81 protein-coding genes (2 of these 81 only partly in view) are annotated in these 115,343 nt (G+C 48.9%); 48 read left to right on the forward strand and 33 right to left on the reverse strand.

Annotation, left to right across the window (positions count from 1 at the left end; translation table 11 throughout):
- Together SK066_RS01475 and SK066_RS01480 are read right to left on the reverse strand one after the other, a co-directional pair.
- On the reverse strand, nucleotides 1-601 hold the 5' portion of the coding sequence (locus SK066_RS01475; RefSeq protein ID WP_320543360.1) for a hypothetical protein. The gene continues 353 nt to the left of window position 1, outside the view; the window shows 601 of its 954 coding nt (coding positions 1-601); its start codon is at nucleotides 599-601; its stop codon lies off the left edge, out of view.
- Between the two features lie 36 nt (nucleotides 602-637).
- Complete coding sequence (locus SK066_RS01480) at nucleotides 638-790, reverse strand: hypothetical protein (RefSeq protein WP_250344316.1); 153 nt, start codon at nucleotides 788-790, stop codon at nucleotides 638-640.
- 621 nt (nucleotides 791-1,411) lie between these two features.
- On the opposite strand from SK066_RS01480, the gene SK066_RS01485 reads away from it, so the two are divergent.
- The 16 genes from SK066_RS01485 (at nucleotide 1,412) to SK066_RS01560 (ending at nucleotide 32,098) form a co-directional block, all read left to right on the forward strand.
- On the forward strand, nucleotides 1,412-3,235 hold the full coding sequence (locus SK066_RS01485) for a vWA domain-containing protein (protein ID WP_407673731.1): 1,824 nt from the start codon (nucleotides 1,412-1,414) through the stop codon (nucleotides 3,233-3,235).
- Nucleotides 3,236-3,969: 734 nt separating this feature from the next.
- Complete coding sequence (locus SK066_RS01490) at nucleotides 3,970-7,359, forward strand: tubulin-like doman-containing protein (RefSeq protein WP_320543361.1); 3,390 nt, start codon at nucleotides 3,970-3,972, stop codon at nucleotides 7,357-7,359.
- Nucleotide 7,360: 1 nt separating this feature from the next.
- Entirely contained in the window at nucleotides 7,361-9,733 is a 2,373-nt protein-coding gene (locus SK066_RS01495; RefSeq protein ID WP_320543362.1) for a transcription initiation factor TFIID, read from the forward strand.
- Between the two features lie 45 nt (nucleotides 9,734-9,778).
- A complete protein-coding gene (locus tag SK066_RS01500) occupies nucleotides 9,779-11,068 on the forward strand; it encodes a vWA domain-containing protein (protein WP_320543363.1) in 1,290 nt (429 codons plus the stop codon).
- Nucleotides 11,069-11,481: 413 nt separating this feature from the next.
- Nucleotides 11,482-12,177, forward strand: coding sequence for a beta-mannanase (locus tag SK066_RS01505; protein ID WP_320543364.1), 696 nt, complete (start codon nucleotides 11,482-11,484; stop codon nucleotides 12,175-12,177).
- A 16-nt stretch (nucleotides 12,178-12,193) separates the two neighbouring features.
- Entirely contained in the window at nucleotides 12,194-13,456 is a 1,263-nt protein-coding gene (locus tag SK066_RS01510) for a TRAFAC clade GTPase domain-containing protein (RefSeq protein ID WP_320543365.1), read from the forward strand.
- Nucleotides 13,453-16,896 carry a GAP1-N2 domain-containing protein gene (locus SK066_RS01515; RefSeq protein ID WP_320543366.1) on the forward strand — a complete coding sequence of 1,148 codons (3,444 nt, stop codon included), beginning with the start codon at nucleotides 13,453-13,455 and terminating at the stop codon, nucleotides 16,894-16,896. Before SK066_RS01510 ends, SK066_RS01515 begins: the two co-directional genes overlap by 4 nt.
- Nucleotides 16,897-16,981: 85 nt before the next feature.
- Nucleotides 16,982-18,043 carry a YheC/YheD family protein gene (locus tag SK066_RS01520; RefSeq protein WP_320543367.1) on the forward strand — a complete coding sequence of 354 codons (1,062 nt, stop codon included), beginning with the start codon at nucleotides 16,982-16,984 and terminating at the stop codon, nucleotides 18,041-18,043.
- 85 nt (nucleotides 18,044-18,128) lie between these two features.
- Nucleotides 18,129-19,169 (forward strand): YheC/YheD family protein, encoded by a 1,041-nt coding sequence (locus tag SK066_RS01525; RefSeq protein ID WP_320543368.1) that lies wholly within the window; start codon nucleotides 18,129-18,131, stop codon nucleotides 19,167-19,169.
- Nucleotides 19,170-19,208: 39 nt separating this feature from the next.
- A complete protein-coding gene (locus SK066_RS01530) occupies nucleotides 19,209-21,155 on the forward strand; it encodes an FAD-dependent oxidoreductase (protein WP_320543369.1) in 1,947 nt (648 codons plus the stop codon).
- Between the two features lie 196 nt (nucleotides 21,156-21,351).
- Nucleotides 21,352-25,686, forward strand: coding sequence for a TerB N-terminal domain-containing protein (locus SK066_RS01535; RefSeq protein WP_320543370.1), 4,335 nt, complete (start codon nucleotides 21,352-21,354; stop codon nucleotides 25,684-25,686).
- A gap of 8 nt (nucleotides 25,687-25,694) precedes the next feature.
- Nucleotides 25,695-27,092 (forward strand): ATP-binding protein, encoded by a 1,398-nt coding sequence (locus SK066_RS01540; RefSeq protein ID WP_320543371.1) that lies wholly within the window; start codon nucleotides 25,695-25,697, stop codon nucleotides 27,090-27,092.
- The gene (locus tag SK066_RS01545; protein WP_250344306.1) at nucleotides 27,089-29,329 is read left to right on the forward strand and encodes a DEAD/DEAH box helicase; all 2,241 of its coding nucleotides are present in this window, start codon (nucleotides 27,089-27,091) and stop codon (nucleotides 29,327-29,329) included. Before SK066_RS01540 ends, SK066_RS01545 begins: the two co-directional genes overlap by 4 nt.
- Nucleotides 29,330-29,477: 148 nt before the next feature.
- Nucleotides 29,478-30,578, forward strand: coding sequence for an FAD-dependent monooxygenase (locus SK066_RS01550; RefSeq protein WP_320543372.1), 1,101 nt, complete (start codon nucleotides 29,478-29,480; stop codon nucleotides 30,576-30,578).
- Between the two features lie 166 nt (nucleotides 30,579-30,744).
- Nucleotides 30,745-31,518, forward strand: coding sequence for a GTP cyclohydrolase II (locus SK066_RS01555; protein ID WP_320543373.1), 774 nt, complete (start codon nucleotides 30,745-30,747; stop codon nucleotides 31,516-31,518).
- Between the two features lie 445 nt (nucleotides 31,519-31,963).
- On the forward strand, nucleotides 31,964-32,098 hold the full coding sequence (locus tag SK066_RS01560) for a hypothetical protein (RefSeq protein WP_320544775.1): 135 nt from the start codon (nucleotides 31,964-31,966) through the stop codon (nucleotides 32,096-32,098).
- Between the two features lie 1,200 nt (nucleotides 32,099-33,298).
- On the opposite strand, the gene SK066_RS01565 is transcribed toward SK066_RS01560, so the two are convergent.
- The 4 genes from SK066_RS01565 to SK066_RS01580 all read right to left on the reverse strand — a co-directional run bounded on the left by SK066_RS01565 (nucleotide 33,299) and on the right by SK066_RS01580 (nucleotide 37,439).
- Nucleotides 33,299-34,129 (reverse strand): aldo/keto reductase, encoded by an 831-nt coding sequence (locus tag SK066_RS01565; RefSeq protein WP_320543374.1) that lies wholly within the window; start codon nucleotides 34,127-34,129, stop codon nucleotides 33,299-33,301.
- A gap of 397 nt (nucleotides 34,130-34,526) precedes the next feature.
- On the reverse strand, nucleotides 34,527-35,069 hold the full coding sequence (locus tag SK066_RS01570) for an NADPH-dependent FMN reductase (RefSeq protein ID WP_320543375.1): 543 nt from the start codon (nucleotides 35,067-35,069) through the stop codon (nucleotides 34,527-34,529).
- A gap of 361 nt (nucleotides 35,070-35,430) precedes the next feature.
- Nucleotides 35,431-36,675, reverse strand: a complete 1,245-nt coding sequence (locus SK066_RS01575) for a CynX/NimT family MFS transporter (protein WP_320543376.1) — start codon at nucleotides 36,673-36,675, stop codon at nucleotides 35,431-35,433.
- Complete coding sequence (locus SK066_RS01580; RefSeq protein WP_320544776.1) at nucleotides 36,672-37,439, reverse strand: FadR/GntR family transcriptional regulator; 768 nt, start codon at nucleotides 37,437-37,439, stop codon at nucleotides 36,672-36,674. The genes SK066_RS01575 and SK066_RS01580 overlap by 4 nt, the downstream gene beginning before the upstream one ends.
- A 1,074-nt stretch (nucleotides 37,440-38,513) precedes the next feature.
- Between SK066_RS01580 and SK066_RS01585 the strand changes: the two genes are divergently transcribed.
- Nucleotides 38,514-40,043: a DUF6359 domain-containing protein gene (locus SK066_RS01585; protein ID WP_320544777.1), complete on the forward strand. Its 1,530-nt coding sequence runs from the start codon at nucleotides 38,514-38,516 to the stop codon at nucleotides 40,041-40,043.
- 375 nt (nucleotides 40,044-40,418) lie between these two features.
- Here the strand turns inward: SK066_RS01585 and SK066_RS01590 are convergent, their stop codons facing one another.
- The 4 genes from SK066_RS01590 to SK066_RS01605 form a co-directional block, all read right to left on the reverse strand.
- On the reverse strand, nucleotides 40,419-40,799 hold the full coding sequence (locus tag SK066_RS01590; protein WP_188774602.1) for a DUF350 domain-containing protein: 381 nt from the start codon (nucleotides 40,797-40,799) through the stop codon (nucleotides 40,419-40,421).
- Between the two features lie 151 nt (nucleotides 40,800-40,950).
- Nucleotides 40,951-42,432: a glutathionylspermidine synthase family protein gene (locus SK066_RS01595; protein ID WP_320543377.1), complete on the reverse strand. Its 1,482-nt coding sequence runs from the start codon at nucleotides 42,430-42,432 to the stop codon at nucleotides 40,951-40,953.
- Between the two features lie 4 nt (nucleotides 42,433-42,436).
- A complete protein-coding gene (locus SK066_RS01600; protein ID WP_320543378.1) occupies nucleotides 42,437-42,820 on the reverse strand; it encodes a hypothetical protein in 384 nt (127 codons plus the stop codon).
- On the reverse strand, nucleotides 42,820-43,302 hold the full coding sequence (locus SK066_RS01605; RefSeq protein ID WP_320543379.1) for a hypothetical protein: 483 nt from the start codon (nucleotides 43,300-43,302) through the stop codon (nucleotides 42,820-42,822). The genes SK066_RS01600 and SK066_RS01605 overlap by 1 nt, the downstream gene beginning before the upstream one ends.
- A 393-nt stretch (nucleotides 43,303-43,695) precedes the next feature.
- On the opposite strand from SK066_RS01605, the gene SK066_RS01610 reads away from it, so the two are divergent.
- From SK066_RS01610 to SK066_RS01620, 3 genes are all read left to right on the forward strand, one after another.
- Complete coding sequence (locus tag SK066_RS01610; protein WP_320543380.1) at nucleotides 43,696-44,949, forward strand: hypothetical protein; 1,254 nt, start codon at nucleotides 43,696-43,698, stop codon at nucleotides 44,947-44,949.
- 629 nt (nucleotides 44,950-45,578) lie between these two features.
- Nucleotides 45,579-46,637 carry a copper amine oxidase N-terminal domain-containing protein gene (locus SK066_RS01615; RefSeq protein WP_320543381.1) on the forward strand — a complete coding sequence of 353 codons (1,059 nt, stop codon included), beginning with the start codon at nucleotides 45,579-45,581 and terminating at the stop codon, nucleotides 46,635-46,637.
- A gap of 623 nt (nucleotides 46,638-47,260) precedes the next feature.
- Nucleotides 47,261-50,050 (forward strand): DUF5704 domain-containing protein, encoded by a 2,790-nt coding sequence (locus SK066_RS01620; RefSeq protein WP_320543382.1) that lies wholly within the window; start codon nucleotides 47,261-47,263, stop codon nucleotides 50,048-50,050.
- Nucleotides 50,051-50,754: 704 nt separating this feature from the next.
- Here SK066_RS01620 and SK066_RS01625 read toward each other — a convergent pair.
- Entirely contained in the window at nucleotides 50,755-50,946 is a 192-nt protein-coding gene (locus SK066_RS01625) for a CsbD family protein (protein WP_188774416.1), read from the reverse strand.
- Nucleotides 50,947-51,225: 279 nt separating this feature from the next.
- Between SK066_RS01625 and SK066_RS01630 the strand changes: the two genes are divergently transcribed.
- The 3 genes from SK066_RS01630 to SK066_RS01640 all read left to right on the forward strand — a co-directional run bounded on the left by SK066_RS01630 (nucleotide 51,226) and on the right by SK066_RS01640 (nucleotide 55,484).
- Nucleotides 51,226-51,885, forward strand: coding sequence for an HAD family hydrolase (locus tag SK066_RS01630; RefSeq protein WP_320543383.1), 660 nt, complete (start codon nucleotides 51,226-51,228; stop codon nucleotides 51,883-51,885).
- 392 nt (nucleotides 51,886-52,277) lie between these two features.
- Nucleotides 52,278-53,606, forward strand: a complete 1,329-nt coding sequence (locus tag SK066_RS01635; RefSeq protein WP_320543384.1) for a cryptochrome/photolyase family protein — start codon at nucleotides 52,278-52,280, stop codon at nucleotides 53,604-53,606.
- A gap of 219 nt (nucleotides 53,607-53,825) precedes the next feature.
- Entirely contained in the window at nucleotides 53,826-55,484 is a 1,659-nt protein-coding gene (locus SK066_RS01640; protein ID WP_320543385.1) for an alkaline phosphatase, read from the forward strand.
- A 251-nt stretch (nucleotides 55,485-55,735) separates the two neighbouring features.
- On the opposite strand, the gene SK066_RS01645 is transcribed toward SK066_RS01640, so the two are convergent.
- Nucleotides 55,736-56,581, reverse strand: coding sequence for a DUF72 domain-containing protein (locus tag SK066_RS01645; protein ID WP_320543386.1), 846 nt, complete (start codon nucleotides 56,579-56,581; stop codon nucleotides 55,736-55,738).
- A gap of 608 nt (nucleotides 56,582-57,189) precedes the next feature.
- Between SK066_RS01645 and SK066_RS01650 the strand changes: the two genes are divergently transcribed.
- Complete coding sequence (locus SK066_RS01650) at nucleotides 57,190-61,932, forward strand: InlB B-repeat-containing protein (protein WP_320543387.1); 4,743 nt, start codon at nucleotides 57,190-57,192, stop codon at nucleotides 61,930-61,932.
- A 553-nt stretch (nucleotides 61,933-62,485) separates the two neighbouring features.
- The gene (locus SK066_RS01655; protein ID WP_320543388.1) at nucleotides 62,486-63,088 is read left to right on the forward strand and encodes a nitroreductase family protein; all 603 of its coding nucleotides are present in this window, start codon (nucleotides 62,486-62,488) and stop codon (nucleotides 63,086-63,088) included.
- Between the two features lie 168 nt (nucleotides 63,089-63,256).
- On the opposite strand, the gene SK066_RS01660 is transcribed toward SK066_RS01655, so the two are convergent.
- Together SK066_RS01660 and SK066_RS01665 are read right to left on the reverse strand one after the other, a co-directional pair.
- Complete coding sequence (locus tag SK066_RS01660) at nucleotides 63,257-63,775, reverse strand: ClbS/DfsB family four-helix bundle protein (RefSeq protein WP_320543389.1); 519 nt, start codon at nucleotides 63,773-63,775, stop codon at nucleotides 63,257-63,259.
- 39 nt (nucleotides 63,776-63,814) lie between these two features.
- On the reverse strand, nucleotides 63,815-64,903 hold the full coding sequence (locus SK066_RS01665) for a DNA alkylation repair protein (RefSeq protein ID WP_320543390.1): 1,089 nt from the start codon (nucleotides 64,901-64,903) through the stop codon (nucleotides 63,815-63,817).
- 223 nt (nucleotides 64,904-65,126) lie between these two features.
- Between SK066_RS01665 and SK066_RS01670 the strand changes: the two genes are divergently transcribed.
- Entirely contained in the window at nucleotides 65,127-66,074 is a 948-nt protein-coding gene (locus tag SK066_RS01670) for a helix-turn-helix transcriptional regulator (RefSeq protein WP_320543391.1), read from the forward strand.
- Between the two features lie 234 nt (nucleotides 66,075-66,308).
- Here the strand turns inward: SK066_RS01670 and SK066_RS01675 are convergent, their stop codons facing one another.
- On the reverse strand, nucleotides 66,309-67,976 hold the full coding sequence (locus SK066_RS01675) for an alpha-amylase (RefSeq protein WP_320543392.1): 1,668 nt from the start codon (nucleotides 67,974-67,976) through the stop codon (nucleotides 66,309-66,311).
- Between the two features lie 285 nt (nucleotides 67,977-68,261).
- Complete coding sequence (locus tag SK066_RS01680) at nucleotides 68,262-68,627, reverse strand: winged helix-turn-helix transcriptional regulator (RefSeq protein ID WP_320544778.1); 366 nt, start codon at nucleotides 68,625-68,627, stop codon at nucleotides 68,262-68,264.
- Nucleotides 68,628-69,003: 376 nt separating this feature from the next.
- Here SK066_RS01680 and SK066_RS01685 point away from each other — a divergent pair, with 376 nt between their 5' ends.
- Entirely contained in the window at nucleotides 69,004-70,275 is a 1,272-nt protein-coding gene (locus SK066_RS01685; protein ID WP_320543393.1) for an MFS transporter, read from the forward strand.
- Between the two features lie 186 nt (nucleotides 70,276-70,461).
- The gene (locus SK066_RS01690; RefSeq protein ID WP_320543394.1) at nucleotides 70,462-71,331 is read left to right on the forward strand and encodes an aldo/keto reductase; all 870 of its coding nucleotides are present in this window, start codon (nucleotides 70,462-70,464) and stop codon (nucleotides 71,329-71,331) included.
- Nucleotides 71,332-71,484: 153 nt separating this feature from the next.
- Here the strand turns inward: SK066_RS01690 and SK066_RS01695 are convergent, their stop codons facing one another.
- On the reverse strand, nucleotides 71,485-71,880 hold the full coding sequence (locus SK066_RS01695) for a rhodanese-like domain-containing protein (protein WP_320543395.1): 396 nt from the start codon (nucleotides 71,878-71,880) through the stop codon (nucleotides 71,485-71,487).
- A gap of 76 nt (nucleotides 71,881-71,956) precedes the next feature.
- Nucleotides 71,957-72,451 carry a glutathione peroxidase gene (locus SK066_RS01700; RefSeq protein ID WP_320543396.1) on the reverse strand — a complete coding sequence of 165 codons (495 nt, stop codon included), beginning with the start codon at nucleotides 72,449-72,451 and terminating at the stop codon, nucleotides 71,957-71,959.
- A 424-nt stretch (nucleotides 72,452-72,875) separates the two neighbouring features.
- Here SK066_RS01700 and SK066_RS01705 point away from each other — a divergent pair, with 424 nt between their 5' ends.
- The 3 genes from SK066_RS01705 (at nucleotide 72,876) to SK066_RS01715 (ending at nucleotide 75,476) form a co-directional block, all read left to right on the forward strand.
- Entirely contained in the window at nucleotides 72,876-73,541 is a 666-nt protein-coding gene (locus tag SK066_RS01705) for a pyroglutamyl-peptidase I (RefSeq protein ID WP_320543397.1), read from the forward strand.
- 480 nt (nucleotides 73,542-74,021) lie between these two features.
- Nucleotides 74,022-74,441 (forward strand): Rrf2 family transcriptional regulator, encoded by a 420-nt coding sequence (locus SK066_RS01710; protein WP_320543398.1) that lies wholly within the window; start codon nucleotides 74,022-74,024, stop codon nucleotides 74,439-74,441.
- A gap of 180 nt (nucleotides 74,442-74,621) precedes the next feature.
- Nucleotides 74,622-75,476, forward strand: coding sequence for an SDR family oxidoreductase (locus tag SK066_RS01715; RefSeq protein WP_320543399.1), 855 nt, complete (start codon nucleotides 74,622-74,624; stop codon nucleotides 75,474-75,476).
- 270 nt (nucleotides 75,477-75,746) lie between these two features.
- On the opposite strand, the gene SK066_RS01720 is transcribed toward SK066_RS01715, so the two are convergent.
- Both SK066_RS01720 and SK066_RS01725 read right to left on the reverse strand, forming a co-directional pair.
- Nucleotides 75,747-76,073 (reverse strand): hypothetical protein, encoded by a 327-nt coding sequence (locus tag SK066_RS01720; protein WP_320543400.1) that lies wholly within the window; start codon nucleotides 76,071-76,073, stop codon nucleotides 75,747-75,749.
- A gap of 44 nt (nucleotides 76,074-76,117) precedes the next feature.
- Nucleotides 76,118-77,059: an NADP-dependent oxidoreductase gene (locus SK066_RS01725; RefSeq protein WP_320543401.1), complete on the reverse strand. Its 942-nt coding sequence runs from the start codon at nucleotides 77,057-77,059 to the stop codon at nucleotides 76,118-76,120.
- Nucleotides 77,060-77,584: 525 nt separating this feature from the next.
- On the opposite strand from SK066_RS01725, the gene SK066_RS01730 reads away from it, so the two are divergent.
- Entirely contained in the window at nucleotides 77,585-79,483 is a 1,899-nt protein-coding gene (locus SK066_RS01730) for an S-layer homology domain-containing protein (RefSeq protein ID WP_320543402.1), read from the forward strand.
- A gap of 52 nt (nucleotides 79,484-79,535) precedes the next feature.
- On the opposite strand, the gene SK066_RS01735 is transcribed toward SK066_RS01730, so the two are convergent.
- From SK066_RS01735 to SK066_RS01755, 5 genes are all read right to left on the reverse strand, one after another.
- Nucleotides 79,536-79,796: a hypothetical protein gene (locus SK066_RS01735; RefSeq protein ID WP_320543403.1), complete on the reverse strand. Its 261-nt coding sequence runs from the start codon at nucleotides 79,794-79,796 to the stop codon at nucleotides 79,536-79,538.
- The gene (locus tag SK066_RS01740) at nucleotides 79,771-80,637 is read right to left on the reverse strand and encodes a helix-turn-helix transcriptional regulator (RefSeq protein WP_320543404.1); all 867 of its coding nucleotides are present in this window, start codon (nucleotides 80,635-80,637) and stop codon (nucleotides 79,771-79,773) included. Before SK066_RS01740 ends, SK066_RS01735 begins: the two co-directional genes overlap by 26 nt.
- A gap of 114 nt (nucleotides 80,638-80,751) precedes the next feature.
- Nucleotides 80,752-81,894: a Gfo/Idh/MocA family protein gene (locus tag SK066_RS01745; protein WP_320543405.1), complete on the reverse strand. Its 1,143-nt coding sequence runs from the start codon at nucleotides 81,892-81,894 to the stop codon at nucleotides 80,752-80,754.
- A 136-nt stretch (nucleotides 81,895-82,030) separates the two neighbouring features.
- Nucleotides 82,031-83,251, reverse strand: coding sequence for a Gfo/Idh/MocA family protein (locus tag SK066_RS01750; RefSeq protein WP_320543406.1), 1,221 nt, complete (start codon nucleotides 83,249-83,251; stop codon nucleotides 82,031-82,033).
- Complete coding sequence (locus SK066_RS01755; RefSeq protein ID WP_320543407.1) at nucleotides 83,251-84,111, reverse strand: sugar phosphate isomerase/epimerase family protein; 861 nt, start codon at nucleotides 84,109-84,111, stop codon at nucleotides 83,251-83,253. Before SK066_RS01755 ends, SK066_RS01750 begins: the two co-directional genes overlap by 1 nt.
- Before the next feature lie 622 nt (nucleotides 84,112-84,733).
- Between SK066_RS01755 and SK066_RS01760 the strand changes: the two genes are divergently transcribed.
- The 3 genes from SK066_RS01760 to SK066_RS01770 all read left to right on the forward strand — a co-directional run bounded on the left by SK066_RS01760 (nucleotide 84,734) and on the right by SK066_RS01770 (nucleotide 87,906).
- Nucleotides 84,734-85,768: a zinc-binding alcohol dehydrogenase family protein gene (locus tag SK066_RS01760; RefSeq protein WP_320543408.1), complete on the forward strand. Its 1,035-nt coding sequence runs from the start codon at nucleotides 84,734-84,736 to the stop codon at nucleotides 85,766-85,768.
- Nucleotides 85,769-85,873: 105 nt separating this feature from the next.
- The gene (locus tag SK066_RS01765) at nucleotides 85,874-86,902 is read left to right on the forward strand and encodes a GTPase (RefSeq protein WP_320543409.1); all 1,029 of its coding nucleotides are present in this window, start codon (nucleotides 85,874-85,876) and stop codon (nucleotides 86,900-86,902) included.
- Nucleotides 86,903-86,976: 74 nt separating this feature from the next.
- On the forward strand, nucleotides 86,977-87,906 hold the full coding sequence (locus tag SK066_RS01770) for a serine/threonine protein kinase (protein WP_320543410.1): 930 nt from the start codon (nucleotides 86,977-86,979) through the stop codon (nucleotides 87,904-87,906).
- A gap of 240 nt (nucleotides 87,907-88,146) precedes the next feature.
- On the opposite strand, the gene SK066_RS01775 is transcribed toward SK066_RS01770, so the two are convergent.
- Complete coding sequence (locus SK066_RS01775) at nucleotides 88,147-88,326, reverse strand: hypothetical protein (RefSeq protein WP_188774621.1); 180 nt, start codon at nucleotides 88,324-88,326, stop codon at nucleotides 88,147-88,149.
- 370 nt (nucleotides 88,327-88,696) lie between these two features.
- On the opposite strand from SK066_RS01775, the gene SK066_RS01780 reads away from it, so the two are divergent.
- Nucleotides 88,697-90,769 carry a methyl-accepting chemotaxis protein gene (locus SK066_RS01780; protein ID WP_320543411.1) on the forward strand — a complete coding sequence of 691 codons (2,073 nt, stop codon included), beginning with the start codon at nucleotides 88,697-88,699 and terminating at the stop codon, nucleotides 90,767-90,769.
- An 88-nt stretch (nucleotides 90,770-90,857) separates the two neighbouring features.
- Here SK066_RS01780 and SK066_RS01785 read toward each other — a convergent pair whose 3' ends face one another.
- Both SK066_RS01785 and SK066_RS01790 read right to left on the reverse strand, forming a co-directional pair.
- On the reverse strand, nucleotides 90,858-91,391 hold the full coding sequence (locus tag SK066_RS01785; protein ID WP_320543412.1) for a cupin domain-containing protein: 534 nt from the start codon (nucleotides 91,389-91,391) through the stop codon (nucleotides 90,858-90,860).
- A 108-nt stretch (nucleotides 91,392-91,499) separates the two neighbouring features.
- Nucleotides 91,500-92,045 carry a Crp/Fnr family transcriptional regulator gene (locus SK066_RS01790; protein ID WP_407673806.1) on the reverse strand — a complete coding sequence of 182 codons (546 nt, stop codon included), beginning with the start codon at nucleotides 92,043-92,045 and terminating at the stop codon, nucleotides 91,500-91,502.
- A gap of 162 nt (nucleotides 92,046-92,207) precedes the next feature.
- Here SK066_RS01790 and SK066_RS01795 point away from each other — a divergent pair, with 162 nt between their 5' ends.
- The 3 genes from SK066_RS01795 (at nucleotide 92,208) to SK066_RS01805 (ending at nucleotide 96,092) form a co-directional block, all read left to right on the forward strand.
- Entirely contained in the window at nucleotides 92,208-93,455 is a 1,248-nt protein-coding gene (locus SK066_RS01795; RefSeq protein ID WP_320543414.1) for an ROK family transcriptional regulator, read from the forward strand.
- A gap of 2 nt (nucleotides 93,456-93,457) precedes the next feature.
- Entirely contained in the window at nucleotides 93,458-94,477 is a 1,020-nt protein-coding gene (locus SK066_RS01800; protein ID WP_320543415.1) for an ROK family protein, read from the forward strand.
- 373 nt (nucleotides 94,478-94,850) lie between these two features.
- Nucleotides 94,851-96,092, forward strand: a complete 1,242-nt coding sequence (locus SK066_RS01805; protein ID WP_320543416.1) for an MFS transporter — start codon at nucleotides 94,851-94,853, stop codon at nucleotides 96,090-96,092.
- A 215-nt stretch (nucleotides 96,093-96,307) separates the two neighbouring features.
- On the opposite strand, the gene SK066_RS01810 is transcribed toward SK066_RS01805, so the two are convergent.
- From SK066_RS01810 to SK066_RS01820, 3 genes are all read right to left on the reverse strand, one after another.
- Nucleotides 96,308-96,991 carry a metal-dependent hydrolase gene (locus tag SK066_RS01810; RefSeq protein WP_320543417.1) on the reverse strand — a complete coding sequence of 228 codons (684 nt, stop codon included), beginning with the start codon at nucleotides 96,989-96,991 and terminating at the stop codon, nucleotides 96,308-96,310.
- A gap of 51 nt (nucleotides 96,992-97,042) precedes the next feature.
- A complete protein-coding gene (locus tag SK066_RS01815; protein ID WP_320543418.1) occupies nucleotides 97,043-97,678 on the reverse strand; it encodes an NAD(P)H-dependent oxidoreductase in 636 nt (211 codons plus the stop codon).
- 111 nt (nucleotides 97,679-97,789) lie between these two features.
- Nucleotides 97,790-98,173 (reverse strand): tautomerase family protein, encoded by a 384-nt coding sequence (locus SK066_RS01820; RefSeq protein WP_320543419.1) that lies wholly within the window; start codon nucleotides 98,171-98,173, stop codon nucleotides 97,790-97,792.
- A 167-nt stretch (nucleotides 98,174-98,340) separates the two neighbouring features.
- On the opposite strand from SK066_RS01820, the gene SK066_RS01825 reads away from it, so the two are divergent.
- The 8 genes from SK066_RS01825 to SK066_RS01860 all read left to right on the forward strand — a co-directional run bounded on the left by SK066_RS01825 (nucleotide 98,341) and on the right by SK066_RS01860 (nucleotide 112,286).
- Nucleotides 98,341-100,917, forward strand: a complete 2,577-nt coding sequence (locus SK066_RS01825) for a helix-turn-helix domain-containing protein (RefSeq protein WP_320543420.1) — start codon at nucleotides 98,341-98,343, stop codon at nucleotides 100,915-100,917.
- 280 nt (nucleotides 100,918-101,197) lie between these two features.
- The gene (locus SK066_RS01830) at nucleotides 101,198-103,483 is read left to right on the forward strand and encodes an AraC family transcriptional regulator (protein ID WP_320543421.1); all 2,286 of its coding nucleotides are present in this window, start codon (nucleotides 101,198-101,200) and stop codon (nucleotides 103,481-103,483) included.
- A 438-nt stretch (nucleotides 103,484-103,921) separates the two neighbouring features.
- Nucleotides 103,922-105,535: an extracellular solute-binding protein gene (locus tag SK066_RS01835; protein ID WP_320543422.1), complete on the forward strand. Its 1,614-nt coding sequence runs from the start codon at nucleotides 103,922-103,924 to the stop codon at nucleotides 105,533-105,535.
- 280 nt (nucleotides 105,536-105,815) lie between these two features.
- Nucleotides 105,816-107,432 (forward strand): extracellular solute-binding protein, encoded by a 1,617-nt coding sequence (locus SK066_RS01840; protein WP_320543423.1) that lies wholly within the window; start codon nucleotides 105,816-105,818, stop codon nucleotides 107,430-107,432.
- A gap of 97 nt (nucleotides 107,433-107,529) precedes the next feature.
- A complete protein-coding gene (locus SK066_RS01845) occupies nucleotides 107,530-108,432 on the forward strand; it encodes an ABC transporter permease (protein ID WP_188774382.1) in 903 nt (300 codons plus the stop codon).
- A gap of 89 nt (nucleotides 108,433-108,521) precedes the next feature.
- Nucleotides 108,522-109,352 carry a carbohydrate ABC transporter permease gene (locus SK066_RS01850; protein ID WP_320544779.1) on the forward strand — a complete coding sequence of 277 codons (831 nt, stop codon included), beginning with the start codon at nucleotides 108,522-108,524 and terminating at the stop codon, nucleotides 109,350-109,352.
- Between the two features lie 153 nt (nucleotides 109,353-109,505).
- Nucleotides 109,506-110,477, forward strand: coding sequence for a sugar phosphate isomerase/epimerase family protein (locus tag SK066_RS01855; RefSeq protein ID WP_320543424.1), 972 nt, complete (start codon nucleotides 109,506-109,508; stop codon nucleotides 110,475-110,477).
- A gap of 3 nt (nucleotides 110,478-110,480) precedes the next feature.
- The gene (locus SK066_RS01860) at nucleotides 110,481-112,286 is read left to right on the forward strand and encodes a hypothetical protein (protein WP_320543425.1); all 1,806 of its coding nucleotides are present in this window, start codon (nucleotides 110,481-110,483) and stop codon (nucleotides 112,284-112,286) included.
- A 240-nt stretch (nucleotides 112,287-112,526) separates the two neighbouring features.
- Here the strand turns inward: SK066_RS01860 and SK066_RS01865 are convergent, their stop codons facing one another.
- Nucleotides 112,527-113,438, reverse strand: a complete 912-nt coding sequence (locus SK066_RS01865; protein WP_320543426.1) for an Rpn family recombination-promoting nuclease/putative transposase — start codon at nucleotides 113,436-113,438, stop codon at nucleotides 112,527-112,529.
- Between the two features lie 453 nt (nucleotides 113,439-113,891).
- Nucleotides 113,892-114,560 (reverse strand): MOSC domain-containing protein, encoded by a 669-nt coding sequence (locus tag SK066_RS01870; RefSeq protein ID WP_320543427.1) that lies wholly within the window; start codon nucleotides 114,558-114,560, stop codon nucleotides 113,892-113,894.
- 174 nt (nucleotides 114,561-114,734) lie between these two features.
- Here SK066_RS01870 and SK066_RS01875 point away from each other — a divergent pair, with 174 nt between their 5' ends.
- On the forward strand, nucleotides 114,735-115,343 hold the 5' end (the start) of the coding sequence (locus SK066_RS01875; protein WP_320543428.1) for a TPM domain-containing protein. The gene runs 1,449 nt beyond the window's last position; the window shows 609 of its 2,058 coding nt (coding positions 1-609); it begins with the start codon at nucleotides 114,735-114,737; its stop codon lies off the right edge, out of view.

The following is a 115,343-nucleotide window of genomic DNA, read 5'->3' on the forward strand; positions in this document are numbered from 1 at the left end:
CAACCAGTGGATCAAAGTCGCGCGTGATCAGCGAATCCAGCTCCAGATCCATATCGCTGCGCAGTCGGAAATTTTGCAGCAGGGATAGAAGAGCGAGCCGCAAGCGATCATTTTGCACCAGTACAGCAGTTTGACGCAAAATATGATAGCCTGCTACCTCATGACCACTTCGAACCTCTTCCACACCGATTCGCTGATCCTCGACCAGTCCGTCATAAATATCGCTACGCTGACGACGAAATAATCGACCCAGCTCGCGCAGTGTCGCGCCTTCTACAGAACGACGTTGAACGAGAAATAGCGCCACGAGCAGTACCAATCCGGCAGCAGCGAATAATGCCATCAGCCGCATATCCGGTGATATGAGCACTGCCGCAATCGTTAGCATTAATGTAATAAGTAGCTCGTTAAACATCCGTCGCAGCGTTTGTGTTCGCGCCTGACGAATGACGGGCACGAGCTTCATTTTGCCGCAGCTTGGACAGCTTTCCTCCATTAAAATCGTAAATCGACCGCATTTGCGACAGACGCGCAGTCGATCATAATTGTGGCGGCTTGGCTCCAGTACCGGAAGCTGTACCGCCTGCTTCGTTGTATTCATGATTCGCATCACTCTCTATCAGGAATTGGTATAACATTAACCGCCTTGCTTCTGATTAACCACGTCCAGTAACAGCTCTTCCAGCTCCTGCTCGGCTGGAACGCGCTTGCGCCGATACGCGTACATGATCAATCGGCTACCTGCAAAAAGAAACGTTGCGCCGATACATACGTATGCAAGTATATCCATAATCGATTCCTCTCTTGATTCCTGTGTATTCATCAGCTGCTGAACAGCAATGAAGGGTATAACAGAAGGTTTATGCTTTATTGTATGTCAAAATCTATTCCAGAATAAAGGGAGCGATGAGTATTATTCAACTTTTAGCCGATAGTCCAGTCGTTTCCCCCGTCTTAGGGTGGGGAAAGAATTCCAGCTTTTAAGATATAATGGTGCTGGTCCAGTGCTAGCGATCTTCTAGCACGAGGTGAAATGAGAAGTGATTTTTGCAAAGCAAAATATCTTACTGCTTCCAGTGCTAGCGATCTCCTAGCACGAGGTAAAATAAAAAGTGATTTTTGCAAAGCAAAATATCTTACCAAGCTAGCGATCTTCCAGCACACAAACACACAATTCGTCCACGCGGCAACGCTCGGGAACAGAGCAGCCGTTGATTTTTTGGAAATGAGGGAGAAATGGATTATTATGGATATGGTGGTGAAAATGGTATCAAATTTTTCACTTTATCATTTTTAAGGCATGTTAAGGTGAATTTAACCGGCGCTTAATCCATACAGACTATACTACATGAGATTATGCCCGTACCCCGCCAGCTAATGATTCACATTTTACCTTGAGTAAAGGAGTAGAATGATGCACGTAAGAACATTCAAATTCATGCATATACTGCTGGCGATGGTACTCCTCGTCAGTCTGCTGTCCGGTGCGAGGATGACCTTCGCGGCAGCAAGTAACAATACCGGCTCATCCGGTGCGGCTGGTTCCAATATCGATGCGGTGCTGTTGCTCGATGTGAGTAACTCGATGAAATCGAGCGATCCGCAGAAGCTAGGTAATGAAGCGATGAAGCTATTCATCGATATGTTGCCTGCACAGGGCGACCGCGTTGGCGTGGTTGCTTACACCGATCAGATCGAGCGCGAAAAGGCGCTAACGAGCTTGAACTCGGCCGATAGCAAGGCGAGCCTGAAACGATTTATCGATGATCTGAATCGCGGGCCATATACTGACATCTCCATCGGGATGGGCGAAGCGATCAGCATTCTACAGGATGGCGCTCGTCAGGGCAGCGAGCCGATGATCGTATTGTTTGCAGATGGCAACAACGATCTGAACAGCAATGCGGGCAAAACGAATAGCCAGGCAGACCAGCAGCTCAAGGCAGCTGTAGACAATGCCAAAAAGCTCGGCTATCCGGTATACACAGTTGGCTTGAATGCGGACGGAAAGCTGAATCAGCAGGCGCTAGCGAACATCGCGAGCGAAACTGGCGGTAAATCTTTTGTAACCAGTTCCGCAGATGAGCTTCCGCAAATTTTGAGTGAAATTTTCGCAGCGCACCAGCAGGTTAATGTGGTGCCTGTCGATTCGATTACAGGGAATGGACAATTCCAAAATGTCAAAATCAATATTCCGAATGCCAGCGTGAAAGAAGCGAACATTTCGATCATGTCCTCACAAAAGGTCGAAGTGAAGCTAATTGATCCAGACGGTAAAGCTGTCGCTGTCCCTTCCGATCAGGTTAGCGTATCCACCTCGAAAAGCTACTCGCTCGTCAAGCTGCTGAATCCGCAGCAGGGCGACTGGACGCTTCAGGTGAAGGGCGCAGACAAGGATAAGATCGATATTAACCTGATTTTCAACTACAGCCTGGAGCTGGCACTGGAGCCGCTTGCGAGCAAAAGCTACAGCAAGGGCGATAAAATCGATATTTCGGCTTACATGACCAGCAATGGTCAAAAGCTGGCTGATGCGTCTCAAGTTGGCAGTCTCAAAGCCGTACTGAACGTGACCGATCTGGATAGTGGCGCAAAAAGTCAGGTGCCACTCACAACGAATGGTACACAATTCACCGGTACATTCGAAGTACCAGATAATCATCGCTACCAGCTAGTCGTACGTGCCGAGGAACAAAGCTTCTATCGTGAAACGGCGCCTGTAACCGTAGATGCCACTGGCAAAGCAACCAGTGGAAACGGAAATAGCGTCACGGCAACACCTGCACCATCCGATGGTAAAATCGCTGGACTTAGTCTGATCAGCTGGATCATCATCGTACTGGTAGTCATTCTGCTCGGCGTAGGGATCTGGTTCCTGCTTCGTTTCCTGAAGCAACGCAACCGCGGCTTTGTCGGACAAATGGTTATCGAAATCCGTGATGAAAATACAGGTGAGAAGTCGTATCCGCAATATAAAAAGCTCAACACCTTCCGCGGACGCTTCAACCTGCACCAGCTACTCCAGCTTGCACCGGAACTGAAGGAGACCGAACAAATCACCTTCACCCCGGGCAATAACGACCGCATCCTGATCCGTAACGGAGCAGAAAGCGGCATCGAAAAATCCGGCCGCTCCATCGACGCCTCCAGGGGCTACGAACTCAAAAGCGGCGACCGCGTCACGATTGCACTGCGTCAGGTCGACAAGACGATTTTGCTGGAATATTTGAATTAAGCGGATAGAGGTCAGACAAGCTGAGAAACAGTCATCAAGAATGTTTCTGGCTGTAGTCTTTCAGAGCGATGAAGTCAGTAATGATCATCTAAAGGAATTCCATCGACTATAAGCCATCATGCGAGCCATATCATACATGCTTGGGAACACTGCTGGCGGTATGGACTGGGCATCTTGAGGCAATCAGGGAACATTGCGAAAGATGCCCGGATATTTTCAATCATCTCAATAACTTCAATCATTTACTAGAACATGTGGGTAAACGAAGCGTATGGCATGTGATTGCAAGGGGTAGTTGATTAATTGTTTTGAGTACCCTGGTTTAGATAAACATTTGTACATGCGTATCTAGTTTAGTAGACAACGAACAAAGACGTACTAGCATTTAGAAGTTAGGATTTTCGATATGTACGTTTGCAAGCACCTCATAACGAAGGCAAGGAAATAAGGGGAAAGGACGATTTTGGAGGGGCGGGAATCTTCATTCTATCCTACTCTAAAAGATTCCCGCGGCTCCACTGAGTCCGCCCCCTTATTCCTTGCCGGAGTGGTTGCTGCTCACCAAAACAAGTCAGCTCACAATTACCAACACGCACCCACAGCTCAAATAAAAAAACAGGAGCACACGCCCACCCAGCCCACCATGCTGCGGCACCGCCGTGTCTCCATTTAGCACCTGATCTTAAGCATCATGAACGGACAATATACTATGAAGGTTACAAGGGGGATCATCCATGAAACCAATTGTTAGAGAACACATCCAACAGCTCGACGTATCGCTAGGTGGCGGTATCGTCAGTGAGAAAATCCGGGTCGATACGATCGACAATCCGATACTCATTATCGGTCTGGGCGGCACAGGGATCGATGCCCTGCTACGTCTGAAATATCAGATCAATCGTCGCTTCCGTCTGCCGGAGGATCCGGTAACGAAGAAGAAGCAAGAAAAACCAAGTAACGTCGAGTTTCTTGCGTTTGAAACGAATGAGCAAGATCGCAACAAAAAATACAAGGGCATCGGTCTGGATCCGCATAACGAGTTTGTACTGTTGTCTAATCCAGAGATCGGTGGACTGCTGCAAAACCGCAGCCTGTTAGAGCCATACATTACCGAATGGCTGTCTCCAGAAATGAGCATTACTGATGGCATGAACGGTGCGGCTGGTGTGCGTCAGGCAGGACGCCTGTTGCTATTCACCAAGATCAATCAGGTCGTACAGAGCATCGATAAAAAGATCAAAACATTGTCTGTCGGTACGAACAAAAAGCTGATGGTTTTCCTGCTGACTGGTCTGTCCGGTGGTACAGGTAGTGGCTCATTCCTCGATATCTCGTATATCGTACGCGGCATCGTAGAGCGTGACTTCGGCTCTGCCGGTATTGACCGTCTGAATATGCTTGGTTATCTGTTCACGCCAGACGTGAATCTGTCGAACAAAAGCTTGAGCGAGCACACCCGCGAATATATTCGCAAAAACGGTTATGCCGCGCTCAAGGAGCTGGACTACTGGATGAACGTGGACGCGCGTGGTGAACGGTTCAAGCAGCAATATGGCAGCATCCTGAACGTCAATTCGCCATTGCCACCATTTAACCTGTGTCACCTGATCTCGGCGACCAATACGGAAGGCAAGCTACTAGAAAATGCATATGATTACTGCATGAATGTCACCGCCGAGAATATTACGAACTTTATGGCGAGTGAGGAAAAAGCATCCGGTGAAGAGTTTGCGATCCATGACTATATTAGTAACATCCGTACGAATATCGCGCAGATGAACCGCGCGTATCCGGCGAACTATGAATACAACATCATCGGTGCATCGTCTGCGGTACTGCCGATTGAAGAAATGACCACGTATCTGGCGTATCGTCTATTCCAGAAGATGGACAAAATGTTCGATAAGGCACCGGATCAGGAAGCGGTAGAGAACTTTGCCCGCAAGCTGGGTGTCGATCTGGATACGATGACCAAAACCTTTGAATCCCGTGTACCTGAGCCATTGCCAGGCTTTGAGAACAGCGAGCGTTTGAGCTATAACAATGTAGTGAAAATGCAGGCGGTCAGTCTGGATACCGAGCTGGAGCAGACATTTCTTACTCGTGCGCGTGAGGAATATATCAAAGCGAAGCAGCAGCTGCCAGGTGAGATTGTCGGTCAATTTTCCGACCAGATTCGCCGGATGTTCCTGCATCCAGAGCAAGGGCCGTTCTATGTATCCCGTTTGCTCTATACCGAGCATGGCTTCAGCCTGCTGAAAATGCTGCTGTCTTATATTGAGACACTGCGTGAGAGTCTAACTCGTATTCCACGTGATATCGAATCCGCAGCCGAATATGCGAACGATCGTCTGGGCGATGCGAAGAGTGCCTTTGTTTCTAAGGATAAAAAGAAAAATGTGTACGTGGAAGCGAAGATCGACGAGTACTGGCTACGTGCAGATGTTGAGCGTACGCAGCAAATGATCGAATTCTACGAGGATCTATATCAGCTGCTGAATCGTGAAAATAACCGTATTTACGGTGTATTCACCGAGGTATTGAACGCGCTCAGCTCGATTTTCGAGAAAAATGGCGAGCTGCTCACCAGCGGTAACGAGCAGGAAGATCATCGCGGAAATAAAACGTACTACTGGAATCTGGTCAGCGTGCCGGACATTTCCAAGGCGGTCAGCGACATTATGGACAGCAAAGATGGCGATGATCTGATTCGTGACTTTGCGACTCAGCTGCTTGATCATTCCGATCAATGGGTGAAGGAAAATGAAGTCGACATCGTGCGCTCCATTTCCGATTTCCTGAGCGACAAGTTCGGCGATCTGATCACACGCTCGATGGAGGACTTCCTTGTGATGAAATACGGCGAGGATGAGCCGATTGAGAAGTTCGTGGAGCGTCAAATTGCCAGCCGTCTGGATGATGATGCGGTGCCGGTGTTCCACCTGAGCAACAGCGCAGGTAATCTTCACTTCCCATCATGGGGCTTTGTGTCCGTACCGGTACAGGCGCCAAGCATTCTGCGCGGTATTCGCAACTACCAGAACAACGCGATTGGCAAATCGCATTTTACAATCAAGGAAAGTCAGGTCAAAAACCGTATCTTCTGGCTGAACACACGTAACGGTGTGCCGCTGTTTGTGTACACACCGCTGAAGGTGTATGAAGAAAACTATGAGCGTACGATTCTGGATCGCGAGGGCGTAGGTCGCCACCTGGTGATGACCGAGAAGGAAAACTGGACGTATCTGCCATCGCCAATCCCTGAACGCTCATGGGGTGAGACGTATGTGAATACACGTGTGCAGACGTATAATGCGCGTGTTCGTAACGATTTTAACCGTGCACGTCAGCTCGGCATTATCGTTGAGAAGGATGTAGATCAGAATACGAGCAGTCGCTTTGCAGTACGCTTTAGTCAGCCGTTTGATCTGGAAGCGGTATTGAATAGCTATGATCTGCGTCTGGATGCTGCACGCCCGAATCTGGGTGAAGTGAAGCGTGCGCTGGTGGAGCTGCGTCGCCTGCTGAGCGAAGGCTTGCCGCTGGAAGCATCACGCGACATTTTCAATAGCTATAATGAAGAGCTTGCATCTGACAACCTAATTCGTTCGCCGAAAATGATTGAGCGTCTGCGTCAGGAGCTGGCGAAGTATGATTCGATTCAAGCGAAGATTACCGAGCTGGAAAGTATGCTTGGTCGTCATGAGGGCGAGGAAAAGCTGATCGATCAATTCGTACAGGCACTGTATACCGATACGATTACGAAAAAGGGTGCACTGTTTGTCTATGATCGTGATGAGGAAGAAGAGGCATGGGAGCCATTCGTCAATCTGATGAAAACGAAAAATATCGTCGAATTTGAGATTTTCGAAAGCTTCCGTCAACTGGATGAGAGAAGCCGCGCTGTGCTGATGCGTAAAGCAGATCGCCGCGACAATGAGCTGACCTCGTCTGAGGATGTGACGCCACTGCTGAACAAGCTGGATGAGCTATATGAAACGTATCTGGAAGCACGCGATCGTCTGGAATATGAACGTGTCGAGCTGGTTAACGGTGATGAAGCATACCAGTTCTACAAGCAAATGGTTTCCAAATTAAACGATCTGCGCCGGAAGCTGAAATAAGATGAATAAACGGCTGCTCTCATTCGCAGAAGCCTACGCGGCTGCTGAGGAAAAAACAGCCGGACAGGGAGACGGGCGGAGCAGTATTCACTACCCCGCCGTTTTCCTGTTTATCGGGGATCGATTGCAGGATGCTGCGGATCATATCCGCAGTGTGAATGCACGCAAATGGGATAATGGAGCTGGCGTGATGTATGTGGAGGTACAGCCCGAAGGGTCTGTCTCCGCCTCTACTCACCGGGAGGAGCATCCCCAGCTACTGGTCTCCCGTTTGTCCGTACCCGATCCGGAACGCTCCACTGCGAAAACGCGCCGTCCCGATTGGGCACGGCATTTTCGCGAGGAAGCCAGTCATTTGTTAGAGCTGAACCGGGTATTCCGTCAGGCGGCTCGGCGGCTGGCTGATTTTGGACGGATGTACTCGTCGTTTGATCGGCTGCATCTGTCAGTCGTGACACGAGTAGAAGACCCGATGAATGTGCTTGTGCCACAGATTGCCTTACTGGCACGCTCGATTCTCGGTCAATCGTTCAAGTCAGTACAGATGGATCTATATGTGCTTGTGCATGAAGGCGAGCAGGAGGAGAACTTCGGTTATGCTAGCTCGGCAGGTATTGCTTTTCTGCATGAGGTAGAGCTGATGCAGCGTGATGATTATCGTTTGAGTGCGCCGCTTCAGCGTACTGAGGATGGGCTCGCTGTGATGGTACATCATGCAGCAGCACCGTTATTCGAGCTCGTCTACATGCTGTCGGATCGTAATGAGCGAGGGGTATCGGTCAATGGTGGCATTGCCAGCAATTACGATATCATTTGCCGGATTAGCCTGCTGAAAAATCGGCAGCGCACGGATATTGGTCATGATCATAGTTTGCAAGGTTCTGATTACAACAATATGGCGTTTCGCAACAATATCCGAACTGCCGATGGTACACAGGGATTGATCTCTGCGGGCTTTGCGCGTGTAAGACGCCCGGATGAGGCAATTGCACTCACAGTGCTGGAGAACTTCTTCCTGGGCATCGTGCAGCGTATGAAGCAGGAGCCGACGCTGGGTACACATGAGCGCGAGCAGTTACTCGGTATCGATGAAGGAGCCATGGATCGGCGAGTAGATGCGTTCATTCCTGATGAATCCAGACTGGAGGACATGAATGGGCTGATGACGCGCTCGGTCAGCTTCTCCGCGCTACGCTCGATGAGCCTGCGCGAAGCAGAGCAGGCACTATTCGAGCAGGGTGGCGATGACTTTTTCCGTCAAAACTATGAACAGGAAACGGAACGCCGACTGAATAGCTGGAATGTCGAGCATGAGTTTCGCACCGGAATGGATGAGCGGCTGAAAGGGCGCAGTGATGTGCACTTTTACCAGCTTGCTGCCTGGACGGAGGAAAATCATCCGGCGAGTCTGTGGCCGCTACTACATGGCCGGATTCGTGATCTGAATATAGCGATCGAGCAGGCAAGGCAGGATCTGGATACATGGTATGCCAGCCGTGCAGACGATCTTTCTTTTCAAAAGCTGCCGTTTATGGACAAGCATAATGTGCGTGGATTGACGCGTGCGCTGATTGCTACGATCTATCCGCATAAGCTGTATATTTTACGACTACAAACCAAGCTCAAGCTGTATCGTCGCTGGGAAGAGCAATTGCTGGCACTGCATCGCGGCTGTATGCTGCTTGTGCAGCAGATGGATGAGCTGGGAGCAGAGCTGCATAGTGCGGCGGCGGCAAGCCTGCGGATGGCGGATGATTATATCGGGCAAAATGTATCGGATTATTATAGTCGTCTCACAGCCGAAGCGATGCTGGAGGTAGAGGATAAGCGCGGAGTGGATGCCTTTTTCGAGGAACGTAGTATGGGTGATGTAACGGCATTATTGAAGCAGGGAACGTCCCCACTACTGGAGCGCTTGATCGAGGTATGTCGCCGCGAGCTACTGCCATCGCCAGCGCTATCGCAAACATTCGAGCAGGAGCTATTGAGCCGTGCCAATGTGACGATTGATTATCATAATAAGCAAGCTCTGTCGCAGGAGGATTTGTTTAAGGAGCTGTATCGCACACTGGAGGATCGAGCGACCATTCATATTCGGCTGCTCGATTATACACATAAGCATCGGTATGAGGAAAAGTATATGTTTGGCAATGCAAACGGTGAGTTTGTACGTTATGCCGCAGGTGTGGATCATACGACTCGCATTTATAAAACAGGCTTTGTGCATGAGGATCGTACGAGTGGCGTAGAGAAGCTCAATCTGATGGGCGGCTTCGGCATTACCGATCTGATGTATTATCGCAATGGTCGTACGTATTACGATACGTATGTGGCGAATGGCTATCGTTTTCATGTAGAAGAAGGGCAAGAATAATAGGGAGTAGTACAGGATGATATTCAGAAAGGGGTGAAGCCGAACATGCAGCGAAAGGTCAATTGGCTTCTTGTATTTTTCAGTCTGATCGGTGGAGCGCTTGGATTTATTTTTAGCGAATGGCTGCTTCATTTATATCTGGATCGGATGCCGCGTATCCTGCTGATGGGGATTTATTTTGGCGTGATTAGCTTGATGATCGGGATTTTCTATCTGCTGGCTGAGATGATCTCGCCGAAGCTGAATGGCGCATCATGGCGTCAGCGATATGCGGATATTTCGTGGAAGCTACTCGTACCTGCCACACTCGTGGTGATGCTGGTCGGCGGTATTGCTGCCGAGGCACTGTACCAGCTTGATTTTAACGGAGCGCGTACGGTAAAGGATGTCGTGGTGGTCGTGGATGACTCTGGTAGTATGACCCAGACCGATCCACAGAATCTGCGTTATCAGGCTGTGAAAAACATGGTCAATTCCATGAAGGATGATATGCGTGTCGGCATTATCGAATTTAGCGGGGATGCACGGGTGGCATTGCCACTAACCGAGCTGAATTCGTCTTCACGGCAGCAGATTAATACAGTAATTGATAGCTTGAACATACGAGCAGGGGGAACGAATTTTAATGCTGCCTTGAGCACAACGATGGATCAGATCAAGCAGCAGGAGCAATCCGATCGCGGCGTAACGGTCATTATGCTGTCGGATGGTTATAGCGATCTGGATATGTCGTCCTTACAGCCGTATCGTGATCGCGGGATCGTGGTCAATACGGTCGGTCTGAGCCTTGCGGCAGATGGCGGTCAGAATCTGTTGACCGAGATCGCTTCGCAAACAGGTGGACAATATTATGGCGTGGCGCAGGCAGCCGATCTGACGCAGACGTTCCAGAAAATCTACGATACGCTGGATAAACGCACGCTGGTAACTGAACGCAGCGAGCCGTTTAACAGCAATCTGTATTATCAAATTCTGCATGTGGTGCTTATGATGCTGATCGGTGCCTTGCTCGGTGTCGGATTGGGCTTGATGTTCGACAATCGCTTCCTGGCGCGCAGCTTCGGTATCGGTGGCGGCGTCGGCGGTCTGCTGGCAGGTCTGCTATTAGAATGGGGCATCGGTAAAACAGATTGGTCATGGACAGATAGTGTCGTACGCTTCTTCGCGATCATGCTGATGGCGCTCATTATCTCGCTCTTCACGCTGATCATACCGATCGGTGAGAACAATAAGCGTCTGATTCGTCGCGGCGAAGCACCACCACCGCCTACGCCTTCGGCTGGTTCGCCACGTCGTAGACGTCCAGGTGATGGAGGGCGTACGTTCCAGCGGTAAGGATATGGATATCGATCGGAGTAGATGAAGATAGGAATAGATATCGACATGGATCGGTGCATGAGCTAATCAGCACGTATAGACGATAGATAGCGCTTATCTATGCTAGATGCTTCTTTCAAAGTAACTATGTATCTATACAAGCTATATGAATAGATAAGCTAGAATTACAGCTCCATATAAACGAACAGCATAACTACAGGGCAGGGAGTATTCCTGCCCTGCCATTGTATCTAGCGAGCATTGTTGTGATTGTTATCGTTAGGTATCCGGCGCATTCTAGTTTACAATGAAAAGAAGAAACACGATCTAGCAACATAGACGACATCAAGCAGTGAATGTACAGGAGTAATAAACATATATCAGGTAACGATCATGTTAAATACACGCCTACAGAGGAGGGAGAGGGTGCGATGCGTTATGTGGACGCCGAGCCCGGAGATGAACGGGTTATTCGCGGATTGACTGCTCAGGCAGAGGAGGGCTGGTGTATGCTGCGCTGGTTATGGCCACGCGATGCAGAAGCCGTCTATATCGAAAAGCTAAATAACGGAGAGGAGCAGGGTAGTTCTTCGTTTGCTATGGATCATCGCGATGCCACCACCGCAGAGCATGCCTCGGATTCATTTCCTCCGCACCGCACATTTAAGCTGTACACTCGTGAGGAATACAAAGCGACCAATGGCTACCGCGAGCGATTAGATCATTTTGGCAAGGTGGCGTATCGAGTTCATCTGGCGGTCGAGCAGGATGGCGAGATGGTGCTTGTTCGTCAGCATGATGGTGGTAATCGCGTAGAGCTGAGCGCAGGTAAGGCGAAAATTCGTTATTCCGTTCGTCAGCAAGCAAGCTGGTTCAGTAAACGCAAAACGGTACGGATCGAGGTTCATGCTGAGGTTCCCGTCGAGCGTGATGTGCTCTGCTATGTAAAAAAGGAAGGCGGCTATCCTGCCAGCCGTGAGGATGGTATAGTCTACCCGTTCGCTGAGCCTTTTCGCGCTGGACGTACCGAGCTGCCTGCGATTGAGATTGGCAAAAATGAATATGTGCGTCTCTTTTTTACCGATGGACGTAGGTATGGACAACTGTACGAATTAATTTTGGAGTAGGGGGAAGTTGGGGGATATGAACATTTTCAACTGGTTTAAACGTAAGCCGGAATCCGAACCCAGACCGCTATATTACGATATTGTATGCCCGTATTGCTTTAATAAATTCGAACCGGATGAGGTAGAGTTTCGGGCGAGCCATCACCGTGAGGATGATGAGGATTATGCGCTGCGCGAGGATGCAAGGCTGAATCGTTATCGCGCACGCTTCGGGCTGGATACGATCCATGATATGGAGGCGGTCTTGCGTCCTCAGGATGTACCGGAGGAGCACCGTATTTATTCGGATCAGGTGCTGGTCGGTCTGAATGATCGTTATGGTGAAGTGACGCGTCGCCGTCTGTGCCCGCATTGTCATAATGAGCTGCCCGTAACGGCAGGCAAGGTGCCGAGTAATATCATTTCGATCGTCGGCGCTTCGCAGGTTGGGAAGTCGGTCTATATGACTGCACTCATTCATACGCTGCAAAACTCCACCGCAGATCGTTTTGATGCGGCATGTATGCCACTGACGACGGAGATTAGCCGTAAGTTCCGTATGAACTATGAAGAGCCTTTATTTGAACGTGGCGATCTGCTCGCTTCGACACAGAAGGAGCGGATGCAGGAGCCGTTTATTTTCCAATTTGTATTCCGTGATGAATCCAAGCCACCGCTTACGCTGGTGTTCTTTGATGTAGCGGGTGAAGGTATGGTCGATCAGGACTACCTCGGTCTGCACGGTCAGCATATCAAAAACTCCGCAGGCATTCTGTTCATGGTCGATCCGCTGCAAATTCGTTCGATCCGTGATCGTATCCGCTTGAAGCTGGGTGATACACGGGGAGAATGGGTATCGCGTTATGATGAGCCGCGTGATGTGGTACTGACGCTGTTTAGCGACTTTATCGCCCATCAGGAGGATAGCAAGACCGATATTCCGACCGCAGTCGTGCTGACCAAGAGCGACATGCTGGAATCGCTGCGTGGCGATGATGGCGAGTATATCAAGTCGAACAGTAATATTTTCCATAATGTTGTACACCGTGGACATTTCGATCTGGATGAATATGAAAATATTGATGGCGAGATTCGCCGTTTTATCGAGCGTGTGGATCGTCCATTTAAAGGCACGATGGATGTGTATTTCAAGGATACGGCTTATTTTGCTGTCTCTGCGCTCGGTAGTAATCCGGTCGAGCAGAAGCTGCAAAGTGTCGTGAGCCCGATCCGCGTCGATGAGCCATTTATCTGGCTGATGTACAAACTGAATTATATTGAAGGGAGACGACAGACTTGAATCTAGTTTCGGACGCTCGTATTCAGCAACAGCTGTACACACGCGAGAAGAGCGGAATTTTCCGTACGACAGAAGGCTATGATACAGTCGCTCGTTCTCCCGGTCTTGATCCTTCCTTTATTAAAAAGAATCTTCATCCGTTGTGCGCCTATGATGCTCCTGCGCAGCTACAGGCGCAGGGCGAAAAGGACGCAGCGCTCTACCCGGCAGCACTCCAGCTTGTTCGGCTGGACAACCGCGATATGGTGCTGGGACAGAGCGTATATGTGCCGACTGATTTTACAGGGCTGCGCAGTGCGTTTTTTACACATAACTATGTGGTTCCAGCGATGCGTGGTGAGGAATGGGTGCATCACTATGATCGCTGGCTACATGCCGACTTCCGTGAACAGTATGATACCGATCAGGGAGCAGAGCTGGATGAGCTGGAGGATGTGCCTGTACGCGATACTGCGCCAGCGCTTGATCCGCGTGCGGTATTGAGCGAGCTGGGGCTGGATGAAACGCTATTTCGCCAGCTATTGGGCGCGGTCATGTCCGCGATCCATCGCCATCGCAAAGTATATATTTCGCTGAATGTGCCTGTACGTGAGCTACCTGTACAAGCGAATCGTCTGCTACAGGTGCTGATGCTAGCCTTGCCGTATGCATTCCGTCGTCGGCTGGGCTTCACAACGTATGCGAAGGAACCGGAAAGCCGTAAAGGGATGCAGGTGCTATTCGTAGAGAGTGGCTCGATTCGCGCTGGAGATCGGAATCTGGAGCGAGAGTACATTTTCGACCTGAGTAATGGACGGATTCAGGCAGCACAGGCAGGTAAAGCAGGTCAGCTGTATATCGATTATGCGTGGCAGCATCTGACTCGTCCGGAGAAGCTGAAGGAGCTACAGGAATTCGCTGATCATGGACAGGCAGGGATTGACGCTGCGACCGAAGCACTTCCTGATCCGGCACAATATGACGAATGGACGATTCTGTATCGTGTGGAGCAGGGCGACGAATCGCTGTATACCAGCCATCGTGCGCAAATTCTGCAAGCACTGCTGCGTCATCTGCGTCCAGAAGGTGCGCTGGAAACAGCGATGCGTCTGAATGATCTGTTCCTGTCACGGTTTGATCGCGAATTTGATCGTGTGCGTGCAGGCGAGGTGCCGGAGACGGCAGTCGCAGATGCATTTGCTGATTATTATGAGATTGATCCACAGCATACCGGACGTAAGATCGTAAATTATTTTGTCATTGCTATTCATAATGCAGTTAGTCGCCAGCAAGGAACGGATGTGCAGGCGCTATATGCTTTGTTAGAAAAGAATCCATCGCTGTATGAGGAGTTTCTCAAGCTCGTGGGCAGTCAGCCCAAGCTTGCTGCACAGCTGCTGACACCGCTAATTGAACGCAAGTTCCGTCAGGCAGGCTCAGTAGAGGAAGTGATTCGACTGACTGCCGAGTGGGGAAGTCGGTATCCGCAATTGCTGGAGCTGGATGATTATCGTCTGCAAGCCGGGCAATCATTTACCGAAGCATTGCGGGGTAGTCGCGATATGCTGGCTGAGGCAAGTGAGGTATTCCGTTTACTGGATCGGTTGGAGATGGGCAAGCAGCCGAACGTGAACGAACAGGCGTGGAAGCAGTCAGGTATCGGCGAGCAGATGCGTATTGCAACGGAGCGTATTTTGCTAAGTGAGCTGGAATGGTCGACACTGACGCGAAGTCGTTTGCTACAAGCAGATTTTCTGGGCTATCCATTGCCGAGTGATGAAGATCCATCGAAGGCAGATCGTCGCTTGAATGGTAAGAAGCGTGCGCTTCAGCTGCTATATTGCTGGTTCGATGATAGTGCAACCAGTATGGATGTGGACTGGGTAGAGGAGATGGACAAGCTACCACCTGCTGAGAAGGACGAGGTGCAGAAGCTTGGACGCTCCTGGCTGGGCGAGGATATTCGGAGTGGACGCTTCGAGCGTCTGCCGGTAGCTTTTGCGTATAGCGCTACGGTGAATGATCTGGATTACTCCACACTGGTAGAGGAAGTGCGGAAGCAGGCATCATCGGAGCAGACGATGTATGACTTTTTTGCATGGTCAGAGGGTCAGCCTGCCTTTATGATGTCCGGTGAAGTTGCTGCGGGCGAACGTCGACGTGAGCGCTCATCCGAGCGTGGCGAGGATCGTAGCCGAGAAAGTAGCAGCTCGCGTGGCAAAGGTGGCAGGCCGCGCTTCGTACCTGCATATGAAGCGGCTATTTTAGCCTATTTCCGTAAGCATGATCGGGAAGCGTTCCGACACAGTCCGCTCAAGCAGGGGGCACCCGCGAACAAGCCTGCACTGGCAGCGGTATATGATCGTGTCAGAGACGAGCTGGCTACGCCATGGCAAAAATGGCTGCGCCGCAATCGTCGTCGCTTGCCTATGCTCGTCGTGGTAGGACTGCTCGCCATTGGTGCAGTAGGTGGCTTGTCCGTGTATCTTGTCAATGTGTTTGGCGGCGGCAATCAGACGGTAGCGACCGTCCCACAAACGAATACACCACAGAAGCCTGCTATTAACCCGGATGACTTGCCAGATGTACTGGTGACAGTCAGTGGTGCTAATGGTGGAACTTCCTCTGGTACGGATGGGCAATCCTCTGGCAATGACAATGCAGATCGTGCAGACACAGAGGGAAGCACGGCTTCCAATACGGTAGCTTCGGCGTCCACAGCGCCAACGATCACGCTCGCGTCCTCGTCTGCGACAGGAACAACAGGTAAGGGAACAGGAGATAGCTCCAATTCCAGTGGCAACAGCTCCGACAGGGGAACAGATACCGATGCTGCGGGTGCAACGAATGCGGAAGCTGGCACAACTGGAGCCGAAGCAGCACGCCTTGTATTTCATTTTAAAATGATGGAACCATGCGTTGCCTTCGAGCCGAAAAAAGCGACATTACTGCTCAAAGATGGTCAGCAGATCAATTATGAAAAGCTGGATCCACAGATGTCCTGTAGTACATCGGAATCGAGCGATTCGAAGACAGATGGAGCAACAGGTACGACTTCCAATGGTGAGTCGACATCGAGTAATGATTCGACAGGCATGGAGACGTCCAAAGGAACAGACACGGGCTCAGCAACATCTGCCAGTGAGACATCCTCCGGTGCTACAGACAAATCGAACACATCTTCTTCGACATCAACAGGAAATCCATCCACCGAGTCGAGTACAGGTACGTCTTCATCTACTACATCCGGTACATCGGATACAAGTAGCGAGGAGGGCGGGGCTACAGCACCAGCTTCGCTCACGCTGACAACAGATGAGCTACAACAGGTGTATCCATACGAAGTGAGTCTCGCTTTACCAGCGAAGACGAATATCGATAATCTGCAAAGCATTCGTATTGGTGATGTGGACTACATCATCACAGCATTATCTACAGTAACGACAGATAGCACCAATTAAGCTACACCGATCGCCCGCTCTTCTTTTATGAAAAGCGGGCTATTGGCACATCACCATGCTTGTTCTCATAAGGAGTGTGACACCGATGCAGGAACAACAGTGTCGACCTATTATTGGCTTGCTGATCGGCTGGGAGATTGAGCCCGCTATGCTCAAGGCATGTGCATTAGCCGCAGCCAGTCTGCATGCAGATTTTTATTACTTTTTCCCTGTCGGTGTAGATGAGCAGCGTCGTCGAATTACGGGCTTTCAATTCATTGAGGGGCAATGGGAAAAGGGAGAATTTCCGTATCCTGATGTGGTGTACGATCGTATGCGCCGCCGTGAGGTGAAAGGCTTTACCGAGGTGTATCGCAAGCTGGGAAATGTGCCATTCACCCATACGCTACGCGGCAGATGGGGACGCAAGACGGTCATTTATAACATGCTGCGCAAGGATGAGGCACTGCGAAAGTATCTGATCCCCTTTCAAACGCTACGCGATGCAGATGCTGGACTGGCGTTCATTTTCAAATATCGCTCTGTGATCCTCAAAGCGGATAAAGGAGCTTCTGGCAGAGGCACCTTTGTCGTACACGTAAAGGACGATTGGATCGAGGTGTCGGATCAGGAGTATACGCATCGGATGAATGAGGCGCAGTTATTGGAGCTATTGCAGATGCTGCTTCCGCAAAGGTATTGCTTGCAGCAGCTTGTAGAGAGCGTTACAGCAGAGGGATTTCCTTTTAATATTCGTGTGCATGTGGCCAAGGATGGCAAAGGGGAATGGACGGTAGCCTTCTGTGCTCCCTCGCTCTCGCTGCACCCATCGATTCGGGTAACGAACAGTGAGCATGCGTTTCGTGTCGCTCCAACATGGGAATTATTTTTGGCGAGGCAACTTCAGGAGAAGCCGGGTGGCAGCACCGATCGCCATATTCATCGTTATGCGATCCAGCTGGCGCAGTTTATGGAAGAGCAGCTACAGGGCGGCTTTCATGAAGTAGGGCTGGATATCGGTTTGAATGAGGCGGGAGGTATCCGGTTATTTGAAGCAGGGCTCGGTATTCCTTCGACGGTCTTTCATTTTGTGGAAATTGCGCTTCCGGCGATGGCATACAGTCTGCGTATCGCTGCGGGGGCGGAGCCAGAGCCAACAGCTCCATAAAAACATATAGCGTCCTCTCTATCGATTGATCTATCATGATGATAATAGATAGGAAGAGGAGCAGTTATGAAAGGGTGGGGAAAGGATGCCAACGGAAAGGCGGCGTCTGGCAATCGGCTTGCTGATTGGCTGGAAGGTCGAGCCTGAGCTATTGATTGCCAATGCGCTCGTAGCCGCAAGCTATGATGCAGACTTTTTTTATTTTTATCCAGCTGGAGTAGATGAGCAGCAGCGCCGGATTCGCGGTCATCGTCTGGAGCTGGGCGAGTGGGTGGAGCAGGAATTTGCGTATCCTGATGTGATCTATGATCGTATGCGGCGGCGCGGTATCAAAAAGTACGAAGATGTATATCGTAAGCTGGAGACGATTCCATTTACCCATACGCTGCGCGGCATGTCCGTGCATAAGACGGTTGCGTACAATATGCTGCGCAAGGATGAGGAGCTAAAAACGTATCTGATCCCTTTTCAGACGCTACGGGAGGCGGCGAAAGGGCTGGCGTTTATCCATAAGCATGGCCGGGTAATCGCCAAGCCAGATAGAGGCACCTCGGGGAAAGGCGCGTTCACGATTGGTATAGAGGGTAATGAATTTGAAGTGTTCGATCAGCAGTATGCCCATCGGATGAATGAGACGCAAATGCTGGAATTCCTGGAAATGCTCATTCGTGAAAAGTATTGTCTGCAAAAGCTCGTAACGAGTGTGACGAAGCAGGGACTTCCTTTTCATATCCGTGTGCATCTTGCCAAAAACGGTCAGAATGAATGGGTAGTCGCCTTCTGTGCCGTCTGGATTTCGTCCGAGCCGCATAGCAAGGTGACGAACAGCAAGCATACCTTTCAGATGACGACCACATGGAACCGCTTTTTGAAGCATCAGTTTGATGAGGATGTGGGCGGTGCAACCGAGCAACGGATTCATCAGTATGCGCTAAGGCTCGCACAATTTATGGAGCAGCAGCTAGATGGACGCCTGCATGAGATCGGTCTGGATCTGGGAATGGATGCAGACCATCGTATTCAGCTATTCGAGGTCGGTGCAGGCGTACCGTCATCTATGTTTCAATTTGTAGAAATGGCACGTCCAGCAATTGCATACAGCCTGTATGTAGCTACACATTCCTGACCTACACAGAAGAAGGCAAGCCGAAAAGGAGTGATTCCCATGTCATTCAGTTCATCTTCGCTTGATTCCTTACATGATGCCGCTCATGCCTCTACCTGTGACGTTTTAATCGTCGGTGCAGGGCCAACGGGACTGACGCTGGCGATTGAGCTGGCGCGGCGCGGCACTCACATTCGTATAATCGATCAGGCATCGGGGCCTTCTCAGCATAGCAAGGCGCTCGGTGTGATGGCACGTACACTGGAGCTACTGGAGCCGTCCGTATCCGCGCAAATGGTCGAGCAGGGTCTGCCGATTCAGCAGGCAGCCTTATATAGTGGCACACGTCAGCTTGCTGATATTGCATTTGGCGAGCGTATTCCGAGCCGATTCCCTTTTGTGCTGATGTTGCCGCAAAATGAGACGGAGCATATTTTACTGGAGCGGCTGGCTGCGCTTGGTGTACAGGTTGAATATGGATGTACACTTGCTGATCTGGAGCATTATACGCCAGAGAAGGTCGAGGCGACCTCTGCTGCGTCAGCGACTGCTCATGCTGGCTCTGCATCGAATGTAGTGCTGCCCCCGCATTTGCGGCGACCTGTATCATCAAATTCCACAACGACCACTGCCGGAGCAGCGAAAAATGCTCCTGTACTGCGCATGACAGCGACCGTGAACAGGGTACAATCCCAGGTGACGGGTGACAATACAAGAACAACGGAGTCAGCAGCTCCGTCTGCCGATTCACTGTCCACTATGCAGGAGCGTATTCATGCCGGTTGGATTATCGGATGCGATGGTGCACATAGTAAGGTGCGTCATCTGCTCGGGATGGACTTTCCTGGTGTATCGATCATGCAGGATTTTGCATTGGCAGATGTGAAGGTGGAGGGAGAGATCGAGCAGGATCGCCTGCATATTCATCTTCATCAAGGGCAAATCGCTGCCTTTTTCCCGATGAGACAGGGCCGCCATCGAGTGATTATCGCTTCACCGGAACGGCATAATAGTCAGGAGTCTTCATCACAGGAGGGCAAAGTAGGGTCTGCGGCAGAAGGTGCAGCACGGGACATTTCGCTAGCAGAGGTGCAGCAGATCCTGGATACCTGTACAGGCGGACAATTCCGCGTATACGATCCGATCTGGCTGACACGCTTTCATATTAATCAGCGCAAAGTAGATCACTATCGCGCTGGTGCAGTCATGCTGGCTGGTGATGCGGCTCATATTCATTCTCCGCTCGGTGGGCAGGGGATGAATACCGGCATGCAGGATGCTCTTAATCTGGGCTGGAAGCTGGCGCTTGTCTGTAGCGGACGTGCCGATGCCAGCCTGCTTGATAGCTATAATGAGGAGCGTGAGCCGGTTGGACGTAATCTGTTACGCTGGACAGGCTGGCTAACCCGATTGGCTTTGAATCGGTTCCCGTTATTTGCCGCTGCGCGTAATACGATGGCTCCGCTTGTGTCATCTCGTCAAATTGTACAGCGCTTACTCGCTCGCGCTCTATCCGAAACGGGCATTCATTATCGTCATAGTGAGATGGTTATGCAGGGCGATAGCTGGAAGCATGGAATGGTCGTGCCTGGTGACCGTGCTCCGAGTGGTGCAGCAGAGCTGGACTGGTGGAGCCGGGAAAAGCATGTACTGCTCGTCTTTCCTGATTCAGAGCCTGCACTCCCACGTCCCGAAGATCCACAGCAATGGGATGAGGATGAGCGCACACGCATTCCACTGCTACATCGTATTGCAGATAGCTGGCGTCCGGTCATCGATATGGTGATCGTGCTACCTGATCTACCGCTCATGCTGCCCGAGCCGCGTCCGAATATGCTTTTATCTGACCCGAATGGAGAGCTGCGTAAGCTATACGGAATGGAACGCGGTGGCTATGTAGCGCTCAGACCGGATGGGTATATCGGCTTTGCCGGTGGTTTACCGGATGAAATGGAATTAATTGGATGGGTCTATCGACAATTTCGGATTCCATCGCAGGTGCAGTGAATATTTTTTGAGCGTATAGAACGATAAAATAAGCCGAAGCAACCCTATTGTGATACTTTCATGATAGTGCTTCGGCTTCTTGCTGCTTCCGCAAATGACGAAAATATGTTCGTTACCTATACCAATCGGGCGAACGGTTCATGTATAATTGGGATATTATGTTGACTACGAATACACAGAAAGGCCAGGTTGCATCATGACGTTAACTTCTCCGGTATCGTTCACGGACAAATCGTATATCGCTCTGCTCAGCTTCGAGGAAGACCGAGGCTTTTTCCTGCATATCTCGTATGGCAGTCACGCCATCGAGCCGGAAAAGGCGCGGGATATCCAGCAGCTGGTCATGGGCTGCACGCTGTCCGGCGAGGAGCGCTGGCAGCTCAGCGCATCCGGTCATAGTGAATGCCTGCTGCGCCCTGATGAAGCAGGAACCCTGTATGCTCGGCTACTACGACTCTTGCCCGGTGCATTGGAAACGGATGAGGGTGCACCTGTGCAAGCGTATTGGGACAAGCATGCCGAAGCGGTGCTAGCAGGAAGTGCAGATGTAACAACAGCCACGCTGTATGAGGGAGATCGTGCACAGTATGAGCACGAGGAAGCAAGCTTTCTGGCTGATGCTACAGAGGCTATGCCAGAAGACCGAGCTTCGATCTACACGGCAGAGTCGGTATCCACACCGCGCATTCCGTATGAGGAAGCTACCTTTGAAACGGATTGGCATACCGAGGCACGTTGGCTGCTGGAAGGTCGACTCGAAGAACGGGATGGTGTTGGCACCGTTATGGCACTACCGATGATCGAGATCGGTGGTATACGCTATCCAGCTGTGGAATTATCGCGCCGCATGGGCTCGGCAGGCGCTACGATTCGGCTGGAGGATGGCAGCCAGGTGGAAACCGATCTGCTGCGTGAGCTTGGTCTGGGGCCGATGGGACGGATGGCAGATGGTACGCCGCTGGAGCGCAATAGCCGTCTCACTCCGCAGGAGATTATCCAGCGCGGCTCCGAGCGATTGCGTGGCCCGTGGGAAGAGATGGTGATCCCCGGGCTGGCACTGCCGGACGGACAGGGCGGATTATATGATCATTTTGAGTTTCTGTGTCGCTGGGGAATATCCGGTGCGATGCTGGGTGGTGTGATGGCGCAAAGTGAAGCACTGGGCGAATTTATTGCTGAGCGTATTCGGCGTTTTCCTTCGTGCCGAATCGCTCTGATCGGACGTAAAGCACTGCTAACTGAGCTACAGAAGCGCTGGTCATCGATGCTAGAGCCACACTGGCAAGAAGCATCGACAGGTAAAGCTGCCCAATCGGCTTCGAATCGCTCCCTCACCGTTGTCCCTGTAAGTCTGCTCAGTCAGCGAAGTGCTGTCCTGCCGGGTGGTGTGGATATTGCGATCTATCTGGAACCGGATGAAATGACCGCCGATGTATCCAGTAAAATGTATCGCGCGATGAACAAGATCAATGCACGTATTCGCTTATCTATTTTCACGGAAAATGAAATGTTGGACGATCCCCATCTGCGTACAGCACAAACGAGTCTGCTCAAGCTATTTCATTCGGTCGTGCGGGAATATGCGATTGCTGATCCAGAGCATCCATTAACCGAGTTGCCACCACCGTATACGATGCTGGTGCGTCGTGCTGCACAGCCAGGATTGCCGCAAATGGCGCGTACAGGTGGCTTTACCGAGCTAGAGCTGGGAACAGCGGAGCGTGGCTTGCGCATTCCACCACGTGCTGAGGCAATGAACGTTTCGCAAATGCCGCAGCGGGAGGCTCAAGCTGAACCATGGGATTCCTCTGCAACGCGAATGCCATATCGTCAGACCGAACAGCCTACAGTGGACATGCCATCTAGTGCTTCTTCCAAGCCAGCGATGGATCATCAGAGTAAGTCGGAACGGATGGAAGGGCTGCTACAGGAATTGTCCCGTCAGGGCATTCATATTCAGCGTCCGCCAGCCTTTGTACAGCCAACATCTGAAAAGGAGCAGGCGGAAGGACGCTATCCTGCTGAATATACGCCGCATACCGCTTATGCAGGAGCCGAGCTTGAGCTACCGCATACCGAAGCAAGTACACGCCGCTTGTACGTACCGCCAGCCGTATCGTCAGAAGCAGAGGAAGATGCTGCGAGCTGGGAACGCTTGAATACGAGTTCGACCGGATCGGGATCAGCCAGATCAGGCTGGAGGAATGGAACGGATACAGCATCATTGAACTGGACAGAAGCTAAGGATACTGATTATCCGAATCCAGCCTCATCCGAGATTGCCGATGGGGATAGCTCTGTGCAGGATACATCGTTGAAGATACCACAGCGAACTGAGACTGATTCTACAGCCATACTACTGGATGCAGATGTACACGATGAGAACACTTCGTCGTCATCGACCGAGCTGTTGGTTACCCATTCGAATCTGCATTTGGATCAGATGGATGCTATTCATACTCTTGCCGATAGAGAGAACGGACATCAACGCAGTGAAGAGCCAATTCTGTTGTCGCGTACAGATGGCATTTCCTACGCCATCCCAGCACCGGACGAGCCATTACCAGAGCGAGACGATTCCAGCTTTATAGCGAAGCAGGATCAGTCGATGAAGGGAAGCTTGTCACGGACATCTTCCGAGCAGGAGATATTGTCACTGGAGCCGATGTTTGACGCGTATCCACCGTCAACAACGGGCATGACGGCCTTTGATCAATCTGCGGCAATGATGGGACGCTCCATGTCAGCGATTCAGAGTGCCGAATATGTATTTGCACTGCGTGCCCATGAAATGGCCGATCAGGTGGAGGAAGAGGCTGAATTTGTACCCTTTATGAGTTATTGGCCAACCTATGAGAGTATGACCTGGCGGCAGAAGCGCTGGTATTTTTACTGGCGAAATGAGGTGCGTCAGGAGCGTTATCCGGCAACGGATTTATCGTATGTTTTCCTGCTCTGCTATGAAGTGATCAATGGAGCAGGCTGGCAGGAGCCGCTGGACGGCTATCATATGCTGATGAACCTCTGGCGGCAGTATCGTCACCGCTTTGGTAAGCTAGATCGATATTTGCCACCGTGGATCGTTGATTTTGCACAGGTGCATGGATTGGATGAATCGCTGTTAGAGCTGTTACTGGAATCGCCGCGACATGTTCCAACGGAGCTGACTGATCTGGAATGGGAGCGACTGCTACTAGCCTCTCCTGTAAAGGTGCCGATGGAGCTGTTACCATCGCTACTCGATTACGATCTGGAGCGTAGCCGCTTTTATGCGGATGAAGGCAAGGAAGCGATGAACGAATATATTCCTAAAGTGCTGGCTGCGATAGATGCCTTTTTGGAACGTCAGCAGGGAAGTCGTCTGCTTGGGCTGTTCCGCCCACCCATCTATCGGGAGAGCGAGCGCTACTTGTTCCGCAGTGCGGTCTACGACTCTACAAGTCACGGGCGTACCTGCACCGTGCGACGTTTACCGCTGATAGAGCATGCACCGCTACGTGAGTTTCTAACCGGGATCGTGAAGCTGACGGAAAATGAACTGCGTAAGCAGCTCAACGTCAATGGGCGACTACGGATCCAGCCGCCAGTCGAGCCGGAGATCGCTCGTCTGATCGAACGCTATATCCGACGTGCCTTTACCATACCTGAGGAACAGGCAGCGCCGCGTCGTGTTGAGATCGACCCGGCATTGCTGGAACGGTTGCAGGCGGATTCCGCAGTTGTGCGTGATATGCTAACCTTGCGTGAGGAAGAGAAGGAAGCGATCCGGCAGGAGCAGCAGGCAGAACAGGCCTATGCGGAGTGGGCAGCCGCTGCCGCGCAGTCGACAGCCGCGAAAAGGGCAGAGCGAAGCGAGACAGAAGCGGACGAAGCGAATGCTACATCGATACAGCATGAACCGATATATGACTATGAGGAAATGGATGAGCTTGTCGTACCCGGAGCGATCCATATGCTGGACGAAGCGGAGCCAACTGCTAATATACCGAATGAACAAGTCTCGGCGGAATATTGTGAACAGGATACGAACTACGAATGGGATACAAACGCAGAGCCTATCACTGAGGAAGCTTCGTTTATAGAGCAACAGACTGAACAAATGGAGTCATCCCTGCTGGAAGTCACTCCATTTGTTCATACAGCAGGAAGCGGCAATACCGTGCATTCCGCCTTTGTATCTAATGAGCAGGAGCCTGATATTTCTGCCAATCATGATCATGAGGAAGCATCCAAGCCTGTAGCGGCAACATCGTCTGCTGCGAGACTGCTGGATATATCAGAGATGGATGAGGAATGGCAGGATTGCCTGCAAGCGATGCAGTCGCAGCATATCGAGCTGCTGGCTGCGATGCTGGATGATGCGGACGAGCATACACTGCAAGGCGTGGCAGCACGCTATGGCACGATGGCAGCACTGCTGGCTGACGAGGTCAATGATCTGGCAATGGATCATATCGGTGATCTGTTGCTGGATGATGGTGCGGTTATGGAAGAATACAGATCATTGCTGGATGCAATCATCATGAGGTGAACTGGAAAATGAATGATGTGAAAATACCAAAACGTGTCACGACCGCACTGGTGAATTCGTTTGCCGCAGGTGTAGTGCCGAGAATCGGCTTAGAGCATATCGCGGTCGGACGCAAATATGAGATTGAGTCCATTTTACGTGAGCTGGACAATGTTGCCGATGGTGGCGCTGCGTTCAAGCTCATTACCGGACGCTATGGTAGCGGAAAAAGCTTTTTGCTACAAATGGTGCGCAATTACGCGATGGATCGCGGCTTTATCGTAGCTGATGGCGATCTATCGCCAGAGCGCCGTCTAACCGGAGCGAAGGGGCAGGGATTGGCAACGTATCGCGAGCTAATGACCAATCTGTCTACACGCACGCGTCCAGATGGTGGAGCACTGGAATCGATGCTGCAAAAATGGATTTCCACCCTGCAACAGCAGGTCATGGAAGAACAGCGCGTGCCTGCCGATGACCCAACGATTGGCATCGAGGTACAGCGCCGTATCCATGCGGTCACAGCCGAAATGGAAGGCTGGGTGCATGGCTTTGATTTTGCCAAAGTATTATCGGCGTACTGGCAAGGCATTCGCTTGAACGAGGATGCACTCAAGCAATCTGCACTTCGCTGGCTACGTGGAGAATACCAGACGCGTACCGAAGCCAAGCGTGAGTTGAATGTGAGCGTTATTATCGATGATGATGGCTGGTATGACTATATGAAGCTATGGGCGGAGTTTGCTGCTCGGATCGGCTATAAGGGCTTACTGCTGTTTATCGATGAAGGCGTGAATTTATATAAAATTTCGAATAGTGTCTCGCGGCAGAGTAACTATGAAAAGCTGCTGACGATTTTTAATGATACGATGCAGGGCAAGGCTGGACATCTGGGCGTATTCGTTGGTGGTACCCCGCAATTCGTGGAAGACCCGCGCCGTGGACTGTACAGCTACGAGGCGCTACGCTCGCGACTGGCGGAAAGTCGCTTTGCGGCTAGTAGCACGAAAAATTTCGCCGGCCCGGTCATTCGTCTGGAGATGCTGTCCCATGAAGAAATTCTGCTCATGCTGCAAAAGCTGCGCGATATTCACAGCCAGCATTACAAATATGAAATAGTACTGGAGCAGCATCAGCTCGTCGCCTTTATGCAGACGGCAGTCGGCAGACTGGGTGCAGATGAGCTACTCACTCCGCGTGAGGTGGTGCGCGACTTTGTCGATCTGCTGAACACGCTCCATTTTAACGAGGAATTGAGCTTTGATATGCTGCTCGGCGAGCTGGCGGCAACTCCTGCACCAGTAGTTTCGACACCGGAGCAGACTTCCTCGCCTGCTAGAGCTAACGCGACCAATCATGCGCGCGGACCCATCGCCTCGGCACAGCCAGATGAAGTGGATGACTTTCTGGCGGAGTTTGACCTGTGAGCGGGCATCCGTTTTATCGGTTGGCGCCGTTTATTCAGGAGTACATCTATCGTAGCGGCTGGAAGGAGCTGCGTGAGGCGCAGGTAGAGGCATGTCGAGTGTTGCTCGATACGCCGCATCATCTGCTGATCGCCTCTGGCACCGCTTCAGGGAAAACGGAAGCCGCCTTTTTCCCGGCGCTAACGGCATTATATGAACAGCCGTCCAGCTCGGTCGGCATTCTGTATATTGGCCCGCTCAAGGCGCTGATCAACGACCAGTATGAACGGTTAAAAGGAGTGCTGCGTGACGCAGAGATTCCGGTCTGGCACTGGCATGGCGATGTACCGCAATCGCATAAAACGAAGCTGGTGCAAAATCCCTCAGGCATCCTGCAAATTACACCGGAATCGCTGGAAGGGCTGCTCATGAACAAGCCCAATGCGATTCCAGCACTGTTCGGTGATCTGCGCTATATTGTGGTGGATGAGGTGCATGCCTTTATGGGTGTTGATCGTGGCGTTCAGGTGCTGGCACAGCTATCTCGCATTCAGCGGATGGCAGGCTGCCGTCCACAGCGGATCGGTCTGTCTGCGACATTGAGTGATTATGAGAGTGCATGTGCCTGGTTAAGCTCGGATACAGGGCAGCCAGTGGAGGTCGTCTCACCGCAAGGGTCACGCAAGCTACGCCTCAGTGTCGAGCATTTCTCCTTCCCGGATGCGCGTAATGAGGAGCAGGCACAGCAGCTTGAATATGCGCAGCAAGCGTATCATAATTTCATTTACGATCAGACCCATCATAAAAAGGCGCTGATCTTCACTAACAGTCGTTCCGATGCGGAATATTTAACACTGGAAATGCGCCGTGTAGCTGCCAAGCGGCAGGAGCCGGACATTTTCCATGTGCATCATGGCAGTATCTCGGCGATGCTGCGTGAGGAAGCCGAAGCCGCACTACGCGAGGGCTATGGGCCGGCTGTAGCAGCCGCTACGCTCACGTTGGAGCTAGGGATCGATCTTGGTGAGCTGGAGCGTGTCATTCAGCTTGGCGCACCGTATTCGTGTTCGAGCTTTGTCCAGCGACTTGGACGCTCGGGGCGACGTGAGGGTGCTGTATCGGAAATGATCTTCGTTTGCCCGGAGGAAGAGGATGAAGAAGCACAGCTTCCCGCACGTATGCCATGGATGATGCTACGCGCGATTGCGGTGATCGAGCTGTATGTGCGTGATCGCTGGGTCGAGCCATTTCAGGCGCGGCGCTTGCCGATCGGTATTCTGTATCATCAGACGATGAGTACGCTCAAAAGTATGGGCGAAGCCGAGCCTGCGGAGCTGGCGCGTGCGATTATGACACTGCCTCCATTTCGTGAATTCACGGTGGAGCAGTATCAGCAATTTTTGCAATACTTGCTTCAGCTGGATCATATTCAGCGTACAGAGGAAGGCACGCTCATTATTGGGATGGCAGGCGAGAAGATCGTGAACAATTTCCGCTTCTATGCGGTATTCAAGGATGATGAGGAGCATTCGGTGTATCATGGCTCGGAAGAGATTGGCTCGATCACAACCGTACCGCCGCCGGGCTACTGCTTCTCCCTTGCAGGCAAGCTATGGAAGGTTGAGGAGATCGACAGTCGCCACAAGGCGGTCTATGTGAAGTCATCTCAAGGTAAGGTCGATACGCTCTGGCTCGGTGCCGGGGGCGATGTCGATACCCGTGTCATGCAAAAAATCCGCGATATCCTCGCGTCGTCGGAGCTATATTCTTACCTTGCGCCTAATGCAGCAGCACGTCTGGAGCGTGCACGCAGACTGGCACGGGAAACAGGACTATTGCAAACGCCTGTTTTACCAGCGGGTGGCGATTCCTGCTTCGTGCTGCCATGGATGGGCAGCAAGCCATTTCGCACGCTGGAGCGTCTGCTCAAGCATAATCTGGCAGAACGCCTCGGACTGCGCGCAGTGACGCCGATGGAGCCGTATTATTTCGTCGTGTCCGGCAAAGCCGATGCGTATGAGCTGATGGCGGAGATGATCGCTGAGTGCAAGCGCATCGATTTCCCGGAGCAGCTACTGAGCGATGAAGAAGCGCCTTATCTGGGCAAGTACGATGAATTCATTCAGCCCGGATTGGTGCGTCAGGCATTCGCTGCGGATGGACTGGATTTGGAAGGCATGAGAGAAGCGCTGCTCGCGATTGGCAATGTACACATCAATTTGCAGCCGCAAGCCGATAATGAAGTCAGGGAGCCTTAATTCCCTGGCTTTTTTGGCACGCTCATGACAAAGTTGACAAAGGAACACTTATTACATATACTCTACTTATTAAAAGTAAGTATTGGTAATATCCTTATGTTGCTACTACAAATAAAGATACTGAAAACCAGGTGGAAAGGAGAAGCCGATGAGCTTGAATGCAGAAGTTGTTATTGTGGGTGCAGGACCGGGCGGAGCACTGCTTGGATACCTGCTTGCTGCAAGCGGTGTAGAGGTTATTTTACTGGAGCGGCATGCAGGGATCGATAAGGAGTTTCGCGGGGAGCATCTGAATGCGCAGGGCGAGCAAATTTTACGCCAGCACGGTCTGTACGGGCATGTTCAGCAAGCAGGACTTTTGCTGATGGAACGTGTAGAATATTTTCAGCAGGGCCAAATTGTCAAAACGATCTTACCCGCTCCTGGGGAGCAGCACACCGGTATTCATGTTCCGCAAAAAAATCTGCTACAGGCGCTAATCGGCCAATCCCTTCCTTATCCAAACTATCGTTTGATGATGGATAGCAGTGTGACCGAGCTGTTGCACGATCCGATTAGCGGTGCGGTAAACGGGGTAAAAGTGCGTCATCGGGGCAAAGAATTGACAATTAATAGCAAACTGGTCATTGGTGCGGACGGTCGTTATTCCACTGTACGCAAGCTGGCTGGGATTGGCACGCAAATATTAAAGCACGGCTTTGATCTGCTCTGGGCGCGTATTCCTGCGCCGAAGGGCTGGCCAGCGACCGTGCGGATGGCACTTGCCAAGCAAGCACAGCTAGCGCTGTTTAGCCAGCAGGGAGGGTATATTCAGATCGGTTGGAATATTCCACAGGATAGCTTTCCTTCGCTGCGCAAGACACCGGTTGAGCCATTTACCGAAGCGCTGATCGAATCGTTCCCTGAGCTAGAAGAGAAGGTACGACGTCATTTGCGTGCATGGAATGATTTTGTGCTGCTCAAGGTGCAGAGCTGTGTGTGCGATACATGGGTGCAGCCTGGTCTGGTCATTATGGGCGATGCGGCACATACGTTTAGTCCGACAGGCGCGATCGGTGTGAATAGCGCCATGAAGGACGCACATGTGCTGGCACCACTGATCATCGACGCACTTCACGCAGATGACACGGGACTGGCAAGACTCAAGCAATTTGAACAGCTTCGTCAGCAGGAAACACGCGCTGAGCTGGATAGCCAGTTTGCACGTGAAGCTGGCTTTAGCGACCAATTTCCCGCCTACCAGCCCTGAGAACAGCATGTACATGTAAGCAGGCGCTAATCATCGTAGCTATGTATACGATTTGTCTATTTTAATGGATGTGTTCAGGATCGCAGCTATGATCTACAGTCATCCAATTTTGTATATTACACGTATCTATCACTGACAAGATACACATAACCGGAGGTAATTCATAATGATTAATCCCCAAATCACTGAGGCGCTCAAGGATCGCATTCAAATTGTACCGAGTCAGGATAAGTCGATCTATCTGGTTGGCCCGATTCGCTTGCCCGTTAATCTGGATGGAGAAACGGTCATCTTCCAATGGTATTGCTGGGTGCGCTGCGATACATTGCCAGGTGCAGAATGTGGCAATCCGAACATCGACCATGCGTCGATCATCGAGATGCTGTCCTCGTCCAATCTGGCAGAAGCGCAGCAATCGAGCGTACTCGTCTATGGTGACTTCAAAGGCTCACCGGATGCGCTCATTCGGATGCACAGCATTTGCCATACCGGTGATATTTTCGGCAGCAAGCGTTGCGACTGCGGCTATCAGCTGAAGCAGTCGATGAAAATGATCGTAGCTCATGGCACGGGCGCACTATTCTATCTGGCGAATCACGAGGGACGCGGCATCGGCTTGTTCAGCAAAGCGATGGCATACGTGCTGCAAGAGCAAGGTCTGGATACCGTCGAAGCGAATCTGGAGCTAGGCTTTGAGGATGATATGCGTAACTATGATGATGCGATCGCTGTCTTGAATCAGCTGCGTCAGCTGCCAGTTACACTGATCACAAACAATCCACGCAAGCTGGAAGCACTCAAGCGCTCCGGTGCAGGGGTGAGTGGTCGGATTCCGCTATGGGGCGACATTTCTGAATTTAATGAGAAGTATTTGAAAACAAAAGTAAATCGCTCCGGTCACCTGGGCAGCGGCCCTATGACCAATACGATTGCAGAATAAGCCATCGTATCATAGGCAGCAGATCATCGATCCCGGATGATGTGTACATGGTGCATCGCTATACGAAGGATGTTCAGGCTGGTGAAGCGCAATGAATGATGAAATTGCCGCTTCACTGGCTTTTTATGTAGCAGCCGTAATGCTTTTACAGTCATTTAGAAAGCGAGCAGTTAGGTCAACATAGCCGTGTACAAGCAGGAGAAACACTTGCAAAAGCTGACTTTAAAATGTAAAGTACATGTAAATCTGATATGGTAGAAATAGGAATCGTTTGGTAAAATTCGTAGACAGAGTAGCAGATACAAATCAAGGAGAGATAGAGAGAATCATCCATATTAGCATTGCATCTGTTCCTTTTTAGATATCGCGGCAGGAGGTGAGTTTCTTGGAAGAGCTTAAGAAGATGGAAGAGTATATCGAAATTGAGCGCCGGGAACTTAATGACATGGTACAGTACTATGATCTTCATGACCACCGCGTATTGGACCAGTCGAGAAGAGTTGATTCTATACTTAATCAGTACAATCTTTTGAAGCAGACATTACTAGGTACTCGCAGTTCAATCGTAGGGTCGATGTAGAAGGACATATACTTACGGTGTGGGCGCAATGGACTTTTAGCTGGCTCGTTATACGGCTGGTGATGGAGTCGATGGCTACACATAGGATAGCGAAGCAACATTTTAGCAAGGGTACGTTAGTTTGGAATATAGGAATGATGTTCATGCCTCCATGGAAATGGAGGCTTTTTTGTTACTATCCGTGAGGGGAGCGGACACCGCTCCGGCAAGGAATAAGGGGATGGACTCGGGTGGAGCCGCGGGAATCTTTTGGAATTGGGATAAAATGAAGATTCCCGCCCCTCGTAAGCAGTAAGATATTTTGCTTCGCAAAAATCACTTTTCATTGAACCCCGTGTTAGGAAAGCACTAACACTATAAGTCGTCCTGTCCCCTTATTTCCTTGCCTTCGCTCTGTGCTTGTCGCAGACGAATGGTGAGAAAACCTATAAAGTCCTTTTAGCAGGTATAAGTAGGCTTTTGAGTTGTAACAGTATCTTATGTATCGTTTGTGAATTTAAGTGGGTTTTTAGCAGTTTAATCTACAAAGAGTTAGCGACTCAAATACTCTCAAGGAGAATGTGCAGATTCAAGAGTCACAAGCTCAGAAGTTCGTAACCCCGTAACCCCGTAACCCCGTAACCCCGTAACCCCGTAACCCCGTAACCCCGTAACCCCGTAACCCCGTAACCCCGTAACCCCCAAATACTTGAGACGCTCATTCTTACAGGTTCTAAATAATGAGGTCTACTCAAAGCTCAATACTCAAACATTCAAACATCTCAGATAGTCTCTGTTTAAATATTCATCGATTCAACAGATTAAAGACATATAACAACTAGCTCATTAGATGGTGATGATATATGTAATCTAAAGGAACCTATGCAATCAAACTCTAATATATAGCTAGCCTCACCGAATAGAAGCAATTAACGTAGGCAGGTGTTAGGAATAGAGACAGGCATAGCCATTCAGAAAAACACCGCCTATTGGCTCGTATGGAGCGGGTAGGCGGTGTTGGTTGTATATGCGTTTGTAGTTCGATTCGATTAAGTGTAGAGCTTAATCGATATATAGGGTCATATGCTGCTCTATATTTATCCATAAGGATCAAGTCGATCAGGAGCAAGCATCTTAAATGCCTTGAGCACCTTGAAAATACCTTATAGATCCATAGATCGAGTTCTCATTTCACAGCGATCATTAGCAGTTAATGATCAATTAGAAATTAAAGTTATCTGGGTCTGGGCCGGTGCGTTCGTTTTTGTTGAGGGCGCTCAGCTGGTCGATTTCGTCGATAGTCAGCTGGAAGTCGAAAATGTTGGCGTTGTCGGCGATGCGCTCAGGTTTAACGGAACGAGTCAGTACGACTACACCTTTGTCGAGTACCCAGCGTAGCAGAACCTGTGCAGGGCTTTTGCCGTATTTATCGGCGATGGTTTTGACGACATCGTTATCGAACAGCTTACCACGTGCGAGTGGAGACCAGGCTTCAACCTGGATACCTTTTTGAGCGCAGTAGTCGAGCAGCTCGTTTTGTGTCAGCAGCGGGTGGAATTCCACCTGATTGACTGCTGGAACGACTTCGGCATCTGCGAGCAGATCGTCCAGATGGTGTGGTTGGAAGTTACTTACGCCGATGGCACGGATGCGGCCGTCTTTGTACAGCTTTTCCATGGCGCGCCAGGAATCTTTATATTTGCCTTTGACTGGCCAGTGGATCAGGTATAGATCCAGCACATCCAGTCCTAATTTGTCCATCGTTGCATCGAATGCAGCCAGTGTGGATTCATAGCCTTGATCGGCATTCCACAGCTTGGATGTCACGAACAATTGATCACGTGGGATGCCGGATTCGCGGATCGCTTTGCCGACACTTTCCTCGTTTTTATAGGCAGCAGCGGTATCGATCAGTACATAGCCTGCTTCGATCGCAGCATTAACGGATTTAGTTGCATCTTCGCCTTCTTCTACTTGCCATACACCCAGACCGAACCATGGGATTTCCACGCCATTGTTCAGTTTAACGGTAGTTTTGATATCTGTAGTCATTTGTGATTCCTCCCTTTGGATTGCTTTTAGGCTCACTATAGAACATACCCTAATCTGAGCGAATTAATCTGAATTCATTAGAAAATCACGGAATTGCGCTGACGTTGATACTTGCTGATTATGTTGTGAAAGCCAGTTTTGTTAGAGAATCGAGCATTAACGGAATAGGTGAGAAGGGTATAGAAAAAGTAGGTGTACGGTAAGAACAGTGATGGCAGGAAAAGCAGTAGAAGAAGTAAGATTATTAAAAGTAGCAAGAACGTCAAGAATGTCAAAGACAGCAAGAACAACAAAAGCAGTATGAGCTCAACTAAAGATCAGTTAAATAATGCTTAGTATTTCAAAATAATGATATAGACTTGGAGCGTGCTTCATAGGATAGATGCTCGTTTTTGTTTTAATAGCAGGCTTGCTGTAGAGCTTGGAGTATAGATTTCAGGCTTTGCTTTAAGGCTGGGTCTGTGATGGTGCCGTCTTTGGAGAGCTTTAACGTAATATGTGGGATCGTTAGTGCCATTTGCTGCGATACCTGGGCATTGATCATTTGCAACGTAAGCAGTAAGGATTCATTAGCATAGTTGCCGCCCATAGGAGAGGGGGAAGCGGTAATGACGGCGGTAGGCTTGTTGACAAATTCGCCAGAGGATACGATCCAATCGAGTGCGTTTTTGAGTGCGCCAGGTACGCCATTTCCGTATTCAGGACTACAAATGAGAACCCCATCGGCTCCATCAATCTGTGTTCTCAAATGTTGAACAGGCAGAGGGCCATGATCGGTGTCCAGATCTGGATTGAAATGGGGCAAGTCGTTGAGACCCGTATAGGTAGTAAAGGTCAGCTGGCTAGGAGCGAGCCTAATGATGGCGTTCATTAATAATGTATTGGAGGACGACTGGCGGAGACTTCCCGAGATCGCAAGTATGCGGAATGGATGGTTCATAAGTGAATCTCCTCTCTTGTGTAAGTAGAGTATGTAATGATCGTGCGGTTAGCTATACAGGCAAAGCTGTCTTATTCAGTATATATGACTACAAACTAAAGTTGAATCAAGATTGGCTGTATGAAACAGGGTGCAGGAATAGCATTATCGAGAGTTTGGTGAGCTACATCGCAATAAGCTCCAATGGGACGCGAGTACAGGAACAACAATATGGAGTGTTTGGAAGGGGAGGGGTGACGATAAGCTACATTGTAGAGTTGCGGATAGTAAGCGAAAACGGAGCGACAACCCATAGTACAGGGTTGCCGCTCCGTTTTCATTCGAGTCATAATACGATTTTTGTAGTAGTGCAGAATCAGCTTTATTTTACATGTATTTCATTGTCCTTGGACGTCGCAGGGTAAATATAGCCAGGGCTGCCTGCGCCTAATCCTGTATACAGAAGGCTAGCAGCGGCGACGACAAGTAGCAATAACGGAATCGTCCAGCTGTTGGAGACGTCATGCAAAATACCGAACAAGGTCGGGCCGCATGCTGCCAGCAGGTATCCGATCGATTGTGCCATACCGGACACTTCGGTCGCTTGCTCCGGCGTACGCGTACGCAGATTGAAGAACATCATCGATAGACTGAACGATGCTGCCCCGGCGATGCCGACTAGAATCAGGCAGATCGCAACCAGCACAATATGACCACCGCCAAAGATAAGCCCTGCCAGCCCGATCAGATACAGCGCAACCGTTACAAGCACGAGCAGACGCTGTGTTGCCAGCCTTGCCGCCAGAATCGGTACTAGAAAGTTAAACGGTAGCATCGAGAACTGCATCAGCGATAGCATATAGCCGGCTTGCAGACGCGTTAACCCCTGCTGCTGCAAAATATCCGGCAGCCATGCGATCGACACATAGAAAATCAGCGACTGCATCCCCATGAAAAATGTGATTTTCCACGCCAGCGGCGAACGCCACACGCTCTCACCAGCCTGCTGTGTACGCTTCGCCAGTCGTGCAACGCGATTGTGACGCAGCTGAGTTGTCCAGAATAACAGCGCAGCCGTTCCCAGCACTGTCCATGTCAAAATCGATCCTTTCCAGCCGAATCCACCATTCATCGCCAGCGGTAAGCTCACCGCCGACGCGAGCGCAGCGAACACATTGGTACAGATCGAATAAATGCTCGTCATAATTCCGATCCGATGTGGGAACTCGCGTTTGATCAAGCCCGGCAAAATAACATTAACCACCGCAATCGCGAGTCCCGTCAAAAATGTACCGAGAATCAACAACGTCAGTCCACCAAATGGACGCAGCCAGCCTCCAATAACAAGCACGATCAGCGAGAAGAAAATAATCTTTTCCATGCCATAGCTACCTGCCAGCTTCGCCACAAAAGGCGATAATAGCGCAAAGGCAAGCAGCGGAATCGTCGTCAGAAAGCCAGCCATCGTATTTGAAATTGGAAAGTCGCCCCGAATCAGATCCAGCAGCGGACTGAGGCCTGTAATCGGACTACGCATATTAAACGAAACAAACAAAATACAAAACAATAGAAAAGCGGGATTCCGCAGCGGCGTGCTCATCCCAGCCGGTTGCAACGTTCGATTCATGATGTGTGATTCTCCTCTATATGATTCTGATCCAAACGCAGGTTGGCTGAATCGGTATCACTGGAAGTCGTATTCGATACCGTATCTGCCTTATTGTCGATCAGTATATTTTTAAAATGTCCAATATAATCATCCACAATCGCAGCCGCCTGTGCTTCATTACGTTCACGAATAGCGGCAATCAGATTACGATGTCCCGTATGATCGCCATCGCTACTTACCTCGGTCGTGCTCATGATCGACATCTGAATGCGTTCAAACAGATGCTGATACAGATCAACCAGCAGCGCATTTCCAGAAGCCTCCACAATCACCTGATGCAAATGCATGTCCACATCGACAAACTGCTCAATCTGCTCTGCCGCCCGATGCTGCTCACACAGTCCAGCATAATGCTCCATCACTACAAGCTGTTCCTCCGTGCGCCGCGCACAAGCAAGCACCACCGCTTCGCGATCCAGCGCATGACGAACCTCCAAAATCTCAATCGCACTGGAGCTACTCAGCCGTTTCTGCAACACCGGCCCGAGCGGACTGTCAGCCACCACAAACGTACCGTCTCCCTGCCGTGTAGACAACAATCCCACATGCACCAGCGCCCGTACCGCTTCCCGTAGCGTATTGCGACTCACCCCAAACTGCTCCATCAAATCCGCTTCCTTCGGAATCCGCATCCCCACCTGCCATGCCCCACTCCGAATCTGCTGCTCCAACCGCTCACAAAGCTGCTCCACCAGCGATTTTTTCTCCAATTTATCAAAAATAATAATCCCCTCCAGAAGGTCAGTTCATGTTTTAAAAGATAAAATATTTTGCTTCGCAAAAATCATTTTTCATCGAATCTACACTAGGAACCCTCACTAGAAATGCGCTAAGACTGCAAGGAGCCGGAATCCTTTATCTTCTTCTCACAGTTATATGCTTATACTTATGGCATCATGCACTATCAGTGCAATAAAATGAATTTCTATTTATCGTAACGTAACTTGCACTGCACCACATTCTCAGCAATTCAAATAAGACAATTGCACATACAAAATGACTCACGCCTACATTAGCATTTCCTTGCCTCATGCTGATTGCGCATAATTAAAAGCTATCTAAGCTTGAGAAAAAAACAGAATTAACCATACAAAATTTACTTTTTGTACAAAAGAACAAAAAAATCACTTTGAAGCCAAGCATAATTTTGTATGTAATACTTTATGCGTAATCAATTGATATTCCATATGCAACAAAGCTCGATTGTACCGTCCAAAGTAATCTGAAGCAGCAAGGACAAGCTGAAGTAGCAAAGATAAGCTAAAGCAACAAGAACGTGTACTTCAATTCGTATGCCTACAATCCCCACGGAACGCAGGGAAGGAAATAAGGGAAAAAGACGACTTTTGAGCACGGGAATCTACCATGCACTCCTACTTCGTAGATTCCTGTGCGATACGGGAGTCTGTTCCCTTATTCCTTCCCGGAGTGCTGTATCCCATAAGCACACATTTACCATATACCTAATCTACTCCTTCAGCACAAACCATCCCCCCAAATCAAATCCAAACAACTCAAAGGTAGGATGATTGACACATTGGACATTTTAGTTCAAATTCATATTTTTGTCTACCTATCGTAAAAATGAACTCCAATAGCAGTACATTCTCTATAATCAGCTCATCAACTCAAACTTGTCCCAACATAAAAGTAAATTTTATTAAATTTTTACATAAAAGAGGAATATGCTAGATAAAAAAGAATTATCTTTATTAAAGAATCATATTTTACCCATACATACGGGTACAGGAGGAGTGCTTATGAAGCATCACATGAAAAAAAGACTGTCTGCAATTATGCTGACAGCACTGCTGGCGGTTACATCATTGTTCACGATGATTCCGCAGGAGCAGGCAAAGGCAGCTGGCGCATTGACCGTTGCTCAGGCGATTCAATCTCAAAATGGTGGCACGATTACGGTAACAGGAATCGTGGTGGGTCATGCAACAGGCTCTAAGACAGCTAATTTCCAAAGTCCATTTGCCAATGACTTCAACATCCTGCTGGCAGATAGCAGCAGCGAGACGAACGTCAACAAGCTGCTGGACGTACAGATCACTACATCCTACCGCTCTCAGTTCGGACTGCAATCCAATCCGAGTCTGATTGGCAAAACCATTACCGTTACAGGAACAGCGGGTACATATAACAATTTTGCAGGCGTAAAAAGCCCAACTGCTATGACAGTAGGCGGCGATAGCACAACGCCAACACCTAATCCAGATCCAGGCACAGGTCTTCCAGGCGGATCGGGTAAAAAGGTACTTTTCGATAACACTCATGGTCAAACAGCAGGTGCAGCAGACTGGGTGATCGACGGTGGTTTCTCCGACTTTGCGAATGGTCTGCGTTCAGCTGGCTTTACGGTAGAAGCGCTGGAGCGCTCGATCCCGTACACTTTTGGCGAGCAAGCGATCACGTATGACAAGCTGAAAAACTATGACGTATTCGTACTGGCAGAGCCAAACGTTCCATTTAAGGCGAGCGAGCAAGCAGCGATGCTGCAATATGTAAAAGCAGGTGGCAGCATTTTCTTCATTGGTGACCATTACAATGCCGACCGTAACAAAAACCGCTGGGATGGCTCGGAATCCATGAACGGCTATCGTCGTGGTGCGTACAGCAACCCAGCACTGGGCATGAGCAGTGAAGAAGCGAATTCACCAGCGATGCAGGGCGTAACTGGCTCAGACTGGCTCGGCACGAACTTTGGTATTCGTTTCCGCTACAATGCACTGGGTGATGTGAATGCAACGGATATCGTAGCACCTGCTCAATCATTTGGTATTACACAGGGAGTAAGCTCGGTAGCGATGCATGCAGGCTCCACACTGGCTATCATCGATCCGAACAAAGCTAAAGGTATCGTCTACATCCCAACAGGCGTATCCAAATGGGGTAGCGCGGTAGATCAGGGCGTATACAATGGTGGCGGTCGCGCCGAAGGCCCGTATGCAGCCATCTCCAAGCTGGGCGCAGGTAAAGCAGCTTTTATCGGCGATTCTTCTCCAGTTGAAGATGCAACACCAAAGTACAAGCGTGAAGAGAATGGACAAACGAAAAAGACCTATGACGGCTTCAAAGAAGTCGACGATGCAACACTGCTCGTGAACACGGTTCGCTGGCTGGCACAAAAGGAAAGCTACACCGATTTTACACAGGTGAGCGGACTGACACTGGACAGCAAAACATCGCTGCTGTCGATTGAGAACCCATCCACATCGACAGAGCCACAGCAAGAACCTTGGGCAGCACCAGCAGCAGGCTACAAATGGTATGATCCAACAACATACAAATCCGGCTCTTACGGATATGTTGCTTCCTGATCTACGATCGGGAGCTATACGGAACAAGCGGATAGAGGGATGACGGACTATTTAGCATCCGAATGCTCCATTCTGAGCGCGTCACATGTCATTACGTGTGATGGCTCGGGATACACGAGTGTAGGGTGTAGTGTAGACGGTAGCTTTTTATCGGGGTTACAGTACGCATCCCTAGCCCCAATAGCATAAGCACTAGACGATATTGTATGAGATACAGCTAACGAAACGGCAAACAAAAAAAGCAGGCTCTCTACCCTTTAATGGGATATAGAGAGCCTGCTTTTTCTTATAGGGTGACGATCTGTCTACTATGATGTATGGGTTAGTAAACAGAACGAACATGTTAGTCCGTGCCTAACCATACGATAGTCGGGTTTACATCACGAATGTTCCAACGACAAAGGAAATACCGATAATCAGCGAGCGCAGCAACTGAGCTACTGCCATATTGCCATTCTCGATCTGCTCACATACCTTCGTGCGCGGTGTAACCAGATCGAAAATAACGTATACCAGACACAGCACTACAATACCAACAGCCGACCAGACGATCACATCGAGCCAATTATCCGAATTGATCGAGACGAGTCCTACGATAATACACAGACCGAGCAGCTTGCTGCCCATGTACATCCCAGCCGCCTCGTTACCAGCGGCGATTTGCTTATTATCATTGTAGCGAGTGAGCAGGCTGAACACATAATAGCCTACAAACAAAATAGCGAATAAAATGACCAGTCCGATACCTACATGCATCAGATCGGTTGCAAAGTTTTTCAATGAAATTCCCTCCTAGGATGTTAGCTTGAAATAGATGACCATTTGACACAAGCACAAGCACAAGCACAAGCACAAGCACAAGCACTCACAATCACAAGTGCAGGCGCACCTCTTTAAATAAAAAAATTCAATCTACCTCTGGCACAACCGCAGCGGCACAATAATAAGCCAGATTATCCGTCACCTTGCTACCGATGCGAGGTAGCAGTCCAGCAAAGCGACCCCCAATAACAAACGCTCCGGTTAACAGATAGCCCTCGTAACGGTCATCTGCTGTCTGTGCACAGATCGTTTGCATCGGCTGTAGCTGCTGATAGATTTTGGGCTGCTCATTATAGTAGGCAGTCGTTGCCGCAAGCTCATACGCTTCCTGTTCAGCAGGAGATAAGGAGTCCCAGTCCACATCGGCTTCCTCAAGCAGATGCTGGAGCGAGGAAGCTTGCTGTTGATCTTGCATAGAGAGTGAAACCTGCTCTTCGGAACGCTCTATTAATTCCGATGCATCCGATATCGCCTGATTGTGTAGATCGACTTCATGCTGCGCATCATGCGAACCATGTTGTGGCTGCTCCACAAGCTGTGTTCCCTGTCCTTCACGACCAAAATAGCTTTTGCTCACATAAGGCGTATCTGTCTGAATAAATGGCTCGGGTGTAAAATAAGTCGGCAGCATATATTGCTTAATCCACTCGCATTCCTCTGGTGTGAACAGGCGGAAGCCAGCGTGCTCTACCAGCTCCTCATTGCGCTCATATAACGACCAGAGCGTCGCGGTAAAGCCTTTACTTTGCGTAATAATATGCTGCACCGGATTGATCAAGCCAAGCTTCCCTCCCTCGACCAGCTCCAGCAGATCCAGACCGACCGTACGACCGCTTTCTTCCTCGCGATCCTCGACCAGATACTCCAGTGGATACAGTCGGTAGAGTAGCTCAATTCGTTCATCACCGTAATACAGCCCATCATCCGGTACGATGCGAAGCTGCTCCAGCGGTACGAACTGGGCATCGATGCCAATCAGCTGACATTGCTCCATTAAATAGAGCGTATTCATCCGATCCTCGTCATGCCAATCATAGCTTGTCATGTACAGCTTGCCTTGAAGTCCTCGCTGCTGGTAGTCCGATACAGCCTCTCTGAACATCTGCTGGATGCAGTCGTTCATTTGTGCCGAGGCAGGGTGCAGATGAGGAGCATGCTGTACTAGCTTGCCCTCCAGATAAGCGACCTCAGGAATGCCGGTCGGGGTTTCGGTATTATTTTCAATACACTTGAGCTCTCCTTCTGGCCCGATAATCCAGTCCATCCGTGTAAGCCCGTCCCAGCTCACAGGCGAGCAGGCGATACGCGCCAGCACAGGATGAATAGCCAGCTGATCGGTCAGATAGCTCAATGGTAAATACTGCTGCACAAATTGTAGGCCTTTCCGATACAGCTTATGTACACGTTCAGAGGCAATGGCAATACGCTCATATTCTTCGGCTGTATAAAGGGTTAGCGCAGGCAGACAATACGGCTTACCATACATTCGATGATACGGAATCCGCTCCGCCAGCTCGCCTGTAAAAAGCTGCTCATGCGGGATGTTCAGATTATATACATCACGCATCCGTTTACCCTCCAAAGAAGGAAAAGCCAGAGCCCGAGCTGCCAAAGCCGCTATGCGAATCGGAACTGCTGCTACTTTTATAGTAGTGGCTACTGCTGGACGAGCTACTGGAATAATTGTCGCAATTGTACGGATTGCCGTTCTGATCGTATTCACAGCGTGCATTGTCATCACTTGAGCAGGCAGTGAGCGCTACAGGTACAGCCAGCAACAAGGAGAAGGCTGTCATCCGTGCGCGTCTACTATTCAGACTGGCAGAGCTTTCCTTCTGATCTGTAGAGCTTGCTTGCTCTGACCCATCTATATAGACGGCAGGTGTTCCGGTGTGCGCGAGCAGCGGCTGTGCGAATTCGCTCTGCGCAGGCTGCTGAGATGGATTTCGCTCCATTATACATTCACCTCTTTCATAAAAATCATGACCTTCTGTCGATCTGCATCCAGTGTGATGTACAACAGCTCATAGGTCACATCGCCCTCGGTGCGACAATGATCGAGCAGCACCCGTGCAATATCGAGCGCAGACATCCAGCTATTGCCGGACTCGCGGCGCACGAACTGGTATCCATCCCAAATCCAGTATTCCAGCACCATGCGTGAAGGATAATCCTTTTGCCCGGCAATTATGCGAGCCATTTCCTTCTGGTATGGCGCAGGCAATTCTTCTGCAAATGGACGCACATAGATGAGATGACTCGTATCGTCCTCTGTTTCATGGGACACATGCACCCAGATTCGGTTATTCAGCTTGATTGAATCGACGAGCTTGTATAGAAATAGCTCATCCTGCTGAACCGAAGGGTATTCTTGAATCAGACCTAGCTCTCGTTCTTCCTGCTCCGACCACTCGATATAGCGTAGTGGATAATACATTGGTGTCAGTTCACTCCCTCATGCTGCTATAAATAAAGTCTTCCATGTTTACGATGTATCTAATAAAAAGATGCACAAATCCCATTTTTCGATAAAACAGGAGATTTGACAACACTTAATTACAGCAAATCCGTATAAAAACACGAAATTCTGTCTTCTGCCCTAACCTTTTTACGATATGTATGGAAATATGTACACGATATTGGTAAATCGGTATAGCACGCTTGTATAATAGTTTCAAGCTAACAGCGTTTTTGACTGTGTACCGATCAGACTATGATGCGCGGTATTCCAGTCGTCCTTGGATCAACGTCTGCCGCTTCCAGCGTCGATATCGCTAGACGCAGGGTGCAATGAATTATCGTTTTGCACTGCACAGGGAGGTTAGACTGTATGAATAAACGTGTTACATTATCGGCTACTGGCGAATACAATCGCTCGCGTACGATGCGGCATCGCCAGCTAAGAGGGATCATTCCGATTATCGTATTATTTATCGCTGGTATCGTTGTACGTATCTGGATGGGGGGACGCTATCCAGGCTTTATTGACGATCAGCGACTGTTTGTGCAATGGATGAGTGATGTAGGGAACTATGGACTGGGCAACGTATATATGAATAATGGTGGTATTAACTATCCACCGATCTTTTTGCTTATTATGGAGGGTTATGCTCATTTACTTCGGCTACTCGGCTTGCAGGCGGTAGCAGGAACACTCACGTACAAAAGTCTGCTTATTTTGCTTGATATGCTCGCCTTTCTGGTCGTAACCCTGTGGTCGCGTCAGGCAGCGAATCCGCGTACCCGTATGCTGCTGCTGGCATGGTTTGCCCTGAATCCGGTGCTCATCGTGAACGGCGCTGTGTGGGGACAGGTGGATGTGTTGAATGGAATGCTCATGGCAGGCTCGCTCCTGTTGCTATTGTCGTTACCACTTGGAGCAGGCATACTGTTCGCACTGGCATTGCTGACCAAGCTACAAGCGATTGTTATTGCTCCCGTGCTAGGCTGGTACGTGCTGCGCTGCTTACTGGAGCGTCGGATTCGTCCGATTCTATATCTGCTAGGTGGAGCACTGTTGCCCCTACTTGTTGCCGGAATGTATTTTGCCAGTCATGGCGGGCTGAATTCGATGATTCGTGGCGCGTACCTGAGTGCGGTTGGTATGTATACACAGGTTACGCTCAATGCGCTGAATATCTGGTATTATCTCGTCGGCGTAGCTCCAGATACGAATGATACGATACGGCTGTTCGGGATCATTTCACTCCGGCATATTGGCTTGCTGCTGCTTGTCATTGCGGTACTGTACAGTGGCTGGTATATGCTGCGTATTCGTAAGCTGGACACGTCTGTTGTGCTCAAGGCAGGGGTATGGCTATGTTTTGCCTTTTTCATGCTGCCTACTGAAATCCATGAGCGCTATAGTGTGCCAGCGCTGATCCTGTTGTTGTTTGTCGCGATGCTGGATTCACGCTGGATTGCGCTGGCGCTGCTACTCAGCCTTACGATTACGTATAATCTGTGGTCGGTGATGATGAGTACACTTTCGCCAGCGCCTGGTATTGCCGTGGCTGTTCTGCATGTGCTGGCGTTTGGCTGGATCGGCTGGAGGCTGTGGTGGGAGAAGGCGAGAGCGGAGTGAGTGGATGTAGCATAAGAATCGTTCACTCATTCAGATGGGGTAACGTAAGGGGCGGATAGTAGGTTGTAGTGAAGCGAAGCAGAATGTACGTGTGCCTCAATGGCTCGTGAATGGTCGCTACAAAAAGGACTGAGTGTAGCGCAACTCGCTATGATTTATTATATTTCACCTGTATTGTGACCGGATACCGAGTAGGGGAATATAATCTGCCGTATGAACCGTATTGACAAGTGTCTGCAAGTGTTTTACTCTGTGTTTAAATGAATAACGAACGACATGTGAAGCACACATGATTCCCGGGAATGGGAGTTGTGTGTGCTTTTTAGTGTGTAATGCTGGAATAAAATTATAAAAAATGGATGTACTGCCGATAAGAAGAAAGAAGCGATAGGTGCGCGGTCTGCCCACTGGCTATGATATAAAATAAGGACTCAACCGCCTACTACTACGCAGGGTGAGAGTAGTCTGGGCTCGGATATACATAAACTTGATGAGGGATTCAGCATGAGCATAGAGCGGACGAGCTAGTATAGTAGCTATAAGAGATGGGGATGGGCGCAACAGGATCTTTAAGCTTTACGAGCTTCGAAAAGATAGTCCAGTTCATTTATTTTCGGGAGGTTTATAGGATGGGCGTACAGCCGACAAGGGTAGAACAGGGAAGTGCAATCCACTATACAACAGGGAGTGAAAAAGAAATGATGAAGCAGCAAAAGAATAAAGGATTGAAAAAAACGCTTGTGGCGGTGCTTGCTGCCAGTATGATTGCAGGTGTAGTGCCGATGTTTACCCCGCAGGCTCAGGCTGTGGAAGCTAAAATTGCAGTAAATTCGCAAGTTGAGGTTTTGCTGAATGCTCGCAAAATGGCATTTCCCGATGCAAAGCCATTTCAGGATGAGAATAGCGCGGTTATGGTGCCAATTCGTTTTATTTCAGAGAAGCTCGGTGCCAAGGTAGGTTACGCACAAAGCAGCGGTAAGCAGACCGTAACGCTCAAGACGGACAAGCACAGCGTGACCATGACAGTCGGTTCATCGACAGCCGTAGTGGATGGCGAGAGCAAAACGTATGATAGCAAGATTATCGTGAAGCAGCAGCGTACATATGTGCCATTGCGCTTGGTGAGCGAAGGATTAGGACAGACAGTGGATTGGGATCAGATTAGTAAGTGGGTGTGGATTGGGAGTAAGGTGCCGCCGACTGTAGATGAATTGGGGTTAGCTAAAACAAGTCTTAATCCGTATAAATCGTTTTTTTCTAAAAAATCTTATTTGCTAGAGGATGAATTTGGAACCCCATTTCAAAAAGCTGTGAAAATCAAACTCTCGAATTTCCCTTTATTGATGTCTGATTATATTTACAGTATGGATCTGTATACTTTTCATGACGGCAGCGCCTATGACGGTCATACCTATATTCGCGTAAGAAGTGACTCATGGTCACCAAACTTACTGCTTCTGACCAACAAAGGAGATGTACGTTACAGATACGATCGGAAAGATTTATTGAAAAAGAATAGTGATGGAACAGTGTATACATTTTATTCCATCTATGCGGAAAGAGACGCACTTCTTGATAATATTAATGACTCTAAACCGTTGAAGATTCAGGACATTAAATATATAGGTTTCCATACAAATTCTTCAAAAGATAGTTTGGTTTTAATGGATAATCCTTGGAGAGAATGATTATGAAGTGGACAGATAAAAACAAGAGTTACTTCTTATTTATTGTCGTAATAATTTTTACTGTGAATAGTTTATTATCATCTATTATCGGTTCTCATATTGTAAAGGCTGCCGATGTATCAACACCATTAAAGTATTATCAAGACGATGCAGAAAATACAACAAAAGCAAACTACAGATATTTTGTCGGGATGATGTATTACGATATGTGGCATGGCTCAACGTGGTCTGGTGGAAAAGCCCCAAATAGAGGTGACGATGGTCTGGCAGAACAAGATTATCAATTCTCCTTTCCTGGGCGTACCATAAAAAGTATAGATGCTAGTTTATACAAACGTGATGCACAAAATGCTATTTACTTTGAATTTTCAAGAACAGAAAAACCAGAGGGAGGACAAAGTATATGGAATAAATATTCTAATGCAATGTCTATTGGGACGGAGAATAGCGCACTTACCTACAGTAAAAGTGGTATTGGAACAGATACTGCAAGGATTCCCACAAATATTTTAATAAAATTAAATGCAAAAGACCCTGAAGACATTACGGACAGTTGCACAACGCAATGCGGACCAAATACGGTAGGATATCGTATTTATGTTCCCGTACTTTTTACAATTGAATTGGACTCCAAGCTCAGCGTCTACTACAAAACGGTAGACGGCAAGTCACTCAATGACATCTTCCCACCACGTATCGAAGAAATGAAGCCAGGTACACCGTATACATTTGAGCCACCAACACATGAGGGCTATACCTATGCCGGCTATAAGAAAACAACAGACGGTAGTGATCCATCGAAGTTTAAAGACATTACAGAGGGCAATCCACCCAAGCTAGAACCCTACAAAGGGAATTTCGAACAATATCGGATTTATCAATACTATAAGGTGGATGAAGAAGTTTGCGAGCCAGGGCAAACGGCTTCTGAAAATGGCGTCTGTACTCCACCACCGCCTCCACCACCATTTGAAGCTTGTACATATACAATCTTACCACCAGCACAATCGCAGGCGATCAGTAAGCAACTTATGAATCCTGAAGCAGCCGGGCATATCCTTGGAGATGATCGAGCGAATGGACGTCACTTTGACGCTACCCAGGGCATTCCTACGAGCGAAAATCTGTATGCCAACGCTTGGGGATATGAGTATCTATTCCAGCATACTTTTGGCGAAATGAAAGGTAAGATTAAGTACGATTGCGAAGTCAAAGTAACCTACAGCCTCACATGGAAAGAAAAAAACAATAAAGACGAGTGGAAGACCAAGACGGGAAGCGCATCGAAAACGTATACGTTTGACTTTACTCGCGACTACACGTACTGGCAGATCAATCAGCTTCAGGTGCTAGGCGTGAATCAAGCGAAGCTGAGTAACTATGCGCTACCTGGAGGTTCAGTGACTCTACAAGCGACAAACTACACTGCACCTGCGTTAGCAACCGAAGCCAGCACCGAAGTGAACGACCATGTGCGTCCAGCCAAGACAGGGTCGCTCAATTACAGCCCGGGTACGATCGATGGCGGGCGATCTGGTCGACCATCTCCACCGAACGACCGAAGTAAGCTCAAAAGTATGGCAGAAAGTAAAACCGACGAGCCTCAAGTTCGTAATGACGCGATTCAGTTTAGCTATAAGAACAAAGACACTGAAGTCATGAATGGAGATTGGGTGAAAGCAACCACAGTTGCACCTAAGGAAATTCCAGCACCAACAAAGATTCGCTCCTATAAAGACGCTGGCGAGCAAATCCTGTATAAAGGCTCTCAGCTTATCAGTCGTACCCTCATTAACCGAGGGAACACGCCATCGACCGGAACGATGATGTATACGATGGTAGAAGGCGATGTAAACGGGCAAGGCGACCAGAGTTATCCGATCAATAACATCAATAGCGTGACCGTACATACCCCTGTCGTCGACTATGCCTCCGTTTCAGATGACAAGACGCATAACCAGAAAACCGTTCCGAGCGCGGATCGCATGGCGCTCATTTTGAATCGTCCGTTTACCGTGCGCATTCCTACCACCGGACAGCATCTGGATATCAATGCGTATCCAGGCTACGGCAAACGAGACTATGCCAAGTATTTCAAAACGAAACAGGTCTGGTTTCCGTTCGATGTGTACAGTGCGGATCACAAAACATTCTATCCGAAGCAAACGTGGATCGATATTCCTGTCCAGCAGCTCGATACGGTATTCCAGCTCCCCGTCTGGATCGATGAAGGCAACTACACGATCGCGTTTCGCACTATCGCTGAAAATGCACCGACCAGCTTCACTGCGCAGCAGGATGCTAATACCGATCTGAATCACCATGTCGCCAAAGATACGGTCGATGTCGAGGTGATCGGACGATTGTACGATTTTCATGTGACCGACATTGCGGACTTTGCCTGGGAAACGGTATTCCGCCAAGCGGTTGGTAGTCCATTACCGACGGGACGCTCCTACTGGGTTGGGCCAAACGGTATCGATGGCGAGCCACGTGGCAATACGCGTCCGTATGTCCTGCCGATCCTGCGCGGCAGTCATCCGCAGCCCGGCTCGAAAAACGTCACCGTCAAAACGGGCTACCATTTCAAATTCGATCTGAAAACGATGGGAAATATGTTTGGGGATCGGGATGCGATCCAGCTCACGCCGAGCTTTTACTACCAGGATCGGTCGGCAGCGACGGCACCGGAGCGTATTCCGGTCGATCTGTATTACCATTCGGACAAGCAATCGTTTATCCGCATCGGCTCTGCCGCTGATGTCGAGCGTAGACAGGTGACGCTGAATCAACGGCTACGCAATGTACCGATGGCTGACCTCAAGCAAACGGCAACATCAATCTATGAGCTCACGAGCGGCTGGATGATCTCGAAGGAGCAGTATCTGGTTCAATTCTTAAAACGAGCCGGTCAACCCACCTACACCGGCGGTTATGATATTCAGATTCTTCCTTCTCCGCTACGCACATTTATCCAGTCACCAGCACGCCCAGCGAACGCTTCGGCAACACCTGCACGCGTGAATGCAAGTGTGCAGCAGTGGTATGGGGAATACAGCCTGCCTGCACGTGTATATGCTGTCCCGAAGGGAACCGACTTAGCCGCGTATGGACGTAGTCATGTGCTGGATGAGAAATCACCGATTTTTTTGAAGCAGGGCTTTATTGTGGTCAATCTGGATATCGAGTCGATTGTGAATGGGGATACGACACATCCGCACCTACAATACATCCATGCACCACTGAGCAACCCATGGTGGCAGCTGGAAGGGTACGACGGCACGGATGGAAAACGGGATCATCTGATGACCGATCCATATGGCGTATCGTATGAAGTAGCAGATGGCGATGTATTATTTTATGATACGGATCACAGCGTGTATGACGATTACACAAGCCGCGGTACTCATTAACGCGGTACTCATTAATAGGATACAGAAATACGATGCAAAGCCATAGTAAGCAGGGATGAGACCGAGCAGATTAAACGTATCATTACAATAAAAGCAAGAAAAGAATGACGATATATGGATATTGAATGAATACTTAATCGATATCTCATTGACATTACATCGATATCGTATCAACACAATACCTGTGAAAACCACACCTAGATTAGTGTAGTCCTTATTCATCATGACATCCGCCAAGCTTCAACCTAGCATTCACCCAATAAAAGAAGCGCCTTATCTCTGTAAACGAGACAGGGCGCTTCTTTATATCATAATATCAAATACAATTGATATTACGTGTGCATAGTCTGAGCTGTACATAACAAGCACATACGACGCACTTCAATTTAAATGTTATAAAATAATTGTTATAAGAATAATGTATTCACTTTGGTGATGAGTAACCAACTTCCCACCTATTCGATATCACTATAAAATTGCCCATCTTTATAGACTATTCTATAAAGCGATCAAACAGATATTCGCTCGCCAACTCTTGTAAAAACAAGTATGTACTCCATTGAAGTACTCACTTATTTTACGCCAGATCGTGATCATTATTCTGATCGTAGCAGGCGCCATACCGATCATAGTCATAGCAAGCGCTCAGTATGGCAATCATCCCATTCTAGACTGCTGTAGCAGTCCATGTGAATGCTGTGAGATTAGTGGTTGTGACGGTCTTTAGCTTCGCCGACTTTTTGTTGAACCTCGCCTTTAGCTTTGTCGATTTTACCTTCCGCTTGCAGGGAAGCGTTGTCGGTTGCGTTACCGTATTGATCCTTTGCTTCACCTTTAATTTTGGAAATCGTACCTTTGATTTTGTCGCCCAGACCGCTATCTTTATGTTCTGTCATAATAAACATCTCCTTTTCGTAAGTTGTTCATGTTAGGTATTCATGTATCGATTGGAGCATGCTTTCTATTACCCTCGATAAATTGCATTTAAACAAAAGCTAACATGCTGGATGATACTTTTACTTCGGGTAATAAGGTTTTGTCCATGGGAAATATCACAGCTTCACTGGAAAGTTGAACAACGGCTGTGCTTCTGTATAATCGTGCTTATAGGCTAGGTAGCTGGCAATGCTGATGCATGGATGGCGATATATAGAAAACGGAGGGAGCATATACAAATGATTAAGGCGGTTGTATTTGACTTTGATGGATTGATTTTGGATACGGAAACGGTGTGGTTTGAATGCTATAAGGAGGTGCTGGCTCGGTATCGTTTGGAGCTAACACTGGAGCAATTTGCACCTAGCATCGGTACGCATAATGACGATTTCCGCAACTATATTGAACGTGAGCTAAAGGAGCCTGGCATCGGTCGCACGATTGAGCAGGAAGTATCAGCGATGATTCCAGGGCGTGTGGACGTGCTGCAAGCACGTGCAGGCGTGCAGTCGTATTTGGAGGAAGCGAAGCAGCTGGGATTGCGGATCGCGCTCGCTACAAGCTCGGATCGCAAATGGATCGAATATTATTTACAGCGTTTGGAGCTACGGAACTATTTTGAGGTGATCAAGACGAGCGATGATGTCTCCGCGGTGAAGCCCGATCCAGAGCTGTATCTACGAGTGATCGATGAGCTCCGTATTCCAGCGCATGAAGCGGTTGCTTTTGAAGACTCGCTTAATGGACTTCGTGCAGCCAAGGGTGCAGGGCTGCATTGCACGATTGTACCGAATCCGGTAACGTCATTCCTGCCATTTGAGCATTACGATCTACGGTTAGCTTCGATGGAGGATATGTCGTTAGCGGATGTGCTGAATCGTTTGCAGTCTCAAGTATAGTAGGCTGGGTATAATCGTTATATATCACAAAGTAGGAACGTTAGAGTACGCTCATAGGAAGCAGGATACGCCGATCCTTTAAGCGATATCTGCTATCTATTCTAATGTATCCATTCCAACGCTCTGATAAAAGTGATACAGGACGTGGACTAGATTATTTGATTGGTGATACAGCTTCTTCATTAGATTATTTGATCAGTTATACAGATATACAGACTCTTCATCAGATTGCTTGATCGGTGATACAGAGCATTCACTAGACTGCTCGATCAGTTATTTCTTCACGTACTCCTATACTGGCGCGTGTATCTCTGCATAAATCGGGTATATAACCTCTACATGGCATATATGGCAGCAGGCCATTCACCTATAGCATACAGGAGGATACGGCATTGAAATTGTTTATTCATCGCAAAGACCTGCGTACACATGATCTGGCAGGTTTTGATTATTTAAAAGAGAGCGGCGCGGAGAGCATGCATCTGCTCATTATCGATCCCTTTTTGCTGCGCAAGCATCGGGAAAAGGAGCATAGCGGCATCAACTTTCTCGGTCACGCGCATCGGCTGATGCGTCAGTATCACAAGCACCAGCGCGAGCTACACATTGCGTATGGGAAGCCGGAGGATGTGCTGGATGCGATTTTGGAGCAGTATGAGATCGATGAGGTGGTAGCCCATCGTGATTTTACACCATATGCACGCGAGCGTGATCGGAAGCTTGCTCATGTAGCGAAGCAGCATGGTGCGGAGTTCACGCTGCTGCTGGATCATATGATGATTCATGTGGAGCCCTTTACCGATTTTACAGGTAAGGATGGCTATTATAAGGTGTTTTCCGCTTTTCATCGCAAATGGCTCGACTTTCTGGATGCGAATCCGAATCCAGTTTCACCCGTATCGCTGGGTGAGCTGAAGGTGAGTAAGCAAAAGCTAGAGCTGCCTGAGCAATTCAAGCTTCCATTTGCCATGGACGACTTCAAGCCAGCAGACGATCCGCAGCCCAAGCTAGAGCAGTTTGTGAAGGGGAAAATCAAAGATTATGGCGAAGAACGTGACTATTATGCAATCGATCCATCCAGTGAGCTGAATCCGCATCTGGTCGCTGGTGCGCTGTCGGTGCGAGAGATGTATAGCAGTGCGATTGACCGGGAGCAGAGTGAGGAATGGATTCGGCAAATTGCATTTCGCGACTTTTACTTATATCAGGCGATCTATGACGAGAATTATTTCCAGTATGAGAAGAAGTACGATCTGTCCGCACTGGATGATCGTCATTTTGAAGCATGGTATAAGGGCGAGACGGGGATTCCGGTTATCGATGCTTCGATGCGTCAATTGAATGAAACAGGCTGTATGCACAATCGCCTGCGCATTTTATCGGCTATGTTTTTGACAAAAAATCTGCAATGTCCGTTCACGCTGGGGGAGCAGTATTTCCGCCGTAAGCTGCTTGACTATGATAATATTATCAATCGCGGCAACTGGATGTGGTGTGCCTCGCTCGGTGTGAATGCGTCGCCGTATTTCCGTGTGGTGAATGCGGTAACTCAGTCGGCAAAATATGATCCAGAAGGCGATTATATCCGGCAATGGCTGCCTGAGCTGAAGCATTTGTCCGCCAAAGAGATTCATCAGCCACGTCCCGACGCGATTGTTGATCTCAAAAAATCTCGCGCCGCAGCGATCGACGTGTACAAGGGAATTGTGAACAGCTTGTAAAAAATGTCCCAACCGATATGAATATACAGGAATAAAGAGCCACTTTTGTTAATCTACAGTTAACAAAACGGCTCTTTTTTTACATTTTGCCCCTGTTTCCCCGTACATTGCGTTAATTATCGATTGGTACAATCAATTCGGCAAGCAAGCCTATACATAGGATGAACCGAGCGGATCGGCATTCAAAAACAGCCATATGAATAAGGAGATGAGTATACGATGATGAGTACAATGAAGAAGCAGGGCAAGCGCAAGGTAGCCTCTGTCATGGCAGGGGTATTGGCATCCTCGATGCTGCTGGCGTTCCCGGCAGGTGTAAGTAATGCAGCAGCGAAGGAGCAGCCAGAGATAAAGGCGAAAAACGTCATTATGCTCATTCCAGATGGCATGGCACAGGATGCGACAGCACTGGCGCGCTGGTACAATGGCGGCGAGATGCTGGCACTGGATGAAATGGCAAGTGGACTTGTACGCACCTATTCCGCAGATGCAGCGATTGCCGATTCAGCACCAGCTGGAACTGCTTTTGCAACAGGCTACAAATCCCACACGGGTTATGTGGGCGTATTGCCTGACCAGAACACGATGCCAGGCTTGAAGCCGATCGCACCGGGTGATGCGAAGCGTCCAGTCGCTAATCTAGTAGAAGCGGCCAAGTTATCCAACAAGGCGACTGGTATTATCGCAACCTCCGAAATTATGCACGCGACACCAGCAGATTTTAGTGCCCACTATCCAGATCGTAGTAACTATGATGCGCTGAGTGAGCAGCAGGTATACGCAGGTATCGATGTGGTGCTGGGTGGAGGCGCACAATATTTTACCGCAGCAGGACGTAAGGATGGCGAGGATCTGACAGCAGCGATTCATCGTCTGGGCTACAATGTCGTCACCGATACAGCAGGGCTTAAAGCTGCGAGCAATGGCAAGGTATGGGGCATGTTCGCGAACAAAGCGATGGATTATGATATGGATCGCGATCCTGCCAAGCAACCAAGTCTGGCGGAAATGACATCCAAGGCGATTGAGATTCTGTCGAAGGATCAGGATGGATTTTTCCTGATGGTCGAAGGCAGTAAGGTGGACTGGGCAGCCCATGCGAACGATCCGATCGGTATTATCAGTGATGTGAATGCATTTGATAAAGCGGTAGCGGAAGCATTAGCATTCGCGAAAAAAGATGGCAATACACTCGTAATCGCTTCGACTGACCATATGAACGGCGGTCTGACGATCGGTGACCGTGAAACGTCTAACAACTACGACGAGCTGCCACTGTCCACCTTTATCGATCCACTGAAAAAGGCAAAAGTAACGGGCGAGGGCATCGAAAAGCTGCTGAACAGTGACCGTAGCAATATCGTGCAGGTGATGAGCGAAAGCTTTGGCATTACCGATCTGACGGCGGACGAGATCGCTGCGATCAAAGCAACCAAAGCAGGCAGCATGAACTACACAGTAGGGCCAATCATCAGCAAGCGCGCACATATCGGCTGGACAAGTAATGGACATACAGGCGGCGATGTGGTGCTGTATTCCTACGGTCCTGGCGGCAAGCAGCTGACTGGACTAGTTGAAAATACAGACCTCGCCCGTTATATGGAAAGTGCGCTAGGCTTGAATCTTGCTTCTGTGACCCAGCAGCTATTCGTACCCGCAGAAGCTACATTTGCTGCTAAAGGGGCAACCGTAACATGGGATCGCACAGACGAGCGCAATCCTGTGATGGTTGTAACGAAGGGCAGCGACACACTGCGTCTGCCTGTATACAAAAACACAGCTATTCTGAACGATAAAACCATCAACCTGAACGGAACGATCGTTTTCAATGGCGAAAAAACATTCGTACCACAGACAGCGATTGACCTGATCCGTTAATCTGGAGCGTATGTAATCTACGTAATGTTGTGGCGCTTACCCTAAGATATATAAAGAACCCCCTTTCTCGCTGGTAACCAGTAGAAAGGGGGTTTTGGCGTGCTGATTGGACTAGTATGAACTCCTGTTATGGTGGTATGAACTCGTATGATTAGATATAGCTCATTTCATCTAGCGTATGTCCTTTCAATCCGAAACCTACCTTACAGGGAAAATAACATACAGCACAGGAAATATAATACCCAGCTCGATTACTGCTGATCCACCTCATGCTTATCGGATAACGCATTCTGATCCGCCAGCATCGTAATCAGCTCCTGTGCATTAGGTGTCGCATCGCCAGCCGAATTGTTATTAAACACGACATAGATATGTTCGCTCTCCTTTTGCAGCTCCAGCAAGCGATCGCGCCATTCAGTTAGCTCCTCTGTGTTATAGCGATACAGATAACGCAGCTTGCGCCAGTCTGGATGACTGCTTTTATGCCAGCCGTCCACATTGCGTCCATGCATACGTACATAGGTTGCCTGCGATGAGGTGGCTGCACTGATGATCGGAATCGAGCCAATGCCTGCCTGTGGCTCGTCGACAATCGTGTGAATCCAATCCTCCTTACGCATGAATTCCAGCGTGCGCTCGCGGAACTCTGGCATATACCAGGTACGATTGCGGAATTCCAATGCACATGGAATATCCTTCATCAGCTCGCGTGTCTCGCGCAGAGTCTCGACATTTTCACGGGTACAGTCAAACCATGGCGGATATTGAAATAACGCCATCCTTAGCTTGCCTGCATCAATCGCAGGTTGCAGCGATACGTGAAAAGCAGCAAACATCTCTTCCTTCGTATCAAAGTAATTTTTTTTACCGCGCAGATGCCCGGTCATCCCCTGATACGCCTTGAAAATAAAGCCAAAATGCTCCGGTGTCTGCTCCACCCAGCGGGTTACATTTTTAACAGGCTGCACGGCATAAAAGGAGCTATCGATCTCCACGATCGGAAAATGGGAGCTATAGGCAGGCAAGCGCTCAGGTGCTTTGAGCTTACCATACAGCTCGGGGTGATCGCCAAAGCCAGTTAAACCAATCTCGATCATTCCTCATCTCTCCTTTACCGGGAAGTAGCTTCATGTCATCGTTGTTTGAGAGGGGTTACCATCCTTTACATATGTACAGTGTATTAAACCAATCGGCTTGATCCGAATACATCGACAAGGGAGTAATCCTCCTAAGCAGGTAGCAGAATGAAGTATGCTCTGCATGAACCCGTACAGGAAGAACGATACGCCGAGAGAAGAGTGGCAACTAAAAGGAGATCACATAGCAGTTCAAGCTATGGCTACATCCAGTCTGAGCATGGTCTACAGTGATGATGAAACGCAATAATTGAATGACAGATCGTATATATAGAAAAAATAAATTCATATATTCAAAATTTGCTAGATATTGTTATATTTTTTTAGTGATTCATAAAGTAAACTAAACGTATTGAATCATGTTATATGCTACGGAAAACCGCGTGCTGACGGGAGTGGTCGGCTGTTACTTAAAATGCAAGCTTACTCTAAGCCGAGCATCTAGCGAGCCAAAGCCATCTTGCTTTACGCTAACTAGAAACCAGGGGACTCAGATCGGATAATACGGCTTGGCGGAGCTGCATTTAGCATGAGGATATACAAATACAATCAAAGGGGGAATGAAATCAGTGAGTTCTATTGCTTACCGTGCCAGTTGGAAAATTGCACTGGTGTTTTTACTCGTATTGGGCACCTTATCCATAGGTACACATACGACAAGGTCAGCTCATGCTGCTGCTTCCGAGCCTTATATCGGAGAGATTCAATTATTTCCGTATAACTATGCACCGGATGGCTGGGTATTTGCTGCGGGTCAAACGATGAACATCTCACAGAATCAAGCGTTATTTGCTTTACTGGGAACGCAGTATGGTGGAGATGGAAGAACGAACTTTAATTTACCCGATCTAACCTCATTATCCGTTCCTGATGGTATGGGCTATTATATTGCCATAAACGGAATATTTCCTAGTCGAGGTGATATGAGTACAGATAGTAGCGTTCAAGCTCTAGCTGGTGAAGTACGGTTATTCCCGTACAGCTATACCCCGAGTGGCTGGGCGCGGCTGGATGGTTCTGTCTTGCAAAAGTCACAGTTTCCTTTGCTCTACAGTGTACTTGGTCCGCAATCGGATACGAGCAGTCAAACGTTCCAATTGCCCACTATCACTAATCCGTTACCAGGGAAGCAGCTGTTTTTTGCTATCGCTCTATCGTCTGCCAACCCGAATCAGCAGGGGCGAGATATCGGAGACGGGACAGGCAATGAATTTGTAGGGGAAACGATCCCATTTGTCGTTCCGATGCAAACGCAAGCCTATCCGACAGATGGACGTACGCTGAATATAAGTGAAAATCAGGCTTTATTTGCATTGATGGGGAACAAATTTGGTGGAGATGCTGTACAGCGATTTCAGTTGCCTAATCTGACGAGCAACCCGTACTCCTTTTACTATTATACGTTTTCAATTGGTCTTTATCCTAGTTCTGGCTCGTCCGGGTCTGCACCGTCATCTCTGGCAGGCACCAATGCCATCGCTACAGTCGGTTCAGGTCGTACTCAGGAATATAGCAAGACCGATTTGCTATCTTCTTCCAATGGAACAGGAGTCTCCATACGTACACAACCACTGCATGGAACGGTCACGGATATGGGAAGCCGATTGATCTATACAGCGCCAGCAAGCTATACAGGCGCAGATCAGTTCACGATTCGTACGTATAATGCCAATGGCTTTGCCAGAGGATATTCGACCATTAAGGTGAACGTGGAGCTATCACAGCCGCCTGCAATTACAGGGGTGAGCGATGGTGGTTTATACAATCAGGCAGTGACGCCTGTAATCAGCCGTGGTCTATCGACGATGCTGAATGGTCAGCCATTTACAAGCGGAACGTCAATTACGACCGATGGTAGCTATACGCTGCTGGCGACGAATAATTATGGCGTATCGCAGGTTCAATTTACGATTGATTCCACGCCACCCGTTGTCAGCGGCGTAACAAACGGCGGACGCTACACCGTACCGCCAACCATTTCGTTTAATGAGGGTACAGCTACACTGAATGGTGTGGCATTTACAAGCGGAGGGTCAATCAGTCAGGAAGGGAATTATACCCTGATCGTTACAGACGCAGCGAACAATAGTTCCACGATCACGTTTAGCTATTATGCGCCGCGTGTGCTTTCCTTTAACAGTAATGGCGGAACGAGCGTAGCTCCACAAAATCTGTATTACGGTGATCTGGGTGTGGAGCCGGCTGTACCTACACGCACGGGCTATACCTTTACCGGCTGGTATCGTGATGCAGCATTGACACAGCTCTTTAATTTTGCGAGTACAGCCATCACAGCGAATACACAGCTGTACGCGGGCTGGAGTATGAATCAGTATGTGGTCAGCTTTAACACGGATGGGGGAACAGCAATCGCACCTGTGACCGTGAATTATGGCTCACGAGTGAGTGCTCCGACCTCACCTACGCGTACAGGCTACTCGTTTCATGGCTGGTATAGCGATGCGGCGCTGACCCAGCAGTTCGATTTTGCGAATACAGCGATCACATCCTCTACACAGCTGTATGCGAACTGGATCGTTAATCAGTATAACGCCAGCTTTGCAAGTAATGGGGGGACATCTGTAGGCGATGTAATAGTGAGCTATGGCTCGCCTCTTGCTGAGCCGACAGCACCGACACGCACTGGATATACCTTTACCGGCTGGTATACGGATGCGGCGCTGACCCAGCGGTTTGATTTTTCCACAACACAGTGGAGTAAAGACTTCACGCTATTTGCAGGCTGGAAAATCAATCAGTATACGGCCAGCTTTGATAGCAATGGCGGCACAGCGGTTGCGAGTGTAGCAGTGAATTATGGTGCGGCACTGAATGCTCCAGCCGAACCGACACGTACGGGCTATTCGTTTACTGGCTGGTATACGGATGCTGCACGTACGCAGCTGTTCGATTTTGCAAATACAATGATCACAGCAGACCTGCACCTATATGCAGGCTGGAATATCAATCAATACACCGTTAGCTTTGACAGTGGTGGCGGATCAGCGATAGCAGATCGTGCGCTCGATTATAATACGCTCCTCAGTGAGCCGACTGCACCTACACGTACAGGCTATACGTTTAATGGCTGGTATCGTGATACCGCACATACGCAGCGCTTTGATTTTGCAGTTACACCTGTAACGGCGAATATGCAGCTGTATGCGGATTGGACGCTACAATCTTATACAGTCACATTCAATGTCTACAGCGGAGCCAGCGTGCCGAATCAGACGATACCGTACGGTACGCTGATCACACGTCCAGCTGATCCGGTACAAGCGGGTCATACATTTACGGGCTGGTATCGTGATGCCGCGCATACGCAGCCATTCGACTTCCAGGCGCTCATTACAACTCCAGTCACCGTGTATGCAGGCTGGTCAACGAACCAGTATACCGCTACGTTTAACAGTAATGGCGGTACAGCAGTAAGTGATCAGAAGCTGGACTATGGTAGTCCATTAGCCGATCCACAGCAGCCGACACGTACCGGTTATACGTTTACCGGCTGGTATCGTGATGCAGGCTTACAGCAACGGTTTGATTTTGCCTCATCCGTTATTCATGAGGATATGCAGCTGTATGGTGGATGGGAACGTAATCGGTATACAGTAGGCTTTGATACGTATGGGGGTTCCGTTGTTCGGGATGTGTATATTGGCTACGGCGATATGCTGACCGTACCGAATGCACCGACAGCGGATGATGCAGGCTCGGTATTCGCAGGCTGGTTTGCCGATCCACAGCATCGTTTGCCATTTGATTTTAGTCAGCCGATCGTATCGAATCTGATTCTGTATGCGAAATGGGCGGTACGCGTACAACAGATTACATTTGATACAGATGGTGGTACGTCGATCACAGCGCAATCCGCAGCCTATGGCGATCGTCTATCGCGTCCAGCTGATCCACAGCGTGCAGGCTATGCGTTTGCCGGCTGGTACACGGATGCCGGGCATAGTCAGGCATTTGATTTTGCAACAACGACTGTGACGGCGGATATGACATTGTATGCAAAATGGAATATCGCTGTGCGTACGATTACATTTGACTCAGCAGGTGGAACATCGGTCGCGACCCAAAGCTTCAACAACGGAGATACCGCTTCACGTCCGGCTGATCCACAGCGTACCGGCTATACCTTTGCAGGCTGGTATACGGATGCTGCACACCGTCAGCCATTTGACTTTGCAGCGACTGTAACAGCGGATATGACATTGTATGCAAACTGGACAGCTGTAAAATCATCGGATAGCAGTAGCTCGGGTAGTAGTGGAGGCGGTAAAACGCAATCTAATACTAACAATGATTCCTCAACTTCCACTTCAGCTAGCGTAGTGATTCCGCCAGGACAAGCGGCTCAGCTTCGACTGGGCTCTGGTGTACTGCTGGAGGTTCCTGCTGGAGCATCTGATCAGTCACTGGAGATCAAAGCTAGTGTGATGACGACACCAACAACAGGGCTCCAAGATAACCAGCGTGTTGTCAGCCCGGTGTATGAATTCCTCAAAAACACAGAGGGCACTTTCAAGGTTCCGGTGAAGCTGACACTGAGCTTTGATCCAGCTCAACTACGTAGCAACGAGAAGCTGGCTGTCTTTTATCAGACAAAGGCAGATGAGCCGTGGACGATGGTAGAGGATGGCACGATTGATGGAAGCAAGATTAGTGTGGATGTAAATCACTTTACACGCTTTACAGTCATGGCAATTCCAGCAACGACATCAGCCGCACCGTCTACAGGCGATAACACTGCTCCAGTAGATACTAATTTTAGCGATATTACCGATCACTGGGCAGCGACAAGCATTCGTGAAGCGGCAGCACTCGGTATTGTCAAAGGCTATGCGGATGGCACCTTCCATCCAGCTGCACAGGTGACACGTGCCGAATTCACCGTCATGCTCGTTCGGATGCTGAAACCATCCGCACAGAATGCCAGTTCTACAGCATCTACCTTCACAGATGAAGGTCAGATTGGAGCCTGGGCACGTAATGATATCGCTACAGCCAGCGCACTGGGCTGGGTAAAAGGCAATGCAAACGGCGCTTTCCGCCCTAACGCATCCATCACACGCGCAGAGATGGCCGTCATGGTCAGTCGTGCAATGGCATTAACGAATGCAACGACTACGCTCTCCTTTACAGATGCAGGAACAATCCCCGTCTGGGCAAAAGAGGCAGTATCTCAAATGCAGCAATCCAACTTCATGAATGGACGCGCCAACGGCAACTTCGACCCATCCGCAGTCACAACACGCGCCGAAGCAGCCCAGGTACTAATACAAGCACACCAGCAACAAAAATAAAAAACAAAAAATCACACCATCCAGGATGCCCTACGAAGCTACAACCTGTAGGCATCACGGACGCAACTAAACAGTACTTCACGTAAAACCAGCTACCATAACAGAATATAAGAACAGAGTACAAAAACAGAGAACAAGAAAAAGCGACTTTCCCATCACACCTGATCGGGAAAGTCGCTTTTTCTATCCATAATTTTAAAGGTTTTTTAATAGTTCCAATAATTCTCCCAATAATTTTCTCATATCACAATGCCCTCCCATGCCACGACGCTAGTCGTGCATGCAACACCCCGTTGATGCGAGCATTGCGGAACGAAGGGAAGGAAATAAGGGGAAAGGACGACCTTTGAGCACGGGAATCTACATTCTCTCCTACTCCGTAGATTCCTGTGCGATACCGGAGTCCGTCCCCTTATTCCTTCCCGGAGTGAACTATCTCCATCGCCCCAGTTTGCCAGCACAACAAAGTCACTGATTTTTTTATAGCAACTCTGGTTAAATAGACATGTAAGACATCTTGATGCAGTCTTTATCTAAAGGAGGGCTAATGACAATGAGTACAGAAGCAATCTTTGAAGCGATGAAGAAAAGAAGAAGTATCTACGGCATCAGCAAGGAAGCCGTAACATCCGACGAGCGCATTCAGGAAATTGTGGAGCAGGTTGTCCTGCACACGCCATCCGCGTTCAACTCCCAGACCGCTAGAATCATCATCTTGCTTGGCGAGAAGCATGATCAGCTGTGGGATTACACCACGAATATACTTAAAGAAATCGTACCGGCAGACAGCTTTGAACCGACCCAGCAAAAGATGGATAGCTTCAAAGCAGGCTATGGCACGATCTTATTTTTCGAAGACGAGGCCGTGATCCGCAGTATGCAGGATCAGTTCCAGGCATATCAGGATAAATTCCCGGTATGGTCACAGCAGGCGAACGGTATGCATCAGTACCTGATCTGGACGCTGCTGGAAGCGGAAGGCTACGGCGCATCCCTGCAACACTATAACCCGCTGATCGATGAAAAGATCAAAGCCGAGTGGGACATCCCAGAAAGCTGGACGCTTGTGGCACAGATGCCATTTGGTAAGCCGACAGCACCTGCGGGAGACAAGGAATTCAAGCCACTGGAAGAGCGCATCCGCACGCTGCGTTAAGCTTGACCATCCGGTAAGAAAAGAGCATTCCGTTCACAGCCCAGTAGCCGTGAGGAATACGTGATCTGACGGATATCCATACGTATAGAACGAACAGCCTTCTTCACATACCCGTCAGGGTAGCGAGGAAGGCTGTTTGCTTGTGAATCGAATGATTGATGCGGAAGGCTAGACATGCAGCAAGCGTAGCTTTTTCCATTTTCGAATACGAGTGCGAAACGTCTGGAAGGGTGCTACCGAGTTGATATGAAGCCATTTCCACAGCGGCCATGCAGCAGCATTAGCTGACCAACGCCGTTGTCCTGCACCGAATAATTCCAGCTCACTTAGCTCGGTAATCCATTCACACCACTCCTGTACCGCTTGATGTAGCTCCTGTCGTAATTGCTCCAGTGTATAGTCCTTGTATTGCTCGTAAAAGGAAGCATATAGCTTGCTCAGCTCATTCCAGCGTATACCCGGAGCAGGGGTGATAGCAATCTCGCCGCTTTGCTCCGTATGCTCCCATTGCTGAACGAGCTGTAGCCAGCCAAGCAGATAGGCAAGGATCTCATAAGGTGTGCGATCCACGCCTTCCAGCCGTAGATGCAGCTCGTCTTCGGTCATCTCATCAAATTCCTGATCCAATCGCCAATATGTATAACGAATACGCTCGATGAGTTCGACACCAGATAAATAGGCGATCATGATTGCTCCCTCCTTGCATATAGTCATAGCTACGTTTCTTTATTCGGCAGCAGCTATCACCTCAAATGCGACCTCACCCACCTGTACACCATTCACATACAGATGCACATGGTGCACACCGGGATAATATACACGCGTCGTAATCAGCTTGAACGAATGCTTTTTACGCATCACATGCCGTCCGGGTGCAAAGTCACGGGACACCCAGCGGAAGCGCTTGGGCGCCTGCTTGCCATTCGCCTTTACAAATTGCATCTCATAATCGATCCGTACATTTTGCGCGGTAGCGGCTTCATTATGCATGACAAATGATAGCTCCACCTCCTCGCCAATCGGCACGACCTCACGGTTCACATGTAGCTCACTAACGCGAATATGCTCACTTGGCAAATAGCCGAATAGCTCCATAATGACCGGATGATCCTGCTTGAGCAGTGTGCGACAGCCATGCTTCACAATCCAGTCGGTATGCGGATGCTGCCCATACCAGCTGCGTGCGACCTCAGCGATCCGCTCCGGATGATCCTTGGCGATATCGTTCAGATGATTCGCTACACTTTTCCGTACATAGAGAGACGGGTCTTGTTTTAACAGCTCCAGCACGGCAAGTGTAGGCTCCGGGTCTTGGATGAACATGCGTAGCTGGAATGACCACGGTAAGCGCGGCCGGAAGCCCTCGCTGGCAAGTCGGCGTACATGCTCATCCTCATCGGTAGCCCAGCTACGCATTTGCTCCAGCATGCGCCCTGTATCCTGCATAATAAAGGGACGTACTGCGAACTCGGAGCTGGAATACGGTGTCAGCTTCGCGAGTGCAGGGATCGATAGCTCTGGCTGTTCCATCCCGTTCAGCTCAATACAATCCGGGAAGAACAGATACTCTACACCACGACATTGTGGTGCCATCGCGATCAGTAGCTCGATCATCCCCTCATAGGATAGCTGTAGTGCTCCGGTGAACGCTTCGCTAATGCGACGAATGCGCTGTTTAAAAGCAAGGTCGTCCCAGCCTTCGGCATGAACGAGAGTGAAGAAGCGCTGTGCGTCAAAGGCAGTCGTATACTGCTGTACAATCGTAATAAAATGCTGTAGAAATGCAGTGCTATAGCGTTCTTTGAATGTTTCCATATGTACCTCCGTGTTGTATAGGCTGTCCCATCGATCAAGCGTATCTTTTGATTAATTTCAGCATAGCATGGAATGGTGACAGATTCTGTCGCCATTTTTGATACAATACAAATATAGGCTTCGTATCGGAAATAATGTCAGCCTACTATCGACAATCAAAGATTGATTTACGTTTATATAGATCTGCTTATCATTCAATCTACAAAAAAGAGGTGCTCATTCCATGTCCAAATCACAACGCTTAATCGAGCTTATGCTTACTGTGAATACGCGGCGCAAGTTCACTGCCTCCGAGCTGGCACAGCAGTTTGGTGTGTCCCGGCGGACGATCCAGCGTGATTTGCAGGAGCTGGCGATGGCAGGAGTGCCACTATATGCTGAGCCGGGCGCAGCAGGGGGATATCGTGTGTTGCGCGAGCGGATGCTACCCCCGATTTTATTTTCGGAAAATGAGGCGGTCGCGATGTTTTTTGCTTATCAATCGCTGCGTAATTATCGGTCACTTCCCTTTCAAAAGGAATCGACCTCAGCGCTGGATAAGTTTTATCATTATCTGCCTGCGGAGACGAAGCAACGGATTCGTGAGCTAGAGGCACGGTTTGCCTTTTGGACACCTGTACGCAACTTAGAGGTGCCATATTTATCCGAGCTGGTAGATTATTGTGTCGAGCAGACGGTGGTGGAGATGCTGTACGATTCGAGCGCAGGGGAGGAGAAGCGGCGCATACAGTCGCTTGGTGTGTATGCGAGCAGTGGGCTATGGTATGTAGTTGCGTATTGTATGGGACGTAAGCAGCTTCGTACATTTCGTGTGGATCGAATTAAGAAGCTAGCCACTGATCCAGGCGCTATCGATCAACAGGATTTCTCGCACTGGACGATTGGCGAGTATCTTGGTCATGCATCAGAGGAGCGTACCTTGCCGATGCGCGTCCAGCTAGAGCGAGAAGGCGTTCGCCGCTGTCAAACCGATCCATGGATGGAGCAGGGATTAACGATCGCATCAGATGGTACAGGCGTATTGGAGCTACCTTTACCGGAATCATATATACCGTGGGTAGTGCAGTTTTTTGCCAGCTGTGGGACTGCCGCACGAGTGGAATCACCACCGGAACTGCTGGATGGATTACGCGCATGGATTGTAGGGCTTCAGCAGCAATATGGGCAATAAAACAGTATGGATAATAATGGAGCAGTATCGCTAGCGGATGGATGGGATCAAGGGGACAGGATTATCGCTTGTGGATGCTACGGAATGGAAGATCGGTTCCAAGCTTGTACTGCTTGGCAGACGGATGAGAGAGCCGCTCGTTGTATGAACAAATAAACCCGCAAGCCAGCATTCTCGTTTTGCATGTGAGAATATGGACTTGCGGGTTATTCATATTATGACTGATACCAACACTTATTTATCTTGTGACTCTGTATCTGAGGCTGGCTCATCAGCTGGCTCGGATGAATCTTCCTGGTCACCAGCTTCTTCGACAGGCTCTACGTGCTCAGCAGGTTCAATATTCAGCAGATCCGAGCCCTCCTCCAGCACGCCTTCCTCTGGCAATGCAATACAAGGCAGTCCCGATTCGTAATAAGCCTCGACTTCATCCTCGGTCAGATCCTCTTCTGGCTGAATCCATACGGATACACTACCAGCATTAACCGGGAATGTTGCCCAGCCGTCTTCCTCGATCTGTACATGGTGACGACGATTGCCTGTCAGGTCGATCCAGATCTGTCCAGCGCGTTCCTCGCCGACAAACATCCGTTTCTCTCCTTCTTCACCATTGGTCATCACGACGGCACAGCCGGAGCGCTCGATATCCGCGCTGCCTTTGCGTACCCAGCCAATCGTATTTGGATGGTCAAAATAATCATCCTGCTCGCCATAGGATTTATGATAACGAGCGTACAGCATACAGTTGATCATATCCTTTTTATCTGGAACTGGATTCTCGCCACCAATACCAAAATAGTCACCATAGAACACGCATGGATATCCATCCTGACGTAGTAAAATGAGCGAGTACGCCAGCGGCTTGAACCAATCCTCAATCCACGATTCCAGCGCTTCATTCGGCTGGGAATCATGATTATCGACAAAAGTAACGGCATGGGTCGGGTGCGTCTGTACGAGTGTATCATTAAAAATCGTCGACAGATCAAACGAATTACCTGATGTGGATGCTGCATGCAGCTTGTAGTGCAGCGATACATCAAACAGATCAATCTGGTAATCTACCGTATCGAGAAACTCCTGACATGCCGCCAGCTCCGGGTTCCAGAACTCACCGACAATATAGAAATCCTGTCCACGCTTGTTGATCATCGAGCCGACAAATTCACGAATAAATTCATAGTTAATATGTTTGATCGCATCCAGACGGAAGCCGTCACAGCGTGTCGTATCAATCATCCATTTGCCCCAGTTTGTCATTTCCTCACGTACTTCAGGCATATTGTAATCAATATTGGCAAACATCAGATAGTCATAGTTGCCAAATTCGTTATCTACATTTTCATTCCATTGCTTGTCTCCATCAGCAATACGGAAAATCCCATTACGACCCTCACGATTATCAAAATCGGTTCCGTTAAAGTGGTGATAATTCCATTGCATCGACGAATACGTGTCGCCGCGTCCAGGGAAGGTGAACTTGGTCCAGCCTTCAATCTCAAACGGCTCGTCCGAAATTTCCTCCGTCCGATTGTTCGGATCGACCTCGACCACCTTGAATACTTCGGTTTCATCCGCTCCGGCTTTGTGGTTCATCACCAGATCGATATACACATTGAGACCGAGGCGATGACAGACAGCAATCGCGTCCAGCAATTCCTTTTTGGTGCCGTATTTGGTGCCAACTGACCCTTTCTGGTCAAATTCGCCCAGATCGTACAGATCATATACGCCATACCCGGTATCCTGTGGCGAGTTGCCTTTCGTTACTGGCGGAATCCAGATCGTACCAATCCCCGCCCTTTTCAGTTCGGGTGCCAGCTCCTGTAGCCGTTTCCAGTGCGAACCATCCGCCTCCACATGCCACTCGAAAAATTGCATCATCGTTACATTGCGATTCATGCATCTCTCTCCTTTTCTAGTTCTAGATCTCAGGCAGTTTACACGCATTGTCTAATGAAAATTAGCTTTCGCAAAGCCAAAGCTCTTTCATTTCATTTATTTACATACAAGCAAACGGCTTACCAATCAAACCAGATACGGAGGGTCTTCTGACCTCTTCATGCACATCGGTCGCAGGTGGCACGCGGCTGTGAAGAACATTACCCATTTAGTTATCGAAATTAAACACAATCTAGCCGTATGAACGATGTATATTTTTACATTGTTATCAAAATAAAGAATATTTTATCGGGTCGCATTCAGATACGTGTCTTCCAGCACATCCTCTGCATTGCCATACTCCTTCGTAATATGCTCACGTCCCCAGTTGCACAGCATATCCAAAATCGGGTGCAGACTCCAGCCATACTCGGTCAGCTCATACTCAACCTTAGGGGGCACGGTGTTATAGGTGATGCGGTTGATAATCCCGCTTTGCTCCAGCTCACGCAATTGCTGTGTCAGCATCTTCTGCGTAATCTTGGGCATATGCCGCTTGAGCTCGCTCGTCCGTTTCTTGCCATGTGTTAAATGACACAGGATCACACATTTCCACTTGCCACCAATCACCTCTAACGTAGCTTCAACGGCAATATTATATTTTTTCTCCATTTTCTCTGCTGGTAACATGATGATTCCTCCTGTTTGAATACATTTTTATATATCTTCATCTTGTTCATTGTGTGCATCGTGTTCATCGTGTGAGTGATAAGGCGTGAGAGTATTGAACATATACACAAGTAATCCATAAGCTGGCTGCTTTTCTCGATGGATCTAAATGTAACTTGAATGGAGTTGATGAGTAGGTTCGTTTAGAGAGTGATATAGGTTGATAGCGTGTGAGGAAAAACCAACAACCCGCATCAAACCTGCTAAGGCACTTTTTAGTACCTATGGTACTTTGAAGTACGTACTATTCATCTTGAACTCGCTGATTCATAATAACATGTGCTGGCTAGCAATTCTAGATAGATTCGGGTGATAGAGGATGACAATGAATCGAAATACACTTGCTTTGATCGCATTGGCGATCAGTGCGTTTGCTATTGGAACGACGGAGTTTATTAGTGTGGGATTATTGCCGTTAATTGCGGATGATCTGCATATCGGGCTGTCAACAGCAGGCTTGACGGTGACGCTGTATGCGCTTGGCGTAACGCTGGGAGCGCCGATTTTGACCTCAGTGACAGCAAGGATACCTCGGAAAACGGTGCTGCTTGGGATTATGATCGTGTTTATCATCGGTAATGGACTGGCAGCGACCGCGACAGGTATAGGCTTGCTGCTTACGGCGCGAATCATTTCAGCGCTGGCGCATGGCATTTTCATGTCGATCGGCTCGACGATTGCTGCCAGTCTGGTGCCTGAGGATCGGCGGGCGAGTGCGATCTCGATTATGTTTTCCGGGTTAACGATTGCGACGGTCACAGGCGTACCGATCGGTACGTTTATCGGGCAGCATCTGGGATGGCGCGTTGCCTTTATCGTCATTGTAGCGATTGGAGGCATTGCCCTGATTGCGAATGCGTTATTGATTCCAGCCAGAATGGAGCAGGGACAGCGTAGTGGTGGCTGGCGTGCCCAGACGAAGCTACTCACCACGAGTCGCATTTTGATGGCACTGGTAGTTACGGCGCTCGGCTATGGTGGAACCTTTGTCGTGTTCACGTACTTGTCGCCCTTACTACATGAGATTAGTGGATTTGCTCCTTCTATGGTGGCATTGCTGCTGCTGTTCTATGGTATTGCCATTGCGATTGGTAATGTGATTGGAGGTAGATTGGCTAACCGCAATCCAGTGGGTGTGCTGCTACGCATGTTTATCGTGCAGGCGCTGGTATTGCTGCTGTTATGGTGGACGGCTCCCTATGCAGGGATTGGACTGGCAACGGTGTTGTTGATGGGCTTGTTTGCTTTTATGAATGTGTCCGGCTTGCAGGTGTATGTGCTGATGCTGGCAGAGCGATATGTACCACAGGCAGTGGATATGGCATCTGCGCTGAATATCTCTGCTTTTAACGCAGGTATCGCGATCGGTGCGTATCTGGGTGGACTTGTGGTAGATCATCTTGGCTTGATCCATACGACATGGGTTGGCGCACTGATGGTGGCGGCAGCGGCGATCTTAACAGCAGTGCTGCGTGCAGGGGAGAAGCAGGAGCATGTAGCTGGACAAGGGAACACCGTCGAAGCAGACGCACACAACCGATCCGACACGAAGACGACAAGTGGCTCAGCCTGCTCGGCAAGCTCCACATAATTGTTTCGATAATTAGTATCATAGAAATCGGCATCACAGAAGTTTTAAAATGCAAAACGATATCACCTATGCTCGGCTCGTTGCCTTGTTATGTAGTACGCAAGCGAATTCCAATGCACTCTGTAGTGTAGGCAACCAATAACAAATACAACGAAACATGAAACAACCAACACGGAGGTAGAACCAATGAACGTATACAAACCAACCGAAGCAACACCACAGCATATAGGCAGTCGTGTTACACTCCACAATGGAGTGGAGATGCCTGTACTGGGATTAGGTGTATTTAAAGTAGAAGAAGGACAGGAAATGATTGCTGCGATCAAGGCAGCCGTGAAGCTGGGCTATCGCAGTATCGATACCGCGTCGATCTATGGCAATGAAGCAGGTGTAGGTCAAGCGGTACAGGAGCTGATCGAGGAGGGTGTCGTGACACGAGAGGAGCTATTTATTACGTCCAAGGTATGGAATGCCGATCTCGGCTATGAAGAAACGCTGGACGCGTACGAGCAGTCCTTACAGCGTCTTGGACTAGAGCAGCTGGATCTGTATCTGATCCACTGGCCTGTACCAGGCAAGTACCGGGACGCATGGCGTGCACTGGAGAAGCTATACCGTGATGGTCGTGTCCGTGCGATCGGAGTAAGCAATTTCCAGATTCATCATCTGGAGGATCTGCTCGCCACAGCGGAGATTGTTCCTGTCATAAACCAGGTCGAGCTCCATCCGAAGCTGACACAGTATGAATTACAACAATATTGCGCGGATCATGGTATCCGTCTGGAGGCATGGTCACCACTGATGCAGGGACAGCTGCTGGAGCATCCGGTGCTGGCAACCATTGCGGAGCAGCATGGCAAGCAGGTCGCGCAGGTTATTTTACGCTGGAATCTACAACGCGGCGTGATCACGATTCCGAAGTCCATTTCTGCGAAGCGGATTGCAGATAATGCACAGCTATTTGACTTTGTATTAACAGACGAGCAGATGCAACAGATTGATGCATTAAATGAACATGTACGCGTTGGTCCAGACCCGGATCATATTGACTTTTAACACACGAATAACCCCCGTAGCGCTAAGGCTCGGGGGTTATTTTACGTATACATGATAAGGGGTATTTATACTGTAAAGGTTAAAGGTCAATCTGGAATACAGCTACACAAGCCAGATAGGGTTGTCAGGCTTGTAGGGCTACGTGAAGCTCGCTTACGCTTCCTCTACATCAAAGCCAGCTTGCTTCCATGCTGCTGTACCACCATCGATATACGCTACATCTGTGAAGCCCATCAGCTTCAGCGCATAGGCGCCCAGTGCAGCTTGACCGCCAGCGCCGCACGTTACGAGAATCGGACGATTGCGATCGCTCAGACGCTCATCGCGCAGCTCAGCAGGTACGCCCAGATCGGCGCGGATTGGCAGCATGCCGAGGGAGATGTTAACACTGCTTGGGATCAGACCACAAGCGCCAGCGTCTTTCGCATCCTGTACATCGATAACGAATGTGTCCGAGTTGTTGTTGATTTTCTCGCGCGCTTCCTGGGAAGTTACGCCCGGTACGTTATTTCTTGCCTGCGTGACCATGTCTGTGAATGTCAATGCCATTGTTCATCATCCTCCTGAATTTGGGGTTTAGTAAGTATGCAATCATCATTATTTACCCTGAAAATGGTAATCCTCTTCAGGAAACGGCTTCACCAGCAAGTAATTTCTGAATATCCTGTTCGATCTCAGCCGGATCCAGGCGAGAAGGATACTGCTTCACCACATGACCATCACGGTCAACGAGGAACTTGGCAAAGTTCCACTCGATATCTCCAGTGCGGGAAGGCTCTGGTGCTTCATCGACCAGATAACGGTACAGAGGATGCGCACCTTCACCTTTCACATCCACCTTCGCAAATAGCGGGAAGCTCACGCTGTAGTTTACCTGACAGAAATCCTTAATCTCTTCCTCACTACCTGGCTCCTGGCCCATAAACTGGTTGCACGGGAAGCCGAGCACTTCCAAACCTTGCTCTTTATACGTATCATAAAGCTTTTGCAATCCTTCATATTGAGGAGTCAGGCCGCAGCCGCTCGCGGTATTCACAATCAACAATGCTTTTCCTTTGTAATCGGATAATGATTGTTCCTGTTTATCAATCGTCAGAGCTGAGAAATCATGTACTGACATTTTTTAATCCCCTCACTTTCATTTTGCAAAATTATATTTTATCAAACATATTTTAATTATAACCAACCTATTTTAAAAGTCAAACGAAACCTGTGAGTAGATCATACTCTTTCTTAAAGTGGATCGTACTCCTTCTATTGTACTGCGAGACTGGTAGTAAAATCCATTTTACATTTTATTGCGTTAGAGAGAGTAGAGGGACGTGAAGACACGCTTTTTATCCTATTTTCTGGATGTTTATATGTATATAAATTCATTATTGTGCGTCTTTATTCTGAATAATGCACGAAAATCACAAAAAATGTTAATGATATACAGGAATCGGGGTGTTCCGTCTCGAATTGTTAAGGTAAGATAAAAATAGGTTTCAAAATGTGTAATACGGGTTCAAACGTTGTATTCATCTATCTGGGAGGTAGAAACAATGAGAATACTAATATCCGGATTTGAGCCATTTGGCGGACATGCGATCAACCCGACGGAGTACATGCTGGAGGCCATTCAGAATCACTCGTTTGCGGATATTGGAGTTGAACTGCGGACGGTATTATTGCCGGTTCATTATGATGAATGCGTCGATCTGCTCGTGCGCGAGGCAGAGGCTTTTCAGCCGAATGCAATTATTATGTGCGGCCTGGCAGCAGGGCGAACCGCAGTTAGTCTGGAACGTATCGCTGTGAATGTAAAAAGTGTGGAGCTGGATGCTGAATATGCGGATAACCGCAATGATCGGCCGAAGGATATGCCGATTCGCGAAGGCGGAGCAGACGGATTACTTTCCACATTGCCGATTCGTAAAATGACAGATCGTTTGCTGGATAATGGGATTCCAGCGGTTGTGTCGAATACGGCGGGCACATTTATTTGTAACAATACGATGTATGGCATGCTGGATTATTTGCAAACGAATCGTCTGAACGTGCTTGCTGGATTTGTCCATTTTCCAGCCTCCACGCAAATGGCGGTGCACAAGCCGACCTTGCCTTCATTACCGATGGATCTGATGACACGTGCATTACAGCTTATTATTCGTACCACTGCCGAGCAGCTTCATCTGGACGCTGAACGACTGGACCCGGCGTCAGCGTAGAGGTCACAGGGAAAGGACGAATAGCCATATCGACAATTGGTTACTGGTATGCTCACAGTTCATAGGAGCATACCGGTTTTTTGTGTTGTTTCATATCGTCTAGATGATTAGTAACATGAGCATAGCGTACGAATATGATAGCAAAAGGAGCAAGATAACGATGGATATGCAGTCGATATTCAGCCTGTATCCTATTAACGAACAAGTCATGGCTCCATAAATGATCGAATTCGCGTTAATCTCCTTACAGCAGATTCTTCTCCTGTCTAGCTTCAAGTGCATAAAGTCGTATAAGGCATAAGAGTTGAAGACGAAGGAATAGGTCTTCTCCTGTTATTTACAGGCGAATCGGCATAACGTTCTTCAATGGGGACAAATACAGCGGCAAATAGGTATAAAGTAATTTTGGCGAAAGAAATAGAAAAGAAGTTGACTTTACTTCAAGGTGTAACTATACTGATTACAACGGTGGTGATACTTATGAAACAGCTTAGCACGCGCTTCTCTATGGCAGTGCATACGTTGTCGCTAATCGAGATGTGTCCGCTGGAATGTACCGGGGACTTTATCGCTGCTAGTGTGAATACGAATCCGGTTGTGATTCGCCGGATTATGGGCATGCTCAAAAAGGCAGGCTTGATCGAGGTGCGAGCAGGCATTGGTGGCGCTTATCTGCTCAAGTCCGCTGATGAGATCACATTGCTCGATATTTACCGAGCGGTGGAGGTTACCGAAGAGAATCGTCTGTTTGGCATTCACGATCATTCCAGTATTGCCTGTCCGGTTGGACGCAATATTGAGCAGGTACTACAAGAGGAACTTCAAGAAGCACAGCAGGCGATGGAACAACGTCTGGCCAGAACGACATTACAGCAGCTTGGCAAGCAATTTGTTCTGTAAGGATCATTGTTAGATCGACACACTGGCTGTACTCTTAGAGGTAAGCTAGGATTACATTTAGAAGCTAAAACGATTTTAGAAATGAGAGCTCTTTAGTGGGCTTTTATTTTATACATTCGTTGTAACCATATTGGTTATTACGACAAGTACACGATATCATACTATTAGGAGGAAATGACAATGACAATTCTAGTAACAGGTGCAACAGGTCAACTCGGTTCCAAAGTGGTACAACAGCTGCTAGAGAAAGTCCCTGCAAGTGAGGTTGCGGTAAGCGTGCGTAATCCAGAGAAGGCAGCTCATCTGAAAGAGCTGGGTGTGGATGTACGTCATGGAGATTTTGATAAGCCCGAGACACTGGATTCGGCATTTGCAGGTGTAGATCGTCTGCTGCTGATCTCCACCGATGGCGATAACGAGACTCGCATTCGTCAGCATAGCGATGCGGCGAAGGCTGCTGCTCGTGCAGGCGTAGGCTTTATCGCATACACCAGTGTTGGCAATGCTCAGGAGAGTGGACTTGGACTTGCACCTGTTCATAAAGCGACGGAGAATGCGATTCTGGAAACTGGCATTCCCTATTCCTTCCTGCGTAACAACTGGTATCTGGAAAATGAGCTGTCCAGCATTGGCGCTGCGAATGCAGGCGCACCGTGGGTGACATCCGCAGGCGATGGCAAAGTAGGCTGGGCAACACGTGATGACTACGCCGCTGCTGCTGTCGCTGTACTGACAGGTGAAGGACATGAAAATACGACCTACGAGCTGTCTGGCCCATTGCTGACACAGGAAGAGCTGGCAGCTGCTGTCGGGAAAGTTCTGGGTAAAGACATCACGGTTCAACACGTAGATGATGAAACCTACGCAGAAATTATGAAGGGTGCTGGCTTGCCAGACTTTTTACTTCCTATTCTGGTCGGTATTCAGCAAGGTATTCGCGAGCATCATCTGGAAGTGGAGCACAGCGACTTCGAGAAGGTGCTGGGTCGTCCGTTGACTCCACTCGAAGAGGGAATTCGTCAGATTCTGGCGTAAGAGGAGCCTCGGAATCTACGCTCTTATAAGATAAACAAGGTAATACATTCATGAAATAAACAAGTTCCCCAGTCATATCGTTGGAAATAGTATCACTAGAGAATTCAAACGCAGAGCTCAAAAATAACAGAGTAAAGAATAACGAAATGAAAAAGCCGTAGCCTCCATCAGGATTTCCTGACAGAGACTGCGGCTTTGCTGTATTTTATAAATTGATCGCTCTTGCAGCTATCGATAGATATTCACAGATCGCTTATACTACACGAGCCGTTATACTGTGCGGCGCCGCTCACGAGACAGTCGCATGATCCAGGCGACAATCGCCCAGACGAGACTGACGCCCATGATCGGAAACATGAGCAGGAGCGGAATATCGATCATTGCACCAATCGGATCAGGCTGTGTCAGCCGGAATACCAGCCCCGGCAGAGTAGCGACTAGCGCGAGCACAAATAGCACACCCGTACTGATCCATGCACGACGCGAAAAGCGCATCGCGGATAGAATGAGCAGCAGCAGTACGGTTAGCTCCAGTAGCCAGATTAGACGAAACCACGGGTCAGGAAATGCAGTAGACGGGTTAATTAGCCACATCATGATCATTCTCCTTCCGTTGGACTATCGTTCAAGCCGGACATCCATTAATCTTCAAAAGAAATGACAATTTTGCCCTTCGCATGGTGGGTTGCACTGAGACGATGCGCTTCACGCAAGCCTTCCTCGGAGAACGGCAATGTTGTGCCTACAATCGCGTTCACCTTGCGTTTCTCCATCAGCTTCCCAAATTGCTGAAGCTGCTTGCCATCAGGTTGCAGCCAGATCGACTTGGCGACGACACGGTGCTGTTCAGCCAGCTTTTCGTCCGGCTGTTCCAAAATCGAGATCAGTCGTCCGCTGCCTTCTTTGAGCACCTTAAAGCTATCGGCTTGAATCTGTCCACCCATTGTGTCGAAGACTAGATCCACATCGGACAGCACATCGACAAATGACGTTGTTTTGTAGTCGATCACTTCATCCGCACCCAGCTCTTTCAGGAATTCGGCATTTTTGCTGCTGGCGGTTGTAATCACATGCGCACCTGCATGTTTCGCAAGCTGAATCGCCAGTGTACCGACACCACCTGCGCCTGCATGGATCAATACCTTTTCGCCTTCCTTGAGCTGTCCGTGGTCAAATAGCGCCTGCCATGCGGTCAGTCCAGCAAGTGGAACAGAGGCAGCTTCCTCAAAGCTAATACCCGGAGGCATCGGCGCAAGCAGATGATCGTCAATTGCTGTATATTCGGCATACGTACCAAAGCGAGTTGTATCCGGACGGGCAAATACCTCATCACCGATCTTCCATTCGGTCACTTCATCGCCGACCTCGGTAATGACGCCTGCCGCATCCCAGCCCAGAATGATCGGGAACTCCCAATCCATCATACCTTTTAGATGGCCTTCACGCAGCTTCCAGTCGATCGGGTTAATTGAGGTTGCCTTCAGCTTGATAACGACCTGTTTTGGACCCGGCTTCGGATCAGGAACTTCCTTCATTTGGAGTTGATTCTCATCGCCATATTGTTCGATTACGACTGCTTTCATCGATAATTCCTCCTTCGTAGCGCCAGTGGGCGTTCTCTTTATTTCATGTATGAATCGTGCGATGTTACCTATTGTTTGTGGATTCATGCTGCGGCTTGTTCCTTTTAAGTACATACCCATTCTGGTGCCGGGACACACAGCAACCTCTGATTTTGATGCTTCAGACGAGCTAATACATAGGCTGAAAAACACCAGCTTCTATAGCAGAAAATGTACATATCGTATCCTCGATTCGTAGCCGATAATATAGCATAACGTACTAGCAGGATGGCTTGCAGGTGAAGCTGACTGGAGAATACATGGCGGTGGCATGGATGGTTCCCACAGCTTCATCGCAAATGAAACATACGGTGAATACAGTGAACATAAATAGTGAATATAATTTGATCGTAAAGGAGCTATTTCATGAATCATTTAATGATAAGTGTGTTAAGACGATTACGGATGATTATACGTTTTGGGGATATACGTTCGTCCTGTAGTCATAACTGTGATCCGGTGATTCTGACTGGGGAGTCGGTGAAAGTGAAACATGAGGATGTGATGGAATCGAAGGTGGAATATGAAGGGTCTATCCAGCAGTCATACAGACAAGAGCATGAGATCACGACTGTTAATCGAGCAGTCGCTAACAGTCGAGCTACTTTCCCAGCATGGACGAAGCCGCGTATCGTAGCATATGCGCTATTAAGCAGTATACTCTTCCTTGCGGCAGTGCCAGCGGTATCTGCACAATCGTATCTGGTGCAGTACACGGTATATGAGCCATCCAATGGTACTCCGATCGAGCTAGCAGTCGTGATGCTGAATCCCTCTGTCCCAGCACTGGAGCAGACTAGCACCGATATGCAATATAGTCTAGATTCTACCGATGGGCGTAATGGAATATGGAAGGATGCTAGCGATGGCGAAACTCCATTTACACCCTCTCAGGGCTGGCTAACACTGCGATTACGGGATGATCCGTCCAGTGCGTTTCGACTTGCTTATATCGATGTGAATGCTCAGGGTAGCGGGACGGTTGTCCAGCAAGGAACGGCTGACGATTCGGGACAAGCAACGAATGGAGCGAATGCAGACAATGGGCTATATACCGCTCAATCGACCGCACCTGGACAATTGAATATCGCATTAAATAAGGATGCCGTACTACAGCAGCTTGATTCTGCGCAGGATCGAATCGTCCCGATTGTGATTCCAGATGGCTATACGACGATTCGCTGTATGATCCATGGAGATGTATTACAAGCGCTTTACGATGCGCAGGGTGGGGTTGCGATTCAGTCGGCATGGGGGGATTATGTGTTGCCGATCTACGATATCGATCCAGCAGCATGGTCGAAGCTACCGGGGAATCCAGCATCGTTACAGGCTATCAATCTACAAGTGGCAATCATGCCTGTGGCAAAGGAGGTGACCGATGCAATTCAGCAGGCAGCGGCGAAGACAGGCATTACAGTTATCGGAACGCCAGTGCAATTTGCATTAACAGGTTCAGCTGGACAACAGCCCTCTCAGGCGCTTGATTCAGCGATTCTATTTCCAGGCGGTTCGGGCGAGCAAGGAAGTGCTGGCGACAAGTCTACCCACCCGGCGAATAACACGAGTGATGCGGGAGCAGTAAGATCGACTCCGGCAGCAGGAGTACCCACCGCGGAGAGTACACGCCAGCTTATTCTACATCCATCCGCTGCTGGTAATAGAATTCCATTCACAACGGCGATCCGCTGGAATCCTGTGCTACAGCAGATCATCCCTGTACCGACGATGCAAAAGACAGCTCGTTCAGGCAACGGCACGATGGCAATCCTACACGGCACTACGCCAGATGGCATCTATGCACTCGTTCAGAATAATCAGACCTTTTCCGATACGGCGAAACATTGGAGCCGCAACGATGTGAATGATATGGCATCGCGTCTTATCGTCAATGGAGAGCAGGGGCAGTTTTTTCCAGATCGTGAAGTGACAAGAGCGGAATTTGCCGCTATGCTCGTACGTGCGCTGGGACTGGCAGATGAGCAGAGCGACCATTTACCCCGCGATGTGAAGCGTTCCGATTGGTACGCGGGTGTAGTAGGCACAGCGATGAATCATGGGCTAATCGAAGGCTATAACGATGGCAATTTCCGACCGAATCAGCCGATTACACGCGAAGAAGCAGCGATGATTATGAGTCATGCGATGAACTATACAGGACAATCGACGACATTGACGGATAATGCTGTACAGGCGCAGTTGAATCGCTTTAGCGATCGGAGTGAGGTGTCTAACTGGGCGAAAAAGGCAGTTGCAGCGACCGCTCAAAGCTCAATTGTAGGCGGCGATCACGGGCAATTCGCGCCGCAAAGTCATGTTACTCGCGCTCAGTCGGCAAGTATGATTCGTCGATTGTTGCAGAAGGCGGGCTGGATTAATGAGTAGCGGCAAGTGAGTGAAGCTTTTGAAAAAAAGCTTGCTTGTAGCGAGGTAGGGCTTAGACAATTGCACTAGAAGCAGAAGCAGAAGCAGAAGCAGAAGCAGAAGCAGAAGCAGAAGCAGAAGCAGAAGCAGAAGCAGAAGCAGAAGCAGAAGCAGAAGCAGAAGCAGAAGCAGCAAAAAGAAAGCGGCGACAGTATACACCTGTCGCCGCTTTTTCGTATTTATGATGATGAGGTTCAAGTGTGCAATCCAGCCTTATATCAAACTCAACGAGATGCATACCGACCCATTCACAATTCCCCCATACCCGAACCAACCAACCGCGCCCGATATGCCTCAGGCGTGACTCCAGTCTCTTCCTTGAACATCCGACTAAAATGAGCCGGCTGCTTGAAGCCAGAAATGCGGCTGATTTCGCTAATGGGCAATTTCTGTTGATATTGAAGCAACAGCTTCGCCTGATTAATGCGGCGATGATACAGATATTTGAAGATGGTCATGCCTGTCCATGATTTGAACAGTGAAGCCGCATACGAGCGAGATAGATGCAGATGGTCGGCAATCTGCTCCAGCGTAATATCCTCCATATAATGCTGCTCAATGTAATCGAGAATAGCATGCGCGTATTGCTCTCTTCCTTCCTGCATGAGCGGTGGATGCTCCAGCTCACAGCAGCTCGCCAGCAATGCCAGCACATCGCACAGCTTCATCATAAAGGTTAGAGGTACTTTGCCATCATCACCAATCGGCAGCCGATGAAGCTGCTCTAATAACACCTCCAGATCGCTACGCTCCTGCGCACCGAGCGCTAGTCTGCATCCACTGGACTGCTCGAATGGCTCTAGCAACGCATGCAGATGAGCAGGCTGCACATAGCGATCGACTAACGCAGGATCAAAATGCAGGGTGGAGCGAATATACGGATAGCCCGGCTGTGGATGCGGACGGTGCAGGGTACGTCCATGCATGAGCAGTACATCGCCGGGACGTAGCTGATAAATCTGCTCGCCCACAATATACGTACAGATTCCTTCATGAAAATAGTAAATCTCATAATGCAAATGTGAATGAAAGCCGTCGGCAGCAATCGACTGAAAGCTCTGATCCTGACGATACACATAGCTCACAGCATGCTCCATCCGCAGATTGTGCGGCATCGCACGGGCACCTCCTTATAATAACGTTTACAAGGTTGTGTCCATTTTAGCATGTGCGGATGAGGGATGGAGCGATTTGTAACGATTTATATTCGATTTTACATAAACTTAAAACTAGCGTAGATGAGGTGCGGCGGCTGATGAAGCTATAGCATTACCCTGCTGAAAGCCAGCCAATCCTTCCGGTCGATTCCATGCCTGCTGCTGGGCAATTAAGCATAGCTCGGCTGCCTTGAACGCATGCTCCTGTGTCATAGCGGTTTCTGTCCGATCCAGCACATCGCGGATCAATTGCCCGAAGAATGGATAGCCGATTTTACCGGATACGCCAAAGTGATACTCGCCTTCATGATTGACCAGATACACATGATCCTTCGCCGGGTCACGTGCAATATCGATATATTTGCGTAGCTCGATATAACCATCTGTGCCGAGAATGACCATCCGTCCGTCACCCCATGTTCCCAGTCCATTCGGTGTAAACCAGTCCACTCGTACATAGCCCGAGGAGCCGCTCGTGCCTGTCAGTGAAATTTCACCAAAGTCCTCCAGCTCAGGATATTGCGGTTGGTTAAAGTTCGCTACCCGACTGTAGTTGATCGTCGCATCGTACGAGCCGGTAAACGTCAGAAACTGCTCAATCTGATGACTACCGATATCGCATAAAATACCACCGTACTGCTCGCGTCGGAAAAACCAGTCTGGACGACGATGCGCTGCCAGCAAATGCGGGCCGGTTCCCATCACCTGCACAACCTTGCCAATCGCGCCCTGATCGATCAGTTGCCCGGCATAGATCGCACTCTCCACATGCAGTCGTTCGCTATAGTAGACCATGTATTTTTTACCCGTCTGCGCGGCTGTGGCACGTGCATCCTCTAGCTGCTGTAGCGTTGTAAACGGGGCTTTATCGGTAAAATAATCCTTGCCTGCCTGCATCACACGCACGCCGAGCGGGCCGCGTTCATTGGTGATAGCCGCCGCCGCAACGAGGTGTACCGCATCATCACTCAGCACCGCCTCCAGTGAAGGAGCGAGCTGTGCTTGAGGGTATTTCTGTTGTAAGGCTGTGGCGCGCTCTGGTTCTGGATCATAGATCCATTTCAACGTTCCGCCTGCTTCAACCAGCCCTGCACACATCCCGTAAATATGCCCATGATCCAGCGCCACTGCCGCAAATACAAACTCACCCGGCGCACAGACCACCTCTGCCTGATGCTGACTTTCCGGTACATAAAACATGCCATCCTTACGCATAGAGACACATCCTTTTCCAGTGTTAAAAGCTCATTTTCTCTTCATGGCATACGGTAATGTACATCCATCATCGATACAGGTAGCCGTTTCGCTACCATCCAATTCCCATATCGCGAACTCCCATATCGTCCGTCCGTTACTTAAATGTACCGCTCAGATCAGCAGGCACATCCTCCGGTTCGACCGTACTCCCCGGCTTGTACACCGAATTCTGACGACGTTGCTCCAGCTCGTCGGTAAACTGCTGCTCGTTCAGGGGTAGCTCTACCCAGCCATCCGTCCATGTTGATAGCAGCATCGCATTCGACAGAGTCAGTCCATGAATACCTTCCGCACCTGGAGATAATAATGGTGTTCCATACCGAATCGCATCAATCCAGTTGCGAATAATACCGGGATGTCCCGTTTCCTCGCCTTCGACAGGAATATCACACTGCCAGCATTCGGGACTGCCAAACTTTCCGGTATAACGGCTATTAAACTCTGGCTCGGATTCGCGCAGTCGCCAGAAGGTAAGCTGATCATTTTCGATCACGATTTTGCCGCGATCGCCTGTCATTTCCAAACGGTTTGTTCCCGGTGCCTCGCCTGTCGTCGTAATAAATACAGCACTGGCGCCATTCGCATACTCCGCATAGGCTGTCACATCATCCTCAACCTCAATATCCCGATAACGCCCGAATCGGCAAAAGGCACGGATACGCTCTGGCATCATTCCCGTTGTCCATTGCAGCAGATCGAGCTGGTGTGGGCACTGGTTGATCAGTACACCGCCACCTTCACCTGCCCATGTGGCGCGCCAGCCGCCGGAATCGTAATAGCTTTGCGGACGATACCAGGTTGTAATGATCCAGTTCATACGGCGAATCTCGCCCAGCTCACCGGATTGGATCAGCTCGCGTAGCTTGCGATATACCGGATTGGTGCGCTGATTATACATAATCGCGAATACGCTGTTCGGCGCAGCGGCAGCAGCATCATTCATTTGCCGTACTTGCGCGGTGCTTACACCTGCGGGCTTCTCCACCAGCACATGCAGACCATGCTGAAAGGCAATCATCGCTTGTCGTGCATGATCATCATGCGGCGTAGCGAGCAGCACAGCATCGATCGTACCGGACTGCATCATTTGTTCCGAATCGCTCCAGAATGCGATATTCGGTGATAATTGCTCGGCTGTCCACTGTCGCATCGATTCGCGAATATCACATACAGCGGCAAGCTCTGCACCGGGAATCGCGCCGGATAATATCGTTCTGGCATGGGTGCTGCCCATATTGCCAATACCGATCACGCCGACACGTACGATTGCAGGAGAAAAAGGAGTGGAAGAAGTAACTGCCAGATCAGGACTCATTATGAATTCGCCTCCAGTTTGGGTGACTGTATAAAGGAACGGAATGTACTGGCAAACTGCTGTAACAACTCTGCACTTGCCCATTGTCCGCTAAAATCCTCAATACCGAGATAACCGTCATAGCCATTTTCCAGTAAAATGTTAAGTATAGCTTCCCATGGCACAATGCCTTCATGTAGCGGTGCCCACTGACATTGCCATTGTCCATCCTGCTGACGCCATGCGGCATTTTTGACATGAACATGGGCTAAATAGGGACCTAGCAGCTCGATGCCCATACGATAATTCTCAAATCCTTCGTGCACCATATTGCCGGGATCGTAGAGCACGCCCACATGCTGTGGATTCAAGCCATCGATCAATCGCATAGCCCGTGAAGCGCTCGGTGCAATCGAGCCATGATGTGTTTCGATCAGTGCCTTGATACCATAGGTCATCGCCATATCCTGAATGGCGCTCAAGTAACGTACCGCTTCTTGCTGTAACTCATCGATATGGTGTGTACCATCGTACCAGGGCACACCGACACGCATCATCGAGACCCCGAGCTGCTGCCCGGTGGCAAAGGCTTGCTGTGCCGCATCCAGATCACCGCATTTTAAATACGGCACGAGAGCGATCGACTGAACCTGATGTTGCTGGGATAGTTCGCGTAGCTGGGATAGCTGCTGGGCATCTGTGCCTGGTGTAATCGAGCAACGATTATGCCGCCAGAAGGAGGGGGCTTCCTCCATAGCATCAGCTGGAATCCCTGCATAGCGCCACTCGATTCCGTCAATGCCTGCGGCATGCGCCGCATGAATGACCTGCTCTGGTGTCAGGTCGGGTGTGCAGACCGTGAATACCGATAATCGAATCATAAGGTTCATCTCCCTGAGTGAACATTTTCGTTATAAACAAGGGCATTGTAGCACGAGTAGGTTGCTTCTGTACGCGCTTACAGCACAACAGGCGAACGACAGATAAGCCGCAGTCCAAATGCCACAACCGCAGATAATTTCAAAATTCAGTACTAGTGCTAGCGATCTCCTAGCACGGGGTGAAATGAGAAGTGATTTTTGCGTAGCAAAATATCTTACTGCTTCTAGTGCTAGCGATCTCCTAGCACGGGGTGAAATGAGAAGTGATTTTTGCGTAGCAAAATATCTTACTGCTTCTAGTGCTAGCGATCTCCTAGCACGGGGTGAAATGAGAAGTGATTTTTGCGCAGCAAAATATCTTACTGCTTCTAGTGCTAGCGATCTCCTAGCACGGGGTGAAATGAGAAGTGATTTTTGCGCAGCAAAATATCTTACTTATTTGATCGAACCTGTATGAACCTATGCAGAGATAGAGATACATAGCGTAACCCTTTACAAACTAAACCTGTGTTGCGGTAACCATCCAAAACGGGTATTAATCGTGAGACACTGTGCGATGCATCCAAATGGATTCATATACGTATCATTCAAAACAAGGCTGATGCCAGAGGAGGAACTCGATATGACTCAAACCAACATGAAAGCTGTAGGATTAACGCGTTATTTACCGATTGATGATCCAGATAGCCTGCAAGATGTGACCATTTCAATGCCGACGGCAACAGGCTACGATCTGCTGGTCAAGGTTGAAGCGATCTCGGTGAATCCAGTCGATACGAAGCTGCGCGCACCGAAGGATGGGGTTGAATCCGAGCCGCGTATTCTGGGCTGGGATGTGGCAGGTGTCATTGAAGCGGTAGGGGAGCAGGTCGAAGGCTTCCAGCCGGGCGATGAGGTGTATTACGCGGGTAGTGTGACCCGTCCTGGCGGCAATAGTGAATACCATCTGGTCGATAGCCGAATTGCTGCCCTTAAGCCGTCCAGTCTGGATTTTGCTGCTGCTGCCGCATTGCCGCTCACTGCATTAACCGCATGGGAGGGGATCTATGATCGTCTTGGTGTTGCCCCTGATCGGAAAGTGAACACAGGCAAAACGATTCTGATCATCAATGCGGCAGGTGGTGTAGGCTCTATTGCGACGCAGATTGCACGTCATGCTGGACTAACCGTGATCGGCACTGCTTCTCGTTCAGAAACAGAGGAGTGGACGCTCGCGCATGGTACAGATCATGTGATTAATCACCGTGAGCCACTATTGCCACAGCTACAGGAGCTGGGGATCGGAGAGGTAGATTATATTTTCTGCCTGAATCAGACCGATGCACACTGGAAGGGGATGGCGGAGGCGATTGCACCGCAGGGGCGCATCTGCTCGATCGTAGAGACATCACAGCCTGTCGATCTTGGCTTGCTCAAGGATAAGAGCGCCTCGTTTGCGTGGGAATTTATGTTCACCCGTGCGAAGTATGAGACACCGGATATGCAGGAGCAGCAGCGTATTTTACAGCAGGTTGCGAAGCTGGTGGATGAAGGGGTGTTTCATAGCACCGAATCAGAGCGCTTATCCCCGATCAATGCGGATAATCTACGTGAAGCCCATCGTCAGCTTGAAGCCGGGAGTATGATCGGTAAGCTCGTGCTGGAGGGCTGGGAATAATCAAGGCAGGAATACACAACTTATAACTGATGATATTCAATGATCACCCCAGCAACGCTGGATACGATAAAATAGCCATCATGATGATGGATGGAGGCGCAGCAGATGAGCAAAAGTGAGCACCAGCTCAAGGCGGATATTCGGCGTCAAGCCGATCAGGCATTTGATCAGGAGATGGATGAGATTAACCGTCAGATGAAGGAGCGTGTGATGATCGCACTTGTCGGTGATGTGAATGCGGGCAAGTCATCCACGATTAACCGCATCATCGGTGATGAAGTAGCTGGAGTCGGCGCAGAGCCAGGCGAAACGACAGAGATCAAGGAATATCCGTATCGCGATAAAATTATTCTAATCGATACGCCCGGACTGAACGATGTGAATACGAGCAATTCGGCGCGTACACGAGACTACTATCGGCAGACTGATGTGGTGCTCTTTTTCCTGAATGCCGCAGGTACTGTATTTTCCGAAGCGGAGAAGCGGTCACTGGAAGCGCTGGAGAAGATCAATCAGGATATTATTATCGTGCTGAACAAGATCGATGCTGCTGACGAGATTGACCGATTGGTACATCGTGTGCGGCAGGAAACAGGCGACCGATATGAGGTCATTCCTGTATCCTCACGTACAGGTGCTAATATCGAGCAGCTCCGCTACAGCATTCTTGATTTGCTCAAAAAAAAAAGTAAGGACATCGTCTTCGCCCGCACGATCAAGGAAAAGTCCTCCATCGCCAACAAGTGGATCATCGGCGCCGCTACCTCAGCAGGAGCGATCGGGGCTGCGCCAATACCTGGCGCGGATATTATCCCGCTGACTGCGATTCAGATCGGTCTGCTGACGCGTTTGGCTACTTTATATGAGCGTCCGATCAGCCGTGAGACGGCGAAGGAGATCGTGATCGCCTCCATCGTCGGGAATCTGGGTAAAACGCTATTCGCTCAGGTGGTCAAGCTATTTCCCGGTGCTGGCTCTGTTGCGGCAGCCGGTGTAGCCGGCTCGGTCACACTGGCACTCGGCTATTCGGTCAAATATGCCTACGAACGCGGCATCGATGTGACGCCTGACAGCATCAGCCGCCTGTATCGTAAATTCCGCAGCAAAACGGACAAGGGCAAGCTGCCCGAATGATTATTGGAATAGAGAAGCAGAGCGTGTAGATTCAAGCGAAGGTTTAATCGGTTTACAGGAAGGAATGGAGTGGATTGAGAGCATTACAGCGTGCTAAAGGACATGTCACCCGCTGGTTGCAGGAGCGACATTATACAGAAGGCACCGTTATACATGAGCGCTACCGAATTAGCGGCGTACTGGGGAGTGGAAGCTATGGGGTTGCGTATGCTTGCGAGGATCGGAGCGATAACCACCGTCCGGTTGTACTGAAACGAGTGCATCCACTACGTGGTGGAGAGCAGCGTGCGCGCTTGATCTATGAGCGCGAATGCAAAACGATGCGAGAGCTGAACCATCCACAGATCCCTGCTTTGCTCGATCAGTTCCAGCATCGTGGACAGCCCTGCCTTGTGATGCAATATATGGAGGGACATAGCATCGGCGAGCTATTGTTCGAGCAGGAGGCGACCTTTACCGAGCTTCAGTCCATCCAGTTGATGCTGGGGCTACTGGAGCTTATCGAGCTCATGCATAGCAAAGGCATGGTACATCGTGATATTAGCTTATCCAATGTATTACTGCATGAAGGACAGGTGCAGCTTATCGACTTTGGGCTGACATGGCATCAAAATGAACCACGAGAAGTAGTACAGCAGTTAGATGAATTGGTGAGCGGCGACGAGCAGGAGAAGATCATTCGTCGCTCGCTCAGTGTCAGTAGTGACTTTTACGGCATGGGGCATTTGTTGCTCTATTTGTTATATAGTAGCTATGACGAATCACAAGCCAGGCTGAACCAGCCGCACGGATCAGCATTCAACAGCAAGCCACAGCCCCTCTCGATATCGGGGCATACCGACGAGCCGACTTGCGCTCCGGGCTGGGAAAGTGAGCTCAAGCTTCACCCGGCTACGCGTAGCATGCTGCGCCGAATGCTTCAGGCTGACCAGCCCTATACCGATACAGCTGAGGTCAGACAGGCATTGGAGTATATCGCTCATTCCATACCACTCACTTATTAATCCACAGCTTCAATTCAATCTCTCATTCAAGCTTCCAATCAAATTATCATTCAAGTTCCTATCCCAAGAAAAACAGCCGCTATCTCCTATGAGAAGCGGCTGTTTATTATTGCAATGATCTATAAAGTGTCATGATGATTGTAAATGAATCTCGAAAATGACTATATCTATATTTACACAGTTCGTTGTAATCCGAAGTATACTCTGCTATGGCATGCTGACCGACCGTCCGACCACCTATCAGCTACTGCTATAGGAGCTCTTTTTACGATGATGCTTATAATGCCCATGTCCATACTGGTTATGAGAATACCCTTTATGTCCACGATAACGATCACTGCTGCTATACGAACGATGACGATGCTGTCCATGCGACTTCGATTTCATAACCTGCTTAATGATACTTTTAATCAAACCCATAATAAGTAGCCTCCTTAGCTAATCTTATGTGTATATACGACGTATCCACCACATGGTTCCTTAAAATTTGAATAATCGCTAAAAAGCGAATCCTTCCTCCATTTATAAAAAATTTAACTTATTTACTAAAAATAATGATTCAATTGTCGAAATTTGTGATATATAATCACGAAGTACTATTAAATAGTGTGTAATAAGACCTATAAATAACACGAAAAGTCCTATTTGGTATCGTAGACTCATTTGTCTGTGCTACCAATCATGTGATAGAGGGTCAACTGATCACACCATGCAGACCACCTGATTGTCCAAATCAGATGAAATAGTAACGGATAACACACATTTTCAAAAATAGGGAGACAACACATTCATGAATCGACTTAAACAATGGTCCGGTAGCCTTTTTGCTCGCATCCTCGGTATCGCTGCGGTATGTATTATCGTGCCGATGCTCATTGCGATGGGAATTGTAGGCTATAATGTCAGTCAGTCATACGAGCAATCCACGATGCAATCACTTAACAGTATCGTATCGGAAAAGGTCAAAGAGCTAAGTATTATTACCGAGGGACAGCAATCGGCAGCAGACGCGATGGTAGAAGATCCATATATCATGGATTATTTTGAGAAGCTTAATGCAAGTGGAACGACAGATCAGGCGGAATACGCTCGCATTGAAGACAATATTACAGAGAAAATGAAGGAAGCCAACGGACTGTATGAGAACATTTTCTTTACACATGCCGGTAAAATCTATATGGATGCGATCGGTGGCAAATCGCTCACTCATGTATTGAAGGCAGATACCGATCCGTGGTATCCAGGTGTACAGCAGAAGCCAGGCCCATTCATTAGTGATATTATGACTTCCCCTGTAAGTGGAGAAGCCGTTATCGTCGTGGGCGATGTCATCGGAGGCGATGAGGCAGCAGCAAACGCGAAAGCTGGTGGCGATCCAGATATCTATGGCTTGCCGCTTAATGTGAATAATCTGCTTCAGGATGTTGTACAGCATAAAAGTAATGCGTTACTGAACACGGTAGTTCTGAATCGCTCGGGCGAAGTGGTCGCTTCATCCAACAAAGCACAGATTATGAAAGTGAATTTTGCCCAGCTGAATAGCGAAGGTCTGTACCAGCAAATGCAAAATGCAAATTCGGGTAACGGCTTTGTAACACTGGACGGCGTCCGGTATATGGCTTCTTTTGAAAAAGATAGCGTGCTGGGATTAAATGTCGTGACGATGCAGCCAGTTAGCGTGTATATGGATCGGGTACAGAGCATGGTAGGCTTGATGCTTCTGATTACTGTAATCAGCTTGATCGTAGCGCTGATCGTACTGTTCCTGATCGTGCGCAGTATTATTCGTCCAGTACGTCTGGCTTCTACACAGCTGGAGCAGATGTCACAGGGCGATTATTCTGGCGAATTGCCAGAGAAATATCAGCGCATGAATGGTGAGACAGGACAGCTGATCCGTACACTGGTGAAGATGCAGGGGACAACGCGTGGCATGATTCATCAAGTGGCAGAAGAAGTGAAAACCTTGCGTTCGATCAACAATCGTACGACAGAAGCTTTCCGCGAGACCGCAGGACGAATCGAAAATGTATCGGCAACAACGCAAAATATGTCCGCAGGTATGGAGCAGACAGCAGCATCCACGCAGGAGATCAGCGCATCGACTCGTGAATTCGAGACGGCGATTGATACGATTGCGAATGGTGCGCAGCAAGGTGCAGAGCATGCGGCAGCAATCAACGATCGTGCCAACAACTTGAAGCAGCGCCTAGAGGATTCAATTGCCATAACTGGTAAAGTCTATTACGAGATCAAGGGTGGTCTGGATCAAGCGCTGGAGCAATCACGCTCGGTAGAGATGATCAAGTCGCTCAGTGACTCGATTTTGCAAATTACGAAGCAGACGAATCTGCTTGCACTCAATGCTTCAATTGAGGCAGCGCGTGCAGGTGAAGCAGGTAAAGGCTTCTCTGTCGTTGCCAGCGAGATTCGTGTGCTGGCAGATGCTTCGCGCGAGACAGTGAACCAGATTCAAGGCATCACAAGCGAGGTTGTCGAATCAGTGAGCAGCTTGCAGGATTATAGCGCACGTCTGATGGGCTTGTTAACAGGCGAAGTTGCTGCTGACTATCAGATGATGAGAGAAACCAGCGAAAACTATATTAACGATGCTAGTGATATTGATAAAATGGTGAGCGAATTCAGCGCAACGAGCCAGCAGCTTAGTGCATCGGTGCAAAATCTATCGCAGGCGATTCATGAAATTGCCCTCTCCAATAACGAGTCTGCTGACAATACAGAAGAGATTGCTGAGGAAGCGCAGCGTATTATGGATCGGGCAACAGAGGTGACCGATGAAGTTCGTAAGACGAGCGATAGCGCTGAGCGTCTGAGTGCACTTGTTAGCCAATTTAAATTTTAAAACGAGCAGCATGTAGCTGCTCGTGTATCGATCGATATTCAAACGATATTCAAAAGGGACTCTGCAATCAACGTTAAAGTGATCGGTATTAATGAGGATGGCGAATGGAGGTTCCTGACCAGTGCTCCAGCAATGGCCCCTGTTCACCAAATACAGGATCGGTATCAGGTACAGGAACATGCGGAATTTCCTTGAGTGCCTGCTCATGCTCACCGGGCGCGCCTGTGCGTACATTGTAGGACATTCCCTGCGGATATGCGCCGACGATGCGAAAGTCCGAACTCGCGTCCAGACGACGATGTCCAGTGCCAGCAGGTAGCACGACCACATCGCCTGCGTGTAGCGTTACCGTCTCGCCCTGTTCACCGCCAAGACGTAGGGTGACTTCGCCGCTAATTACGCCAAGCACCTCATGTGCATTGCTATGATAGTGATGGTAATCAAATACACCGTTCGTCCAGCTATTCAGCCAGCCATTGCGATTGAATACATCCTCCATTGCATCCGGTGATGCAGGAAAAGCACCACTATAGATGACGACGGGTAATGTAGGATGATTCGGAATCGTACCGTCATCCGTGAAGAGTCGGGTATGGATCGAGCAGGATGGTGATGGTTTCATTATAGTTCCTCCTTGTATTGAGCTTTAGTGTCGTTATGTATACGATAACCCGTGTCGCACAAGTGAATCAGAAGATGCAGATCGAGTAGTACATCGAAGGACAGCCTTTTACAGGCTGTCCTTTTGTTGTTTGGCCTGTGCGCGTAGCAGTCGATTCACCGTTTCGCGGCGTAAGCCGATCAATTGTCCAATTTCATCCTGTGTTAATAGATCAGTAATCGGAATATCATGCAGATAGCTGGCAAACCACTGCTGAAGCTGCTCCAGCTTATCGATGGGTGTAGTGCGTGTTAATTGATCGATCCGCTGCTGCATCATCCGGAGCTTATCCTGTAGCAATGCGGCAATCTCCCGGTACTGTGCAGGCTGTTCATTTAGCTGGCGATACCAGCCAGCAGCATGCACAACCTCAACCTCGCAGTCCGTTAGCGCGATCGCTGTACCATGATAGCTCATCGGGCTAATGAGCGAATGATGTGGAATCATCTCATCCGGTACAATGATATTGAATAGAAATAGACTGCCATCCTCATGCAAGCGAACGATTTTGAACAGGCCGCTTTTGATCCGATATAATGGGCCATCCTCGCCCTGTCGGAACAGAATATCTCCCTTATGTAAATGCACGATGTATACCCTCCATTCTGTTAGCATCATAACACCAATATAACATGCCTGAATACCGCTACAAATCAGCATAAAAACAATTTTCCCAATGCACAAAATAATGATGGACACTGGCTGTAGGCGAGCGTATACTGATTTCAATCTAATTAGTAAAGGTGATTTACTAAAACATTATGAAAAGGAGCTACCATGCTGACATCTATCGGAAATCCGCAGATGATTCGTAACTTTAACGAATATTTGATTTTGGAGCTGATCGTGAATGAGGCTGGATTATCGCGTGCTGAAATCAGTCGTCGTACCGGTCTGAGCAAGCCAACCGTTTCTTCGGCTGTGCAAAATTTACTTTACCACCGACTCGTTGTGGAGACGGGGCTTGATACGAATCAGCAAGGTCGTAAAGGTCAGGTACTGGAATTCAATCCGCAGGTGTTTCATATTTTCCTGCTCGATATTGGAGCGGAGGGCATCCAGACGGGCATGACCGATCTATCGGGCAAGGTGCGCAATACCGGATATATCGCATGGGCGGAGCTGGAGGGGGATTCGAATGCCCAGCAAGCCTTGCAGCAGCGCTTAAAGGATATCGTTGCCCAGCATGCACCGGAGGATGGGCCGATTCGATTTGTTAGTGCGGGTATACCAGCAGTCGTTGATCCATATACCGGATATGTGCAGACGCTATTACCGCAGCTAGAGCGCTATGGAGAGCTATTATCTGCGCCAGCGCTTCGTCAATTACTGGGAGCAGAGGTGCTGCTTGATAACGATGTGAATCTGGCAGCTGTAGCGGAGCAGGAATATGGAAATGGAGCAGGTGCCTGTAGCTTTATTTACATTTCGCTCGGTGAGGGCGTCGGTACAGGGATCGTCATTCAAGGACAGATCTACCGCGGTCTGGCTGGAGCGGCTGGCGAATGGGGACAGGCTGCCCTTCGTAAATCCGAGATGGGCATAGATGGAACAGAATATCAGCGATTAGAGCAGTATATTGGCAATGAAGGCTTACGTGAGCTACTGCATGAAGCCGCCCAGCAATCCGATGACACGGACGCAGCAAGCTGGACAATACCGGAGCTGCTGGAGCAGGCGAAGAATGGACATCCGCTGGCAGTACGGGTTTTCGAGCGCTATGCAGATCGGCTAATTTTACCACTGGCACAGATGGCGTCCTTGCTTGCACCGGAGCGCATTGTGCTGGGTGGACAGATCGGGCAGGCGGCAGGTGTGTTTTTACCGATTGTACAGCAGGAGCTACCCGTACTGGTACCGGTCATGCCAGAGCTTAGCGCGTCCAAATTGGAAGAAAGTAATGAGGGTGCGATCATGTGCGGCGCAGCATGGGCAGGAGTACAGCGCTCTTTCCGTTATATTCGAGAGGAAATGCTAGTGATTGGTGGCAAGGAAGCGATCCAACAAGATCAAGGAGGAGTATGACCATGAAGCAATCGGCAGCACAATCTGTTCCCAGCCTGTCCGGCTCAGGCTATACAGCAGGCATCGATATTGGCGGTACGAAGACATTGATTCTGATTACAGACAATAGTGGGCGTGTCGTTATGCGTAATAAAAAGCCAACGGTACAGGCGGAGCATGCAGAAGCTTTTATCGAAGGGGTATTTCAGCAGCTGGATGAGGTGCTACAGGAGGCTGGACTGCTTCGTCATAGCTTAATCGGTATCGGTATCGGCTTCCCTGGGGCGGTCAATCCGCAGACAGGTATGATTCATCATGTACCTGCATTACCACTGGATGGGGTGAATCTGCTGGAGCTGATCCGACCGTATTATAGCGGTCCATTATATCTGGACAATGATGTGAATATCGCTGCACTGGGCGAATGCTGGCAGGGCGCTGGTGCAGGCAGCACGCAGATGGTGATGGTCACTGTTGGTACAGGGATCGGCGGTGCGATGATCCTCAATGGTGAGCTGCACCGCGGAGCAGGCTATACCGCTGGTGAAATTTCCTATTTTGTCGTCGATCATCGACCAGAGGAAGCCGCTGGCTCGGTGAGCAGTCTGGAATTCGGACGCTATGAATCGCTTGCCTCAGGCACAGGCATCGGTGAGCATGCACGCCGCTGGCTGCGTCAGCGCGCAGGAGGGGCAGGCGAGAAGATTGTTGCTCAGGCGGGCACGATTGAGCAGGTGCAGGCGATCCATGTATTGCAGCTGGCAGCAACGGGCGATGGGGATGCACAGGCGATTATGGCAGAGCCCATCGGCTATATGGCAGCAGGACTGGCGAATATTGTGTCTTTACTTAATCCGGAGCGCATCGTCGTTGGCGGCGGCGTGTCGGAATCCAGCTATTATATGAGTGAATTGACCAGGCGTGTGCAGCAGTTTACACCGATTGAAGCACAGCTTGTACCTGCACAGCTTGGAAATGAAGCAGGAGCGCTGGGCGCGGTATATGGCGTATTGCAGACACTGCGTACACCTGCGGAGCGTTAAGTATAAGTTGACTGCATCGTTCGTCTTGCTATAGCGAAGCGTACACATTCAAAGCTCAGATTATCGCGATTGATCAGGATGGACGGGATATCTTTTTCACACATGATAGATGCTAGACGCTGTTCACAATTGAATATCATCCTTACACCATAGAACACCAATCCATGACCATACTGTATATACCGGGGCCGGAATCCCCGGCTCCGAGCGATCCACACAGGATCAACGGCACCAGCAGGACGATGGGGCAAAGAAGCGGACGCCTACATAAAGTCTGCCACCTTATCTTCTGTCTGTGACCGATAGAGAAAAGCTGCTGCCACGAAGCAGACAGCGCCACGCTTGGATAACGGATAGAGAAGGAGCAAATGGAATGGGTTCATTATTTGGTGAGAAGGCAAGATTGAAGCGTGAGGCTGTGTCCTCTACGTCTGTAGACCGCGAATCACAGCAGACCTTGCTACGCATTCGCAGCTTTTATTTGCTGGCTGGATTGGCTGGAGGTATGTTCAATCCATACATGTCCACGATGCTGGTGCATGGTGGGTTGGGAAGCACACAGGTCGGCTTGCTGATGTCGATCGGTACGTTTATTTCGATCTTGATCCAGCCGTTCTGGGGGCTGGTGGTCGATCGCTTTCAGCAGATGCGGCTTGTGCTGATGCTCAGTGTAGCCGTGCCGGCGCTGTTGTCAGTGTTTTATCAAAGTCCGTATTTTATTGTGCTCACGATTATTTATACGATATCAATGGTATTCACCGCCACACAGGCACCGATGGCGGACTCCTACGCACTGGTCGCTGCCCAGAAGGCCAATACGACGTATGGCGCGATTCGATTTCTCGGTAGTCTCGGTACAGCGGCAGGAAGCTATCTCGGTGGTCTGTATGTGAGTCGGATCGATATATCGTTGATCTGGATTCCCTTTCTTGTGTTTAATCTGCTGGCAGCCGTATTAACATTGACCTTGCCGAGTCGTTCGGATGAAAGTCGTGTACTACAGCAGTCACTATCTACAGGCATTCGTAGCTTGCTGGGAAATCGTCTATTTCTATGCTTCCTCGGAGGCTGTCTGCTGGTCAATCAGACGCTGACGGCATTTAACTCCTATTTTGTGCTGTCCTTTGAAGAGGCGGGCGGTACGCTGGAAATGGCAGGGATTGGGCTGTTCATCGCTTCAGCAGCGAATATTCCGGCCATGCTGCTGGCGGCGCGTGTGATTGCACGCTATGGCCATGAACGCATGCTGCTGATTGCCGCCTTCGCCTATATTTTGCGCTGGGGTATTCAGTATCTTTTCCCGGTGCCGTGGGTGATGATCGCGGTACAGCTACTGCATGGGCTATCCTTTGGATTTTTCTATATTTCGGCGGTGGAGTATGTATCGCGTATCGCTTCACGACATATGCAGGCGACCGCTCAAAGTATTTTCAATATGGTGTTTGTCGGTCTGGCTGGCATTGCAGGTAATCTGCTCAACGGGTATTTGCTGGAAGCAGGCGGTGCGGCGGCTATGAATCTGTCGTGTATTATTAGTGCGGTACTGGGCGCTGTATTGCTTGGCTATGTAGCAAGTCGTAGTCGGGATCGAGAGCAGACGCCAATGATCGGTTAGATGATAGACGGACATGCATGCGATCGATCGGTATGTTTGATATAGCTGTAACTGTAGATTCATATCCACATCAAAATACGTGTACATCTACAACCTATCTGTGAATGGAATCGAACTAATAAAGTACCTCGCATACGAATAGGATAAAGCCAGTCTGTATATGCACAGACTGGCTTTACATATAGGCTCCACGATAAATGATTCGATCGACAGAATTATAGCTCTAGCTGCTCGCCTGGATGTAGCACTTTACCGACTCCCGGCTGAAGGAGCTCTGCAAAGTCATACGGATCCTGCTTGAAAAAAGGAAACGTATTATAGTGGACAGGAACGACAGCTTTGGCTTTGAGCCATTCGGCTGCCAGCGCCGCATCCTGCGGTCCCATAGTATGCCGATCGCCGATCGGGAGAAAGGCGAGATCAATTTTATCCAGCTCACCAATCAGCTTCATATCGGAAAATATCCCTGTATCCCCAGCATGGTAGATCGTTTTATTCTCAGCGGTAAACAGGATACCTGTAGGCATACCGGTATAAATGATCGTCTGTGTCTCATGATCCACATAGCTGGAGCTATGAAATGCCTGCGTTAATTTGACTCGACCAAAGTCAAACCAGCTGCTTCCTCCAATACTCATTGCATGGGTACGTACACCCTGCCAGCTGAGCCAGTCACATAGCTCAGCAGAGGCAATGACCAGAGCATCATTTCGCTTGGCAATCTCTACAGTATCACCTACATGATCGCCATGACCGTGAGTTAGCAGAATTACGTCGGTCTTGACATCAGCGGCGGCAATATCGGCTACCGGATTGCCAGTCAGAAAAGGATCGATAAAGATCGTTGTGCCCCGGGTTTCAATCTGTACGACAGAATGACCGTGATACGTTACTTTCATAAGTCTGTCCTCCCTTAACACAAAATATACAGGTCACACCTATCACAACATTCAAAATGTCTGTGCCAGCTGGCGTGCAGCTTCCATCGCTTGCTGCTTGATTTCAGGTGCACGTGCGGGTGTATACGAAATGCCTTCGATCAGGATGCTCTCCACATCATGCACACCGATAAAGCCAAGTACATTTTTCAAATGTCGATTGCCGTTTTCCATATGCTGCATCGGGCCTTCTGCGTAGATGCCGCCGCTTGCCTGAATATGCAGTGCCTTTTTGTTGTGGAGCAGCCCTACAGGCCCGTTCTCGGTATATTTGAACGTTTGCCCGCGCATACAGATCGCATCAATATATGTTTTCATCACTGGAGGGTAGGAGAAATTCCACATCGGATTCACGAATACGTATTTATCTGTCTCCATAAATTGGCTGAGTACCTGTCCAAGCTTCATGATTTTACTCTGCTGGGATGCAGAGAGCGTATTGGCAGCAATGCCCTGTCCGAGCTTGCCCCATGCGTCCAGCACCTCGGCATCAATATTTGGAATCTCTACATCGTATAAATTCAAATGCTTGATCTCGTCCTGCGGATGAGCTTGCTTATAGGCTTGAACAAATTGCTCGCCTACAGCGAGACTATACGAGGAAGTAGCTTCCCCCGGGTGGGCAGTAATATAGAGCAGTGTAGCCATGATTCAACATCCTCTCGTTATTCGAATTCAATATTTAAATAAAGGTATTTCTAGTAGGGAGCCTATCTATAACTCGTGAAGTTGATACCATTCAAGCGAGCTACAGCCAGATTACAAGGCAAACTGAGCGATCCCGTTACCATACGACCAGTTATCCCGAGTGACCTCAATCAGATTGACGAAAATATCCTCTTTACGCAGCTGGAGCTGCTGATGAAGCTGCTCTGCCAGCGCCTCGTAAAATTGCTTTTTGACCTCTGTGGGACGTCCTACAACGAGCGTAATCTGAATAATTAACAGATCATCGGTACGCTCAATATCAAGGCAGGTAGGATCATAATGGAATTGATCCGCATCATACTCATCCAGCAGTATAAAGCGATCGTTAGCAGGTACATTAAGCTTGTCTACAATGACGTCAGCAATGACTGACTTGAGCTGCTCCCTGTGATCGGTATGACGACCTTTGAGCATAGAAATTCGTGTTAATGGCATGTGGTTCACTCCTTTAGATAGGTTATGAATGTCATAGGCTCATATTATCCGTTAAAATAAGGAAAACGAATGTAGATAAGTTCGTGTTTGTTCGTGTAGACGATAATGTATATCGCAGAGTACAGGTGAACACTGCGCTCTAATTTTAAATACCGGGTGGTAAAAGAATGAATGAACAGGTAGAAAAGGAATGGCCAGCTGATATGATCAAAAAGCTACGTACTCGCCCTTCGGCTCACCAGATTCAGTTAAAAATGCGTCAGGTTGATCTGGCAGAGCAGGTCGGTGTTGATCCACGTACTGTGCAGCAATGGGAGAATGGGGATCGTACACCGGGCAGTAGCAGCTTGAAGCGGCTGATTCAGGTGTTTTTGCAGGCAGGCAAGCTGGTCGTCGATGCAGAGATGAACGAGGCAAAAGCGCTGTGGGATGCGGTCAAGCAAATGGCAGAAGCACGCTCTCTAAGTGGACGGGAATTTGCGTCATTTGATGAGACATGGTTTGCCCAGCTGCTGGAAGCTTACAAGCATAACGAAGCAAATTCAACTCGAGCACTATTGGAGGATGAGACAAGAGTTCCCCAACCTACACCCATACTAGCTAGTACCAATCCAGCTCCTTCCAGAGGCAATCTACCGGAGCGCTCGACGCTGTTCATTGGACGTGCTATCCAAACACAGGACATCCAGAGTCTGCTGGAAAAAGGGTCTATCGTCTCGATTATCGGCACTGGTGGCATCGGCAAAACGGCACTGGCTATTCATGCTGCGCATCAGATTCGAGCACAGTATCCCGATGGAATATGGGTACTGGAGTTAGCTACACTGCAAGATGCTCATCTGCTTAATCACTATGTACTGTCTGTACTTGGGCTACAACATCAACCGGGGCGCTCGGAATGGGAGATTGTGCTGGAGCATATTCGGGATAAGCAGCTGCTGTTTATTTTCGATAACTGTGAGCATCTGATCGATGCAGTAGCCGCCTTGATCGAGCGGTTGATCGCTGCCAATCCGCGGCTACACCTGATGGTCACGAGTCGTGAGTCGCTAAATATTGCTGCCGAACAGGTATATCGTCTACCACCGCTAACCTTACCGGAAGCAGGTGCTACAGCGGAGCAGGGGAGCGTGTCCGAATCGGTGCAGCTATTCGTAGCAAGGCTACAGGCGCTTCATCCGCAGCATCAGCCTACGGCTCAAGAGCTACAGGGTATCGAGAGCATTTGCCAACGGCTAGAAGGGATTCCGCTGGCGATTGAACTGGCAGCAGCACGGCTTAATATTTTATCGATCGATCAGATTCAGGAGCGTCTGGCGCATTTGTTGACCTTTTTAACAGGTGGACAGCGGACGGCGGCTCCGCGCCAACAAACGCTCAAGGCGACGATTGATTGGAGCTACTCCCTGCTTGATCGTAAGGAGCAGCTGCTATTGCAAGCCTTGAGTGTATTCGCACATCGCTTCACGCTGGATGCGGTAGAGCAGATTGTTGCGAGCAGTGAGCATGAAGAGAATGCTGAGCAGCTGCTATCGCGGACCGAGATGATCGATCTGTTATCCGGTCTGGTGAACAAGTCGCTTGTGATGCTGGAGCGCCAGCAGGAGACTGGAGTTGTTCGGTATCGTATGCTAGAAACCATTCGTGAATATGCACAGCATCAGCTACAGCATGAAGCATCACTCGTGTATATTCAGCATATCTATAAGGCGCATTCAGCTTATTATGATCAATGGATGAAGCAGCAGGCACTTCTATTCCGTACCAGCAAGCGAGATCAGTGTCTACAGCAGACACGTTTGGAATATAGCAATCTGAGTCTAGCGATGCAGCGCGCCTATCAAGGCGTCGTCAGCCAGGGCAGTGGTATACGTATCGCTTCGTCACTATACTGGTTCTGGCTACATGAAGGCATGGGGATTGAGGGCTTATTGTGGCTGGATCGTTTTCTAGAGGTCGCTCATGCGGAGATGAGTATTCCGTTACAATCCTATAATCAAAAAGCGTTAGCTACTGCGTATCATGGACGTGGTGTGATTCAGTTTGTGCTGGCTCGATTGTCAGAGGCCGAGCAATCTGTGGAACAAAGTATGAGCCTATCTCGTCGTGAGCAGTATGACTCCTTACGCGCCGCCTCGCTACGGCTCATCTCGTTTATTCGGTTGCATCAGGGGAAGCTGGAGCAAGCGATCATTCACGCAGAGGAAAGTATACAGCTGGCTCGTCAGCATGAGGATGCCTGGAATCTAGCAAGCTCATTACATGCTTTAGGACGTCTCAAGCTAAGACTCGGAGAAGTAGAACAAGGAACATTACAGTTGAAGGAAAGCATTCACTGGTTCGAGCAAGCAGGCGATCGGTGGGAGCTGTCCGGGCCGTATGAAAGTCTGGGCTACGCAGCGCTTCAGGCTGGACAATTTCAAGAATCGATCGACTATTTCAAAAAAAGCATCTCCATCAGTCAGATTTACAAAGGTACATGGGTGCTGATTCGGAGCTTGGATGGCATGATTGCTGCATTGCATGCGATCGGTCAATACCGAGAAGCTGCTATTTTGATTCACGCGGCTGAACGGCATCGTCAACAGGAGCAGATGGTCAGTGAAGGGGTAGCTGGAATCGATATGAAGCAGATTCAACGAAACGTGAATAAGCAGCTGACAACGAAGGAGCAGCAGGAGATCGAGCGACAAGCGGAACAGCTATCAAGAGAGCAGCTGTTAGCGTACAGCCTGGAGCTATAGCACTCCATATTATTCCATAAAAAGACGATAATGTATGACAGCTATCATTTCGATAAAGTTTATCTTTAAATTTGTGTAAATCTCTCTACAGAATACGTAGAAAAGTATAGAATAAAAAAGAAGTGGTACTTTTCTGCGTCACATTTAATAGCATCATAAAAAGAACAATTCTATCAAAAAATGGATAACGAGTACATGCTCAGAAAGAAACCTACCGTGCATTTAACGTACCTGTTGAAATAGATGGACAGAGTATGCTGAGGAAGGGGGAAGTCCATTGTTGTCAAAAAACTGGTATCGGCGGTTGCTATTATCGTATTTCCCTATTTTCCTACTGACGATCTCCATGCTCATTTTCCTGTCATTTATCGTCATCAATGAGATTTCCAAAAAAGAAACCGCGCGTGCGGATCGAATCTCGACTAGCTATATGATGGACACGATGGAGCGAACGGTGCAGGAGATTGAAATGGATGTATTGCGTGATGTGGAAACGTCGACGATCTATGATGAATTTCTGGCCGAGCGTAATACAGGCAATACAGGCGTAACGTATCAGGTGGTAGAGCATTTACGTCAGTTAATGGACAACAATGATCTGCTGGAGTCGGTATATGTGTACCGCGATTCGGATCACAGTGTATTGACGGTGCAAGGGCTGCAACCGTTACAGGGCTTTCGCGATGAGGCATTTATCGACCGTGCATTAAAGGAGCCGGAGCAGCAGGGCTGGTCGACATCGCGCTCCTTTGCCGAAATGGGCGGAGATGATCAGCGTCAGGTGATCAGTATGCATAAGCGCCTGCCGCTCCCTTTTGGCGATCAGGGGATGATCGTGATCAATGTGAGCGTCTATGGCATGCAGCAGCTAGCCGCCTCCATGGTGAATAGCCAGGTATCCTTTTTGACGATTACGGATGCGGCAGGTAAACAGATCTATCCACCTGCACTGACAGAGGAGGCTGCGGTAGAGCATGATCAGCCGCTGACGGAGCTGCGTTCACAGCGTCTGGGCTGGACGCTGGAAAGTGGACTGCGCGCAGGACAGCTATTTGCCTGGGTATCGGTTATCTCTTATATCTGGGTGCTGATCGGCTTGCTCGTCGTACTCGCATCGATCGCCTATATTATCTACATTACACGTAAAAATTATAAGCCGATTCAGGTGATGATGCAGCGGATTGAATCGCTACAGCTATCTGCCCATGATTCACCGCGCAAGGACGAAATGGCGCTGATCGATCAGGCGCTGGAAAGTCTGATCGATCAAACGGTCGATTATGAGCGTCAGCATCATGAGAACCTGCTTATTCACCGCCGCCGGTTATTTATGAACTGGATTGAAGGTGAGCCGCCGGAGGAATTGCCGCAGGAGTTGGAGCGCCTGCGCATTTTCCCGGAGCTTGCGGGTCGAACAGGTATAGATGAGCGTCTGACCTACACCTGTATTGTCGCTGAGATTCAGGACTATCGTGCTTTTCGTGAAAAGGGTAATACGCAGGAGCATAATACACTCAAGCTGGCGCTGACCAATGTGTTTCAGGAGCTGGCACAGCAGGATGGTGTATACGGCTGGTCGGAGTGGATCAGTGCGCGCCGTGCTGGCATTATTATTGCGGGTGAAGGCGATGAACGTCAGTGGACTCGGCTACTCTTTTCCCTTGCGGCAGGTAGCCGGGAATGGGTGGAGCACAATCTGCATTTACCTATGATCTTTGGCACGGGCGTGACGGTGAAGCAGGCATCTCAGCTGCATCGGGCTTATGATACCGCTGTGGAATCGATGAAATATTCAATGACGTTAGGGCGCGATGGCGTCGTCATGTATAGCGATCTGCCGGAAGGCGGCGAGCCTGACAGCTATCGTTACTTACAATTGATCTCGGACTGGATCAAGGAGTTCCGTCTTCGTCAGCCCGAGTGGCGCGATCATCTACAGCAGCTACTGCTTCAACTTGAGGACGATGTACTGCGTGATGATAGTATCCGCTCGCTCGTGCTATCCCTGCTACAAATGCTTAATCGGGAGCTGGAGGGCATGTCGGCATCACTGGATCAGCTGCTGGCGAGTGAGCACGCAGAGGTCGTCATGGAGCAGATCGCTCATGCCGAGACGGTAGATGAGCTACAGACCGCATTAATGCCGTATTTGGAACAGTTATATCGCACTTATGAGGAAGCAGGAGACTCTACGAATCAGCGTGCGCTCATCGGAGATATGAAGGCGTATATGGAGGAGCATTTTGCCAATCCTGATCTGTCGCTGAATCATCTAAGCGAACGGTTCAATGTTACGCCCAAATATGTTAGCCACCTGTTCAAAGCCGAGCTGGATGTAAAATTCATTGATCTGCTTGTTCAGCTTCGTTTACAGCGTGCAGAGGAATTGCTGCATTCTACCGATGATACGATTCAAAATATCGCGATTCAGGTCGGCTATGCGAACTCGATTACATTTGGACGTGTATTTAAACGTATTATCGGGGTCACACCTGGTGATTATCGCAAGCTGAAAATGAAGCCCGGTAGTCTCATTTCACCACCAGGCGAGCAGCGAAATAAATAATCGATGCATCTAATAGATGCTCCTATAGGCAGCAGCTATTGTGGATAGAGGTTGGAAATTGTTCTGACCATTTCTGATAAATATAAGGTTAAGTGTTGGTTGATTCGTGAGAACATATCGTTAAAATAGAACAAATAAACTGAATTCTACACCTGAAAAGAAGCATGCTCGATATGACATGCTTCTTTCGCCATACCTGGAAAAGCCCGTCCTGATGCGGTTTTCAGGCTACTGAAAATAGTTTATATCGGGAATTTAGTTGATTACACCAAATGTAAGCGTTATCTTTGTAAGTTTATGGTGGGAATCAAGTTTATTGAGACTTTTGAAATGTGAATGCCATAATTGGTGCAACCCTAATTTGAATAAATGAATCGTACGCTAGCTCGGAACAGTCATAACTCATAAGGGGAAAAGCCGATAAAAGGGGATGAAGAAATGAAAGCGTATTCAGGTAAGAAATGGATGAAGGGACTCACCGGAACAATGCTGGCAGTCATGCTCGCAGGCACTACTGTACTGGCAGGTTGTTCAAGCTCAGGAAGTGATGCTGGAGCAACGACCGCGGATGGCAAATCCGTATTAAAGGTTGAAGTATTCGATCGCGGTAACTCACCGGCAGGTTCTACCATTACCAATAACTACCTGACCAAGCTGGTTAATGAGCGCTTCGGTGCACCGAATAAAATCGATGTACAATACGTACCGATTCCCCGTTCGGAAGAGCTGCAAAAGCTGAACGTACTGATGGCAAGCGGCGGCGATGTACCGGATATCGTATTCACTTATGATCAAGGGACATTCAACCGTTACGCACAGCAAGGCGGTCTGACTGATCTGACTGATCTGCTGAACCAGTATGGCCCGAATCTGAAAAAGTTCCTCGGTGAGGATACACTGGCTTATGGCCAAATCGAAGGTAAACAATATGCGATTCCGGGCAAACGCTCGGTACTTGGCAAATACGCTTCTTATATTCGTCAGGACTGGCTGGATGCACTCAAGATGCCAATGCCACAAACGACAGACGAGCTGTACAGCACATTGAAAGCTTTTAAAGAAAAAGACCCGGGTAAAGTGGGTAGCGGATTGATTCCATTCGCGATGACGATTGAACCAGCACAATACGAGCCGCTGATCTGGTCGTTTATTAAGCAGCCCCTTACAGATGAGCAAAAGTATACAATGACGCAAAAGCTCGGCTCACGTGACTATCCTGTACTGCTGCCAGGCTTCAAGGATGGACTGAAATTTATGAACAAGCTGTACAACGAGGGTATGATCAGCCGTGATTTCAGTCTAGATAAGGATAAAAAGCAGTTTGGACAGGATATCCAAAACGGTAAGGTTGGCTTCTTCACTGAAGATGCTGGTAACCCATACTACGCTAATGGCACGTACGAGAATCTACAAAAGAATGTAAAAGGCGCTGTACTGACACCGACCGATGTGTTTACGAATAACGAAGGCAAGCATATCAAGCCACAATATGCATCCAACGGTCTGTACATCATGATTCCAAAATCAAGCACAAAAGCAGTTGAAGCGATCAAGTATCTGGACTGGATGGCTTCCGGCAAAAATGTATTCGATATGCAAAATGGTGTAGAAGGCGAAAATTATACACTTAAAGACGGTTTGCCAATCATTAAAGAAGATGCATCTGCTGATGTAACAAATCGCATTTATAACTATGGCGACATGGTGATTATCGCTAACGGTAAAATCGTAGGAACAGAAGAACAAAACAATGATGCCTACATTATGCAAATGCCAGAGAAATACCAGGCAGACATGCGGAAGTCGGTTGAGATCTCTAACAGTGACACGTTCCCACCGATCAACTTTAACAAGCCAATTGAATCGGAAGCGAAATATGGTAGCGCATTGCAGGATAAATTTGATCAGCTGGTTGTAAAAGCAACTATGGTCACGCCAGACCAATTCGATGCTACGTACGATTCCCTGCTGAAGGATTATATGAGCAGTGGTGGACAGGCTATTATGGATGAGCGTACAAAAGCATTCCAGGAAGGCGCGTATACGAAGTAAGGCAATCCTTATCTATTCAATAAAATAGGCAATGTAGCCGCATTGCTATATATTACGCATATATAACTTTATATGTTATTTATAAAATGCGATGCGGTTACAAAACCTATAATATCGGGCTTCTCAAGACTGTGTTTATGCTCGGAAACAAGTTTATTGAGCCTTTTTATACTTGAGTGCCATAATGGAGACATCCCAAATACGAGATTGTGACAGATAAATTAACTTATCAGGTCAACATAGCTAAAGAGGGAGAAAAGTGAATAAAGGGGTTGGCAAAATGAAATTGGTTTCTGGTAAAACATGGTTCAAGAGCTGGTCGGGTATGATGCTCGCAACCGTACTTGCAGGTACGACTGTACTCGCGGGTTGCTCCAGTTCAGGTAGTGAAGCTGGCGCAACAACAGCAGATGGCAAGTCGGTGCTCAAGGTTGAAGTGTTTGACCGTGGTAATTCGCCAGCAGGCTCGACAATCAGCGACAACTATATGACGAAGCTGGTTAATGAGCGTTTTGGTGAACCGAACAAAATCGATGTTCAATATGTACCAATCCCGCGTTCGGAAGAGCTGCAAAAGCTGAACGTACTGATGGCAAGTGGCGGCGATGTACCGGATATCGTGTTCACATACGATCAAGGCACATTTAACCGTTATGCACAGCAGGGCGGTCTGACCGATCTGACTGATCTGCTGAATCAGTACGGCCCGAATCTGAAAAAATTCCTCGGTGAGGATACACTTTCTTACGGTCAAATCGAAGGTAAGCAATTCGCCATTCCGGGTAAACGCTCGGTGCTTGGCAAATACGCTTCTTATATTCGTCAGGACTGGCTGGATGCACTGAAAATGCCACTACCGCAAACGACAGACGAGCTGTACAACACATTGAAGGCTTTTAAAGAGAAAGACCCGGGCAAAGTAGGAAGCGGCTTGATTCCGTTCGGTATGACGATCGCTCCGGCACAGTATGAGCCGCTGCTCTGGTCGTTCGTGCGACAGCCGTTGACAGATGAGCAAAAGTACACGCTGACCCAAAAGCTTGGCTCCAGCGATTATCCAACCCTGCTGCCAGGCTTCAAGGATGGACTGAAATTCATGAACAAGCTGTACAACGAAGGCTTGATTAGCCGTGACTTCGGTCTGGATGAAGACAAAAAGCAGCTCTGGCAGGATGTGCAAAACGGTAAGGTCGGCTTCTACACAGAGGATGCAGGCGAGCTGTACTTCACGTACAACGGTACGAACAAAAATCTGCAAGCGAATGTGAAGAATGCGAAGCTGACACCAGTAGATGTGTTTACTAACAACGAAGGCAAGCATGCGAAGCCAGAATATGCGTCTAACGGTCTGTACATTATGATCCCTAAATCGAGCAGCAAAGCGGTTGAAGCGATCAAGTATCTGGACTGGATGGCATCCGGTAAAAACCTGTTCGATATGCAAAATGGTGTAGAAGGCGAAAACTATACACTTAAAAATGGCGTACCTGTAGCGAAAGAGGATGCTTCTACTGAAGCGCAAAACCGTCTGTACAACTATGGTGACATGGCGATTATCGCCAACGGTAAAGTAGCAGGCACAGAAGAACAAAACAATGATGCTTATATTATGCAGGTACCGGAAGAGTATCAGGCCGATATGCGTAAATCGGTTGAAATCTCCAATACCGATACGATTGCTCCGGTCAACTTCAACAAACCGATTGAAGCGGAAGCAAAATACGGCAGTGCCCTGCAGGATAAGTATTCACAGCTGATCGTTAAAGCAACCATGGCTCCAACCGCACAATTCGATGCAACATATGATGCTTTACTCAAGGATTATATGAGCAGCGGTGGACAGGCAATTCTCGATGAGCGCACGAAAGTATTCCAAGAGGGCGGCGCGAGCAAGTAAGACATCTGTACACGATTGATCTGTAATGATTTGGAGATTGCCTGGCTTACGGGCGCAGGCGATCTCCCCATTTATAAGCTGAAAGGGGAGTACGACAGTGAAAACGTCCACCTACCTGAGAAGATACTGGCAGCTGTATTTCCTGCTCATTTTGCCGCTCGCTTACTTTGCCATTTTCAAATATGGACCGATGTACGGCGTACAGATTGCATTTAAGGATTTTAACTTTTTCCAGGGTATTAACGGCAGTGAATGGATTGGCTGGGATGGCTTTCGAGAGGTTTTCCAAAATCAGGATTTTTATCGTACTCTTCGCAACACCTTAATGTTGAATATTCTGGACCTGATCGTTTCGTTCCCGGCACCGCTGATCCTTGCGATTATGCTGTATGAGGTCAAAGCGTTGTGGTTCAAGAAACTTTCGCAGACCATTCTCTATATTCCGCACTTTATCTCCTGGGTTATTATCGGGGGAATTGTGTATCAAGTATTTGGCACGCAATCCGGCTTTATTAACAATCTGTGGGTATCGATGGGCTTCCAGCCGATCCCGTTCCTGACTGATCCGAACTACTGGCTGATCACCTATCTGCTGACAGGTGTATGGCAAAGTGCAGGCTGGGGTACGATTCTATACCTGGCTGCACTGACTGGGATCAACAAAGAGCTGTATGAAGCAGCTGAGGTCGATGGTGCAACACGTATGCGCCGTATCTGGCATATTACACTGCCAGGACTGCGCCCAACGATCATTACGCTGCTGATTATTAACCTCGGCAATATGGTAACGATCGGGTTTGAACGTCCTTACGTTATTGGTAACGTTGCCGTTCAGGAATATTCAGATGTACTGAGTACATTCGTCTACCGGATCGGTTTGGAATCCGGACAATATACGCTGGCGACCGTGGTTGGTCTGTTCCAGGCTGTAGTTGGACTCATTTTCGTACTGGGTGCGAACTTCGCAGCGAAGAAAACGACCGGGGAGGGGATCCTATAATGGCAGAAGCAGCTCGCGTTAATGAAACCGACCGCATCAAGGTCAAGCCTAACATTAGTCGTGGTGACCGTATTTTCGATATTGTAAATATGACGCTCATCGCTGTCTCGGTACTGATCTGTATTTTCCCTTTTATCCACGTGCTCTCGATCTCGCTTAGTTCGTCACGTCCGATTATGTCGGGTGAGGTTACGCTATTCCCGAAGGAATTTACGATTGAGGCATATGTAAAGGTGTTTAGCGATCCATCGATGATTCGCTCGCTCGGCTTTACAGTAATGCTGACAGCGGTATTCACGCTGTTCTGTATGGCGATGACGATTGCGGCAGCATATCCGCTGTCCAAGTCGAATCTGAAAGGCCGCGGCTTCTTTATGGTCGTGATCATCATTACGATGTTCTTTAGTGGTGGTATTATTCCTGAGTACATTCTGGTGCGTAACCTGCACTTGCTGGATACGATGTGGGCACTCATTTTGCCAGGCTTGATCAGTCCATTCTATCTGATCATTATGATCTCATTCTTTAAAGGGATACCGGATAGTCTGGAGGAGGCGGCAGAGATTGATGGTAGCAGTCACTTCCGTACATTGCTCCGTATCATTTTGCCATTGTCGATGCCGGTTATTGCAACGCTCAGTCTGTTCTATGCGGTTGGACGCTGGAATGGATTTATGGATACACTCATGTACATTAACAGTCCGGAGCTGTATCCGTTGCAATTGAAGTTGTATCAATTGATCCAGAACAATATGGCAACCGAGCTGATGCGTAATGAGGTTGCAGGTACAGCGAATATGATGCCAGAGAGTCTGAAGGCGGCGAGCGTTATTTTCGCAACCGTGCCGATTCTGATCGTGTATCCATGGCTGCAACGCTACTTTGTTAGTGGTGTAATGCTAGGTGCGGTCAAAGGCTAATCGCGCTAGATTCTAACGACAACTGTATAGCAAGCAGGATAATGAGGATCGCGGCTTCCCGTACAGGGGGCCGCATCCTTTTTACTACGAAGGTGCGCTCGAAGGAGAAGCAGCGGACGAGCCTTACACTATAGAGAAAAGGAAGGATTGACCATGTACACATCCAAAGGCGAATACTCATTTTCTACTTGTTGGAACATTAAGCGTCACCCGAATGATGGAGCAGCGATGATCGAGGAGATCAAGGAGCTGGGCTTCCAGAAGGTAGAGCTGAATTATAATGTAACGAAAGAAATGCTACAGACCATTGAGCCCATGATCGAACGCGGCGAGATTGGCGTATCGAGTGTGCATAATACGTTTCCACATACGCCTGATCCAGACTATGGTACAGATTCTGTGTTGCTTGGCTTTGACGATGAGACCAAGCGTAAAAAGGCGATTGATCTGCTTGTTGGCTCGGCGGAGTATGCACATCGTTATGGTGCTAAGGCGGTCGTGGTGCATCCGGGTGAGGTACCGTTTGCCTACAATATCGATGAAGAGCTGAAAGGCATCTATCATGAACAGGGCAAGGACTCGCCAGCTTATCAGAAGCTATGGTCGGAAATGCTGGAGCGGCGTGAAAGCCTGGCAGCCACCTATCTGGAGCGTATTCAGCATAGTCTGGAGGAGGTATGTGATCGTGTATTGTCAAAGGGTTATGATGTAGCCTTTGGGATTGAGACGCGTTCACGCTGCTATCAGATGCCAACGCTATCGGAAGCGAAAACGGTACGTGAGCGTATGAAGGGTGCACCCGTCTATCTCTGGTACGATATCGGACATGGGATGATGATGGATCGCATGGGTCTGTATCATAACGCAGAAGAAGCGAATGCGATGAAGGAAGATATTATCGGTGTACACATTCACGAGACGCTCGGCTTGTCGGATCACTGGTGTCCGTATGTGCATAGCGGCGATATGGAATTTTTCGATCGTTTTCTGGATATTATTGACCATGCCCCGGTCAAGGTATACGAGCTCAAAGCGGCGTGTCAGCCGCATGAAATTGATGAGAGTCATCAGCTGCTGCTGAGCAAAATAGCTGCACGCCATGCAGGAAGTACGAGAGGAGTATAGCCGATGAAGACGCTGGATAAGCTGGTCAATCTGAATGAGGAATGGGTTGAACGCGGGATGCACAGGCAGGTTATGGAAGCGGATAGCCGTTACTATGGCGGTGTTAAGGATCTAGCTAATGGCATCCCATGGCCCAATCATAGCGTAGGCACGCCGGTATGGATGGCGGTCTGGACAGCGGCATTGGTGAATCGAGATTCGGTCTATTATCATAATCCGGATTTGCTAGAGCGATTGGAGCTGGCTTCTCTCTATATGCTTCGTGTTCAGCATGAGGATGGCTCCATTTCGCCGGGATGGACGAATTTTCATTCGCCACCGGATACAGGCTTTGTCATCGTCGGCTATGCACAGCTTTATTTGCTGCTGTCACGCGAGGTATGGCCAGAAGCGCAGGGGACGATTGCAAATATGCGCTTATTTCTGGAACGAACGATTCCTGTGATGCTGACGGGAGGCTGTCATACACCGAATCACCGCTGGGTATTGTGTGCGGCACTCGGTTATTTGTACAGAATTTTTGCCGACACGCGTCTGCAACAGCGTGCAGATGAGTGGATGGCAGAAGGAATGGATATTACGCCAGATGGTGAATGGACGGAACGCAGTAATGGGATCTACAATGCGGTCAGTGATGTGATGCTGATCCATGCCGCACGCGAGCTGCAACGTCCCGAGCTGCTTGATCCGGTGCGTCATAATCTGGAGATGATGATGTATCTGATTCATCCGTCCGGTGAGGTCGTGACCGATTATTCTGGTCGTCAGGACTTCGGACAGCTGTTCACGATGGAGAGCTATCTGCTGTCGTATTATTTAATGACTACGATCGATCATGATCCACGCTTTGCTGCGATGGAGCAGCTGGCAGCCGATGCGGTACAGGAAACCTTTAGCTGTGCGAATAATCCGCTCATCGGCATGCTGCTTTATCCGCGTACAGATAGCGATACCGTACAGCCTGGACAGCTACCGCATAATTATCGTCAGATGATCAATGGTAGCTTTGGACGTGAACAGTATGTGGCAGGGATTTCAGACGCAGGTCATCATAATGCGATTCGCTACAGTCGTCCGCATCTGGACTTTGGCGCGCCGGTGCTACGCATCCGCCATGAGCAGACGAGTCTGACGATGATGACGGAAACCTCCTCTATGCTGGCGCTTCGTCATGGAAAGGTACGTTTGCTTGGACTACAGCTAGCTTCGTATTTTGGACCAGGCTTTGTGCCGATGCAGACGCTGGAAGAGACGGATAGCGGGTATAAGCTGACGGCGGTCTACCATAAAGGCTATAACGCACCGATTCCAGCCGAGCATTTACCACGCTCTGCTTTTGATGATGTGAGTCCGTGGTACTTACTGCCGCATCAATTCCGTGAAGCTACCCATACGTGCGAGTATGGGGTCGAGGTGGAAATGGTTGAGCAGGTTGGTGGGATCGATCTGTATATTCGTTCGGCTGAGCCAGCGGAAGTGATGACACAGCTATCGTTTATTTTCGGTAGCGAATCTCAGGTTGTAGCCGAAGATGGCGAGCTGGAATCAGTGTATGAGGATAAGGTAGCGTTCTGGAAGGATGGGCTGATTCGTATAGAGAGTGGAGAGGACTGGATGGTGCTATCTGGAGGCGCAGGTGAGCATACGGCAGCTTCGGTGCGAGAGGCTTCGTATCCGTATGATTGCCGAACGCTGCTGGTGAATCTGGTTACTCCATTCGAGCATAAGATTAGTATTCGCTTGTCGCCAGGCACGAGTACAGATAGTGAGACACGTGCTCTGCAATGGCTGGAGCGTCAGCGTGGATAAGAGATAGGTCGAGAAGGCACCAAGTGAATATGAGATGATGCGATATCGAATGCAGTGACTGCCGTCGATTCTCGGCTGTACGGGCTGAGGATTGGCGGTTTTTGCTTGGAAATAGGAATTAGAATGGGGCTAGAGATCGAACTGGAGCTCGAACATGCAAAAGCCACATGCGAGCAGGCTTGCCTGTCGATGTGGCTTTGTATGATGAGTGCGTATGGTGAACTACGTTAAGTGTAATTTTTAGTCGGAAGAGTGGGCTAGAGTACGGATTTCGCTTTCGTTTAAACCCGTCACCTGGCTAATGGTGTGTGTATCTAATCCGAGCTTTAGCATGCGTAAAGCTGTTTGTTGCAAGCTCTGCTCGATGCCTTTTTCCATGCCTTTTTCTATACCTTCCTGGATTCCCTTCTCCATGCCCGCCTTAAAGCCGTACAATTCGGCGTTCTTGGCAGCTTCCATTAAGGATGCCTGATCATGCAGGTATTTCTGACGAGCTTCATAGCGCATGCGTGCCTCCTGATCCTGGCTGAGAAATTCCAGTGTATCCATCGCTTTTTTGAGCTTTGGCTCATTCATCGTTAGCACCTCCCATTGATCTGGTGTGACGCCTTTTAGAAATAATAGCCAGTTGGCGAGTCCGCCCTGTTTTGTCGGGGCAGCTTGAGCATTCAATTTGGGTAGCTCCAAAAAATGAATCTCGATATCGTCTGTCAGTGTAATGCCTGTCTGATCCTCGTGCAGGTGAAATACACTATGGTAAAGGTCATTTTTGAGTAACGCAAAATCCAGAATATTAATCGTTACGCACCGCTTCAATGTGCTGTAGGATTGCCCTTCCACCAGCTGGGACGAATACAGCTTACTCCAATAAAATAAAGTACGTTTTTCCATATCATAGCGGTTAAATAGCTGCATTTCAACATTAATCAGCTCACCTTCTGTCGTGCGTGCCCGAATATCCAGAATCGATTGCTTATCAAGTGGAGAGTCTTTTTCGATATAAGGATTAAGCACAATAATTTCACGCAGTGGCGGACGATGTGCCTCGGTAAATGTTCGATTCAGAAAAGCAAGCAATACATCCTGATTCTCTTCACTACCGAAAATACGTTTAAACAAAAAATCATTACGAGGATCAAGCAGCTCTGTCATGTACAAGCCTCCAGGTGCGAATTTTGCTAAAAGAACCCTCGATGAAGAGGGTACGGCTGTAATGTATGTAGGGTAGGTGTCTGTTTTAGATACTTTTATATTAGCGAGAAGCAAGATAAAATACAAGAACATATGTTCCTTTTTTATGTATGAGAAAAGCACGAGCTCTGTTATGAAAATAAGGTAGCTCGTGCTATGAAAGGACAGTTCGTATATAGGAGCATCGTTCAGCTAGATGCTAATACGATAGCGCTTAGCTCAGCTGAGGGATTGGAAAAGTATAGAGAACCCATTGAAGTGTCTACTTCTCGGCTTTATTCGTCGTGAAATAGTGCATCGGTGCATCACGCGGCTGACATTTCTGTATATCAGCGTACAGCAGCCAATGTATCCAGCATATTGACTGGAGTCCAACCTATATCCAACCAGAATCATTCTAATATCCATTTAATATCAATCCGCCAAACGCTTACTCAAATGCTTATGCAGCGATTTCGCCAGAGCAGGCTCATCCAGCAGCTGTCGCAGTGCTGCCGTATCGCCTTTTTCATGATACAGCACACGATTACATTCAGCGATCGTCGTACCCTTTCCCTCACGGCTCAGCAAGGTGAAGGCATCACCTGCCTGGATCGTACCCGGTGTAATAACGCGGAAATAGAAGCCAGAATAGCCCGTATCGCGCACACGCAGAATCATTTCACTACGCTCCAGATGCGCCGCGAGCTTGAAGCAGGGCTGACGGGGCTGGCTCACTTGAACCGTTGCCGTGCCAATCCGGTATGTATCCCCGATACAGACGTCTTGCTCTTGCAAACCTTGAACGGTAAAGTTTTCTCCAAAGGCACCCGGCTCAAATGGACGATTCATCTGTTCACTCCACCAGGAATAGTGATCCGCCGAATACACACAGGCTGCTTTATCCGGGCCACCGTGATTTTTAAGATCACCCTGACCATCCTGCTGAATGCCTTCCGCGCTTATGTGAAGTGGCTCACTGGACGGTGTTTTGATAAAGCCAGTATAGACCGATTTGCCATTCCATTCCACATGGACAGGTAATCCAGTATTCAACGACAGTAGGCGTGCCGACGAGGTGTCTTTTGCAATAGAGGTGTTCATACAAGCTCCTTTCGCGCTCGATCGCGGTAAATTCTATTCATTTAGGAGCGAGATGCTCCTATTCGTGCTTTGTGTCTTGGCGATAATTGTATCATAATAATGGATGGATACGATTTCAATTTATCATACTCGAACGCCAGGCGTTCTGGAGTTGAACATATAAAGGGGAGCCAGATGGAAAGGTTATTTCGATGGGTGTATAGGATATTGCTCGGTTTGCTTATTGCAGGTGTAACATTGCCAGCACTGACGAGCCATATTGCGATTGCCAGTCCCTATGTGAACAATCATGTAAAAGATGATGCCGGGCTATTTAGCGATAAAGATATTCAGCGGATGAATCAAGCATTAGCGAATCATCATTATAAGCTGTATGTGATGACAGTATCGGGGTATAGCGAGGAAGCAGGCATGAAGCTGGTTGATCAGCTGTATGATGAATTCGGTCTCGGCTCCAACGAGCTCCTGCTATTGATCACGACGAATCCGAATTTTGTGCATATGGCATTTGAAAATGATGAGCTGGCTACGCGAATTGCCGCAAGCCGTGCAGCCACTGTACGTGGCGTAACAGATACACAGTTTGTACCTTACGCCAAAACAGGTGATGTGGCTGGTGGTGTAATTGCGATTAGTGAATATCTTAACGGATTAGGGCCAGTATCCGGAAAAGGCAACCATGCAACGAATCAGGAGGAGAGTACACAATCTCCTGTGAGTTCAGAGTCATCGCAACTAAGCGAGCAGCAAAATCAGAATTTGCATCATAAGCGTCAGCTTGTA

This window comes from Paenibacillus hunanensis (assembly GCF_034055775.1).
Classification (GTDB): domain Bacteria; phylum Bacillota; class Bacilli; order Paenibacillales; family Paenibacillaceae; genus Saccharibacillus; species Saccharibacillus hunanensis.

Excerpts from the sequence above, each read along its gene's own strand:
- SK066_RS01530 (WP_320543369.1), top strand. The coding sequence starts at position 19,209 with ATGTCATTCAGTTCATCTTCGCTTGATTCCTTACATGATGCCGCTCAT.
- SK066_RS01745 (WP_320543405.1), bottom strand. The coding sequence starts at position 81,894 with ATGCGTAAGGATGGCATGTTTTATGTACCGGAAAGTCAGCATCAGGCA.
- SK066_RS01870 (WP_320543427.1), bottom strand. The coding sequence starts at position 114,560 with ATGAACACCTCTATTGCAAAAGACACCTCGTCGGCACGCCTACTGTCG.
- SK066_RS01740 (WP_320543404.1), bottom strand. The coding sequence starts at position 80,637 with ATGCCGCACAATCTGCGGATGGAGCATGCTGTGAGCTATGTGTATCGT.
- SK066_RS01560 (WP_320544775.1), top strand. The coding sequence starts at position 31,964 with ATGGTACAGTACTATGATCTTCATGACCACCGCGTATTGGACCAGTCG.
- SK066_RS01505 (WP_320543364.1), top strand. The coding sequence starts at position 11,482 with ATGCGTTATGTGGACGCCGAGCCCGGAGATGAACGGGTTATTCGCGGA.
- SK066_RS01850 (WP_320544779.1), top strand. The coding sequence starts at position 108,522 with ATGACGCTCATCGCTGTCTCGGTACTGATCTGTATTTTCCCTTTTATC.
- SK066_RS01500 (WP_320543363.1), top strand. The coding sequence starts at position 9,779 with ATGCAGCGAAAGGTCAATTGGCTTCTTGTATTTTTCAGTCTGATCGGT.
- SK066_RS01585 (WP_320544777.1), top strand. The coding sequence starts at position 38,514 with ATGCTGACAGCACTGCTGGCGGTTACATCATTGTTCACGATGATTCCG.
- SK066_RS01800 (WP_320543415.1), top strand. The coding sequence starts at position 93,458 with ATGAAGCAATCGGCAGCACAATCTGTTCCCAGCCTGTCCGGCTCAGGC.
- SK066_RS01685 (WP_320543393.1), top strand. The coding sequence starts at position 69,004 with ATGACAATGAATCGAAATACACTTGCTTTGATCGCATTGGCGATCAGT.
- SK066_RS01490 (WP_320543361.1), top strand. The coding sequence starts at position 3,970 with ATGAAACCAATTGTTAGAGAACACATCCAACAGCTCGACGTATCGCTA.
- SK066_RS01525 (WP_320543368.1), top strand. The coding sequence starts at position 18,129 with ATGCCAACGGAAAGGCGGCGTCTGGCAATCGGCTTGCTGATTGGCTGG.
- SK066_RS01725 (WP_320543401.1), bottom strand. The coding sequence starts at position 77,059 with ATGAAAGCAGTCGTAATCGAACAATATGGCGATGAGAATCAACTCCAA.
- SK066_RS01815 (WP_320543418.1), bottom strand. The coding sequence starts at position 97,678 with ATGGCTACACTGCTCTATATTACTGCCCACCCGGGGGAAGCTACTTCC.
- SK066_RS01640 (WP_320543385.1), top strand. The coding sequence starts at position 53,826 with ATGATGAGTACAATGAAGAAGCAGGGCAAGCGCAAGGTAGCCTCTGTC.
- SK066_RS01655 (WP_320543388.1), top strand. The coding sequence starts at position 62,486 with ATGAGTACAGAAGCAATCTTTGAAGCGATGAAGAAAAGAAGAAGTATC.
- SK066_RS01860 (WP_320543425.1), top strand. The coding sequence starts at position 110,481 with ATGAAGACGCTGGATAAGCTGGTCAATCTGAATGAGGAATGGGTTGAA.
- SK066_RS01705 (WP_320543397.1), top strand. The coding sequence starts at position 72,876 with ATGAGAATACTAATATCCGGATTTGAGCCATTTGGCGGACATGCGATC.
- SK066_RS01780 (WP_320543411.1), top strand. The coding sequence starts at position 88,697 with ATGAATCGACTTAAACAATGGTCCGGTAGCCTTTTTGCTCGCATCCTC.
- SK066_RS01535 (WP_320543370.1), top strand. The coding sequence starts at position 21,352 with ATGACGTTAACTTCTCCGGTATCGTTCACGGACAAATCGTATATCGCT.
- SK066_RS01775 (WP_188774621.1), bottom strand. The coding sequence starts at position 88,326 with ATGGGTTTGATTAAAAGTATCATTAAGCAGGTTATGAAATCGAAGTCG.
- SK066_RS01550 (WP_320543372.1), top strand. The coding sequence starts at position 29,478 with ATGAGCTTGAATGCAGAAGTTGTTATTGTGGGTGCAGGACCGGGCGGA.
- SK066_RS01605 (WP_320543379.1), bottom strand. The coding sequence starts at position 43,302 with ATGTATTATCCACTACGCTATATCGAGTGGTCGGAGCAGGAAGAACGA.
- SK066_RS01690 (WP_320543394.1), top strand. The coding sequence starts at position 70,462 with ATGAACGTATACAAACCAACCGAAGCAACACCACAGCATATAGGCAGT.
- SK066_RS01520 (WP_320543367.1), top strand. The coding sequence starts at position 16,982 with ATGCAGGAACAACAGTGTCGACCTATTATTGGCTTGCTGATCGGCTGG.
- SK066_RS01700 (WP_320543396.1), bottom strand. The coding sequence starts at position 72,451 with ATGTCAGTACATGATTTCTCAGCTCTGACGATTGATAAACAGGAACAA.
- SK066_RS01760 (WP_320543408.1), top strand. The coding sequence starts at position 84,734 with ATGACTCAAACCAACATGAAAGCTGTAGGATTAACGCGTTATTTACCG.
- SK066_RS01600 (WP_320543378.1), bottom strand. The coding sequence starts at position 42,820 with ATGGAGCGAAATCCATCTCAGCAGCCTGCGCAGAGCGAATTCGCACAG.
- SK066_RS01680 (WP_320544778.1), bottom strand. The coding sequence starts at position 68,627 with ATGGAGAAAAAATATAATATTGCCGTTGAAGCTACGTTAGAGGTGATT.
- SK066_RS01485 (WP_407673731.1), top strand. The coding sequence starts at position 1,412 with ATGATGCACGTAAGAACATTCAAATTCATGCATATACTGCTGGCGATG.
- SK066_RS01590 (WP_188774602.1), bottom strand. The coding sequence starts at position 40,799 with ATGCATGTAGGTATCGGACTGGTCATTTTATTCGCTATTTTGTTTGTA.
- SK066_RS01625 (WP_188774416.1), bottom strand. The coding sequence starts at position 50,946 with ATGACAGAACATAAAGATAGCGGTCTGGGCGACAAAATCAAAGGTACG.
- SK066_RS01575 (WP_320543376.1), bottom strand. The coding sequence starts at position 36,675 with ATGAATCGAACGTTGCAACCGGCTGGGATGAGCACGCCGCTGCGGAAT.
- SK066_RS01670 (WP_320543391.1), top strand. The coding sequence starts at position 65,127 with ATGTCCAAATCACAACGCTTAATCGAGCTTATGCTTACTGTGAATACG.
- SK066_RS01865 (WP_320543426.1), bottom strand. The coding sequence starts at position 113,438 with ATGACAGAGCTGCTTGATCCTCGTAATGATTTTTTGTTTAAACGTATT.
- SK066_RS01765 (WP_320543409.1), top strand. The coding sequence starts at position 85,874 with ATGAGCAAAAGTGAGCACCAGCTCAAGGCGGATATTCGGCGTCAAGCC.
- SK066_RS01790 (WP_407673806.1), bottom strand. The coding sequence starts at position 92,045 with ATGCTAACAGAATGGAGGGTATACATCGTGCATTTACATAAGGGAGAT.
- SK066_RS01480 (WP_250344316.1), bottom strand. The coding sequence starts at position 790 with ATGGATATACTTGCATACGTATGTATCGGCGCAACGTTTCTTTTTGCA.
- SK066_RS01595 (WP_320543377.1), bottom strand. The coding sequence starts at position 42,432 with ATGCGTGATGTATATAATCTGAACATCCCGCATGAGCAGCTTTTTACA.
- SK066_RS01665 (WP_320543390.1), bottom strand. The coding sequence starts at position 64,903 with ATGGAAACATTCAAAGAACGCTATAGCACTGCATTTCTACAGCATTTT.
- SK066_RS01755 (WP_320543407.1), bottom strand. The coding sequence starts at position 84,111 with ATGATTCGATTATCGGTATTCACGGTCTGCACACCCGACCTGACACCA.
- SK066_RS01555 (WP_320543373.1), top strand. The coding sequence starts at position 30,745 with ATGATTAATCCCCAAATCACTGAGGCGCTCAAGGATCGCATTCAAATT.
- SK066_RS01805 (WP_320543416.1), top strand. The coding sequence starts at position 94,851 with ATGGGTTCATTATTTGGTGAGAAGGCAAGATTGAAGCGTGAGGCTGTG.
- SK066_RS01610 (WP_320543380.1), top strand. The coding sequence starts at position 43,696 with ATGAATAAACGTGTTACATTATCGGCTACTGGCGAATACAATCGCTCG.
- SK066_RS01810 (WP_320543417.1), bottom strand. The coding sequence starts at position 96,991 with ATGAAAGTAACGTATCACGGTCATTCTGTCGTACAGATTGAAACCCGG.
- SK066_RS01720 (WP_320543400.1), bottom strand. The coding sequence starts at position 76,073 with ATGATGTGGCTAATTAACCCGTCTACTGCATTTCCTGACCCGTGGTTT.
- SK066_RS01840 (WP_320543423.1), top strand. The coding sequence starts at position 105,816 with ATGAAATTGGTTTCTGGTAAAACATGGTTCAAGAGCTGGTCGGGTATG.
- SK066_RS01715 (WP_320543399.1), top strand. The coding sequence starts at position 74,622 with ATGACAATTCTAGTAACAGGTGCAACAGGTCAACTCGGTTCCAAAGTG.
- SK066_RS01710 (WP_320543398.1), top strand. The coding sequence starts at position 74,022 with ATGAAACAGCTTAGCACGCGCTTCTCTATGGCAGTGCATACGTTGTCG.
- SK066_RS01695 (WP_320543395.1), bottom strand. The coding sequence starts at position 71,880 with ATGGCATTGACATTCACAGACATGGTCACGCAGGCAAGAAATAACGTA.
- SK066_RS01510 (WP_320543365.1), top strand. The coding sequence starts at position 12,194 with ATGAACATTTTCAACTGGTTTAAACGTAAGCCGGAATCCGAACCCAGA.
- SK066_RS01645 (WP_320543386.1), bottom strand. The coding sequence starts at position 56,581 with ATGATCGAGATTGGTTTAACTGGCTTTGGCGATCACCCCGAGCTGTAT.
- SK066_RS01855 (WP_320543424.1), top strand. The coding sequence starts at position 109,506 with ATGTACACATCCAAAGGCGAATACTCATTTTCTACTTGTTGGAACATT.
- SK066_RS01495 (WP_320543362.1), top strand. The coding sequence starts at position 7,361 with ATGAATAAACGGCTGCTCTCATTCGCAGAAGCCTACGCGGCTGCTGAG.
- SK066_RS01540 (WP_320543371.1), top strand. The coding sequence starts at position 25,695 with ATGAATGATGTGAAAATACCAAAACGTGTCACGACCGCACTGGTGAAT.
- SK066_RS01615 (WP_320543381.1), top strand. The coding sequence starts at position 45,579 with ATGGGCGTACAGCCGACAAGGGTAGAACAGGGAAGTGCAATCCACTAT.
- SK066_RS01795 (WP_320543414.1), top strand. The coding sequence starts at position 92,208 with ATGCTGACATCTATCGGAAATCCGCAGATGATTCGTAACTTTAACGAA.
- SK066_RS01835 (WP_320543422.1), top strand. The coding sequence starts at position 103,922 with ATGAAAGCGTATTCAGGTAAGAAATGGATGAAGGGACTCACCGGAACA.
- SK066_RS01565 (WP_320543374.1), bottom strand. The coding sequence starts at position 34,129 with ATGACTACAGATATCAAAACTACCGTTAAACTGAACAATGGCGTGGAA.
- SK066_RS01820 (WP_320543419.1), bottom strand. The coding sequence starts at position 98,173 with ATGCCATTAACACGAATTTCTATGCTCAAAGGTCGTCATACCGATCAC.
- SK066_RS01675 (WP_320543392.1), bottom strand. The coding sequence starts at position 67,976 with ATGAATCGCAATGTAACGATGATGCAATTTTTCGAGTGGCATGTGGAG.
- SK066_RS01630 (WP_320543383.1), top strand. The coding sequence starts at position 51,226 with ATGATTAAGGCGGTTGTATTTGACTTTGATGGATTGATTTTGGATACG.
- SK066_RS01785 (WP_320543412.1), bottom strand. The coding sequence starts at position 91,391 with ATGAAACCATCACCATCCTGCTCGATCCATACCCGACTCTTCACGGAT.
- SK066_RS01660 (WP_320543389.1), bottom strand. The coding sequence starts at position 63,775 with ATGATCGCCTATTTATCTGGTGTCGAACTCATCGAGCGTATTCGTTAT.
- SK066_RS01750 (WP_320543406.1), bottom strand. The coding sequence starts at position 83,251 with ATGAGTCCTGATCTGGCAGTTACTTCTTCCACTCCTTTTTCTCCTGCA.
- SK066_RS01570 (WP_320543375.1), bottom strand. The coding sequence starts at position 35,069 with ATGAACCATCCATTCCGCATACTTGCGATCTCGGGAAGTCTCCGCCAG.
- SK066_RS01825 (WP_320543420.1), top strand. The coding sequence starts at position 98,341 with ATGAATGAACAGGTAGAAAAGGAATGGCCAGCTGATATGATCAAAAAG.